At 72.8% G+C, this 115,343-nt stretch carries 79 protein-coding genes, 3 tRNA genes and 1 pseudogene (2 of these 83 only partly in view); 44 read left to right on the top strand and 39 right to left on the bottom strand.

Annotation, left to right across the window (positions count from 1 at the left end; all coding sequences use genetic code 11):
- Together WME79_RS20590 and WME79_RS20585 are read right to left on the bottom strand one after the other, a co-directional pair.
- Positions 1-414 carry the start of an ABC transporter substrate-binding protein gene (locus WME79_RS20590; RefSeq protein ID WP_437538346.1) on the bottom strand. Its footprint begins 2,271 nt before the window's first position, so only the first 414 of its 2,685 coding nucleotides appear in the window; it begins with the start codon at positions 412-414; its stop codon lies off the left edge, out of view.
- A 2-nt stretch (positions 415-416) separates the two neighbouring features.
- Positions 417-1,208, bottom strand: a complete 792-nt coding sequence (locus tag WME79_RS20585; protein WP_437330344.1) for an alpha/beta fold hydrolase — start codon at positions 1,206-1,208, stop codon at positions 417-419.
- Between the two features lie 476 nt (positions 1,209-1,684).
- On the opposite strand from WME79_RS20585, the gene WME79_RS20580 reads away from it, so the two are divergent.
- Both WME79_RS20580 and WME79_RS20575 read left to right on the top strand, forming a co-directional pair.
- Positions 1,685-2,182, top strand: coding sequence for a MerR family transcriptional regulator (locus tag WME79_RS20580; protein ID WP_437282555.1), 498 nt, complete (start codon positions 1,685-1,687; stop codon positions 2,180-2,182).
- A 240-nt stretch (positions 2,183-2,422) separates the two neighbouring features.
- The gene (locus tag WME79_RS20575; RefSeq protein WP_437538345.1) at positions 2,423-3,193 is read left to right on the top strand and encodes a sigma factor-like helix-turn-helix DNA-binding protein; all 771 of its coding nucleotides are present in this window, start codon (positions 2,423-2,425) and stop codon (positions 3,191-3,193) included.
- On the opposite strand, the gene WME79_RS20570 is transcribed toward WME79_RS20575, so the two are convergent.
- Genes WME79_RS20570 through WME79_RS20560 form a run of 3 tightly spaced genes read right to left on the bottom strand, consistent with a single transcriptional unit; the run spans position 3,194 to position 7,260 of the window.
- Positions 3,194-5,698 (bottom strand): hypothetical protein, encoded by a 2,505-nt coding sequence (locus WME79_RS20570; RefSeq protein WP_437538344.1) that lies wholly within the window; start codon positions 5,696-5,698, stop codon positions 3,194-3,196.
- Complete coding sequence (locus tag WME79_RS20565; RefSeq protein WP_437538343.1) at positions 5,686-6,558, bottom strand: hypothetical protein; 873 nt, start codon at positions 6,556-6,558, stop codon at positions 5,686-5,688. Before WME79_RS20565 ends, WME79_RS20570 begins: the two co-directional genes overlap by 13 nt.
- A gap of 60 nt (positions 6,559-6,618) precedes the next feature.
- Positions 6,619-7,260 carry an RNA polymerase sigma factor gene (locus WME79_RS20560; protein ID WP_437538342.1) on the bottom strand — a complete coding sequence of 214 codons (642 nt, stop codon included), beginning with the start codon at positions 7,258-7,260 and terminating at the stop codon, positions 6,619-6,621.
- 315 nt (positions 7,261-7,575) lie between these two features.
- Here WME79_RS20560 and WME79_RS20555 point away from each other — a divergent pair, with 315 nt between their 5' ends.
- Both WME79_RS20555 and WME79_RS20550 read left to right on the top strand, forming a co-directional pair.
- Positions 7,576-8,124, top strand: a complete 549-nt coding sequence (locus WME79_RS20555) for a hypothetical protein (RefSeq protein WP_437538341.1) — start codon at positions 7,576-7,578, stop codon at positions 8,122-8,124.
- The gene (locus WME79_RS20550) at positions 8,121-8,684 is read left to right on the top strand and encodes a septal ring lytic transglycosylase RlpA family protein (RefSeq protein ID WP_437538340.1); all 564 of its coding nucleotides are present in this window, start codon (positions 8,121-8,123) and stop codon (positions 8,682-8,684) included. The genes WME79_RS20555 and WME79_RS20550 overlap by 4 nt, the downstream gene beginning before the upstream one ends.
- Before the next feature lie 15 nt (positions 8,685-8,699).
- Here the strand turns inward: WME79_RS20550 and WME79_RS20545 are convergent, their stop codons facing one another.
- The gene (locus WME79_RS20545; RefSeq protein ID WP_437538339.1) at positions 8,700-11,129 is read right to left on the bottom strand and encodes a PQQ-binding-like beta-propeller repeat protein; all 2,430 of its coding nucleotides are present in this window, start codon (positions 11,127-11,129) and stop codon (positions 8,700-8,702) included.
- A gap of 241 nt (positions 11,130-11,370) precedes the next feature.
- Between WME79_RS20545 and WME79_RS20540 the strand changes: the two genes are divergently transcribed.
- From WME79_RS20540 to WME79_RS20530, 3 genes and pseudogenes are all read left to right on the top strand, one after another.
- Entirely contained in the window at positions 11,371-11,997 is a 627-nt protein-coding gene (locus WME79_RS20540; RefSeq protein WP_437538338.1) for a CDP-alcohol phosphatidyltransferase family protein, read from the top strand.
- Positions 11,998-12,009: 12 nt separating this feature from the next.
- Positions 12,010-12,321: pseudogene (locus WME79_RS20535) on the top strand (Uma2 family endonuclease); the annotation flags it as partial.
- 296 nt (positions 12,322-12,617) lie between these two features.
- Positions 12,618-13,562: an outer membrane protein assembly factor BamB family protein gene (locus WME79_RS20530; protein WP_437539891.1), complete on the top strand. Its 945-nt coding sequence runs from the start codon at positions 12,618-12,620 to the stop codon at positions 13,560-13,562.
- A 31-nt stretch (positions 13,563-13,593) separates the two neighbouring features.
- Here WME79_RS20530 and WME79_RS20525 read toward each other — a convergent pair whose 3' ends face one another.
- The gene (locus WME79_RS20525; protein ID WP_437538337.1) at positions 13,594-14,328 is read right to left on the bottom strand and encodes a hypothetical protein; all 735 of its coding nucleotides are present in this window, start codon (positions 14,326-14,328) and stop codon (positions 13,594-13,596) included.
- A 371-nt stretch (positions 14,329-14,699) separates the two neighbouring features.
- Here WME79_RS20525 and WME79_RS20520 point away from each other — a divergent pair, with 371 nt between their 5' ends.
- The 6 genes from WME79_RS20520 (at position 14,700) to WME79_RS20495 (ending at position 26,783) form a co-directional block, all read left to right on the top strand.
- Positions 14,700-16,184 (top strand): hypothetical protein, encoded by a 1,485-nt coding sequence (locus WME79_RS20520; RefSeq protein ID WP_437538336.1) that lies wholly within the window; start codon positions 14,700-14,702, stop codon positions 16,182-16,184.
- Between the two features lie 377 nt (positions 16,185-16,561).
- Positions 16,562-20,464 (top strand): serine/threonine-protein kinase, encoded by a 3,903-nt coding sequence (locus WME79_RS20515; RefSeq protein WP_437538335.1) that lies wholly within the window; start codon positions 16,562-16,564, stop codon positions 20,462-20,464.
- 226 nt (positions 20,465-20,690) lie between these two features.
- Entirely contained in the window at positions 20,691-21,713 is a 1,023-nt protein-coding gene (locus tag WME79_RS20510) for a methyltransferase (RefSeq protein WP_437538334.1), read from the top strand.
- A gap of 242 nt (positions 21,714-21,955) precedes the next feature.
- On the top strand, positions 21,956-22,978 hold the full coding sequence (locus WME79_RS20505) for a hypothetical protein (protein ID WP_437538333.1): 1,023 nt from the start codon (positions 21,956-21,958) through the stop codon (positions 22,976-22,978).
- Between the two features lie 122 nt (positions 22,979-23,100).
- Positions 23,101-24,855 (top strand): hypothetical protein, encoded by a 1,755-nt coding sequence (locus WME79_RS20500; protein ID WP_437538332.1) that lies wholly within the window; start codon positions 23,101-23,103, stop codon positions 24,853-24,855.
- 377 nt (positions 24,856-25,232) lie between these two features.
- Complete coding sequence (locus WME79_RS20495; RefSeq protein ID WP_437538331.1) at positions 25,233-26,783, top strand: ATP-binding protein; 1,551 nt, start codon at positions 25,233-25,235, stop codon at positions 26,781-26,783.
- 232 nt (positions 26,784-27,015) lie between these two features.
- On the opposite strand, the gene WME79_RS20490 is transcribed toward WME79_RS20495, so the two are convergent.
- The 5 genes from WME79_RS20490 to WME79_RS20470 all read right to left on the bottom strand — a co-directional run bounded on the left by WME79_RS20490 (position 27,016) and on the right by WME79_RS20470 (position 34,915).
- Positions 27,016-28,653 carry a hypothetical protein gene (locus WME79_RS20490; protein WP_437538330.1) on the bottom strand — a complete coding sequence of 546 codons (1,638 nt, stop codon included), beginning with the start codon at positions 28,651-28,653 and terminating at the stop codon, positions 27,016-27,018.
- Complete coding sequence (locus WME79_RS20485; protein WP_437538329.1) at positions 28,622-32,443, bottom strand: TIR domain-containing protein; 3,822 nt, start codon at positions 32,441-32,443, stop codon at positions 28,622-28,624. Before WME79_RS20485 ends, WME79_RS20490 begins: the two co-directional genes overlap by 32 nt.
- Before the next feature lie 88 nt (positions 32,444-32,531).
- Entirely contained in the window at positions 32,532-33,011 is a 480-nt protein-coding gene (locus WME79_RS20480) for a DoxX family protein (RefSeq protein WP_437538328.1), read from the bottom strand.
- A gap of 24 nt (positions 33,012-33,035) precedes the next feature.
- Complete coding sequence (locus tag WME79_RS20475) at positions 33,036-33,830, bottom strand: helix-turn-helix domain-containing protein (RefSeq protein WP_437538327.1); 795 nt, start codon at positions 33,828-33,830, stop codon at positions 33,036-33,038.
- A gap of 110 nt (positions 33,831-33,940) precedes the next feature.
- The gene (locus WME79_RS20470; protein WP_437538326.1) at positions 33,941-34,915 is read right to left on the bottom strand and encodes a hypothetical protein; all 975 of its coding nucleotides are present in this window, start codon (positions 34,913-34,915) and stop codon (positions 33,941-33,943) included.
- 153 nt (positions 34,916-35,068) lie between these two features.
- Here WME79_RS20470 and WME79_RS20465 point away from each other — a divergent pair, with 153 nt between their 5' ends.
- Positions 35,069-35,695, top strand: a complete 627-nt coding sequence (locus tag WME79_RS20465) for a recombinase family protein (protein WP_437538325.1) — start codon at positions 35,069-35,071, stop codon at positions 35,693-35,695.
- Positions 35,696-35,726: 31 nt separating this feature from the next.
- Here the strand turns inward: WME79_RS20465 and WME79_RS20460 are convergent, their stop codons facing one another.
- The gene (locus WME79_RS20460; protein ID WP_437538324.1) at positions 35,727-40,871 is read right to left on the bottom strand and encodes a pentapeptide repeat-containing protein; all 5,145 of its coding nucleotides are present in this window, start codon (positions 40,869-40,871) and stop codon (positions 35,727-35,729) included.
- A gap of 459 nt (positions 40,872-41,330) precedes the next feature.
- Between WME79_RS20460 and WME79_RS20455 the strand changes: the two genes are divergently transcribed.
- Positions 41,331-44,042 carry a dynamin family protein gene (locus WME79_RS20455; RefSeq protein WP_437538323.1) on the top strand — a complete coding sequence of 904 codons (2,712 nt, stop codon included), beginning with the start codon at positions 41,331-41,333 and terminating at the stop codon, positions 44,040-44,042.
- 81 nt (positions 44,043-44,123) lie between these two features.
- On the opposite strand, the gene WME79_RS20450 is transcribed toward WME79_RS20455, so the two are convergent.
- The 3 genes from WME79_RS20450 to WME79_RS20440 form a co-directional block, all read right to left on the bottom strand.
- Positions 44,124-45,674 (bottom strand): protein kinase domain-containing protein, encoded by a 1,551-nt coding sequence (locus WME79_RS20450; RefSeq protein ID WP_437538322.1) that lies wholly within the window; start codon positions 45,672-45,674, stop codon positions 44,124-44,126.
- A 54-nt stretch (positions 45,675-45,728) separates the two neighbouring features.
- Positions 45,729-47,318, bottom strand: coding sequence for a 3,4-dehydroadipyl-CoA semialdehyde dehydrogenase (locus WME79_RS20445; RefSeq protein ID WP_437538321.1), 1,590 nt, complete (start codon positions 47,316-47,318; stop codon positions 45,729-45,731).
- Positions 47,319-47,419: 101 nt separating this feature from the next.
- Positions 47,420-48,913: a TolC family protein gene (locus WME79_RS20440; RefSeq protein WP_437538320.1), complete on the bottom strand. Its 1,494-nt coding sequence runs from the start codon at positions 48,911-48,913 to the stop codon at positions 47,420-47,422.
- 161 nt (positions 48,914-49,074) lie between these two features.
- On the opposite strand from WME79_RS20440, the gene WME79_RS20435 reads away from it, so the two are divergent.
- The gene (locus tag WME79_RS20435; RefSeq protein ID WP_437538319.1) at positions 49,075-50,121 is read left to right on the top strand and encodes a hypothetical protein; all 1,047 of its coding nucleotides are present in this window, start codon (positions 49,075-49,077) and stop codon (positions 50,119-50,121) included.
- A 15-nt stretch (positions 50,122-50,136) separates the two neighbouring features.
- Here the strand turns inward: WME79_RS20435 and WME79_RS20430 are convergent, their stop codons facing one another.
- Positions 50,137-51,627, bottom strand: a complete 1,491-nt coding sequence (locus WME79_RS20430; RefSeq protein ID WP_437538318.1) for a hypothetical protein — start codon at positions 51,625-51,627, stop codon at positions 50,137-50,139.
- 140 nt (positions 51,628-51,767) lie between these two features.
- On the opposite strand from WME79_RS20430, the gene WME79_RS20425 reads away from it, so the two are divergent.
- The 8 genes from WME79_RS20425 to WME79_RS20390 all read left to right on the top strand — a co-directional run bounded on the left by WME79_RS20425 (position 51,768) and on the right by WME79_RS20390 (position 59,911).
- Positions 51,768-52,304 carry a hypothetical protein gene (locus WME79_RS20425; protein ID WP_437538317.1) on the top strand — a complete coding sequence of 179 codons (537 nt, stop codon included), beginning with the start codon at positions 51,768-51,770 and terminating at the stop codon, positions 52,302-52,304.
- Between the two features lie 39 nt (positions 52,305-52,343).
- Positions 52,344-54,812, top strand: coding sequence for a DEAD/DEAH box helicase (locus tag WME79_RS20420; RefSeq protein WP_437538316.1), 2,469 nt, complete (start codon positions 52,344-52,346; stop codon positions 54,810-54,812).
- 308 nt (positions 54,813-55,120) lie between these two features.
- Entirely contained in the window at positions 55,121-55,726 is a 606-nt protein-coding gene (locus WME79_RS20415) for a tetratricopeptide repeat protein (protein WP_044965213.1), read from the top strand.
- Positions 55,727-56,319: 593 nt separating this feature from the next.
- On the top strand, positions 56,320-57,669 hold the full coding sequence (locus tag WME79_RS20410; RefSeq protein WP_437538315.1) for an STAS domain-containing protein: 1,350 nt from the start codon (positions 56,320-56,322) through the stop codon (positions 57,667-57,669).
- Between the two features lie 23 nt (positions 57,670-57,692).
- On the top strand, positions 57,693-58,088 hold the full coding sequence (locus tag WME79_RS20405; protein ID WP_157906757.1) for an STAS domain-containing protein: 396 nt from the start codon (positions 57,693-57,695) through the stop codon (positions 58,086-58,088).
- Positions 58,069-58,854: an anti-sigma regulatory factor gene (locus WME79_RS20400; protein ID WP_272099248.1), complete on the top strand. Its 786-nt coding sequence runs from the start codon at positions 58,069-58,071 to the stop codon at positions 58,852-58,854. Before WME79_RS20405 ends, WME79_RS20400 begins: the two co-directional genes overlap by 20 nt.
- Positions 58,851-59,435 carry a SpoIIE family protein phosphatase gene (locus WME79_RS20395; protein ID WP_437538314.1) on the top strand — a complete coding sequence of 195 codons (585 nt, stop codon included), beginning with the start codon at positions 58,851-58,853 and terminating at the stop codon, positions 59,433-59,435. Before WME79_RS20400 ends, WME79_RS20395 begins: the two co-directional genes overlap by 4 nt.
- Positions 59,432-59,911 (top strand): ATP-binding protein, encoded by a 480-nt coding sequence (locus WME79_RS20390; protein ID WP_437538313.1) that lies wholly within the window; start codon positions 59,432-59,434, stop codon positions 59,909-59,911. Before WME79_RS20395 ends, WME79_RS20390 begins: the two co-directional genes overlap by 4 nt.
- A gap of 54 nt (positions 59,912-59,965) precedes the next feature.
- Here WME79_RS20390 and WME79_RS20385 read toward each other — a convergent pair whose 3' ends face one another.
- Together WME79_RS20385 and WME79_RS20380 are read right to left on the bottom strand one after the other, a co-directional pair.
- Positions 59,966-60,991, bottom strand: coding sequence for a tetratricopeptide repeat protein (locus tag WME79_RS20385; RefSeq protein ID WP_437538312.1), 1,026 nt, complete (start codon positions 60,989-60,991; stop codon positions 59,966-59,968).
- 301 nt (positions 60,992-61,292) lie between these two features.
- On the bottom strand, positions 61,293-63,203 hold the full coding sequence (locus tag WME79_RS20380) for a L,D-transpeptidase (RefSeq protein WP_437538311.1): 1,911 nt from the start codon (positions 63,201-63,203) through the stop codon (positions 61,293-61,295).
- Positions 63,204-63,487: 284 nt separating this feature from the next.
- Here WME79_RS20380 and WME79_RS20375 point away from each other — a divergent pair, with 284 nt between their 5' ends.
- The 3 genes from WME79_RS20375 (at position 63,488) to WME79_RS20365 (ending at position 66,550) form a co-directional block, all read left to right on the top strand.
- Entirely contained in the window at positions 63,488-64,876 is a 1,389-nt protein-coding gene (locus WME79_RS20375) for a hypothetical protein (protein ID WP_437538310.1), read from the top strand.
- A 100-nt stretch (positions 64,877-64,976) separates the two neighbouring features.
- Complete coding sequence (locus tag WME79_RS20370; RefSeq protein WP_437538309.1) at positions 64,977-66,248, top strand: hypothetical protein; 1,272 nt, start codon at positions 64,977-64,979, stop codon at positions 66,246-66,248.
- 53 nt (positions 66,249-66,301) lie between these two features.
- Entirely contained in the window at positions 66,302-66,550 is a 249-nt protein-coding gene (locus WME79_RS20365; RefSeq protein WP_437538308.1) for a hypothetical protein, read from the top strand.
- Positions 66,551-66,567: 17 nt separating this feature from the next.
- On the opposite strand, the gene WME79_RS20360 is transcribed toward WME79_RS20365, so the two are convergent.
- The 5 genes from WME79_RS20360 to WME79_RS20340 all read right to left on the bottom strand — a co-directional run bounded on the left by WME79_RS20360 (position 66,568) and on the right by WME79_RS20340 (position 76,137).
- Positions 66,568-68,256, bottom strand: a complete 1,689-nt coding sequence (locus tag WME79_RS20360; RefSeq protein WP_437538307.1) for a hypothetical protein — start codon at positions 68,254-68,256, stop codon at positions 66,568-66,570.
- A 240-nt stretch (positions 68,257-68,496) separates the two neighbouring features.
- Positions 68,497-72,537: a hypothetical protein gene (locus WME79_RS20355; RefSeq protein ID WP_437538306.1), complete on the bottom strand. Its 4,041-nt coding sequence runs from the start codon at positions 72,535-72,537 to the stop codon at positions 68,497-68,499.
- 198 nt (positions 72,538-72,735) lie between these two features.
- Positions 72,736-73,719: a hypothetical protein gene (locus tag WME79_RS20350; RefSeq protein ID WP_437538305.1), complete on the bottom strand. Its 984-nt coding sequence runs from the start codon at positions 73,717-73,719 to the stop codon at positions 72,736-72,738.
- Between the two features lie 192 nt (positions 73,720-73,911).
- Complete coding sequence (locus WME79_RS20345) at positions 73,912-75,480, bottom strand: methyltransferase domain-containing protein (protein WP_437538304.1); 1,569 nt, start codon at positions 75,478-75,480, stop codon at positions 73,912-73,914.
- A gap of 6 nt (positions 75,481-75,486) precedes the next feature.
- On the bottom strand, positions 75,487-76,137 hold the full coding sequence (locus tag WME79_RS20340; protein ID WP_437538303.1) for a transaldolase family protein: 651 nt from the start codon (positions 76,135-76,137) through the stop codon (positions 75,487-75,489).
- Between the two features lie 269 nt (positions 76,138-76,406).
- Here WME79_RS20340 and WME79_RS20335 point away from each other — a divergent pair, with 269 nt between their 5' ends.
- The gene (locus WME79_RS20335) at positions 76,407-77,921 is read left to right on the top strand and encodes an ATP-binding protein (RefSeq protein ID WP_437538302.1); all 1,515 of its coding nucleotides are present in this window, start codon (positions 76,407-76,409) and stop codon (positions 77,919-77,921) included.
- A gap of 20 nt (positions 77,922-77,941) precedes the next feature.
- Here the strand turns inward: WME79_RS20335 and WME79_RS20330 are convergent, their stop codons facing one another.
- Positions 77,942-79,453, bottom strand: coding sequence for a sigma-54-dependent transcriptional regulator (locus WME79_RS20330; RefSeq protein ID WP_437538301.1), 1,512 nt, complete (start codon positions 79,451-79,453; stop codon positions 77,942-77,944).
- A 119-nt stretch (positions 79,454-79,572) separates the two neighbouring features.
- On the opposite strand from WME79_RS20330, the gene WME79_RS20325 reads away from it, so the two are divergent.
- From WME79_RS20325 to WME79_RS20300, 6 genes are all read left to right on the top strand, one after another.
- Positions 79,573-80,430 carry an outer membrane protein assembly factor BamD gene (locus WME79_RS20325; RefSeq protein WP_437538300.1) on the top strand — a complete coding sequence of 286 codons (858 nt, stop codon included), beginning with the start codon at positions 79,573-79,575 and terminating at the stop codon, positions 80,428-80,430.
- Entirely contained in the window at positions 80,427-80,741 is a 315-nt protein-coding gene (locus tag WME79_RS20320) for a hypothetical protein (protein WP_437538299.1), read from the top strand. The genes WME79_RS20325 and WME79_RS20320 overlap by 4 nt, the downstream gene beginning before the upstream one ends.
- Before the next feature lie 112 nt (positions 80,742-80,853).
- Complete coding sequence (gene greA, locus WME79_RS20315; RefSeq protein WP_437538298.1) at positions 80,854-81,330, top strand: transcription elongation factor GreA; 477 nt, start codon at positions 80,854-80,856, stop codon at positions 81,328-81,330.
- Positions 81,327-84,839: a sulfatase-like hydrolase/transferase gene (locus WME79_RS20310; protein WP_437538297.1), complete on the top strand. Its 3,513-nt coding sequence runs from the start codon at positions 81,327-81,329 to the stop codon at positions 84,837-84,839. Before greA ends, WME79_RS20310 begins: the two co-directional genes overlap by 4 nt.
- Before the next feature lie 31 nt (positions 84,840-84,870).
- On the top strand, positions 84,871-86,169 hold the full coding sequence (locus WME79_RS20305; protein WP_437538296.1) for a hypothetical protein: 1,299 nt from the start codon (positions 84,871-84,873) through the stop codon (positions 86,167-86,169).
- On the top strand, positions 86,156-87,427 hold the full coding sequence (locus tag WME79_RS20300; RefSeq protein ID WP_437538295.1) for an outer membrane protein assembly factor BamB family protein: 1,272 nt from the start codon (positions 86,156-86,158) through the stop codon (positions 87,425-87,427). The genes WME79_RS20305 and WME79_RS20300 overlap by 14 nt, the downstream gene beginning before the upstream one ends.
- Positions 87,428-88,046: 619 nt before the next feature.
- On the opposite strand, the gene WME79_RS20295 is transcribed toward WME79_RS20300, so the two are convergent.
- Both WME79_RS20295 and WME79_RS20290 read right to left on the bottom strand, forming a co-directional pair.
- The gene (locus WME79_RS20295) at positions 88,047-88,601 is read right to left on the bottom strand and encodes a GNAT family N-acetyltransferase (protein ID WP_437538294.1); all 555 of its coding nucleotides are present in this window, start codon (positions 88,599-88,601) and stop codon (positions 88,047-88,049) included.
- Between the two features lie 109 nt (positions 88,602-88,710).
- Positions 88,711-90,414, bottom strand: a complete 1,704-nt coding sequence (locus WME79_RS20290) for a hypothetical protein (protein ID WP_437538293.1) — start codon at positions 90,412-90,414, stop codon at positions 88,711-88,713.
- A gap of 466 nt (positions 90,415-90,880) precedes the next feature.
- Between WME79_RS20290 and WME79_RS20285 the strand changes: the two genes are divergently transcribed.
- Positions 90,881-92,311 (top strand): serine/threonine protein kinase, encoded by a 1,431-nt coding sequence (locus tag WME79_RS20285; protein ID WP_437538292.1) that lies wholly within the window; start codon positions 90,881-90,883, stop codon positions 92,309-92,311.
- A 33-nt stretch (positions 92,312-92,344) separates the two neighbouring features.
- On the opposite strand, the gene WME79_RS20280 is transcribed toward WME79_RS20285, so the two are convergent.
- The 3 genes from WME79_RS20280 to WME79_RS20270 all read right to left on the bottom strand — a co-directional run bounded on the left by WME79_RS20280 (position 92,345) and on the right by WME79_RS20270 (position 95,473).
- On the bottom strand, positions 92,345-93,184 hold the full coding sequence (locus WME79_RS20280) for a hypothetical protein (protein ID WP_437538291.1): 840 nt from the start codon (positions 93,182-93,184) through the stop codon (positions 92,345-92,347).
- 181 nt (positions 93,185-93,365) lie between these two features.
- On the bottom strand, positions 93,366-94,493 hold the full coding sequence (locus WME79_RS20275) for a carboxylate-amine ligase (protein ID WP_437538290.1): 1,128 nt from the start codon (positions 94,491-94,493) through the stop codon (positions 93,366-93,368).
- A complete protein-coding gene (locus tag WME79_RS20270) occupies positions 94,490-95,473 on the bottom strand; it encodes an ATP-grasp domain-containing protein (protein ID WP_437538289.1) in 984 nt (327 codons plus the stop codon). Before WME79_RS20270 ends, WME79_RS20275 begins: the two co-directional genes overlap by 4 nt.
- A gap of 390 nt (positions 95,474-95,863) precedes the next feature.
- Here WME79_RS20270 and WME79_RS20265 point away from each other — a divergent pair.
- From WME79_RS20265 to WME79_RS20255, 3 genes are all read left to right on the top strand, one after another.
- Positions 95,864-95,935: transfer RNA gene (locus WME79_RS20265), tRNA-Val, on the top strand.
- 45 nt (positions 95,936-95,980) lie between these two features.
- Positions 95,981-96,057 (top strand) — tRNA-Asp (locus WME79_RS20260).
- 165 nt (positions 96,058-96,222) lie between these two features.
- Positions 96,223-96,299, top strand: a tRNA-Asp gene (locus WME79_RS20255).
- 224 nt (positions 96,300-96,523) lie between these two features.
- Here WME79_RS20255 and WME79_RS20250 read toward each other — a convergent pair.
- The 3 genes from WME79_RS20250 to WME79_RS20240 all read right to left on the bottom strand — a co-directional run bounded on the left by WME79_RS20250 (position 96,524) and on the right by WME79_RS20240 (position 101,428).
- The gene (locus WME79_RS20250; protein WP_437538288.1) at positions 96,524-98,062 is read right to left on the bottom strand and encodes a hypothetical protein; all 1,539 of its coding nucleotides are present in this window, start codon (positions 98,060-98,062) and stop codon (positions 96,524-96,526) included.
- A gap of 118 nt (positions 98,063-98,180) precedes the next feature.
- Positions 98,181-99,542, bottom strand: a complete 1,362-nt coding sequence (locus tag WME79_RS20245) for a sugar transferase (RefSeq protein WP_437538287.1) — start codon at positions 99,540-99,542, stop codon at positions 98,181-98,183.
- Between the two features lie 434 nt (positions 99,543-99,976).
- Complete coding sequence (locus tag WME79_RS20240) at positions 99,977-101,428, bottom strand: hypothetical protein (protein WP_437538286.1); 1,452 nt, start codon at positions 101,426-101,428, stop codon at positions 99,977-99,979.
- A gap of 329 nt (positions 101,429-101,757) precedes the next feature.
- On the opposite strand from WME79_RS20240, the gene WME79_RS20235 reads away from it, so the two are divergent.
- Positions 101,758-103,056, top strand: coding sequence for a glycosyltransferase family 4 protein (locus WME79_RS20235; protein WP_437538285.1), 1,299 nt, complete (start codon positions 101,758-101,760; stop codon positions 103,054-103,056).
- Between the two features lie 102 nt (positions 103,057-103,158).
- Here the strand turns inward: WME79_RS20235 and WME79_RS20230 are convergent, their stop codons facing one another.
- Positions 103,159-103,767, bottom strand: coding sequence for a hypothetical protein (locus tag WME79_RS20230; RefSeq protein WP_437538284.1), 609 nt, complete (start codon positions 103,765-103,767; stop codon positions 103,159-103,161).
- A gap of 551 nt (positions 103,768-104,318) precedes the next feature.
- On the opposite strand from WME79_RS20230, the gene WME79_RS20225 reads away from it, so the two are divergent.
- A complete protein-coding gene (locus tag WME79_RS20225) occupies positions 104,319-106,847 on the top strand; it encodes a hypothetical protein (protein ID WP_437538283.1) in 2,529 nt (842 codons plus the stop codon).
- A gap of 59 nt (positions 106,848-106,906) precedes the next feature.
- Here WME79_RS20225 and WME79_RS20220 read toward each other — a convergent pair whose 3' ends face one another.
- Positions 106,907-107,215 carry a YciI family protein gene (locus tag WME79_RS20220; protein ID WP_437538282.1) on the bottom strand — a complete coding sequence of 103 codons (309 nt, stop codon included), beginning with the start codon at positions 107,213-107,215 and terminating at the stop codon, positions 106,907-106,909.
- 171 nt (positions 107,216-107,386) lie between these two features.
- Between WME79_RS20220 and WME79_RS20215 the strand changes: the two genes are divergently transcribed.
- The gene (locus WME79_RS20215; RefSeq protein WP_437538281.1) at positions 107,387-108,304 is read left to right on the top strand and encodes a hypothetical protein; all 918 of its coding nucleotides are present in this window, start codon (positions 107,387-107,389) and stop codon (positions 108,302-108,304) included.
- A 153-nt stretch (positions 108,305-108,457) separates the two neighbouring features.
- Here the strand turns inward: WME79_RS20215 and gloA are convergent, their stop codons facing one another.
- Both gloA and greB read right to left on the bottom strand, forming a co-directional pair.
- Positions 108,458-108,859 (bottom strand): lactoylglutathione lyase, encoded by a 402-nt coding sequence (gene gloA / locus WME79_RS20210; RefSeq protein WP_437538280.1) that lies wholly within the window; start codon positions 108,857-108,859, stop codon positions 108,458-108,460.
- A 47-nt stretch (positions 108,860-108,906) separates the two neighbouring features.
- Positions 108,907-109,380 (bottom strand): transcription elongation factor GreB, encoded by a 474-nt coding sequence (gene greB, locus WME79_RS20205; protein ID WP_437538279.1) that lies wholly within the window; start codon positions 109,378-109,380, stop codon positions 108,907-108,909.
- 259 nt (positions 109,381-109,639) lie between these two features.
- Here greB and WME79_RS20200 point away from each other — a divergent pair, with 259 nt between their 5' ends.
- A complete protein-coding gene (locus tag WME79_RS20200) occupies positions 109,640-111,499 on the top strand; it encodes an acyl-CoA dehydrogenase (RefSeq protein ID WP_437538278.1) in 1,860 nt (619 codons plus the stop codon).
- Positions 111,500-111,556: 57 nt separating this feature from the next.
- On the opposite strand, the gene WME79_RS20195 is transcribed toward WME79_RS20200, so the two are convergent.
- A complete protein-coding gene (locus tag WME79_RS20195; RefSeq protein WP_437538277.1) occupies positions 111,557-112,042 on the bottom strand; it encodes a hypothetical protein in 486 nt (161 codons plus the stop codon).
- Between the two features lie 286 nt (positions 112,043-112,328).
- Between WME79_RS20195 and WME79_RS20190 the strand changes: the two genes are divergently transcribed.
- Positions 112,329-113,828: a PGRS family protein gene (locus tag WME79_RS20190; protein WP_437538276.1), complete on the top strand. Its 1,500-nt coding sequence runs from the start codon at positions 112,329-112,331 to the stop codon at positions 113,826-113,828.
- Between the two features lie 18 nt (positions 113,829-113,846).
- Here WME79_RS20190 and WME79_RS20185 read toward each other — a convergent pair whose 3' ends face one another.
- Positions 113,847-114,635, bottom strand: a complete 789-nt coding sequence (locus tag WME79_RS20185; protein ID WP_437538275.1) for a hypothetical protein — start codon at positions 114,633-114,635, stop codon at positions 113,847-113,849.
- Positions 114,636-114,817: 182 nt separating this feature from the next.
- Between WME79_RS20185 and WME79_RS20180 the strand changes: the two genes are divergently transcribed.
- On the top strand, positions 114,818-115,343 hold the 5' portion of the coding sequence (locus WME79_RS20180) for a di-heme oxidoredictase family protein (protein WP_437538274.1). The gene runs 707 nt beyond the window's last position; the window shows 526 of its 1,233 coding nt (coding positions 1-526); it begins with the start codon at positions 114,818-114,820; its stop codon lies off the right edge, out of view.

Here is a 115,343-nt window from a genome sequence, read left to right as displayed (position 1 = left end):
GTCCGCCCGCGTGCCGGCGGCCATGCCGGCCGTGACGCCGACGAGCGCGCCGAGCCCCGTGGCGAGGGCCGTGGACGAGAGCGCGATGGCGAGGGAGAGGCGCGCGCCGTGCGCGAGGCGCGCGAGCAGGTCGCGGAAGAGCGGGTCCGTCCCGAGCCAGTGGGCGGCCGACGGCCCGGGCGGCGCTCCGGAGGCGTCGCGGGCGAGGGTGAAGTCGCTCGCGTTCGGGTCGTGGGCGATGACGGCCGGCCCCACCGCGGCGAACAGCGAGAGCAGCGCGACGATCCCGAGGCCGAGCAGCGCCGAGCGGTCCCCGAGGAACCGCCGCGCCGCGTCCTCGCCGAGGACGGCGCGCCCCGCGCGCTCGGCCGCTCGCGCCGCGCCGCGCGAAAGCCGAGCCCAGCGCGCCGTCACCGTCACCGCTTCCCTTCGAGGAACTGCGTCACGAGCGCGACGAACTCCCCCGGCCGCTCCTCGTGGGGCGAGTGCCCGGCGTCCATGATCTCGAGCATCGCGCCGGAGATCTCGCGGGCGAGCCGCTGCGCGCTCGCCGCCGGGAAGATGCGATCGTCGCGCCCCCACACGACGAGGGTCGGCGCCGTGATCCGGGTGAGGCGCGCGACGACGGGGCGCGCGTCGAGCACCGCGCGCATCACCGCGTGGGCGCTCTCGCGCGCCGAGGGGGCGTTGAAGAGATCGTAGTGCCGGTCGACGCGCGACAGCGGCACGGCCGCGTCCGCTCGGAACACATCGTCGCGGAAGTACGACCGGAACGTGCCGCGGCCGTGGAGCTGCTTGAAGACGATGCCGCCCACGATCGGCAGGAGCGGGAGCTTCATCTTGAAGCTCATCGGGAACGGGTAACAGAGCGCGTCCTCCAGGACGAGCCGCTGCACGAGCTCCGGGTGGTTGGCGGCCAGCGTGATCGCGACGGCGGCGCCCATCGCGTGGCCGACGAGGTGCGCGCGGCCGACGCCGAAGGCGGCGATGAGGTCGGCCACGGCCTCGGCGAACGTCTCGATGCCGTAAGCGTACCGCGCCGGGCTCGGCTTCTCGCTCTCGCCGAAGCCCGGGAGGTCCGGGGCGATGACGTGGAACCGCTGGGCCAGCGTGTCGATCACGTCATCGAACTCCAGGTGGCTGACGAGGAAGCTGTGGATCAGCAGCAGCGCCGGGCCGTTGCCCGCGCCGGCGACCAGGACCCGCATCCTGACACCCCGGGCGGTGACATCCCTGATGACGCGTTCGACGGGTCGGGGGGCGGCGGGAGAGGCCGAGCCCCGACCCTCGCTGGCGAGGGCTTTGGCCATGGTGGCGGCGAGACTATCAGCCCTTTTGTCTGAAAGGACCGATGTGTGTCAGGGTACGGGGCATGCCGCTGCACGAGCCCCGCTGGGTGTCGGGCGCCCCCCTGCTCGCACCCATTGCACCGAGCGTCGCCTATTTCCCATCCCGGCCCCCGACCCGCGTCAAGCCGGGCGGGCCGACGCGTCGTTCCGACGGACGAAAAATGTCCGAGGGTTGTCAAGAACCCCGGCAAAGCACCGCGTCTCGCGACAGCCACACAATAATCGTAGTCGCGTCAATTGACTGTATTCCATTCAGTGGAATAGAGTCGCCCGCGTCGGTTGGGTAGGGCCTCCGGCGATCGATGGGAGGACCGGTGCAAAGGATCCCCGAGGAGGTGCTTGATCGCATCGAGCGGGAGCACGCCCAGGGGATCACATCGAGCGATATCCTCGAGCTGTTCGCGGCTCATGGCATCAAGTTCAGCGAGGCGACGCTCCGGAAGTACGTGCAGCTCGGCTTGCTCCCGCGAAGTGTGCGGGTGGGGCGCAAGGGCAAGCACCAGGGCTCGCAGGGGATGTATCCGGCCACGGTAGTCCGCCAGGTTCAGCGCATCAAAGAGATGATGGCCCAGGACTACACCATCGAAGAGATCCAGCGTGAATTCCTGTTCGTGAGAGGTGATATCGAGGAGCTCGAGCGCACGATGGCCAAGGTCTTCAATGCGCTCAGGGATGCGGCCAAGGAGAGGCGGAGCGAGACGAGCGGCAGGGCGATAGCCCAGGACCTCGCGAGCGCAGAGTCGCTTGCGCGGGAGCTCGTCGCCAAGCTGGCGTTGATAGAAGAGCGCTTGATGGCGCAAGCGCGGCTCACGAAACAGGCGGCTTCCTCTTGAGGGGCCGAGTCGCGGGGCTTTCGTCGTCGTGAAGTACATGGGGCCGCGGCGCGGCCCCGCCTGGGTTTGATGCGATCGACGGGACGGGCAACGGCTCGTTTCGTCGCAATTTTTTAGGGACGGCATCCGGCTTTACGTCGGGCTAAAGAGCGGATCCCTCTGCGCTCGAGCTGGGACTCGGGACGTTCGGGAGAGACGCGCGCGCTTGAGAGCGGAGACGCTACCAAACGGAGGCAGCGCATGGCGACGGTGTCTGACAGCGAGCTCGAGATCTTCGGCCTGGACGGTGCGGATGCGGCGGAGGGCGATCGCGACCCAGCGGGCTCAACGGAGCCCGTCGTGGAGGGCGCGCTCGCGCTCCAGGCGGACCCCGCGGAGTCGGGGAACGCCATCACGCGCGAGCAGCGCAGGTCGCGGCGGAAGCGCGAGATCCGGGCGCGGACGATCAGCGTCAAGCGCATGACCAAGCGCGAGCTCGAGATCGGCCGGATGCTCTACCCGGAGACCGATTACTACAAGCCGCGGACCCGCGCCGAGTGCGTCGACGGCCCGAGGCCGTGCCCGTACGTCTCGTGCCAGCACCACCTCTATCTCGACGTCTCCGCCAGGACCGGCGCCATCAAGCTGAACTTCCCCGATCTCGAGGTCTGGGACATGAATGAGACGTGCGCGCTCGACGTCGCGGATCGCGGCGGCACCACGCTCGAGGACGTCGGGGCGATCATGAACCTGACCCGCGAGCGGATCCGCCAAGTCGAGGTCAAGGCGCTCGCGAAGCTAGAGGCGCTGAAGGACATGATGGCGCTGCGCGATTACGTCGACGAGGGTCCGGTCGGCAAGCGCCGGCTCCCCGTGCTGACCCAGCCGGACGACGACGAGGATGAGGACGAGGTCGACGAGGACGAGGCCACGGGCTCCGACGGCGACGCCGAGGATGAGAGCCCCGAGGCGACCCGCGCTGGGCGGCCGGCCGAGCTCGAGGACGCCGGCGACTTCGACGGCGGGGAGTGATCAGTCGGGCCGGGCCTCGACGGTCACGATAACGTCCGCGCCGAGCGCGCCCGCCAGGAAGGCGCGCCACGCGGCCAGCGTGATTTTCGCGGCGGCCGCGCGGGAGGGGCGGCCGTTGAACAGCTGGATGAGCCGGCGTCTGGGCTCCGCGAGCGCGTCGCGCTCCCGCCGGGCGAGGTGGGCCTCGGCGCGGCCGAGATCGCCGTCGGTCACCCGCTGCGCCAGGCCGGCGAGGAGCTCCTTCACGCGGGCCGAGGCCTCGCTGAGCTCGCCTGCCTCTGCCCTGATCTCGACGGCGAGCGCCGCGGCGCGTGTCCCGCCGAGCACGCGCGCGCTCGCGCGGGCCGCGAGCGGCCGCTTCGCCGGCGCCGCGCTGGCTGGAGCCGGGGACGCCGTGCTCGCCGCGGGAGAGAGCGCGGCCGCGAGCAGGCCGCCTTCGCCGTTGAGCGCGGAGACCGTGAGCTCGGCGAGCTCGCGCGCCGTGGGAGAGGCCTCGCGCGCCGCAGGGAGCCGCGCGCCGACGACGGCCTGCGACAGGGCCGCCCCGGCCGGCAGGCGGGCGTCGTGGTGACCGAGCCGGGGCACCACCGCGCCGTCCGGTGAGCCGCACCCGCGCGGGGTAAGCCGCGGCGCGAGCCAGCGCTCGGCGGCCTCCGCCGCGGCGGCCGCCTGGGAAGCGTCGGCGTTCGCGAGGACGGCGAGCCGGAGCGGGCCGGTCGCGAGCGCCTGCCAGCGGAGCTGCACGGTCTCGAGCGCGCCGCTGGCCACCCGGTCCCAGACGCCGAACGGCTCGATCCAGGACGGGTGGTCGGGCGCGATCGCGGAGGCGAAGGCCTCGAGCGCCGCGGCCCGCCCTCCGGAGAGGTGCTCCAGGTGCTGGAGCGCCGCGGCGCGCGCCAGCGTGAGCGCCTCGGGGCCCAGCGTGGTCGCCGCGACCGTGCGCGCGGCGGCGTTCGCCACGCGGCGCCCGAGCTCGGCCGGGGTCTCGCGCTCGTCGCGGAACGGCGCGTGCGCGATCACGCCGACGGCATCCGCCGTGACCCACGGCTCGATCGTGACGTCGAGCTCGCGCCGCCGGGTCTGCACGGCGGCGAGCGCGGCGAGCGCCGTCGCGCCGGCGTCGTACAGCCCTTCCTCGGCGACGCCGCACGGGCTCCCGAGCAGGACCCAGACCTCGCCTTGCCCGCGCTCGACCAGCGCCCGCCGCTCCAGGGCGGGCTGGGCGCCTGGCGCGAGCGCGCGCGAGAGCTCGGCCTCGAAGCGCCGAGCGCCGGCCTCGCCCGGCGCCGCGGGCTTCGGCGGGTCGGCGCTCGGAGGGAGGCCGAGCGCCGTCGCCCACCGCTCCGGCGGCGCGCCCGGGGCGCTCCCCGAGAGCGCCCACCACGCGGCGCGCGCGCCGGCGTCGCGGGGGTCCTGCGCGGTGAGGACCTGCCGCGTGGCGACGGCGGGGTTCGGCGGCGCCGAGAGGCCGCGGCGGATCTCCTGCCGCGCCACCGCGGCCGCGAGCGCCGCCGAGGCCTCGACGGGCGGGGCCGTGGGCAGATCGGCGGCCTCGATGGTCACGCTCACGCAGCCGCCGCGCGGGCGGGCGACCCCGAGCACCTCGACGGCGCGAAACGGGGAGGGGAGCGCCGAGAGGCGCGCGCGGAGCGGGGACCCCGGCGCGCCGAGCCGCTCCGCCGCGGCGACGGCCGCCTGGGGGCTCGCGACCCGCGCGGCCACGGTGACGCGGGCGGCCCGCCGCCCGATCTGGTTCGTCGTGTACACGCCGACTGTGTCCGCTGCCGGCCAGGGGTCCGCGGGCGGGCTGCCCGCCGGCCAGGCGTCGATGTCCTCCGCCGCGCGGGCCGCCTCCTCGCAGAACGCGGCGGGGCCGACGGCGGCGATCGAGGTGCGCCCGGCGTGCAGCGCCGCGGCCCGCCACCCCTCGAGCTCCCGCGCGCCCGCGGGCGTCGCCAGGTCGACCACGGGCTCCGCGCCCGCGAGGCCCAGCTGGCCGGTGCACGCCGCGATCGGCGAGAGCTCCGGCGCGTCGAGCGGGCTCGATCGGAGCGCCTGCGTCCGCTCCGCGGCCCGGGCGACCTCCGGGCTGCCGGCCGCGATGGGCTGCGCGAACGCCGCCGACAGCGCGCGCAGGAACGGCGCGACGCGCGCCGCGTCCCTGACGAGCAGGCGCACGCGGAAGGCGCTGCGGTCGATGCGCGCGTCCACGTCGAAGCCGGCGGCGAGCAGGCGCGCCTCGACCACGCTGGCGAGCGCCGTCGTCGCGACCGAGCCGAGATCGGTCGCGACCGAGACGACGAGCGCGGGCGCGGGATCGCCGTCGCGCGAGACGAGCGTGAGCCGCGGCCGGGCGTCGAGGTGGCGCACCTCGATGCGCCCGACGCTGCCCTCGGGTGTCGAGGCGAGGGCGTGCCCCGACGCCGGCGGGCCGCCGGGCGCCGCGCCGCTGCAGGCCGCGAGCAGGACGAGCGGTGAGAGGAGCGCGGGCTTCAGGGAGCGCATGCGTCGTCGGAGGGCAGCGGCGCGCCTTCCAGCTCGAAATCGGCCGGACATCGCGGGGCGATCTTGAAGCCGTAGAAGTAGGTGAGCACGCCGGTGACGGACCGGAAGGACGCGCTGTCCGCGAGGGGCGGCCCCTCGCGCTCGAGATCGTAGAGCTCGTTCGAGAGGCTCGGGACGTCGGCGGGGGGCACGCCGGCCCCGACGTTGATTGACGCCGCGTAGCGGCCGTCGCGGCTCGAGGGGTCGCCGGCGATCCTGACGCCCTCCACCCGCACGAGCATGCCGATGTACGGGCGCGCCGACGCGTAGCCTCTCAGGTCGTCGAGCGGCACGCGGATCGGGACGGCGGGGCGGTCCTCGAAGCGGAAGCTCATGGTCCCGCCGAGCTCGGGCAGGGTGCGGCAGCCGCCGAAGCGGCCGGCGGAGGGGCCGAGGAACTCGGTGAGCTCGCCGAGCACGTCGACGACGTCTCCGGGGATGAGCCGCAGGTCCGGGGGGTCGAACGCGGGCTGGAAGACCGTCATCCCCGAGTAGGGGACCGGCTTGTCGGCGCTGTCTTGCACGTAGTGGTTGCCGCGCGCGCCCTCGCCGGTCTCGTCGAAGCTGTCGATGGCGACGAGGGTGGCGCCGGTGACCTGGGCGCGGCGAGCGGGCGGCGCCGCGCAGCGCCGGCTCTCTTCGTCCCTCGGGTCAAGCCACCCGGCGTCGCCGACGATCTCGGCGATGCGAGCGCCGCCGCCGCGCTCGTCGGCGAGGGGGATGGCGGAGGCATCTCCGTTGCCGCCGCCGCACGCGCCGAGCAGCGGGGCGGCGGCCGCGATGAGCGGAAGCGCGGAGGAGGTGCGGGGTGGGCGAGCCATCCTCCCCGGCTCATACCACAGGGCCGAGGGCCGCCGAGCCCCCTTCGGGGGAGGGAAACGTCACGCCGCGAGGCTGACGCTGGACAGCATCGCCTCCAGGCGGCTCTGGATCTTGTGGCGCTTCGAGTACACCGTCTTCACGCTGATCCCCATCCGCTCCGCGATCTGCTCCGGGGGCAGGCCCTCGGCGAAGTAGAGCGCGACGAACTCGCGGTCCTTGTTGGAGAACGCGTGGAGCACCCGCCCCACGAGCGCGGCGCGCTCGCGGCGCTCGGCCTGCTCCTGCGGCGAGGGGCGCTCGCAGGGGAGCTCGACCGCCGCGTCGTCGAGCGGGGCACAGCGCGGCGCGCGCCTCCTCGAGCGCAGATGGTCGTACGCGCAGTGGACGGCGAGCGTGCCGATCCAGGAGCTCAGCCGCGCGCCGCGGCCCACGTCGAAGGTCCTCAGCTTGCGCATGTCGTTCGAGAGCAGCTGCACGAGCAGCGTGGCGTGGATGTCGCGGATGTCGTCCTGCGCGACCACAGCGGAGAAGCGGGCGATCACGCCGCTGATGCAGCGGTGGACGAGCCGATCGTAGCGGGCGTGGAAGGCGCGCCAGGCGCGCTCGTCCCCCGCAATCATTGCCTCCACCAGCGCACCTTCGGCGATGTCGCCGAGGTCTTCCGAGCGTCCGTTGTCGCAGAGAAGCAAGTCGTTGGGCATGCCTGGCCCCTGTGCACCCGACGTGCCAGCGAGGATCGATGCGCGGGGGCGTCGCGTCGCTGCGCGGCGCCCTCGCCCGGCGTCAGCCGTCGTCGCGCGATCTGCCGCGGAGCGCAGGCGCGATGCGCGATCTCCGGAGCCGCGGCGCTCGGGCGACGAGGGCGCCTCGCGGGGATGATCCCTGCGGCGGCAGGTCGTCGCGGACCAGCGCGTGCCCGAGGCGCTGTTAACGCGGGTTCACGCGCCCGGCACAGTTCTGGAGACCCCGCGCGCATCGGCTCGGCGCGCGGGCCTGTTTCGGGTTATGGACGGATCGTGCTCTCCGGTCGTGCCCTGGCCCTCGCGGTCCTCGCGTGGTCGCTCCTCAAGGTCGCGGTGCGCCGTCTCTTCGACGGTCCGAGCGGGCTTGCGCTCTTCCGCGAGAACTACGACGCCGATGGCCTGCCGCCCCTCTCGCCCGCCGAGCGCGCGGCCCTGCCCCGCTTCTCCCGCTGCATCGCGTGCGGGCGCTGCGACCTCGGGGAGGCCGAGCGCATCGCGGCCTCCAGGGGGGCCTACCCCGGCCTCATGACCGTGGTGCTCGCGTCGTCGCGGAGCATGCCGGACTTCGACGCCGCGGCGCTCGCGCTCGCGCACGTGCCGGAGGAGGTGCTCGCCGAGAAGGAGAGGATCTGCCCGACCGGCGTGCCGTTCCGCGAGCTGGCGGGGTTCGTGCGGGCCAAGGCCAGGGCCCAGGCGGCGCCGTCCGCGGACGGCGCCGGGAGCGGCGACCCCTCGGCCCTGGCCCTGGTCGCCGCGGTGACCTCGCCCGCGGCCGACCTCGACCCCTCGTCGGCCGATCGCTCCGCGCCCGAGGCGACGTGACGACGCTCGGTGGACGCCGCGGCGTGGCGAGGACGCTCGCCTTCCTCCTCCTCTTTTTCACCCCCGCCTGCTCCGCCCACCAGCCTGCAGCGCCCCGCACGGGAGCCGACGCGCGGATCGCGCTCGGCGTCGCGCCGAGCACCCCGCCGGCGCCCCCGCGGCACCAGGCCGAGGACGACGATCCGGACGACATCGACAGCGTCTCCACGCCGGTCGCGCCCGCGAGCGCGCGCAGCGCGGCGAAGGGGACGCCGATCCAGCGCGGGCGCGCCACCTACTACGCCGACAAGTTCACCGGCCGCCGCACCGCGAGCGGCGAGCGCTACAACCCGCGCGCGCTCACGGCCGCGCACCGGACGCTGCCCTTCGGCGCCGTTGTCGATGTGGTCCGCCGGGACGGCCGCCGCGTGCGCGTGCGGATCAACGACCGCGGCCCGTTCAAGCGCGGCAGGATCATCGATCTGTCGCGCAAGGCCGCCGAGCGGATCGGGCTCATCGAGGACGGCATCACCCAGGTGACGCTCGAGCTCATCTGGAAGCCGGCTCGGCGGCCGCGCTGACGCGCGCCGCCGCGGCTACTGGACGAGGCTGAGCCGCGGGGCCGCGGCGAAGGCCGCGAGGTGGCCGCTCTCCTCGGCCACGTAGACGTCGCACCGCTCGTCCACCCGCAGGAGATCCGGGATGAGGTCCGTCGGCACCTTGCCGAGCAGCGCGCCGTCGCGAGGCCGGACGACGTGCACCTCGCTCTGCGGCACGAACAGCGCGCCCGAGCGGAGCACCGGCTCGAGGCGCCGCGGCCTGTCGCCCTCGACGCCGCCCGCGATGACGTGCCGGTACCGGACCGCGCCGTCGTGCGCGCCGACCCCGACGATCTCGCCTGCCTCGCTGTTCACGACGACCACATCGTCCACCATGAGGCACGAGGCCGTCGCCGCGCACGCGGTCAGGTCGAAGCGCGTCGCCCCGGTGCGGCGATCGATCCCCACGAGCCCCGTGCCGCGCCGCCCGTGGGTCACCACGCACACCGTCTCGGGCCCGAGCAGCGGCGCGCCGACCGGCGCCACGTGCTTCGGCAGATCGACCGTCCACCGCGCCTCGCCCGACCACGGGTCGAGGTGGTGCAGCCGCGCCCCGCCGCGACCGACGAAGGCGCCGTCGCCGGCCAGCGCGAAGAGCGCGTCGTGATCGACCGCCACCGGCGACGCGAACGGGAGCCGGTCACAGAAGCGCCACACGACCTCGCCGCTCAGCACGTCGAGCGCCGCGAGGGCCGGCTCGCCGCTGCCCACGAGGACGAGCTTGCCCGCGCGGCGGAGCCGGAAGTTCTCGCCGCGCCGCGCCGCGTAGCGCCAGCGCACCTCGCCGGAGTAGAGGTCCACGGCCGCGAGGTGGCGCGTCCCCTCGCTCACGATGAGCATCCGCGGCAGCCCGGGGCCGCTCACCACCGCGCCCGAGGCGTTCGCGCCCACGCGCGGCGAGAGCCGCGTCGACCAGGCGACCTCGCCGCTCGACAGATCGTGCAGCTGCAGCGTGCCGTCGGGCAGGAGCCGCCCGAGGCCGACAGGCGTCATCACCGAGACCGCGCGCGGCGCGGGCTTGCGCCACAGGCACTCGCCGGTGCGCCGATCGATGCACGTCAGCTCGCGCGTCGAGCCCACCACGAGCACATCGCCGCACAGGAAGGTGGCGCGGAGGTCGAGCGACGGGATCGCCGCGATCCACCGGGCCGTGAAGCGCAGGCGCGTCCGCCCGAACGTGTCCTCGGCCGCGGCCTGCGGGCGCGCCGCCGCCGCCGCGAAGGCGCGGTACGTCTCCGGGGCCACGTTGATCTTCGCGTCGTTGCGCGTGAGCTCGCGGAGCCGCTCGGCGAGCTCGCGGACGCGCGCCCGGAACTCGAACAGGCGCAGGTTCGACGTCTGCGCGCGATCGCGGCGCACCAGGCTGCGCGCGAGCGCCCGCCCGAACGCGACAACGCCCTGGGCGAGCGCCGCCACGTCGACGGCCGGGAAGGTCCAGGTCTGCGCCCGCTCCTCGGCGGCCGCGAACGAGGGTACGCGGCCCGGGCCGGGCGCGCGGGGATCGGCGGAGGGGACGCGGCCCATGCGGGGCACGCCGAGGGTGAGCGACAGCGCCCCCTCGCTGTGCAGCCGGACGCCGAGGATCGCGCCGCCGACGGTCAGCCGCCGGTGGTAGGGCTGGCGCCGCGCCCACGCGTCGAGCGACTCGAGCGACAGCGACGCGAGCTGCTCGGCGAACGGGAAGACGAAGACGTCGGGCAGCTCCCGCGCCTCCTCGCCCACGAGCACGCGGATCTTGCCCCGGAAGAGGAGCGAGAAGAGGTCGGCCCGGAGCACGGCCGGCTGCGCGAGCGCCGCGCCCTGCGACGTGCGCAGGAGCGCCTCGGCCGCGATGGCGATCGGGATCTCGCCGGTCGGCTCGACGCCCACGATCGCGGGCTCTCCTCCCGCCTCGTCGGGCGAGAACGGCAGGGAGGCGGCGAGGCACCGCCGCGCGGCCGGGAGCCGCTGCTCGCCGAGCCCGCCGAGATCCGCGTCGTTGTCGGCGAAGGCGGCGTCGCGGCGCGCGCCCGGGCCTCTGTGCGAGGCGAACCGGTCGATGGCCGCGAGGAGGCGCGCGCAGAGCGCTTCGCCGTCGAAGCGCCGCTCGTGCAGGGCGACCTCGGGCACGTCCCCGCCCTGGAAGACGGTGACGAGGAGGTCGCGGCCCACGCGCTCCAGCCCGAGCTCCCAGGGCTCGGGCTCGAGGCACAGGCGCACGACCGCGCGCGCGCGGCGTCCGGAGGCGAGCTCCGCCGCGGCCTCGGCGAGCTCGCAGAGCAGCGGCAGCGCCTCGGCCTCGGCGCGTAGCGGCAGCGCCGCTCCATCGAGCGGAGGAGACGCGTTGCGCGCTCCCTCCAGGACGAAGTCGAGCACATCGTGCAGCGACGTGCGCTCGGGCTCCTGTGAGCATCGGGTGTTGTCGGCGACAAGTGACAGTCCGGGCATCCGCCGACGGATGGTAGGCAGCGCGCGGCCTGGTCCTAAGTTTTGTGCGCGGATCGCCGCGGATTGGACAAGCACGTGCCACCTGGCTAGACGGCGCCGGCGCCGGGCGCGCCGCGGCCCGAGGCGCCCTGCGGCGCGAGGATGGGTCGATGGGTCGATGACGGCCTGATGACGGCGACGCGCGCTGCACAGGTTGTTTGGCAATCGAACCGGACGTGCGACACTGCGCACCCCGAGCGCCATGCCTCCTGAACGACCGCCCCATTTCTCGATGCTCCGATCGTTCGTGCTCGCCGACTTCGTCACGCTGGCGAACGCGGCGAGCGGCACGCTGAGCATCCTGCTTTGCCTGAACTACGTGGCCGAGCGCGAGCGGATCTACATCTGGGTGGCCTTCGGGCTCCTGCCGTTCGCGCTGGCGTGCGACATCCTCGACGGCACGATCGCGCGCTGGCGCCGCAAGCACTCGCCGCTCGGGGCCGATCTCGACTCGCTCGCCGACGTGGTCTCGTTCGGCGTCGCGCCCGCGGTGCTCGGCTTCGCGCTCGGCCTGCGCGGGCTGTGGGACGCGGCTGCCCTCGTGTACTTCGTCGCCTGCGGGATCAGCCGCCTCGCGCGGTACAACGTGACGGCCGCCGAGCTGTCGGACGAGCGAGGAAAGGTGCGTTACTACGAGGGGACGCCGATCCCCACGAGCTTGCTCATCGTGCTGCTCTTCGGGGTGCTCTTCGCCAAGGAGCGCGTGCACGAGCAGCTCTGGCTCGGGTCCATCGCGATCGGCCCCTGGGTGTTCCACCCGCTCAGCCTGGTCTATGCCGTGAGCGGCAGCGCCATGGTCAGCGGCACGTTGAGGATACCGAAGCCGTAGCGGGTGAGGGGCAGCGGGCGGCGCCGCGAGCGCATGCCCGATCTGCCCGAGACGGCGTATTTCCCGCTCGCTCCCGACTGGATCTGCGAGATCTTGAGCGCCTCCACGGAGGACGTCGACCGCAACGAGAAGCTGCCGATCTACGCGCGCGAGGGCGTGCGGCACGCATGGCTCGTCGATCCGATCGCGCGGACGTTGGAGGTCTTCTCGCTCGTCTCGGGCGGGTGCTGGGGGCCCGCGGTCGTCCACCGTGACGCCGCGCGCGTGCGGATCGAGCCCTTCGACGCCATCGAGCTCGATCTCTCGGTGCTCTGGGCGAAGTAGCAGGCCGCCGCGCTCGCGAGGGCGGCGCGCTCCGAGCCTCCCCCCGGCGTCCCCGCGGCGAGGAGCGCCGCGCACGGTCGCTCTCGATCGCGGCCCCCCCGCGGCGATAGACTGTCCCGATGCGGCCCTGCAGGAGCTGTGGTGCCTCGCTGGAGGCGAGTCGTGATGGGATCGCATGCCCGCGCTGCGGCGCTGGCGCTGATGCCCCCGGCGTCGAAGGCGCGGCTGTACCGCGGGGCGCGCCCGCGCCCGCGCCGGGGCCATCCCGGGCGACAAAGGTGCTCCTCGCCGTGGCGATGGCCGCGGTCGGGATCGGCTTCGCGGTGATGTTCTTCGCGCGCGTCGAGCCGCCGCAGGAGCCCGCGCCGCGCGCGCGCCCGCTCACCACGCAGCTCGACGCCCTCTGCTTCGTGGACGCGAACGGCGACGACGCGCCCGACCCGGTGCTGTGGCAGGACGGCAAGACCCGCGGGCGCGTGGTGGCCATCGACGGGCGCAGCGGGCAGGGGATCTGGGCCTCGCAGGAGATCGAGGAGCCGGACGCGCTCGCGTGCGCGGACCCGACCACCGTGCTCGCCGGCGGGGGCAACGCCGCCTTGCGCGCGCTCGACGCCCGCACCGGCAAGGAGCGCTGGGTGGCGAACCTCCCCGGGGTCCCCGACGAGATCGCGGGGGGCGACGGCTGCGCGACCGTGGTGATGAAGGACGGCACGGCGACCGGGATCAAGCTCGAAGGGGGTGCGGCCTCCGACTGCCCGACGGCCCCGCAGCCGTCGGCGATCACGGGGCACTTCTGGGAGCGCAAGAAGAACCCCCAGGTGGTCCAGGCCGGCGGCGTGGAGGTCGTGCTCACCGCGCCGGCCGAGGGCCCGCCGCGGCTCACCGCCGAGGGGCGGCGCGGCAGCGAGTCGCTCTGGAAGAAGGAGCTCGCCGCGCGCGCGCCGCTCTCCGGCGGGCGGCCCGACCTGTTCCTCGTCGCGAGCGGCGGCGCCGCCGTCGTCGTCGGCGTCGACGTGGTGAACGGCACCGAGCCGCGGATCATCGCCGTCGATCCGGTGTCCGGGGCCGCGCGGTACGAGCGCGCCGCGGCCTACCTCGGCGACCGGCTCACGGCGGCGAAGGCGTCCGGCCCCTACGTCTACGTCGTCAGCGGCGCCGCGGTGAGCGGCGCTGCGCTGCGCGCGATCGACCCTGCGACCGGAGAGACCGCGTGGCGCGCGACCACGCCGCCGTCGCCGTGAGCCGGTCGCCGGCGTGGCCCGCGGCGCGCCCTCAGCAGAGGCAGCCCACGAACGTGCCCGAGAACAGCGGTCGCTCCATCACGGCGGCGCCGCACGTCGGACACGTGTCGCCGAGCTTGAGCTCACGGGGCTGCGGCGCCGGCTTCGCCGGCTGCGCAGAAGGGGACGCTCCCGCGACGGCGAGCGGCTGGAACTCCACGATCGACACGCGCGAGAACCCCTGCCTCGGCGTGGCGCTGCGCTGCGGCGACGTCAGGAGATCCTGCTTGCTGCGGACCGGCAGGATGGGCCGCGACATGTTGATGTAGGCGAGCTCGATCGTGTAGAGCGCCGGATCGAGCATGCGCGGGTCCTCCGGCTGGACGATCCCGTGCTGGAAGGCCTCGATCAGCATGTCGACGTCCGTCCTCGCGTTGCGGTTGCGCGCGGCGTCGACCAGGAAGAGGCCATTTCCGTAGTAGGCGGCGTTGAGCCAGAAGCCGGTGCCCGCGGTGTGATAGCCGCCGGTCGCCCACTTGTACCCGCGCAGCGAGCGCACGTGGGTCGTCAGCGCGTTCGCGAGCGCGTACGACGTCATGCCGAGGGGCAAGAGGCTCACGAGCGCCGCCGGGTGGAAGTTCAGGCAATCGCTGCAACAGACAGGCACCGTCGGCACGAGCGCCTGCGCCGGATCGATGCAGACCTGGACTTCCGATTCGCTGCGATAGCAGCCGGTAAAACACGAATGCCGCTCGACGGCGGCCAGGAGCGCGGCGGGAAGTGCCATGCGGGGAACTATACCGTCCACGAGGGCGCATGGCTGCCACGAGGCGCAGCGCCGCCGCCGCTGTCCGAGGCGTGCGCGCCGCGGCGAGCCCAGGTGTTCGCGACGTTCGCGCGCACGTGCCCGCGCGTCCGCGTGGTCACGTCTCGCATCTCGCATCTCGTCTGCTCGCATGATCGCGAGCAGACGAGCGCAATTGCGTCCTTCGTGCGCCTGTCACAGGATCGCTGCGTGCTGATCGCCGTACACCCTGAGCGCTTGCTCCGCTGTCGGTGCGTCCTCGATGGAGATCGCGCGGAGCGGCGCGGGCTCCGGTCCAGCGCGGGCGCCTCTGCCTCGTGTCCATCGGAGTGCCGCGCGGACGCACAGGCGGCGTGACAGGGCGGGAGCGTTCGCTGCTCGTTGCGCTCGCCGGCGCGCTCTCGGCGCTGCTCCCGGCGCTCGCCCTCTCGGGGTTCACGGTCGACGACGCCCTGATCACGGCGCGTTATGCGCACCACCTCGCTCGGGGGCTCGGGTACCGCTTCAACGCGGCCGGGCCGGTGACCGACGGCGTGACGCCGCTCGGGTGGGCGTTCGTGCTGGCGCCGTTCGCGGCCGGCGGGCCGCTCGCCGCGCTCGCGGCCGCGAAGGCGCTCGGCGCCCTCGCGTGGACGTTCGCCGCCGGCGTCCTGGCGCTCGCGATCGATCGGGCGTCCGCCCGGCCCATCCGGTTCGCGGCGCTCGCGCTCGTGCCGGCGTCGGCGCCGCTCGCCGCCTGGAGCGTGGCGGGCATGGAGACGGGCGTCGTCGCGGCGCTCGGGGCGCTCGCCGTCGCGCTGCCGGAGCTCGGCGGCGCGCTCGCCGGCGCGGCCTGCGCCGGGGCCGCGGCGGCGCTCCGGCCGGAGCTCCTGCCGTTCGCGCTCCTCGTCGCGCTCTCGGCCCAGGCGGCGCCGCGCCGCGACGCCGCAGCAGGCGCGCCGGCGCGGCCCGCGTGGGCCCGAGCGCTCGCCGCGCTCGCGCTCGCAGGCCTCCCCTTCGTCGCCGTGGCCGTGGCGCGCCTCGCGATCTTCGGGCGGGCCGCGCCGCTCGCCGCGCTGGCGAAGGCGCCGGACGCGGCGCTCGGGGCCCGGTACGCGCTCGCGTGTTTCCTCCTGACCGGGCCTGTGGCGCTGCTCGCGCCGGCCGCTTGGCGCGCGCTCCCCGCGTGGCCGCGCGGGCTGCTCGCGGCGGTCGCGGTGCACTTCCTCGCGGTCGCGGCGGCGGGCGGCGACTGGATGCCGCTCTCGCGGCTCGTCGTCCCGGCGCTGCCCGCCGTGGTGCTCGCGGCGGCCCACGTCGCCTCGGTGGCCGACGCGCGCGCCACGGCGCTCCGGCTCGCGCTCGCGCTCGCGGGGGAGCTCTTCGTGATGGTCCGGGTCGGGCCGACCGCCGCGCGGGTGGGCAGCGACCGGCTGCGCGTCGTCGAGGAGCTCCGCGGCGCGCTCGCCGGGGTGGAGGTCGTCGCGGCGCTCGACATCGGCTGGCTCGGGGCGGCGACGGGCGCGACCCTCGTCGATCTCGCGGGGGTCACGGATCCGGCGATCGCGGCGCTGCCCGGCGGGCACACCACGAAGCGGATCCCCGGAGCGCTGCTGGACACGCGCCGCGTGGACGCGCTGGTGCTGCTGCTCGCCGAGGGCGAGGCGCCCGCGTCGCCGTGGCCCGCGTCGCGGTTCGCGCGCGGGGTGGAGCAGCGCGTCGCGCGCCTGCCTGGCGTCGGCGACGCGTTCGCTCCTGTGGCGGTGAGCGGCGTCCCGCACCTCCGCTACGTGGTGCTGCGGCGCCGCGCAGGCGACGCAGATGCAGGCGAAGCGCCCCTGGAGCGACACGCGGATTGACCCCTCCTGAACAGGGCAGAAATTAGAACCGCCAAGCGCGCCGAGGACGCCAAGACGCGAAGATTTTTTCATGCCTTGGCGCCCTTGGCGCGCTTGGCGGTTCATCTCTCGGTTGATCCATGGGATCGGCACTCTCGACGCGGGCGTGGGGCACGACGACACGTAGGTGAGCCGGCGAGGCGCGCCGGTGCGCCAGCGTGTGCGCCGCGCCGACGCGAACGCCTGCGCCGCGACATGCGCCCCGGCGACGTGCTCGGCCGCGGTGAGCCGGCGCGCACGCTGCGCGGCGTCGAGCGAAGTGACAGTGGACGGACGGCGCGCGCCGCTGGCACGCTGTGCAATAGCGGCAGAGCGCCCGCCAGGAGCGCGTCAGCTCGATGCAGGCAGGAGAGGTCGTCGACGACCGGTTCGAGATCGAGGAGCACGCCGCCTCGGGCGCGACGGCGCGCGTGTACCGCGCGCGCGACCTCCGGTCCGGCGAGCTCGTCGCGCTCAAGCTCCTCCAGACAGCCGCAACCGCGTCGCTGAGCGCCCTCGCGCGCGAGCACCTCGCCCTTGCGACGCTCGCGATCCCCGGCGTCGCTCGTTACGTCGCGCACGGAGCGACGGGCGGGGGCCGGCTCTACCTCGCGATGGAGTGGCTCGATGGCGAGACCCTCTCGGAGCGGCTCGATCGCGGCCCGCTCACGCTCGCCGAGGGCCTCACGCTCGCCGCGCGCATCGCCGAGACGCTCGCCGCCGTCCACCAGCTCGGGTTCGTGCACTGCGACGTGAAGCCGGACAACCTCATCCTCGAGGGCGGCGACCTCCAGCGCGTCCGGCTCATCGACTTCGGCGTCGCGCGCTTCTCCGGGGATGAGGAGGAGTTTCCGACGCTCGGCGACATCCGCGGCACGCCCCAGTACATGGCCCCGGAGCAGGCCCGCGGCGAGCCGCAGATCGACGCGCGCGCCGACGTGTTCGCGCTCGGCAGCGTGCTCTTCGAGTGCCTCACCGGGCGCGCCGCGTTCGGCGGCAGCGACCCGCTCTCGGTGCTCATGAAGGTCCTCCTCGAGGAGCCGCCGCGGCTCGGGGAGCTCCGCGACGACGTCCCGGCCTGGCTCGATCGGCTCGTCGCGCGGATGCTGTCGAAGCCGCGGGAGTCCCGGCCGCGCGACGCGGGCGTCGTCGCGGCGGCGCTCGCCTCGGAGGCGCTGGATTCACGCCTCGACGCGGGCCCGCCGTCGCTGCAGCCCCCGTCGTCCCACCCGCCGGCGCAGCGCGGCCGCGAGATCACGACCAGCGAGCGGAAGGTCATGTGCCTCCTCCTCGCCCGGGAGGGCCAGGCCGACGCGGCGGCGACGCTCTCCGACGTCGAGGACGAGGCGAGGGCGCGGGCGATCCGCGAGATCGTCGAGCGACACCGCGGCCGGATCGAGCTCCTGGAGTCGCGGTGGCTGCTCGTGACGCTCTCGGGATCGGCCGCGCCCACCGACCTCGCGGCGCAGGCGGCCCGCTGCGCCCTCTCGCTCAGGGAGCTGCTCGGCGGCGCCCGCCTCTCGCTCGTCACCGGCCGCGCCGAGGTCGCGGCGCGGCTGCCGGTCGGCGCCGTGATCGATCGCCTCGTGCAGCTCGTCCAGGGCAGCCGCGAGCCCCTCCATCCGGCGGCGATCCGCATCGACGACATGACAGCGGGCCTGCTCGGCGCGCGGTTCGACGCCACCCGGGACGCGTCGGGGTGCTGGCTGCACGGCGCGCGCGCGGAGCCCGAGACGCAGCCCTCGCTCCTCGGCCGGCCGGCGCCGTACGTCGGGCGCGAGCGCGAGCTCGGGCTGATCGAGGCCGAGATCGACGCCTGCGTCCGCGGGGCGGCCCCGGGCGCGGTGCTGGTGACGGGCGCGGTGGGCTCAGGCAAATCGCGCCTTTGCTACGAGCTCGTCCGCGCGCTCGGGTCGCGCAGCGAGCCCCTCGCGGTGTGGCTCGGCCAGGCGGACCCGATGAGCGCCGGCTCCGCCTTCGGCCTGCTCCAGCGCGCGCTCCGCCGCGGGCTCGGCCTGCGCGACGGCGAGCCGATCGACTCGAAGCGGCGCAAGATCCGCGCGCGCGCCGAGCGCCGCTGCGGCGTCGCAGCGGCCGCGCGCATCGCGCCGTTCCTCGGAGAGCTCGTGGGCGCGCCGTTCCCGGACGACGACGACGTGCAGCTCAGGGCGGCGCGGCGGCACCCGCTCCTGATGAGCGACCAGCTGCGCCTCGCGTGGGAGGATTTCCTCGACGCCGAGTGCGCCGCGCAGCCGGTGCTCCTCGTGCTCGACGACCTGCACTGGGGCGATCTGCCGACGGTGACGCTGGTCGAGGCCGCGCTGCGCAACCTGAAGGGCAGGCGGTTCGCGGTGCTCGCGCTGGCGCGGCCCGGCGTGCACGAGCTCTTCCCTGGGCTCTGGGGGCCTCACCTCGTCCGGGAGGTCCGCCTCTCGCCGCTCGCGCCGTCAGGCGGCGAGCAGATCGTGCGGGAGGCGCTCGGCGCCCGGGCGAGCGCGGAGCTCGTGAGGACGCTCGTCGAGCGCGCCGACGGCAACGTGTTCTATCTGGAGGAGCAGATCCGCGCCGCCGCCCGCGGCAGGACCGCGGCGCCGCCGGAGACGGTGCTCGCGATGGTGCAGGCCGGGCTCGACGCGCTCGACCCGGAGGCGCGCCGCGTCCTGCGCGCCGCGAGCGTCTTCGGCGAGGCGTTCTCCGAGGCGGGGGTCGCCGCGCTCGTGGGCCGGGCGGAGGTCGCGCGCGAGCTCGACGAGCTCGTGCGGCACGAGGCGATCGTGCGGGTCGGGCCGCGGAGCGCGGCCGGCGACGCCGCGCTCCGGTTCCGCCACGCGCTCATCCGCGAGGCCGCCTACGGCATGCTGACCGAGGGCGACCGGCGGCTCGGCCACGCGCTCGCGGGCGGCTTCCTCGCGCAGCGCGGCGAGGCCGATCCCATGGCGCTCGCCGAGCACTTCGAGCGCGGCGGCGAGCCCGCGCGCGCGGCCACGGCGTACCTCGCGGCCGCGCGGCAGGCGCTCCGCGGCAACGACCTCGGCGCGGTGCTGGCGCGCGCGGCGCGCGGCATCGCGTGTGATCCGGCGCCCGCCACCGTGGGCGAGCTCCGGCTCCTCGAGAGCCAGGCGCACTTCTGGCGCGGCGATCTCGCGCTCGCCGAGGAGCGCGCCGCGGTCTCCGCGGAGCACCTCGCGGAGGGATCCGCCGCGTGGTTTGCGGCGCTGACGCGGATCATCATCGCCGCGGGCGCCACGGGTAGCCTCGAGCGCGTCGAGCGCTGGGCCGCCGTCGCGCGCGACACGCCTGCGCCCCTCGAGGAGGGGAGCTCCGCGAAGAGCGCCTGCCTGAGCTCCGCCGCGCTCATGCTGATCTTCGGCGGCCGCTATGCGCTGGCCGACGCGCTGATCGAGGGCGCGGAGCGCGCGATCGAGGGCGCCCCGGCGCCGGATCTCGAGGCCGTGGCGAACCTCCACGAGGCGCGCGCGATCCGCGCGCACGCGGGCGGGGACCCTGGCGCGAGCCTCGCGGGCATCGGTGCGGCGCTCGCGGCGTTCGAGCAGGCCGGCGACGTGCGGCGGGCGTGCATGGCGCGGATGAACCTCGGCTACTCGTACGGCCAGGTGGGTCAGCTCGAGGAGGCCGAGGCGGCGCTGCGCCAGGCGCTCGCCGAGTCGGAGCGGATGGAGCTGCGCGGCACCACCGCGTACGTCCTCCAGAACCTCGGCCTGGTGCTCTCCTACCGAGGCCGGCTCGACGAGGCGAGGTCGGTCGAGGAGACCGCGTGCGCGATGCTGGAGCGCCACGGCGACGTGCGCATGGAGGGCTGCGCGCGCGTCTACCTCGCGAGCATCCTGCTCCTCGCGGGCGATCCCGAGGCGGCGGCGCGCCAGGCGCGGGCCGCGGACGCGATCCTCGAGCGGGCCCCGCCGATGCGCGCCTACGCCGTCGCGGTGCTCGGGCGCGCGCTGCTCCACATCGGCAGCCCTGGCGACGCGCTCGCCGCCGCCGAGCGTGCGCGCGCGCTGCTCGACGAGGTGGGCGTGGAGGAGGGCGAGTCGGTGGTGCGCCTTGTCTACGCCGAGGCGCTGTCGGTCTGCGGGCGCGGCGCCGAGGCCGCGCAGGCGATCGCCCAGGCGCGCGATCGCCTGCTCGCGCGCGCCGAGAGGATCAGCGACGGCGCGTTCCGGGCGCACTTCCTGGAGCGGGCCGTGGACAACGCGCGCACGCTCGAGCTCGCGCGGGTGTGGCTGGGCGAGGCGGCGGAGTAGCCGAGCGCGCTCGTCGATCGTGGGCGTGGCGAAGAGCGCTGCGCGGTCCGCGCGCCCGCCGCTGCGTCGCCGGGGTGGTCTGCGCCGTCGTTCTCCGGTCGACCGCTCGACCGCGAGTTCGGATCCGGTAGCTTCCTCCTCGCCTGCGCCGGGGGGGCGGCCTGGCATCGCGGGTGTGCGCTGCCACGGGCGGGCGAGCGGACGGGCACGAACGAGAGAGGACGTCATGATGTCGCACCAGGATGCGGGGCCGTCTCCCGCGCTGTTGATGGATGCGTTGAGCGCCCACGTGCGTACGGCGGCGCTGAAGGGGGCCATCGAGCTCGACCTGTTCACCGCGATCGCGGCGGGCAACGAGACCGTCGCGGCGCTGGCTGGCGCCTGCGGAGCTTCGGAGCGCGGCATCCGTGTTCTCTGCGATTACCTGGTCATCCTCGGGTTCCTGACCAAGGACGACCGGCGGCACTACCGCCTGACGGTCGACTCGGCTGCATTTCTCGACCGGCGCTCGCCCCTGTACCTGGGCGGGGTCACCGAGTTCGTCCTCTCGCCGATGGTGATGGACGCCAACCGGGATATCGCCGCTGCGGTGCGCAAGGGCGGGACGGTGCTGCCCAACGAGGGGTCGATGGCGCCCGAGCACCCGGTGTGGGTGAGGTTCGCGCGCGCCATGGCCCCGATGATGCGGCTCACGGCGCAGCTCATGGCGAATGTCGTCGAGGTGTCGCGCGGCAGGCCGGCGCGCGTGCTCGACGTGGCGGCGGGCCACGGCGTCTTCGGGATCACGCTGGCCCAGCGCCATCCGAGCGTCGAGGTCGTGGCGCTCGACTGGCCTGCGGTGCTGGAGGTGGCGCGGGAGAACGCGGAGGCCGCCGGCGTGGCCGAGCGGTGGCGGCCGCTCCGCGGCAGCGCGTTCGATCAGCCGTTCGGCGAGGGGTACGACCTGGTGCTGCTCACGAACTTCCTGCACCACTTCGACGTGCCGACGTGTGAAGCGCTCCTGCGCAAGGCGCGGGCCGCGCTGTCCGAGGGCGGCCGGGTGGTCACGGTGGAGATGGTCCCGAACGAGGACCGCGTCTCGCCCCCGAGCGCGGCGGCGTTCGCCATGACGATGCTCTGCCAGACGTCGCGGGGCGAGGCGTACACGGAAGCGGAGCTCGGCGCGATGTTCGGTCGTGCCGGGTTCTCGCGGACGGAGTTTCATCCGCTGCCGCCCTCGACGCAGCACCTGGCCATCTCGTACCGCTAGCGAGCCGGCGGTGCGATCTTGTGACCGCTAGCGAGCCGGCGGTGCGATCTCGTGACCGCTAGCGAGCGGGTGGTGCGACACCCCCGCTCGCGGACGCATGCGCGCGAGCGGTTGCGCGGTGCGGCTGGCGGCGAGGTGGCCACATCCCAGGGAACGGCAAACCGGCCGCTGTCGATGCAATGCCATCGACCCTGGGCCGCTCGAGCTAGGCTCGGCGCGCCTGCGCGGAGCTCGATCTCGCGATGCGACAGCTGTCTCTCTTCGAAGGCCGCGCGCTCCCGGTGGAGCCGGTCCCGGTCGACGGCGCCGCGGCGCTCTCGCCCGGCGACGGCGCGCCTGCAGGGCAGCTCGATCTGTTCGCGCAGCGCACGCTGCGGCTATCGCTTGCGTCCGAGGCGATCGCCGCGGGGGAGCTGCGCGAGGCGCGGCGGCTGTTCGCGGAGCTCGCGGCGATCCATCCGGCGGACGCCGTCCTCCGCCGCCAGTCAGAGCGGGTCGCCGCGCTGGAGCGGAAGCTCGCGCGGACGCGGGGCTCGGCCGCGCCGGCGGCTGCGCTGCTCGGGATCGCGCGCGGCCTCGAGCCCGCGAGCGGCGCGTTCGCGTCGCTGCACAGCGTGCTCCTGCGCCGTGTCGCGGAGGCGCTCCGCGAGGCCGAGGGCGACGACGGGCGGCTCGAGGGGCAGCCTCCCGGGTACTACTGGCTCGCTGCGGGCGACACGGCCGAGGCGCGCGCTTCGCTGTCGAGCGCGGCGCAGGTGCGGCGGAGCGCGCGCGTTCTCTTCTTGCTCGCGGACGCCGCGACGGCGCTCGGGGAGCCCGCGGCGCGGCGGTACTACCTGGAGGCGCTCCTCCGCGATCCGTTCGACGCGGCGCTCGCCTCGGCGCGCGACGAGGCCGTGCGCGGATTGCCCGACGTGGCGCGCTACGAGCTCGAGATCGAGGAGGAGCCGGCCGCGTGGTCGGCGCCCGTGGGGATCGTGACCGGGGTGCTGCCGCCGCCGCTGGGGATCGCGCTGGAGGAGGTGGTCCCGGAAGAGGGTGTCGCGTCCGGGGACGCTGTCGTCGAGCGATCGCAGGCGGCCGAGCAGGCAGAGGCGCTCTCGCGCGCGCGGCGCTTCGTCGCGGCGCTCGCGGCGGCGTCGTCGCGGGAAGCGCGCCGCTCCGGGGAGGCGGTGATCGAGGCGCGGCGCGCGATGAAGCGGCTCGCGCCTGCGCTGTTCGCGGCGTACATGGCGCGCGGCGGAGGTGCGCTGCAGGGCGGGTAGGGCGCGCTGCCGGTGGGTACGGCGCGCTGCTGGTAGGTAGGGCAAACACGTCGCCGTTCGACGCGCGACATGACGCCGCGTCGGAGGGCGGTCGGCCAGGTCGTTTACACTGCGAGGCGGCGATGAGGAGCCGCCCTTTCATCACGCTGCGCCTCCCCAGGCTCGTTCATCCGGGCGAGACGTTCGACGTCGGGCTCTCGCTCGAAAGCGCTGCGAAGACGCCCATCAACTTCGTGCGCGTGGCCCTGCGGCACACGCACGAGCAGCTGGTTCCGGGCGAGGGGACCTTCGAGGTTCGCGACCTGCTGCTCCTCAGCGAGGAGGTCGCCGGGGAGGGGCGGCTCGGCGAGGGGATTCACCGCTACCGGGTCTCGTTCGCGCTGCCTGGTGATCTCCCGCCGACGTTCGCCGGCGCCTTCCAGGCGTGCCGGTGCGAGGTCCGCGCGCACGTCTCCATTCCGTGGTGGCTCGACGCCCGGGAGAGCCAGGAGGTCCTCGTCCGGCCCAGGTCTGCTCAGCGGCCGGAAGACGAGCCGTTCATCGACGCGAGCCACCGGGGGCGAGGCGCCTTCGTCGAGGTGTCGCTGCCCGGCCGGACCCTCACCCCGGGCGCCATCCTGACCGGGGCCGTCGCCTTCGGTGGTCTCCCGGGGCGCTACCCGTTCGGGCTCCGCGTCGCGCTGGTCGGCAACGGGGTGGAGCAGGTGAACGCGCGCAGCGGTTCGTACGAGAGCTGCCCGAACGTGTTCTTTCAGGATGTCACAGGGATCGCCGAGGGAACGGAGGTGCCTTTCCGCATCTCTCTGCCGAGCGATCTCGCGCCGTCCTTCAGCCTCCGCGAGGTTGCCCTGGAGTACGCGCTGGAGGTGACGATCGAGCACCTGGCGGGCGGGGAGCTGGTGCGACACCGCGTGCCGGTGATCGTCGGCCTGTTCGAGCCTCGGACCGGGCGCGATGGAAAGCGGCCCCGGGTCGGCGCGGATCGCTGGCGCGCGGTCTGGGCGCGCGCGGGGCAGCGGGTGGGGCTCTCGCTGGAACGGGGGCTTCGGCTCCGCGGCGTGCGCGCGGGCTGCACCGTGGAGGTGGCCTCGGCCGTGAAGGGGTTGAGGGCCGGCCTGGGCGCGACGGTGCGGTTCGCGGAGCCCTGGGGGTTGCGCCTCGACGTTCAGTGGCGGCGCGTGCTGGAGCTCGATGGGCTGGAGACGGGGGAGGAGGGGTTCGATCGGCGCTTCCGGGTGGTGGGACGGGAGGAGGCGCAGGTGCGGGCCGTGCTCGGGCCTGCGCTCCGGCGTGCGCTGCGTGCTTTCCATCGGGCCGACGTGGACGACAGGGAGGCGTGGGTGTGGAGCGTCGCGGAGGCGTCGGACGAGCAGGCGCTCGACGCGTTCCTGGCGCAGGTCAACGCGCTCGCGCAGGCGCTCGCGGAGGCCGGCGCGGCGCTGCCGCCGCCTGCGGCGATGGCGGCGTGGCTGCCCGCGTGGCGCCGCTTCGCGGAGGAGAGCGACGGGAGGCTCAGGGTCGGTTCGATGCGGCTCTCGGGGACGCTCGAAGGGGCGCAGTTCGAGCTCGAGACGCTGTTCAAGGGGGCCGTTCCGGCGAGGACACGGGTCTCGTTGCGGCTGGATCCGCCGATCGAGGGCGCGGCCAGGCCGAGGAACGCGGCGGAGCAGGGGATCGCAGCGGCGATCCTGGAGCAGGCGGCGCGCCTCGGGGGGATTGCGGATGCGGAGGAGGGGGTCGCGGTGGCCCCGGGCGCGATCGCGGTGGTGATCGGGGCGCCGCTCGCGGATCCAGCGGCGGCGCGGGAGGTGCTGCGGCCCATGCTGGCGCTCGCGCGGCAGATGAGGGGGGAGGGGCGGGGCGGGCCGTACCGGTGAGGGAGAGCGAGGGCGGGGACGAGACGCTGGTCGGCAGGGCGGGCGAGGATGTCCGGACATCGCCGGGGCCTGGTCGGCGGGGCAGGCGGGTATGTCGGATTTGGCCCGGGGTCTGATCGGCAGGGCAGGCGGGTATGTCGGATATGGCGCGGCGCCTGGTCGGCAGGGCGGGCGGGTATGTCGGATATGGCGCGGCGCCTGGTCGGCAGGGCGGGTCGGTAGGTTGGATATGACGCGGCGCCTGGCCAGCGGGGCAGGTGGGTAGGTCGCGATATGGGCGGGGGCTGGCCGCACCGACCCTCGCCGCCGGCGAGCAAACACGACCGGCGTCGCCGCGCTGGCCACCTGGCGCCGCCCTCCTTAGGCTCACCGCCGCGATGCACCGCTGGTTCAACACCGCAGGTCCCTGCGACCCGGCCGATCACTACATGCTCCCGGCCGAGGAGCGCTTGCCCGCGGTGCGCGACCTCGTCGATCGCAAGGCCTACTTCGTCCTGCATGCGCCTCGGCAGATTGGAAAGACGACCTCGCTGCTCACGCTCGCCCGAGAGCTCACGGCCGAGGGGCGCTACGTCGCGGTGCTCGTCTCGGCAGAGGTCGGCGCCCCCTTCCCCGACGACCCCGGCGCCGCAGAGCTCGCGATGCTCGCGGAGTGGCGCGGCGCCGCCGGCTGGCAGCTCCCAGCGGAGCTGCAGCCGCCGCCGTTCCCCGACGCCCCCCCCGGCCAGCGCATCGGCGCTGCACTGCGCGCCTGGGCCCAGGCCGCGCCGCGCCCGCTCGTCGTCTTCCTCGATGAGGCCGACGCCCTGCGCGACGTGACGCTCGTCTCGATGCTGCGCCAGATCCGCAGCGGGTACGCGAGCCGTCCGGACGGCTTCCCGCATGCGCTCGCCCTCGTCGGCCTCCGCGACGTGCGCGACTACAAGGTGGCTTCCGGCGGCGACGACAGGCTCGGCACGTCGAGCCCCTTCAACATCAAGGTCGAGTCGCTCACCCTGCGCAACTTCACCCGCGATGAGGTCGCCGCCCTCTACGCCCAGCACACGGCCGACACCGGTCAGGTCTTCCGGCCCGACGCCGTGGACCGCGCCTTCGAGCTCACCCAGGGCCAGCCCTGGCTCGTCAACGCCCTCGCCCGACAGCTCGTCGACGTCCTCGTCAAGGACCGCGTGCAACCCATCACGTCGGCCGACGTCGATCGCGCCAAGGAGATCCTCATCGAGCGGCAGGACACGCACCTCGACAGCCTCGTCGAGCGCCTGCGCGAGCCCCGCGTCCGCGCCGTCATCGAGCCGATGCTCGCTGGCACCGCGCTCCCCGGCGTGCCGCCCGACGACCTTCGTTTCGCCATTGACCTCGGCCTCGTGCGCATGACCGCGGAGGGCGGTCTCGACGTCGCCAACCCCATCTACCGCGAGATCATCGTCCGCGAGCTCGCGTTTCCGATCCGCGCCTCACTCCCTCAGATCAAGGCCACGTGGCTCACGCAGGACGGTCGCCTCGACGCGGACCGCCTGCTCGACGCCTTCCTCGCCTTCTGGCGCCAGCACGGCGAGCCGCTCCTCGGCGCCGCGCCTTATCACGAGATCGCGCCGCACCTCGTCGTCATGGCGTTCCTCCAGCGCGTCGTGAACGGCGGCGGCACCGTCGAGCGCGAGTACGCCATCGGCCGGGGGAGGATGGATCTCTGCGTTCGCTATGCGGGCGAGACGCTCGCGATCGAGCTCAAGGTCTGGCGTGACGGCCGGCCGGATCCGCTCGCCGAGGGGCTCGTCCAGCTGGACGAGTACCTCGCCGGGCTGGCGCTCCAGCGCGGATGGCTCATCCTCTTCGACCAGCGCTCCGGGCAGCCCCCCATCGCAGAGCGCACCCGTCGCGAGCGCGCGCTCTCCCCCTCCGGTCGCGAGATCCTCGTCATCCGCGCCTGATCTCCTCCCACGCGGCGGCGGTGAAGCCGGCGGTGCGCGCGGCGACGCGCCGCATGACTCACCGGCGAGGGCTGGCATCGGCGCGCCTTTGGAGGGCCTCGACGGCGCGTCGGATGCCGGTGGCCACGTCCTTCCAGGCTTCGTCGCGGTTCTGCCAGCGGGTGATCGACCGGCGTGCCCGCGCTCCCGGCGCCCGTCCGCCGGTGGCGCGGCCCCCGCAGGGCTCCGATCCTCAGTCCCAGCGGTCGAGCTTGTAGGTAACCCGCCCGTTTTTCGTGGTGACCCGGAACAGGTAATCCCAGTTGCCGGCGCTCTTCTGGAGCTTGATGCCGCAGGCTGACGCCTCCTTGGCTCCCGCGATGGTCGCGTTCTTCGCGTACGCCTCCATGGTGGCGCGGATGCCGTGGTACTCGCTTCGCAGGTCTTCCGGAAAGAAGCCGCCGCTGCGCTCGTGGTTCACGTCTCGCGCGCCATCGAGGAGGAAGAAGACCGACTGGCCCTGGTGCGGGTACTTGTCCGGGCCGTCCCACATCGTCGGCTGTAGCGCGATCGCCGTGACCTTCTGGAACTGCCCCGCCTTCAGGTTCCACGCGCTCGCCGGCGAGCCCTTGACGTAGAGGTACCAGCTCACCTGGTTCCGCTTCTCTTCGCGATCCCACTGGAGGATGGGCGGCGAATCAGGGTTCGCGGCCGTCACCAGCGCGGCGTAAAACGCGTTCTGCTCGGGCACGAAGAACTCGACGTGCTCCGCGTCCGCGAGCACGGTCCGCTGGAACTTCTCCCAGGTCATGACGACGGGCGGCTGCTCTACGGACGCTGCGGCCGTGGAGATCTTGGCCTTCAGGTGGCCGAAGACGCCGCCGCCCCGCTCCTGGGGCGCCTCCGCCGCCTTCGGCTTCCACAGCGCCTGGATGTCTTCCAGCCTGGCGAACCGGCGTTCCAGTGCGCCGGCCGAGCCGAGCTTCTGGACGATGGCCTCGGCCTGCGCGATGTTGCCCGCGCTCGGCGCCGCCTGGGGGCGCTGGTAGAGGAGCGGGTTCATCTTGGCGTCGAACTTCGCCTTGATGTCGGCGAAGCCGAGCCCGGCCTGGATGTCCTCCAAGAGGGTGCCGATCATGCCGCTGCGCACGTGGCAGAACCCGGCCGGCGCGGTCGCCACGGCGAGCCATGTGATGTTGTCGCGGGCGACGGGGTTCTTCGTCGCCGCGCGCGCCTCGTGCAGATCGACCAGCCACTTCGCCACGCCGATGCACTTCTCCGATCGGTAGAGGTTCCCGGTGGTCAGGAGGGTGTGCGCCTGCCTCACGACCTCGAGCGGGAACTCGGCGAGCCCTCGGCAGAGGGTGCCGTGATCCTGGAGCTTCTCGGCCACGACCTGCGAGGTGGTCTGCACGGCGGACGGCTTGAAGACGAGCTCCCGCCCGGGCGTTACGGCCATGTGCGTCCAGGAGAAGGGCGGCTTCTGGCTCTTGTTGCGCGGCATCCCCCACGTGCGCTCTTCGGAGAGGAAGACGCCGGTCACCTTCGCGCGCGCGACGATCTGCGCCATGGCCTCGACGGAGGTCCGGAAGAACGGCGGCGCTGCCTCGGGGGCCCACGTGATCGACGTCGCCGTCCCATCGGGCGCGACCTTCACCAGCCCGCCGAAGCGCTCGACGAAGCGGCGGCACGCGCTGCACGTGTAGTGCTGGCGCCGATCCGCGCGGAACCCGTCGAGGAACGCGTCGAAGAGGCCCGCGGCGTCCGTGGTGAAGAGGCGCGCGCCGCCGGCGGTCACCTCGCCGAAGCGGGCGCGGATGGCTTCGAGGAAGGCCGGGTACTGTTCGTCGTCGATCGGCTCAGCCTGAGACGTCGTGATCCCGTCGGACATCGCGTGCTCCTTGAAGGGCGTCGGTGCGCTCATCGTATCCGGTGTGCCCTCGGAGCGCCTCGACTGCGCGCCGGATGCCTTTCACCACGTCGGTCCAGGCCTCGTCGCGGTTCGGCCAGCTGGTGACCGGTCTGGCGTCCCTCGGTAGCGGTTGGAGCCTGGCGAAAGGCGCGCTGTGCCAGTCGGCCTCCCGAAGGATGACCGGGAGCACGCGGGCCTGGCCGGCGTCGTGCCGCTCGAGGGCGCGCTTCATCTCCTTGTCGAAGCAGTAGTCGGAGGCGAGGAAGTCGGCGCTGACGAGGAGGAGGATCACGTCGGCCTCGTTGAGATTTTTGTCGATCTCACCAGCCCACGCCGTGCCGGCGCCGATGCGGCGGTCATGCCAGCTCTTGAGGAGGCCCTCGCGCTTGAGGAGGGCGAGATGGGTCTCCAGCTCGTCGCGGAGGGCCTCGTCCTCGTGGGAGTAGCTGAAGAAGAGGTGGATGGGCTTGTTCGTCGAAAGATGTTTCGCTTCAGGTGCCGAGGCCATGAAGTAGAGATGCCAGAGATTGCCGTTCGCGTCGCCTGCACAGAGAAGCTGCTGCGACACAGTCACGCTGACGAATGGGCTGGTCCCGTGCGCTGTATCCAGGCATTCCCCGGTTGAGGTATCCCAGACCTTGAGAGTTCGATCGTGTGAGGCGGAGGCGATGCGCAGGCCATCGGGGCTGAGCGCGCAGGCAGTGACCCGATCGGAGTGGCCTTCGAGGGTGGAGAGGAGCGTGCCGGTCGCAAGGTCCCAGACCTTGAGAGTTCGATCGTGTGAGGCGGAGGCGATGCGCAGGCCATCGGGGCTGAGCGCGCAGGCAGTGACCCGATCGGAGTGGCCTTCGAGGGTGGAGAGGAGCGTGCCGGTCGCAAGGTCCCAGACCTTGAGAGTTCGATCGTGTGAGGCGGAGACGATGCGCTGGCCATCGGGGCTGATGGCGCAGGCAGTGACCCGATTGGAGTGGCCTTTGATGGTGGAGAGGAGCCTGCCAGTCGCAAGGTCCCAGACCTTGAGCGTTCTATCGTCAGAGGCGGAGATGAGGCGCTGACCGTCGGGGCTGAGCGCGCAGGCAGCGACCCGATCGGAGTGGCCTTTGATGGTGGAGAGGAGCGTGCCGGCCGCAAGGTCCCAGACCTTGAGCGTCCCACCGGCGGAGGCGGAGATGATGCGCTGGCCATCAGGGCTGAGCGCGCAGGCATCGATCCAAGAGGAATGGCCTTCGAGGGTGGAGAGAAGCCTGCCGGTCGCAAGGTCCCAGACCTTGAGAGTTCGATCGTGTGAGGCGGAGACGACGCGCTGGCCATCGGGGCTGAGCGCGCAGGCAGTGACCCGATCGGAGTGGCCTTCGAGGGTGGAGAGGAGCGTGCCGGTCGCGAGGTCCCAGATCTTGAGCGTCCCATCGTAGGAGGCGGAGACGACGCGCTGGCCATCGGGGCTGAACGCACAGGCAGTGACCTGATAGGAGTGGCCGTCGAGGGTGGAGAGGAGCGTGCCGGTCGCAAGGTCCCAGATCTTGAGCGTCCCATCGTAGGAGGCGGAGACGACGCGCTGGCCATCGGGGCTGAGCGCACAGGCAGTGACCTGATAGGAGTGGCCTTCGAGGGTGAAGAGGAGCGTGCCGGCCGCAAGGTCCCAGATCTTGAGCGTCCCATCGTAAGAGGTGGAGACGACGCGCTGGCCATCAGGGCTGACCGCGCAGGCAGTGACCTGATAGGAGTGGCCTTCAATGGTGGAGAGGCGCGTGCCGGTCGCAAGGCTCCAGACCTTGAGCGTCCCATCGTAGGAGGCGGAGACGATGCGCTGGCCATCAGGGGTGAGCGCGCAGGAGTTGACCGCCACGGAGTGACCTTCGAGGGTGGAGAGGAGCGTGCCGGTCGCAAGGTCCCAGATCTTGAGCGTTCGATCGTGGGAGGCGGAGACGATGCTCTGGCCATCGGGGCTGACCGCGCAGGAGTTGACCGTCCCGGAGTGGCCTTCGAGGGTGGAGAGGAGCGTGCCGGTCGCAAGGTCCCAGATCTTGAGCGTTCGATCGTAGGAGGCGGAGACGATGCGCTGGCCATCGGGGCTGACCGCGCACGCACTCACCCAATCGGAGTGGCCTTTGAGGGTGGAGAGGAGCGTGCCGGTCGCAAGGTCCCAGATCTTGAGCGTTCGATCGAAGGAGGCGGAGACGATGCGCTGGCCATCGGGGCTGACCGCGCAGGAGTTGACCGCCCCGGAGTGGCCGTGCAGCGTGCGCTCCTCGCCGGTCCACATCCGTACCGGATGCCGCAACCGGATCCTCGGCGAGCCGCATGGGAACCGCAGCGTCCGCGCGATCCGCTCCGCCTCCCATCCGGCCGAGCGCAGCCGGTTGTAGACCAGCGCCGGCAATGCTTCCGGTGCCTCACGGAGCCAGTGCGACTCGGCCCGCACCGCCCTGTGGAGCAGGTCGATGTCGCCGTTCCCGAGCTCCTTCGCTCCGAGCCGCAGCGCATCTTCGAGCGCCGCAGGCCCATCCTCGCGGCAGAGCGCCTCCAGCAGCCCGAGATCCCGGCACAACCCCCGTGCATTCTCCCGCTCGCCCGCCGCGAGCGCATGCGCGATTGCGTGCCGCGCAGGATACCGCCGCCGGAAATCGCTCTCCCCCTCTGCTACCGGCCACCGCGCCGTCGTGTCCAGCAGCCGCCGGTGCAGCTCGGCCATGCGCTTCGGCCCGAGCTTCCCCGTGACGAACGCGCGAAACGCCTCGTGGTACGGCCGGTACGCTCGCAAGCCGCGCCACGACGCCGGCTCCTCGAGGAGCAGCGCCCGCGCTGCGCGAAGGAAGTCCTCGCCGGCCTCCACGTCCTTCCACCCCGCCGCCGCCTCGACCTCCTCGAGCGGCAGCGCCTCGCGCGCCGCGCAGACCAGCCCGAGGGCGCTAGCGACCAGCCCGAACTGCTCGCGCGGCAGGCTCCGGAGCTGCTGCCAGATCTGCTCCAAAAACCCGCTCAGTCCGCGGGGCAGGCGCTCCACGCGCCGCTGCTCGACCGGCTGCTCCTCGAGCCATTCCCGCAGCTTCACCGCATAGAGCAGGTTCCCCTCGGCCCGCGCCACCGCTTCCTCGACGAGCCTCGGGTCGAGCCGCGGCGTGAACCGCGGCGCCTGATCGCTCCAGAACGCGCGGCAGGCCCGCTCGTTCGAGCCCGCCCACTCGGGCGTGTCGAGATCGAGGCGTCGTACGTTACCGCGGCTCTCCAGCCACCCGAGGTGCGGGTACTGTGGGCGCGAGGCGCAGAGCGCGTGCACGCGCGGTGGCAGCGCGTACGGCAGAAAGCTCGGCAGCGGGTTCTTCCCGGCACCGTCGCTCCGCGCCTCGTCGAGGCCGTCGACGACGAGCACCAGGCGCTCACCTCGGGGGACGAGCTCGTGCTTGGAGACCTTCGCCAAGAGCTCGATCAGCCGGTTCTCCGGCCGCGCCTCGGGGTCCTTCTGCGCCGGGTAGAGCGCCTCGATCTGCGCCGAAAGGGAGCGGGCGACCGCCTCGGGGCGATCCCAGTCCATGACGTCGCGCCGGAGAAAGTGGTGCGGCGCTCTGTGGCCACGCTGCTCCTCGACGTCGAGCCACCGCGAGAGGGTCGCGCTCTTGCCCATGCCGGGCGCGCCCGTGACGAGCACCCAGCGGCCCGACGTGCCCGCGCTATCGAGGTGGCGATCGATGGCCGAGAGCACGTCCTCTCGACCGAAGAAGTGCTCGTGGCGGCTGCGCTCGATGCCGAAGTCGATGAGGTCTCTCGCCACGGCGGCAGTCTAACAGACGACCTCCTCGTGCCGCCGCAGGCCGAATCTGTATGTAGCAGGGACCTCGATCAAAGCGCCGCACTGGACGCTACTTCGTCCGATTCCGGTTCGTCCGCTCCCCGCCACGAGTGCCGATCGCGACGGCGACCGTCGCGCCGACGAACACGATCTGCATCAGCGTTCGCGGCACGAGCGGCGTCACCGGGCTACCGCCCAGCGTGAGCCCCGCGCGCGCGGCATGGACGTTCGCAGGAAACATCGCCATGAGCAGGATCGTAAGCCCCGCAGCCGCCCACGGCGCGAGCCGCGGAACCAGGAGCGCCGCCGCGCCTGCGATCTCCAGGACCCCGGTCGCGGTCACGAGGAAATCGGGGCTGGGCAGCGCCGGCGGCACCATCGCCACGAGCTCGGTGCGCCGGCTCCCGAAGTGGGCCGATCCGGTCAGCAGGAACATCGCCGCGAGCGCGTACCGCAAGCAGGTCACCCAGCTCGCGAGGTGCCTGACGCCGAGGCGTCCGAGGACAACGAACAACGCGAACGAGATCGAGAGGACGAGGAGAGGTGCCATGCCCTCAAGGTGGCGACCCGCTCCTCACCCGTCTTGAACGAGCTGGCTACGGCGTTTCAGATCGGAAGGGCTCACCCCGAACATCCGGCGGAAGGTCCGGGTCATGTGCGCCGCGTCCGCGAAGCCGGCCGCGCTGGCGGCCTCCGAGAGCGCCGCGCCGCCGGCGATCGCCGCCCCGGCCCGCTCCAGCTTGAGCCACAGGAGGTACGGCCGCAGCGGCACGCCGACGCTCTCCGTGAAGGCGTGCATGAACCGCCCCGGCGAGAGCCGCGCGATGCCGGCCAGGGCTTCGAGCGACGTGTCCGCGTCTCCGGCGCTCGCCCGCAGATGGCGCAGCACCCGCTGGACCCCCGGGTGCCTCGGCCTCGGCGAGGAGGGCGGGACCGCGATCCCCAGCGCCTCGAACACGCCGGGCAGCGCCGCCGAGAGCCCGGCCTCTCCGCGCTCGGCGACGCACGACCGCAGCCGATCCGCCGTCTCGCTGCCCATGACCTCGATGGGCGACGCCCCGAGCGCCTGGGCGAGCCCGTCTCCGACGTCGCTCTCTGGATCGATGAACACGATGAGCACATGGGTGCCTGACGCATCGATCGCGTGCGCGGTGTCCGGGGCCGTGAGGACGGCGCCTCCCGGCTGGAACGGGCCCCTGTCGGCCGTCCCGATCTGGAGGTCGCCGTCGAGCGCCAGCACGAGGTGCCAGCAATGGTGGGCGTGCAGCGTGCTCCGCTCTCCAGGGCCCCACGTCGCCAGCACGGAGGGCCACGGGCGCAGGACGCCCGCGGGCGCGGCGAGGCCTGTCGTTCTCGGCGGGAGGAGCATCGGTCCGGAGTCTACCCGGACGCAGCGGACGCTTTGGCTGGGCGCATCATGCAAGCGCCGCGGCCTGCGGGCACGCTGCTCTGCTGCGCGCGGGACGCAGAGCTGCCGCCCTACCGTCCGATGCGCGCGCGGATGGCGGCGCGCGTCTCCGCCGAGAGCGTGTCGAGGTAGGCATCGGACAGGGCGCGGAGCACGTCGTCGGGCAAGGCGAGGAGCACCTGCTCGGGCGGCAGCCCCGCCACGCGCTGCTCGGGCGGCAGCCCCGCCATGCGCTGCTCGGGCGGCAGCCCCGCCATGCGCTGCTCGGGCGGCAGCCCCGCCATGCGCTGCTCGGGCGGCAGCCCCGCCATGCGCTGCTCGGGCGGCAGCCCCGCCATGCGCTGCTCGGGCGGCAGCCCCGCCACGCGTTGCTCGGGGGCGTAAGCCGACAGCACCCGCTCCGGCGGGAGGGTGGCCAGGAGCTTGCGGACAACCTCGTCGAAGCCCTCCAAATCGTGGATTTCCATGGCGATCTCCTCGGCTCCAAGCTGCTGCGAGAGCCACCTTCGGGCCTCGATGGTCCGGGCCTCGCCGTGCCCGAACAAGCGTAGCAGATCGTCGTCCTCTGCCTCCGCCGCCGCGTCGATCTCGACGACGAGCAGCGCGAACGCCCCGCCCTCGAGCCGCCAGTAGCCGCCGCCGAGGTCGCCCCATTTCAGGCCGAGCTCCACCACATCCGCGTCGAGCGACCTGGTGCGTGACGGGACGAGCAGCACGCCGCACAGGTCGCTCCGCCGCTCGATCCGTTCTGGCTCATCGGCGCAGTACAGGTGAAGGTAGCTGCACAGCCGGTCGAGGTTACGCCGTCGGTAGGGCCGGCCGATGCTCTTGAACTCGACGATGGTGTCTCTGGGCAACAGGTCCCAGAGCTTCTTCAGCGTGCCCGCGGGCTCGCTCGGCTCCGCGCTCCGGCGCAGCAGCAGGTCGTCGGCGCGGAGAGGCTCGTTCGAGAGCGGCACCTCGCTGCGCACCTCGAACCCGCGCGAGCCCCGCTGGTGGAGCAGCGCGACGAGCAGCACGTGCCAGGCCGTCCGGGTCGAGCCCATCGGGCGCCGTCTACACGCCTGTCCAGGCCGGGGCCAAAATCCGCGCTGCCACCGCGGCAAACCTCCGGCGCGCGCCGCTCGGGGGCGAGCTACCCGCGACCGCCACCACGGCCCGCTGGACAACCGTCGCCGTCCAGGATTCCCTCATCCCGGATGACAGCTCGCCGGTTCAAGCGCGGCAGCCCCGAGCGCGCCGTCGCCTACATCCGCGTCTCCACGGACGCCGCGTGTGCCTCGGGGGCAGAGCAGCGCGCGGCGATCGATGCGTGGGCCAGGCGGGAAGGCGTCGAGATCGCGTCCTGGCACGAGGATCGCGGGGAGGACACCGGCGACCGGCCCGGCTTCGCGCCGTCGCTCGAAGCGCTCACCCTCGCCGGCGCCGGCCTGCTCGCGGTCGCGAGCGAGGACCGCGCCAGCATCGCGGGGATCAGCGGTCCGTACCGGTTCGCCGCGGGCGAGCGCGGCGCGCGCCTCGTGACCGCCGACGGGAGTGGGATGCCGGACGGGACGCACCGCTGCCCGATCTGCGGCGATCCCCTGGAGCTGTGGCCACGCCACCCGCGCGCGGTGTGCGGGCTCTGCAAGCATGAGGTCACGGACGAGGCCGGGCGGCCTCTCGAGTTCTTCAACACGTCGTTCGGCGGCGGCTTCGGAGCGCGCTACGCCGATACCGGCGAGCCTCGGGACAGCCACGCATGCGTCATCCGGGGCGTGAGGTGCCGCGCCGACGAGGCGCGGTTCGGCGGGATCGTGATCGAGGCGATCGACAAGATGCCGTAGTCATTCGGGCTGGGAGCTCGGCAACCCGCGCTCAGCCCCGGACGGGCGCCGGCCGCAAGGGGAGCAGCGGCTCGTCGTCCGGGACGCGCAGCCCAGGGACCAGCGCGTCGAGCTCGCCCGGCTCGAAGCGGCAGAGGTTGGCGGCGTGCCAGAAGCCGCCTGCGATGTTGCCGCCGAGCTTGTAGCGGCCGTCGGGGCGGAAGGCGACCCAGCCCTCGGGGAGCTTGAGGAGCACGGCGAGGCAAGCACCGCTCTGCACGCTCCAGAAGCGGACGGTGCCGTCGGTGGAGCTGGAGAGCAGCGTCTCGCCATCCGGCATGAAGGCCACGCTCACGACCTCGCCGGCGTGCCCCTCGAGGACGCGCGCCGTGTCATCGGCGGACACGCGCCAGAGGACAACGCTGCCCTCGTCGGACCCCGAGGCGAGCCATGCACCGTCGGGGCTGAAGCTCAGGCACTTCACCCGGCCGGAGTGAGCGCGCAGCGCGCGCGGCTCGCCGCCGTCGACGAGCGGCCAGAGCCGCACGGTCGTGTCGTCGGATCCCGACGCCAGCGTCGCGCCATCGGGGCTGAACGCCACGCTCCTCACGGTATCGCCATGACCTTCCATCACGCGCGCTGCTCGTCCGCCGTCGACCCTCCACAGCCGGAGGGTCCCATCGATCGAGCCCGAGGCCAGCGTCACGCCATCGGGGCTGAACGCCACGCTGCTGATCCCATCGTCGTGATCGTCCATCACGCGAAGCAGCTCCGCCGTCTCGGTGCGCCAGAGTCGCGCGGTCCCGTCGAGCGACCCTGACGCGATCATGCCCCCGTCATGGCTGAAGGCTATATCCGTGATGCCATGAGCGTGCCCCTTCAACACGCGCGCCGGGCCGCCTGCGCCGAGCCTCCGGAGCCCGACCGTGTGGTCGCGCTGAGCGAACGCCAGCGTCGCGCCGTCAGGGCTGAACGTCAGCTTCGCGGAGGAGATGCCGCGATCCACGAGTGGCGGCAGCGCGCTCCATGTCGACATCCGCCAAAGATGAGCGCCAAAATCCTCGGAGCCGAGCGCGAGCGTCGCGCCATCCCTGCTCAAGGCCATGGCCATGGACACGCTCGGCTGTCCTTCCAGCACGCGCAAGGCGCCGCCGGTCGACACCTGCCACAGGCGCACTGTGCTGTCTTTCGAGCCAGAGGCGAGCGTCGCGCCGTCGGAGCTGAACGCGACGCTCGTCACTCCGGCGGAGTGACCATCGAGCACCTGCGACGAGACGCCCGACGGGTTCCACAGCTGCACTGATCCATCTTCGGAGCCAGAGGCGAGCGTCGCGCCGTCGGGGCTGAACGCGACGGTTCGCACACGGCGCGAGTGGCCCTTCAGCAGGTGCAGCTCGCCGCCCGTCGGTACGTGCCAGAGGCCAATATCGTAGTCCACAGAACCGGAAGCCAGCATCTCGCCGCCAGGACTGAAGGCGACGCTGAGCACGCCAGCCCGGTGACTGTTCAACATGCGAAGCACCTCGCCCGTCTCGACCTTCCAGAGCCGGACGGTGGCGTCGTAGACGCCTGAAGCCACCAGGTCGCCGTCGGGGCTGAAACTCACGGCCATCACCGCGCCCAGATGGCCACCAAGCACGGCGATATACCTGAAGGTGGCCACCTGCAGGAGCCGGACCGTACGGTCGGAAGAGCCAGAGGCCAGCATCTCGCCGTCGGGGCTGAACGTCACGCTGTTCACGCGATGTGTGTGTCCCCTGAGGACGCCGAGCACGTTGCCAGTCGCTATGTCCCACAGCCGGACGGTGCAATCGCCCGAGCCGGAGGCGAGGGTCGCCCCGTCAGGGCTGAAGGCGACGCTCGTGACCCGGTCGGAGTGGCCGTTCAGCCTGCGCAGCGCGCTCCCTGTCGCCATGTCCCACAGCACGATCCCGTGGGCATGACCCGATGCGAGCAGGGTCCCATCGGGGCTGATCGCCACGGCGTTGCACCGGCTGCCCTGCACCCAGGTCGGCTCGAACCTCGCCGCCTCCGGCATCGCCGCGCCGAACGTGTCGCACCGGTCGAACCGCGCGCCCCGCGTCCCCACGAGCTTCGCCCCGCATAGCCGCATGGAGGCGAGCTTCGCCCCTGTCAGGTCCGCGCCCACGATCCGGGCCCGCACCGCCGTCGCCCCCGTCAGATCCGCCCCGCCGAGCGCCGCCCCCGAGAGGTCCGCCCCGTCGAGCAGCGCCCCCGTCATCAGCGCACCGCGCAGGTTCGCCCCGATGAGCTTCGCCTCCCGCAGATCGGCCCCCCGGAGGTCGCACCCGCGGAGGTCCTTCCCCGAGAGGTCCTGTCCCCGCAGATCCGCCCCCGCGAGGTTGGTCCGCTCGCTCACCCCTAGCCCCATCCGCCCGTCGATCCGCAGCGCGTTCGCCGCCGCCACCGTCCCCCACGCCCCGCTGAGCGCCGCCCGTACCCACGTCTCCGCCGCCTCCCTTCCGGCGAGCGCCCCGAAGAAATCGGCCATCAGGTCGCTCACCTCGCGCTGCTCGAGCGCCGCCGCCTGCTCGGCGCGCAGCACCTCCTCGGCAGCCTCCCGCGCCACGAGCCACTCGAGCACCGACTGGTGGATGAACCGGAAGTTCTCCTGGTCATCCCAAACGAGCAGCGTCCCCGACCCGATCTGGTGCGCCGTCACCCCGACATCGAGCTCGTGCCTGCCGAGCGCCTGCAGCGCCGCGATCAGCTCCGCCGGCAGCTCGCGCACGTTCACGCTCTGCTCCGTCCGCTGCCACAGCCGCGTCGCGAGCTCCGTCACCGCCCGCCACCGCTGCGCCACCGACAGCCCCGGCTGCGCGCCCTTCGGGTGCGCGCGCTCGTACTCCCAGACGAGCCACCGATCCAGGAGCAGCTTGTACAGCCCCGCCGAGGTGATCTCCCCGTCGCCCGATTTCGCCTGCCGGAGCTGCGCCTCCTCGATCTCGGCGATGAACCCCAGCATCCGCGGGTTCGCCGACAGGCCGAGCAGGTCCTTCACGTCCGCGAGCAGCCGCATGCGCGCGTCGGCCGCCTCTTCGCTGCCGAGCCGGTTCAAGAGGAACCGGCGGATCTGTTCCTCGGTGAACGGTTGCAGCCGCGCAAGCCGGTAGCCGGGTAAGAGCGCGGCCTTCTCCGCGAGCGCGGACCGCACCTGCTGCTCCGAGATGAAGTGCTGGCTCCGGCTCGTCACCACCACCTTCGCCGCCTTGCCCTGCGCCGCCTGGATCAGCGTGTCGAAGTGCTCGACCGCGCGGTCGTACGTCACGCGGAAGGCGAGCTCGTCGAAGCCGTCGAACAGGAGCGCGATCCGCCCCTCGGCCAGCATGTGCCGGAACGCGGGCAGATCGATCTTGCCGAGCCCCGCGAGCGCGAGGTGCTGCGCGATGAGCGCGTTCAGGTCGCGCGCCTTCTCCAGCGCGCGCATCTCGATGAGCACCGGCGTCAGCGGGCCGCCCGCCTTGCCCATTCGCCGCGCGAGCTCGTGCAGGAGGAACGTCTTGCCCGTGCCGAAGTCGCCGAGCACCAGCACGAACCGGCTGTGCTCGGAGTCGAGCAGCTCTGCGACGGCGTCGAGCGCGCGCTCGTGCAGCACCTCCTCCTGGCCCGTCGTGAGCGCGATGCGCTGGTCGACGTAGAGCGACGGCGGATACGTGGGGTTTCGCTCGAGGCTCGCGTTCTGCCACGCCAGGTAGCCGCGGAAGTCGATGAGCCCCTGGTACTCGAGGAACCGCACGAGGCGCACGCGCCGCGCGCTCGCGTAACGCACGAGCTCCTCCGGCGCGGGCTCGCCGCCGTAGACCAGCGTGGACACGAGGCCCGGATCCTCGCGCCGGTACGACGCGTCGATGCTCTCGATGAACGCGGAGACCGCCTCGGTCGAGATGCCGCTCGCGAGCGCCGCGAGCGGCGCGATCCGGACGATGCCGCCCTCGTTGACCGAGACGCGAAGGTAGACGCCGAAGGGGAGGGGCGCATTGAACCACTCGATCTTCACCCCCTCGGGCTCGCGCAGCCTGCACACGCGCTCGACCCGCGAGAGGAAGTCGTCGCTGCGCCCTTCCCCCGGCAGGAGGATGTCTTCGCCGTGCGGCTCCGCGTGGCCGCCCCGCGTGCGCGCCGGGAAGCGGCGTGGCCTCGGGCCTCGCCCGGCGTGCTCGGCGCGGGCAGGCGCAAGGAAGCGCTTCAGGAGCGCGACGACGAGCTCTGCCGACGCGCGGCACGCGAACGCGCGGAAGCTGTCGTCCTTGTCGTCGTCGCCGTGATCCGAGACCGCCTTCGCGATGATCGACCGCCCTCGGAGGCGCGCTGCGACGTGGCCGATGGCCGTGGCCTCCACCTCGACGCCGAGCACCTCGCCCCCGATCGACTTCAGCCGCTCGAAGCGGCTTGGATCTACCCGCACCGCCCTGCCGGTCGCGATCGGGGCAACGTGCACGCGCAGCGGCCGGACCGGAGGCGGGCCGTCCGGGTAGACCAGGCGCTCGCGACGGACCTGCGCTCTGCCCGGCTCTGTGAGCTCGAGGCCTCCGTCGCCGATCCGGAGCACGCCCTGCGTCTCCAGCTCGCCGATGCGGTCGGTCCAGCCCGGGCATCGCCGGACCCGCTCGGGGTGCGAAACAGGCGATGGGCCTCCCTCCAGGTGACTCGCGTAGAGCGCGTGACGGAGCCACCACGCTTGCGACAGCTTCGACGGCGGGCGCTCGCCCGCGAGCGCCATCGATTTCTCGAACTCGGCCGCGAAGCCGGCGACCTCCGTGCCCCACGTTTCCTCGCGGTCGTGGATCGCGATCTCCTGGAAGGTCCCGTCCGCGCTCTCGTCGCAGCAGTACACGCGGTCCGCCACGATGAGGTCGCCGAGCGACACCGTGCCGCGCTCGCCCGCGCAGATGCCGCAGACCGCGAGGCACCCCGGGTCGAGCTCGTCGACGAGCCCCTGCGTCCTCGCCGCCGCCGCGCGCTCGCCCATCCGCCCCGACCACGCTGCGGCGACGCGGAGCGGCTCGCCGCCGTCGTTCGGGATGTCGCGGACGTAGTAGGGGAATCCGCCCGGATCCCGCTCCTCCCGCCAGCCGTCTCGAGCGCCCTCTCCGAGCGCGAGCACCGCCTCGAGCTCGTCCTGCAGCGCGGTGACGATCAGCGCGTCGACGCGCCCTGTAACGATGTCTGCCGGCACAGGTCCACTCTAACAACAAGCGCTCACGTTCCGGGCTTGGTCCAGGTCGAGACTTGGCCGAGCGCAGGTGACCAGACCCTGACTGGGTCCCGACCTGACCGAGCGCTGGTGGTCAGATCCTGAATGGGCCCAGACCTGGCGCTCCCCTCGTTTTCAAGGCCTGGTCCAGGTCGAGACCTGGCAAAGCGCTCGTCGCCAGACCCTGAGCTAGGTCCAGACGTGGCGGTTCCCTGGTTTTCAAGGCCTGGTCCAGGTCGAGACCTGGCAAAGCGCTCGTCGCCAGACGCTGAGCCAGGCCCGGACCTGGCGGTCCCCTCGTTTTCGAGGCCTGGCCCAGGTCGAGACCTTCAGCGAGGCTCCCCGGGGGAGCCGCCGGCCAGATCGGAGCCTGGCTGCCCGCCGCTCCGGCCTTCGCTTTTCCTTGGACGACCGCCCTCCCGGAAGGCTTTCATCCCGCCCATGGCGAGGCTCGTCGAGGCGCTGAACCGGTTCTTCGGGCGGGTCGAGATCCTCGCCCTCGGCCTCGAGAACGAGCGCAGCGCCGCCGAGGCTGCGCTTGCGAAGGGCATGCCCCTCGAGGCCCGCGAGCACGCCCGCACCATCCTCTCCGTGCTGCCCGACTCGGCCGTGGGGCTCGCGCTCTGGGCCGACGCCGCGGAGGACGCGTGGCTCGACCAGGAGGTCGTCGCCTCGCTCACGGATCTCGCGAAGCGCGTCCCGTGGCGCGCCGACGTGTGGCTCCGCCTCGGCCGCGCGGGGCAGCGGATCGGCTGGGACGGCGCGCGCGACGCGCTCGAGCGGGCCACATCGGCGCCGGAGGAGCGCGACGCGGCGCGCCTCGCGCTGCTCGATCTCTCGGACCTCGACCTCGCCGCGGGCGACCCGGCCCGCGCGCAGCGCTGGCTCGACCGCATCCCGGCGCCGCTCACGACCGTGCCCGACCGCGACGTGGCCCTCCGCCGCGCCGAGTGCGCGCTCGCGTACGGCGATCTCGACGGCGCGCGCGCCGCCGCGGAGATCCTCGGCGAGCCCACCGCGATCGAGGGGCGCGCCGCCCTCGTGCTCGCCCGGCTCGCGCTGGCCGAGGCGAGCGCCGCGGCGGGCTTCCCTGCGGCGGGCTCCTCCGCGGCGGCCCTGCCGCCCGCCGTGGTGGGGCGGGCGCTCGACCTCGGGCTGCGGGCGCTCGTGCTCGACGTCCCCGGCGCGGCGGAGCTCTGCGCCGCCCTGGTCGCCGCCTCCCGCGACGTGCTCGTCGTCGACCGCGTGCGCCGCGTCGTCCGCGCCGCGGGCGCGCTCGACGAGCCGACCTGGGCCGCCGCGTTCGCCTTCGCCGAGGGGCGGCGCGACGACGCGCGGCAGGCGCTCGCGCGCGGGCTCTCCGCCGGCGACCGCGCGGCCGCCGCGGCGCTGCTCCGCATGGCCGTCGAGACACGCGACCTCGGCGCGCTCGACGCGCTCGTCGCGCGCGGCAAGGCCAAGGCCAAGGACGACGACAAGGAGCAGCGCGGCGCGGCGGCGCCCCCGCTCCCGCCCGACCTCGTCCGGCTGCGCGACGCCGCGGCGATGGCCTCCGCGGGGCAGGGGAGCGGCGCGCTCGATGCGCTCGACGCGGTGACCGGCGAGGGCGCGGCGTGGGCCGACGACATGCGCCGCGCGATCGCGCAGGCGTGGGTGCCCCCCGCGGGCGGCCCCGCCGGAGCCCGCGCCGCCGCGGCGTGGAGCGACGTGCTGCGCGAGCTCGCGCGCACGGCCAAGCTCCTCGACCGGCTCGACCTGCTCGCGGCGATCGAGGCCCTCGCGGTGGAGCGGGAGCGGCCGCTCCGCGCGGCCGTGGTGGGCGAGTTCAACGCGGGCAAGAGCACGTTCCTGAACGCGCTGCTCGGCGAGGACGTGGCGCCGACCGGCGTCCTGCCGACCACCGCGACGCTCCACTGGGTCGCCTGGGCGCCCGATCCGTTCGCGCGCATCGTCGTGCGCGGCGGCCAGGACCGCGTCGTGCCGCACGCGGCGCTGAAGGACACGCTGCGCGCGCTCGCGGCGGCCGGGGACAGGGTCGCGCGGGTGTTCATCTACGCGCCCATCGAGCGGCTCAAGCGCGTCGAGATCCTCGACACGCCCGGCTTCAACGCGCCCGACCCCGATCACATCGCCGAGGCGCGGCGGGCGTTCGACGAGGCCCACGTCGCCATCTGGCTGCTCGACGCGCCCCAGGCGATGAAGGAGTCGGAGCGGCGGGTGCTCTCCGAGATCAGCGCGCTCGGCGTGCCCGTGCAGATCCTCGCGAACAAGGCCGACCGGCTCAAGCCCGACGCCCTGGAGACGGTGCTCGCGCACGTGCGCGACAGCCTCGCGGCGAGCGCCATCGCCTCGCTCACGCCGCCGATCGCGTTCTCGGCGCGGCTCTCGCTGAAGGGGCGCCTCGGCGACGAGGCCGCGCTCGCGGCGTCGGGGTGGGCCGAGGTCGAGGCGCTCTTCGCCGAGCAGATCGTCGACGCGAGCGACGCGCTCCGCGAGCGCGCGCTCCGCCGCAAGGCGGGCCGCATCGCGGCCGAGCTCGCCCAGACGGCGTCGGCGCGCGCGGCCGAGGACCGCGAGGCCGGGCGGAGGGCGCGCGCCGAGGCCGACCGGCTCCGCGCGAGCGCGGCGTACCTGCGCCGCGAGCGGCGCGCGCTCTCTGCGGCGATCGACAAGGCGCTCGAGCCGGCGCGCCGGGAGCTCGCGTCCGACCTGCGCCCGATCGCGGCGCTGCCCGAGGAGCGCAAGCGCACCGACGCGAGCGTCCGCGCCTACGTGCAGGAGCGGCTCGTGGCGCGGCTGAGCTGGCCGCTCTCCGCCGAGATCGCGAGGGCGGCGCGGGCCGGCGCGGAGCCGGGGGCGCGCGGCGCGCGCGGCGTGAGCGGCGCCGACGAGGGGAGCGCCGCGCCGTCGCCGCGGGCGGCGGCCCACGTGCGCGCCGTCCTGATGGGCATGGTGGCGGTCCACGACGCCCCCGACGAGCTCGCGGCGCGCCCGATCGAGGGCGTCGTCGAGGCCGCGATCGACGCGTTCGCGATGGCGCTGTCAGCCGAGGCGGAGGCGCCGGTCCCGCCGCCCGCGTCGGCGGCGATCGAGCTGCGCGCGCAGGCGCTCCGGGCCGCCTTCGAGGCGCCCGTCACGCCGGCCAGCGCCTGAGGCGCGAGGCGTCGGCGGCTCGGGAAGAACGGCCGCCTTCGAGGCGCCCGTCACGCCGGCCAGCGCCTGAGGCGCGAGGCGTCAGCGGCTCAGGAAGAAGGCGAGCACCCCGAGCGCCAGCCCGATCACCAGCGCCAGCGGCACCACGAGCTTGACCATCCACAGGTCCGTCGGGCGCGCGGGCGGGCGGCGGTCACGCCGGATCGGCGCCGGCGCGATCTCGATGACGCTCTCGGCCGAGGACCGCGAGGGCGGCCGCGGCGGCGAGGCGGCGGCGGTCGCGCCGGCGCCTCGCGGCGCCTCCGGCCTCGGGGACGGCCCGCGGGCGCCCGCGCCGGGGAGGAGCGGCCCGAAGTCCTTGCGATCGTGGATCACGACGTCGCTCGCCGGCGGATCGCTCGTCGGCGCGATGAGCCGCCGCACCGCCGGGAGCGTGCGCGAGAAATCGTCCGACGTCGGTCCGGCCGGCGCCTCGCGCGGGAAGACGGTGCCAGGGAGCGTCGCGGCGAGCGACAGGATCGCGCTCGACGGCGGCCCGTCCGTCAGCGAGGCCTCGCGGAACCTCGCCAGCGCCTCGCCCCGCTGCGCCGGCGGCGGCATGTCGCCCTCGCGCAGCGGCGGGGCGGCCGTCATGGAGCTCCGGAGCGACGGCGGCATCGCCACTTCGAGGGTCGGCGCGTCCTCGGGCGCGCTCGTCCGCGCGGCAGGGAGCAGCGCGTCCGACAGGTGGGGGAGGAGCCGCTCGAGCTCGTCGCGCAGCTCGGCCGCGCTCTGCTGGCGCTGGTTTGGCCACTTCGCGAGCGCGGTGAGGATGATCGCCTCGAGGGCCGGGTGGATCTGCGGGAGGAACTGGCTCGGCGGGGGCGGCGGCTTCCGGAGGTGATCCATCGCCACCTCCCACGCGACGGCCGTTGGCGGGAAGGGGAGCCGGCCCGTGACGAGCAGGAACAGGAGCACCCCGCACGCGTACACGTCGCTGCGCCCGTCGATGACGTCGCCGCGGCACTGCTCCGGGGACATGTACGCGGGCGTGCCGACGACCACGCCGACCGTGGTGACCGAGCCCCAGACGCTGATGGGCGCGCTGTTCGGCCCGTCGTCGCCGCCCCGGGTGTTCCTCTCGACCATCTTCGCGATCCCGAAGTCGAGCACCTTCACGCGCTCGACCGACGGATCCGCCGGATCCCGCATGACCATCACGTTCTCGGGCTTGAGATCGCGGTGCACGATGCCCCGCGCGTGGGCGGCGGCGAGGGCGTCGGTGATGCCGATCAGAAACCGCGCGGCGCGGGCCTCGGAGAAGCGGCGCTCGGCGAGCAGGACCTCGAACAGGTCCTGCCCGGCGACGAGCTCCATCACGATGTACGGCAGGTGCCCTTCCACGCCGGAGTCGAGGATCTGCACCGTGTTCGGGTGGTGGAGGCGCGACGCCGCCTTCGCCTCCCGGTAGAAGCGGGTGACGAACGTCTCGTCGCCGAGCAGCTGCGGGTGCATGATCTTGATGGCGACGTCGCGCGGCTCCGCGTCCTGCTCGCCGCGGTAGACCGCGGCCATCGCGCCCTCGCCGATGAACCCGGTGACGCGGAAGCGCCCTGCGATCGTTTTGCCGATGAGTTGCGGGCCGGCGCTCATGAGCGAGACTTCACCATAAAGTCCACGGAAAGAGCTACCCCTGGCCTGCGCGATCTACGGCTTCGCCGGCGCTGGACGGGGCTCGCCCTTCGCCCCGAGGATCGCCTCCAGCACCGGCCGCGACCCCTGCACGGCGGTGCGCTGCGAGTAGAAATGGAGCCCGCGCAGGCCGCCGAGCTCCTCGCCGCCGCCGGCGCGGCCAGGGCCGCCGTGGATCGTCTGAGGGAGGACGGTGCCCGGGCCGGGCGCCTGATCGGCGATCTTCTCGCTGCCGAGCAGGACGCGGCCGTGGTACGGCGCGACGCCGAGCAGCACCTCCGCCGCGAAGGCGCGGTCGTCGCTGTAGACGGAGCAGACGAGGCTCCCGCGGCCCCGGCGCAGCAGCGCCACGGCGTGCGCCGCGCCGCCGTCGTACGGGAAGAGCGTGGCGACGGGGCCGAAGACCTCGTGCTCGTGCGCGGCGGGCGCGCCGTCGGGGCCGCTCGCGACGAGCAGCGTCGGCGGCACGAAGTACCCCTTGCCCGGGGGCACCCCGATCGCCTCGAAGGGCCCCGCGCCGCCGAGCGCCACCGCCGCACCCGCCGCGAGGCGCTCGATGCCCGCGCGCACGCCGCGGAGCTGGCCGGCCGTGGTCAGCGGCCCCACCGTGACGCCGTCGTGCGCGGGATCGCCGACCCGCGCGTCGCGGAGGCGGTCGACGAGGTCGTCGCGCACGGCGTCGACGACGGCCGCGGGCGCGAAGATGCGGCGGATCGCCGTGCACTTCTGGCCGGCCTTCTGGGTGATGTCGCGCACGACGTCGCGCAGGAACATCGCGTACGTCTCGGAGCCGGGGGCGGCGTCGGGGCCGAGGACGGCGCCGTTCAGGCTGTCGGCCTCGACGTTCACGCGGACGCCCTCGCGCACGAGGCCGGGCAAGAGCCGGAGCGCGGCGCCGGTGGCGCTCGATCCGGTGAAGGCGAGGACGTCCTCGCCGCCGAGGTGCTCGAGGAGATCGCCCGGCGGGCCGGCGACGAAGGAGAGCGCGCCGCGCGGCAGCGGGGCGCGCTCGGTGAAGAGCTTCATCAGCCGGAGCGCGACGAGCGCCGTGCTGGTCGCGGGCTTCGTGATGGCGGGCATGCCCGCGAGGAGCGCGCAGGCGGCCTTCTCCGCGAGCCCCCACGCGGGGAAGTTGAAGGCGTTGATGTGCACCGCGACGCCGGGGCGCGGGACGAGGATGTGCTGGCCGAAGAAGCGCGGCGAGCGCCCGAGCTGGACGCCGTCGCCGTCGGTGAGCAGCCGCGCGTCGCCGAGCTGGGCGCCGAGGTCGGCGTAGTAGGCGAGCGTGCCGATCGCGCCGTCGATGTCGAACTTGGCGTCGCCGCGGGTGTTGCCGCCGTTGCGGATGGCGACGTCGATGAGCGCGTCGCGCTCGGCGTGCGCGGCGCGCGACATGGCGCGGAGCAGCTCGCCCCGCTCCGCGAACGTGAGCGCGCGGAGCGCGGGCCCGCCCTCGGCGCGCGCGAACGCCACCGCGGCCGCGAGGTCGAGGCCGTCCGTGCTCGTCTCGGCGAGCGGCTCCTCGGTCGCGGGGTTGACGAGCACGTGCGGCGCGCCCTGGCCGGCGCGCCACTGCCCTTCGACGTAGCTCTCGAGCCGATCCATCGGGCGCGTAGCCTACTCGCGCGGTCGCTCGGCACAACCCCTGCGCGAGGTGGCGCGCGGGGCCATGGCTGCGCTCGGCGCGCGCACGTCCTGCGTGCACCTCATTTGCACGAGGCGGACGCGAGCAGCGCGGTGATCTTCGCCTTCACCACCTCGAACTCCCGCACCGCGAGATCGAGCTCGGCCTCGCGCTGTCTGCGGCCGGACTCGACAAGATCGAAGCTCGTCGCGGTGCCGGCCTCGAACGCGACCTGCGTGAGGCGCGCGGTCTCGCGCGCGAGGTCGCGCGACTGCTCGGCGACCGCGCGCGCCTGCTCGGCGACGGCGACGCCCCGGACCGCCTGCGTCGTCTCGAGCCCTGCGGTGCGCTCCACCGCCCCGAGGCGCGCTCGCTGCTGCTCGACCGCGGCCCTGTTGATCTGGAGCTCGCCGTAGCGCGCCCCGCCGTCCCAGATGGGGACGGTGAGCACGGCGCTGATGGACCACCCCCAGGACCGCGCCCTTCGGGTGGACTCGTCCCCGATCGAGGTGCGGGCGCTCAGCGTGCTCGACAGATCGGCGTACGGCGCGAACGCGAGCTTCGCGTCGGTGAGGTTGCGCTCCGCGATCTCGAGCTCGGCCCGGGCGGCGCGCACGTCGGCGCGCTGATCCGAGCGCGCCTCGGCGCACTGCGACTGCACCTCCGCCGCGATCGCGTTCAGCGAGAAGCCCTGCGGGACGCCGACCTCGCCGCGCTCGCCCAGCACGGCCCCGAGCGTCTCCCGCGCTTTGCGCAGCGCCTCGTCACCGGACACGAGCGTCGCGCGGGCGAGGGCGACGTCCTGCTCCGCGCGGACGACGTCGAGCTTCGTGCCGGTGCCGAGGCGCTCGCGCCGCCGGGTCAGCTCGAGCCGCTCGAGCGCGCTGCGAAGCCCGACCCGGTTGATCTCGCTGACCCGCTCGGCCGTGACGATCGAGACGACGGCGTCCGCCACGGCGCCGACGGTGACGCGGCGGCGATCCTCCAGGCTCAGCTTGGCGACGTCCACCGAGCGCCTGGCGGTGCCGATGCCGTACCAGGCGCGCGGGGCGAGGATGGGCTGGCGGAGCGTGAGCGACGCCGACGCGGTCGTCGGCGCGTCCTCGATCGCTCCCGCGCCCGGCTCCACGGGCGGGGAGGGGCTCACGCTGCTGCCGCCCGCCAGCTCGTGCGTCACGTCACCGCGCGCGTCGAGGCTCGGGAGCGCCGCGGCGAGCGCCCGCCGCGCGACCCCCTCGGCGCGGGCGACCTCCTGCACGGCGATGGCGAAGTCGACCGACCGCTGTTCGATCATCGCGCGCGCGTCGTTCCAGCTCGCCAGCGTGCGCGCCGGCGGGGGGACGGGCGCGAGCGCCGGGTCGTTCACCTCGATGCGCTGCGGCATCGCCGCCGGCGCGGCGGCAGCTGGGGGCGCCGTCGCCGGGGCCGCCGCGGGCGCCTGCTGGCCCGGCCGCGGCTGAGCCTGCTGGCCCGGTCGACCCTGCGGAGGCGCCGGCTGCGCGAGGGCGACGCCTTGGCACAGGGCGAGGACGGCGAGGTGGCTGACAGCGACCATGCGGAGCCGGCGATGGAGCATGCGCGACTCGATGCGCCGGACAGGGCGCGACGACAAGCCCGAAGCGGGCAGAGGCGCGCTCCTGCCCTGTGCGCGTGTGCGAAACCGTGGGCGCGGCGAGCCCGCGTCGTGGGTCAGGTCGTGGCGACGAACCGAGGATGCGCCACTATTCTGGACCACCGATGCCAAGCCGGTTGCCCCCGATCGACATCTGCCTCGGCTGCGGGAAGCGGCGGCGATGCGGCCCCGCGGAGCCCTGCGCTCGCTGCGGCGAGCCGCCTCACCGCGCCGTGTGGCGGCGGTCCGAGCCGCGCGGCGCGTCGCCCAAGATCGAGCTGTTCCTGAGCGCGATCACGAGCGGGCTGCTGCTCGCGTACACCGCGCTCTACGGGCTGCTCCTCTCGGGCCTGGCCGGGGCCGCGGATGACTCCTTCGCGGCCGCGGCGCTGTTCGCGGCGAGCGTTCTGCTCGGCGCGAGGCTCGCGCGGTGGATCGTGCGGTCGCTGTTCGATCTCTGGGGCACCACGTGGGCTTACTGCTCAGCCGACGGGGCCCGCCGGGGGACCGTGCGCACGCTCCTCGGGTGGTACGGCGCCGGCGAGGGCGTGAGCCTGACGGGGTTCCACCCGACGACCGCGGGCTCGACGCTCTTCTGTTCCTCGGACGCGATCGAGGCGGGGCTCCCCGTCGTGGCCGCGAACCTCTCGCGCATCGCGGGGGCGAAGGGCGGCGACGCGTTCTCGCCGTTCGAGGTGCTGATGCTCAGCGCCTTCACGGGCCTCGTCGCGCGCGGCGAGGCGACCATCAGCAGGGCCACGGCGGTGCGCTGGCGGAAGGGCTGGCTCGGCGCCGCGCGGCGCGGCGCGCCGAAGCCGATCTTCACGATCGAGCGCTGCGGCGATCGCGAGGAGGGCAGCGCGATCGAGCGCGAGATCCTCTCGGCGCTGCAGGCGAAGGCGGACGGCCTCGCGCTCCTCGCGGAGCCCTCGCCGCCGGGGGGCTACCGCGACGCCGCGTGGCGGCCGCCGCCCGCGCGGCTCTGCATCGAGGAGGTGCTGTGCCCCCGCGCGCTCGCGCTGGCGGCGAGGGCGCTCCGGAAGGAGCCCCGCGGCGGCGCGCCGGTCGCGGTCGCCGCGGCGCTCGACGAGTTCGGCAAGCGCGACCCCGCCCGGATGAGCCACCTCCGCGTGCTGCTCGCGGAGCAACACCGCCGCGCGCCGTCGGCGTGAGCGCCGTCGCGGCGCTCAGTGCCAGACGCCGATGCCGGCGCTCACGCTGTCGTACCGAGGCGCGAGATCCATGGACGCCTGCAGCTTGAACGCGGTGTCGTGGAGCAGGCCCCAGAGGGTCGTCGACAGCACGCGGACGTCCGCGCCGAACGTGAAGTGCTGCCGGCCGACGCGCCCGCTCCCCAGACGGCCGAAGCGGTTCGGCTCGTAATAGCTGCCGAACCGGGTGTGCAAGCGGCCGGGGATTGGCTCGGTCTCGATCCCGAACCGCGGCGAGAAGCTCACGTGCGCGCCCGAGGTGCCCACCGCCGACGGGCCGTGCTCGCTCCCCGGCTGCCTCTGCGCGAGGAAGCGCTCCAGGCTCACCCCATTCGACACCGGGCCCGTGACGAGGAGCTCCGCCGTGATGAGCAGGTGCTCGCGCGGCCAGTTCCCGTAGCGGGCGCGCCGCTCCGCCTCGAGGACGGCCGGCCCCACGGCGAGCTCGCGCTCGTCGGCGACGCGCTCGCGCGCCCGTTCCATCGCGAAGACGCGCTCGCGCCGCGCGCGCTCCTCCGGGTCGTCGATGGCGGCGAGCTCGCGCTCCCTCCGCTCTTCCCGCGCGGCCTGCCTGCGCGCGACCGCGTCGCGGAGCTCCTGCTCCTGGACGTGCGGGTCGATCCACGCCGGGTTGAGCGGGCGCGGTCCGACCTGCACGGCGAGCCCCACCTCGAGCTCCCAGGGGAGGACGACCTCGTTCGGCAGGATCAGCCCGCCGGCGCGGCGGACCTGCCCGTCCATCACCACGCCCTCGCCGAGCAAGCGGCCGCCGTTCACCGGGAAGCGAAACGTGGCGCCGAGGCGGTAGGACGCCCAGTCGGGGCGCACGAGCACCCCGAGCTCCGGGGAGATGCCCGCCATGGTCAGGTTGGTCTGCTCGGCCTGGAGGTTGAGCGTCACCGCGCGCGCGCCGGCGCCCAGCACGAGCGTGTCGCCGAGCAGGCGGACCCCGCCGAGGAAATGGTACTTGCCGGTCACGACCGTGGTCTCGGCACCGGCCTCGTCCGTCAGGGAGTACCGCTGCAGCTCGGCGCTGACCCCGACGCCGAAGTCGCCCGCCTGAAGCTGGCCGCCGAGGGTCGTGTAGACGAAGTTCGAGTAGTCGAGATCGATGTCGCCGCTGTTGTCGAAATCGTTGTTCTCGACGAGCTCGATGGGCAGCGAGATCGACGCCGCCACGTCCCACTCGAGCCAGGTCATGCTGAACGGCTCGCGGAGCGCGGGCGCCGCGGCGTTGGCGACCATGCCGGCGATCCCCTCGGCGTAGCCGGCGTAGGCGCCGGCGATCCCGGTCACGCGCAGCGGCGCCAGGATGGGCCCCTGGAAGAGGTCGATCGTGTAGGCGTTGTCCTGGAGCGGCTGAGCCAGCGCGGCCCCGGGCGGGCCCAGGACGACGAGGGCCAGCGCGGAGAGCGCCGCAGCGGATCGGCGGGCGATAATGCGGAGCGCCGCGGTCCTCTCGGTCACCTCGCGCTGCTCCCGTCCAACAGCATCTCGTCGCGCCCGCGGCGAGGTGATAGCACTGGCCCGCGCGGAAGGGACCGCGGAAGCGGAGCCCGACCGGCGGCGGCCGCGCACCCCTGCCCGCCCGAGGAATCGCAGCTCCCATGCCCGCTCAAGCTCCCGCGCCCACCGCTCCCGCCCCGGCCGTGCCAGGGGCCGAGGCGCGAGCGCGCCCTCTTGGAGCGCGGCGCCCTGGCGGGCCTCGCGCCCGTGGCCGGCGCATCGCCCTGGTCGCGTACTACAGCTTCGCCGCGCTCATCATCGCCTCGTGCACCCTCCAGCTGGCCCGGCAGGTCTTCTTTCTACCGTTCGCGCCGTCGCCGTACGGGAGCTGCGAGGAGGGCCTCCTGGCGCTCGTCCAGGCCGTCGAGCGCGCCAGGGAGGCCGCCCCCGGGACCGACGGGGAGGACGCCGCCCTCGCCCGGTTCCGGAGCACGCTCGCTCCGGCGTGGACCTACCGGGACGGAGTCGCCGTCTCGTGCCGGGGCTCGGAGGACAACGAGCGCGCTCTCGACGCCATCGAGCGGCTCCGCTATGCGGAGGAGCACGCAGCGCGGCGCGAGGCAGGCGATCTGGCTCCGCTACGGCGGCGGGTCCGGGCGATCGTCGATGGCCAGCTTGGGCCCGCGTCCCCGAGATAATACCCCGACGCGGCGATCACGCAGGACGATATGACCGACATGACCGTTCCTTCTCCCCCTGCCGCAGTGGCGGGTGAAGCGCAGACCGGCGACAAGCCCCAGCCGCCGCCTACCTTCGATGTGCTGCCCCTGTCGTCCGAGCTGCGCGAGACGCTCGCGGAGATTGGCTACGTCCACCCGACGCCGGTGCAGCTCGCCGTCTGGGAGCCGGTGACGCGCGGGCGCGACGCGGTCGTGCAGGCGCGCACCGGCACCGGCAAGACGGCGGCCTTCGGGCTCCCGATCGTCGATCATGCCGTGAAGCGCTCGCTCGCTCAGGCGCAGGTGCTCGCGCTGTGCCCGACGCGGGAGCTCGCGCTCCAGGTCTCGGCGGAGGTCGAGCGCCTCGGCAAGCGCAAGGGCATCAAGGTGGTCGCCGTGTACGGCGGCGCACCGATGCAGCGGCAGATCGACGCGCTCGCCGCGGGCGCGCAGGTCATCGTCGGCACGCCGGGCCGCGTGCTCGACCACCTGCGCCGCGGGACCATCGTCGCCAAGCACATCCGGCTGCTCGTGCTCGACGAGTGCGACGAGATGCTCTCGATGGGCTTCGAGCGCGAGCTCACAGCGATCCTCGCCGAGCTGCCGCCCGAGCGGCAGACGCTCCTGTTCTCGGCGACGCTCCCGCCCGACATCGAGCGCATCGCGCGCAGCAAGCTGCGCTCGCCCGAGTTCATCACCCTCTCGGGCGACGCCGTCGGCGCGCTCCAGATCCAGCACTACGTCTACCTGATCACGGGCGACAAGCTGACCTCCCTCGTCCGCATCATCGAGGTCGAGAACCCCGAGAACGCGGTCGTCTTCTGCAATACCAAGGACGAGACCGAGGCGGTCGCCGGGGCGCTGAAGCGCCAGGGCTACGACGCCGACTGGCTGAACGGCGATCTGCCGCAGTCCGATCGCGAGAAGGTGATGAGCGCGACGCGCGAGGGGCGCCTGCGCTTCCTCGTCGCCACCGACGTGGCCGCGCGCGGCATCGACATCTCGCACCTCACGCACGTCATCAACTACGACTTCCCGCAAGACGCCGAGGCGTACGTGCACCGCACCGGCCGCACCGGCCGCGCGGGCCGCACCGGCACGGCGATCGCGCTGATCACGCCGCAGGACGTCGGGCCGCTCTACATCCTCCGGCTGACGTACAAGATCCGCCCGCTCGAGAAGCAGCTCCCCTCGGAGGGGGAGCTCAAGACGCGCGCCGAGGCCGATCTCGTCGCGATGCTCGCCGAGGCGTTCCTGTCGAAGGGCACGCACCGCGACGATCTCTCGCTCGCGCGCCGGCTGCTCACGCACGACCAGGCCGAGGCGATCGTGGCGGGCCTCCTGCGCGATCACCTCGGCGCGCGGCCGACGGCGCAAGAGGAGGCGAGCGCCGCGCGGCGCGCCCAGCAGCCGCAGCGCGCGGCGGCGCGCGAGAGCGAGGGGCGCGGCACAGATCCGTCGACCAAGCCCGAGCCGGCGGCGCGCGGGCGGGCGGCGCGGGAGGCGACCCCCCGCGCGGCCGACTCGGCCGAGCCGCGCTCGCCCGAGACGGAGCGCAGCGAGCGCGAGCGCGAGCTCGCGCGTGAGGGGGATCGGGACCGCGGGCGGGAGCGCGATCGGCGATCGCTGCGCCTCCGCCGGGATGAGGGGCGGCGAGGCCCCCGCGGCGCGGACGCGCCCGGCGGGGAAGAGCCGCGCCGGCCCGAGGGGGCGCGGGCGCGCGACGACGGCCCCGTCTCGGTCGAGCCGCTCACGCGGCCGGAGCCGCTGATGCGGATCGAGCCGCCGCGAGGCGAGGGCGGCTCGGGCCGCGGCCCGGAGCGCCTGCGCGAACGGCCCGCCGCGACGCTGCTGTCGGCGCGCCGCGGCCCTGGCGCTGCAGGCGCCGCTGGCGCTGCAGGCGCCGCTGGCACCGCTGGCGCCGCTGGCGCCGCGCCGGGCAGGCCTCACGGCGGTGCGGCGGGACAGCCGTTCTCGCGCCACGCCGACTTCACCATGTGGCAGCCGCCCGAAGAGGAGGGCGACGACGAGCCGATCCTCGGCGAGCCTCCGTCTCCGGCGCCCGGCTCGCCGGTGTCGCGCGGCGGCGAGCGCGAGCGCGAGCGCGCTGGCGGCGCCCTGCCGTCGGCCACCGGTGAGGCCGCGGTCGAGATCGAGAGCGGCGAGGCCGGCGAAGCGCCGCGCGCCGAGCCCTCGCGCGACGAGGCGGACGGAGAGTTCGTCGAGGTCTTCATCAACCTCGGCCGCCGCGACGGCGCGCGCGCGGCGGATTTCCAGCGCGCGCTCATCGAGCGGGGCGGGATGTCGAAGGGGGACATCCGGCGCATCCGGGTGCGCGAGCGCAACGCGTTCGTCAGCGTTCCGAAGGCCGAGCTCGCGCGGGTCGTGGCGACGCTGAACGGCGCGACGATCGCGGGCAAGGAGGCGCGCGCGGAGCAGGCTCGGGAGCGCACGTCAAGCGCCGAAGAGGTGGCGGAGGACGCCTGAGCGCGAGTCGCGCGAATCGTCGCCAGAGCGTCTGTCCGCCGCCACATGGCGGCGGAGCGGGCTCCACGCAGGCGTTTCAAGCAGTTCCGCGCGGCGCAAGACACCGCCCGGCGGCGCAGGTCGATGGTACGTCGGTGGGGGCTTGCGTGCGACGTCGTCCAGGCGTCGCCGCTCGGCGCGCAACGCGCTAGCCAAGCTCGCCCACTGGTCGTATCACGGAAGGGATGGGGCGCAGTGGAGCGGAGGACATCGACCGGCTTCGACGGGACATCGATCGAGCGCTTGCTGACAAGCTCGATGCGGACAGAGTGCTCCCGCTGCTCGCGCGTCTGGCCCGCGCGACGGCGCCCGGGAGCGAGCCGTGGCTCTACGCTCACCGCCACCTCGCGGAGATGGGCGTGGAGCACGATCCGTGGCGCGCCGCGCTCTTCGCGCGCCGCGTGCTGCAGTTCCACGAGGAGGACGACGGCGCCTGGGCGGTGCTCGGCCTGGCGCAGTCGCTGCTCGGCAACTACCGATACGCCGCGCGCGCCTACGAGCGCGCGCTGGCCATCGCGCCCGAGAACCCGTGGTACGCGCACAACCTCGGGCACCTCTACGATGTCGCGCTGAACCGCCCGCACGACGCCTTGCCGCTCCTGGCGCAGGCCACCGAGGCGCAGACAGGCGAGGCCGACATCGCCGCGAGCTACGCGCACGCGCTCGCCCGATGCGGCAAGCTGGTGCTCGCCAAGAAGATCTTGAAGCGCGCCATCCGTCACGGGGCGACCGCGGACCAGATGGCGCTGTGGCGCTGGCTCGACGCGGGCGCCCCGACCACGGGTGAGAGCGGCCCAGACCCTCAGCGCCCGGCCGACTCGAAGCGCAAGGCCAAGCGACGGCGCGCTCGCGAGCGTCAGAGCCTCGGCGATTGAGTTTGAGCGGCCAGCGCGCGGCTGTGATCACGCAATCCGCGCTGGTGACAAGCGCGCATCGCATGGGGGGAACCTCACGTGAGCTTGCGCCCTCTCCATCCGCACATCCGAGGAGCGGAAGCAGAAGGTGCGCGCCAACCGAGCTCGGCTGCGCTGCGGCGCGGCATAAGCTGCTGCTGGCGTGGTCGATCGTGACGCGGGGCACGGGCGCGGTTGTGCGGACACGGGCTACCTCGGCTGGGCGACGGTGGATGCCGTCGCCACAAGCGACACGCATGGCCGACGCGAAGCTTGACGGTGGGTTGCCCGGTTGGCGATAAGCTGTGTTTCTCGACTGGTGCTGGACACGGTCCCCGCTTGGGACAGGGCACCCTGCGAGGAGAAGAAATGAGCGTCACGAGCGTGCAAAGGACGGACAGGACGGCGAAGAGCCACGCGCTCTCCGCGGCCGTCTCGTTTGGCCCGCGCGGCTCATCCTCCCGGCGCGCGCATCTGGAGCAATCCTGCAAGGGGATTCGCCGCGCCACGCACCGGAGGGACGCGCTGCCTAGCGCCACGCACGGCGCGCGCGGGCTTACGACGGGGAGTTCGCGATGAGCGAAGAAGCTCTGCGGCAAGAGATTGCGAGGCTCACGGAGCGCATCGCGACGCTCGAGCAGCAGATCGAGGGACACGATCGCGGGGCGAAGGAGCAGGCCGCGCAGCTCGACCGGGCGACGCGCGAGGCGCGAGAGCGCGGCGAGCAGCTGGCCCGAGCGGACGAGGAGCTGCGGCGACAGGCTGGCATCTTCAAGCTCGTGCTCGACAGCATGGCGGACGGCGTCGCCGTCGTTGACGACAGGGGCGAGCTCCTGATGCGCAACCCGGCCGCGGAGCACATGCTCGGCCGCGCGCCGCTCGACCTCACCTCGGGGGATGACGTGGGGCCCGGCGACGCCACGCTGTTCTTCCCCGATCGCGCGACCCCCTGGCCGATGTCCGAGCACCCGCTGTCGCGCGCGCTGCGCGGCGAGACGGTCGATCAGGTCGAGCTCTTCGCGAGGAAGTCCGCCGAGCAGGACGGGCGGGTCGCCCGCCGAGCCAACGGCGTGGCGGGCGGCGCGATGCCGACGCTCGCGCCCACCGCGGGGCCGCAGGGCGACGACGTCGAGCCGCGGTCGGTCCGCGTGCCGTCGCTGTTCACCGAGCCGCGCATCGAGCCCGGCCCGGTGTCCGGCCTGTTCCTGACGGTCAGCGCCAGCCCGATGCGGAGCAAGGACGGGTCGATCTCCGGCGCCGTCGCCGTGTTCCGCGACGCGACCGAGAAGAAGCGCCTCATCGAGGATCTCGAGGCGAAGAACCGCGACCTCGTGGAGAGCGAGAGCGCCAAGAGCGAGCTCGTCGAGCGGCTTCGTTACGCGATCGACGAGATCTCGACGCCCATCCTCGAGCTGTGGGACGACGTCCTCGCGCTGCCGATCATCGGCGTCGTCGACTCGCGCAGGAGCGCCCAGATCATGGAGCGGCTGCTCGACGAGATCGTCCGCCGCCAGTCGCGCTACGTCATCATCGACGTGACGGGCGTCGAGGTGATCGACACGCGGACGGCCGACCATTTCATGAAGCTGATGAAGGCGGTCGAGCTGCTGGGCGCGCGGTGTCGGATCACCGGGGTCAGGCCCGCCGTCGCGCAGACGATGGTGGAGCTCGGCATCAACCTCGGCACCGTGCGCGCCGCGCGCAACCTCAAGCATGCGCTGCGCGAGAGCATGGCGCTCGCCGGCCAGAAGCCGACGCCCGCGTCCCTCATGGGGATCCGCCGCGGCGCGGCCAAAGATAACGAGAAGCAGACAGGACAGCCGTTCACACCTGGCGGCCAGCGGGCCGCCTTCGATCCGTCGGGCAGCGGTGCAATGACCACGACACAGCTGCAGCTCAGCGCGAGGAAGGAGACGTCCACTTGATGCAAGCGGGTAGGGTCCCCATCGTGGGCCTCTTCGGGAACTTAATCGTCTCGGTGCAGGGCGGGCTCACCGACGGCCAGGTGGAGCAGCTGCGCGACGATGTGACGGGGTCGATCGAAGCGCGATCGCCCCGCGGCCTCATCGTCGACCTCTCCGGTGTCGAGATTCTCGATAGCTATCTCACCCGCGCCATCCGTGACATCGCGCTCACGGCCCGGCTGATGGGCGTCCGGACGGCGGTGTGCGGCTTGCGCCCCGCGGTCGCGATCGCGCTCGTGGAGATGGATCTCGAGATCCCTGGCGTGGTGACGGCGCTCAACCTGGAGCGAGCCGTCGAGATGCTCGCGCCGTCCGCGGAGGACGACATGATGCCGCCGGAGCTCACGAACGAGGTGTCGCATGAAGATCCCTCCTCGTGACGGACCGCCCTCCAGCGGCGGCGCCACGGGGCCGCCGTCGAGCCGGTCCAGCGGACCGGTGTCGACGCGCATGCCGGGTACGCCGCAGTCGGCGCGCGGCCCCGTGCCGTCGTCTCCGCAGATCGTCGGCCGCTCGATCACCGATCAGATCGAGACGGTGCTGGCGCAGTTCCTCTCGCCTGCGGTGAGGAAGAGCGTCATCGACTGCGGGATCCGGCAGGCGAAGGTCGATCCGATGGTCGCGCGCGAGGGTGATCTCCGGCGCCTCCTCGTCGAGGTGAAGCGCGGGGTGAAGCTGTTCGTCCGCGACCAGGCGCAGCTCGATCGGTGCATCTCCGAGCTCGGTGAGCTCGACCACGCTGCCCCTGCGCCGCGCGAGATCACCATCGATGTGCGCAACGAGGAGGACGTGCTGCGCGCGCGGTCAGCCGGCCGCGAGCTCTGCATCGAGCACCTCGTCAGCGACGTCCTGCAGACGAAGATCGTCACCGCGATCTCCGAGCTCGGGCGCAACATCGTCAGGTATGCGGGCAGCGGACAGGTCGTCGTCCGGTCGCTGACCTCGCCGATGCGTGCGATCGAGATCGTCGCGCAGGACAACGGGCCTGGGATCACGAACCTGCCGGAGATCCTGAGCGGCAAGTACCGCTCGCGTCACGGGATGGGCGCGGGCCTCCGCGGTACGAAGGCGCTCATGGATGCGTTCGACGTCAAGACGGCGCCCGGCGCGGGGACGACCGTGACGGTCAGGAAGTACCTCGGATGACGGTCGCTATCGGGACCGCGTGCTGCGTCGCCGCTGGCGAGGAGATCGCCGGCGACGAGGTGGTGGTGGTCCGACAGTCCCCGTGGGTGCTGATCGGCCTCGCCGACGGGCTCGGTCACGGTCCCCACGCCGCGCAGGCGGCTTCCGCGTTCTGCCGCTACGTGGAGGACCACGCGTCGATGCCGATCGAGGATCTCTTGACCGGGGCAGGGGAGCACCTCGCGTCGACGCGCGGGGCCGCGGCTGCGCTCCTGCGCATCGACGAGAGCGTGGGCGAGCTCGAGTTCTCTGGCGTCGGCAACATCGCGATGAAGGCGATCACGCGAACGGCCATGCCGAGCTTCTGCGCGGCGGGGATCCTCGGGCGGCGCGTGCGGCGGCTCCGCAGCTTTCGCTTCCCCATATCGCCTGGCGATGTCGTCCTGCTCCACTCCGACGGGATCTCCAGCGGCTTCGATCTCGGCGCGTTCCGCGACTTCGATCCCGAGGAGATGGCGCGCCGGATCGTCGACGCCCACAAGAAGTCGTTCGACGACGCGACGTGCGTCGTCGCCGTGGTCCGCGACAGGGGCGCGGCGTGACACAGAGGTCCCCGCCCGCGTTCAGCATCCCCGTCACGCGCGAGGAGGATCGCTTCGCCTGCGCGGCCGAGGGCGCGCACATCGCGCGCTGGGCAGGGCTCTCGGAGCGCGCCCAGCACGAGCTTGCGATCGCGATCGCCGAGCTCGTGTCGAACGCGGTGCGCCACGGCGGCGGCGGGAGCATCAGCATCCGCGCGATCCGCGATGACACGCAGACGGGCGGCGGTCGGTGGGGCGTCGAGGTGATCGTGCGCGACTCCGGCCCTGGCCTGGACCCGAAGCTGGCGCTGCTCGAGGAGGTAGGGCCGAAGAGCGATCGCGGCCCGTCCTCGTCGAGCTCTGCGCGGCTGACGCCGAGGATGCCCGGTCAGGGGCTCGGTGTCGGGCTCGGCGCCGTGCATCGGCTGATGAGCTCCGTCATCATCCGTTCGTCGCCCGGCGTCAGCACCGAGATCATCGCCGTCAAGTGGAAGTGAGCGGCGCCCCGCACGCCCACCCGGCGCGGCGTGGCGAGGAGCGCCCTCGGCCGCTCAGTTGAGCTCTTTCTCGGTCCGCTCGTTCTGCTCGGCTTCGAGGAACGTCGCGGTGATCTCGCGCTCTAGCGCCAGGTTGATCTCGCGCTCCAGCGCCTCGATGCTGCCCGCGAGGCGGGCGACGTTGAGGGCGTAGACGAAGACCCGCGCGCACGGGTGGACATCGGCGCTGCCGCGGAGGCCCCGCTCGCGCTCGTCGGCGTTGAGGCCGTCCAGGAGGACCAGCGCGCGGGGATCGACGCCCTCGGCCACGAGCTCCATCCCGGGCACGTCGGAGATGTAGAGCTCCGCGCCCTCGACGTAGCGCCGGAGCACGGGGTTGAGCGCGGCGACCGTCTTCTGGGCCAGCGTCACGAAGCCGTCGCGGCTCGGCGCCCAGGGGGGCATGCCGAGCTCGACGTCGAGCTCGCGGGAGCGCAGGAAGGCCTGCGTCGCGCCGCGGACATCGCCCCGCTCGTCGCGGATGAGGCCGAGGTAGTAGTGGGCCTCGGCGTGCCGCGGGTCCTTGAGCGCCGCCTCCTCGATGAGCGCGGCGGCCTTGTCGGCCTGGCCGATCTCGTAGAACGCGCGGCCCACGAGGAAGGTGTGGTTCGGGTTGTCGTAGGGGCCCTCGGGGATCCTCGCCGCGACCTGGGCCGCTTCGTCGAGATCGCCCTTGCCGAGGAGCGCGTCGAACTTCAGGAGGAGCGCGTCGATGATCTCCTCGTCGACCTCGGCCAGATCCAGCGCCTGGTCGCACATCTCGATCGCCTGATCGAAATCGCCGAGCGGGTGGATGTACACCTCGGCGGCGTTGAGCATCGCCTCCAGGTAGGTGTCATCGAGGGCGATCGCCTGGCGGTACGCCTCGATGGCCTCCTCGCCCTCGCCCTCGAGGGCCGCGACGAAGCCGAGCAGGTTGTGCGCCTCCGGCGAGTTCGGATCTAGCTCGAGCGCCCGCCGGGCCGACGCCTCTGCTCCGCGGGTGTCCCCGCGCTGGACGAGATCCCACCCGCGGTCGAGGTGCGCCGAGAACTGGTCCATGGCGGCTCCACAAGTGTGCGAAGGGGAGCCCCGAGTCAAGAGGGAGCCCTGTCAAAGCGACCGTTCAAGCTGTTCCGAGCACGGCCCGCCCGGATTTCCAGCAACCGGCGGAGGCAGGGTGGCAGGCGGGCAGGTCCGCTAGCGGGTCCAGGCGAGGCGCGCCTCCGGCGCGCGCTCGTAACCATGCTTCGCGATGCGTCGCGGCGAGCCCGATCCGGCTGCTCCGTGCGCGGCCCGCCCCATGGGGCCCACACGGTGTTGCTGCGTCCTTGTCCGCGCGGCCGCTTGGCGCGCGGCCCGCTCACTCGTGGATGGACACGAGCGTGCCGCGGTTCTCCGGCGTGGCCCAGACCCCGTGCCAGCCGCGCGGGAGCCTGGGCTCGCTCCAGAAGAAGACCTTCTTCGCGTCGAGCGGCGAGAGGTTCACGCAGCCGTGGCTCATCTCCCGGCCGAAGTTTCCGTGCCAGAAGGCGCCGTGGAGGGCATACGAGCCGTCGTAATACGCGACGAACGGCACGTCCTCGATGCTGTACGGCAGATCGCCCGCGACCGTGCCGTCGCCGTCCATCGTGGTCGCGATGTGCTTCTCGCGGATGCGGAACACCCCCGTGTGCGTGGGGTGATCCTTCTTCTTGTCCTTCGAGCGCCTCCCCGGCGAGATGAGCGCCGCGAAGACGGGCTTGTCGCCCTCGATCGCGACCAGCGTCTTGCGCGTCAGGTTCACGTCGAGCCACTTCTCGCCCGGCGCGAGATCCGGCGGCGGGGCGCCGACATCGGTGTACGTCCCGTCGGCGCCCTTCATCCACCAGCCCTCGGTGGTCTTCCGGTAGACCGTCGACTTGTGGGTGTGGGACTCGCCCGTGAGGCCGAACGCCGCGAAGCGCTCGAGCGAGCCGGCCACGGAGACGGACTTCTTCTCGGCGTCGAACTGGTACTTGCTCGCCGTCTTCGCGAGGATGAAGCCGACCGACTTCGCGCCCTCGGGGAAGTCGATGCCCTGCGAGGCCGGCGGCTTGATGATGTACATGCGGTCGCTCGGCGCGACGAGGCCCGCGGTCGTCTTGTACCAGCTGCGGCCGTTCCAGCCGAAGGTCTTGTCGACCGCGACGAAGAAGCCCTTGACCATCCGCTTCGCGACCGTCGAGTCGGCGTCCTTGTCGAGGTCGGCGAGCGTGACGTTGAGCGGCCTGCCCTTGTCGTCGACGTTCTCCCACCAGGGCTTCTCGGGCTCCTCCTCGACGGGAGCCGGCGCGATGCCGAGCGACGCGGCCTCGGCGACGGCCGCCGCCTTGTCCTCGACTGCAGCCGGATCCGCCGCGACCGCGGCCACCGGCGCGGGGTTCGCGGCGGCCTCGGCGCGAGCGGCGGCCGCCGCGGCGACCTCCTTCTCGGTCTCCTCGTAGAGCGCCTCGGCGCGCTGCTTCTCCTCTTCCTTCCGCTTGCGCTTCGAGGACTCGAGGTACGGCTCGTAGCGCATCATCTCGTCCTTTGACGGGACGGAGCGGTAGAGCGGCGTGCCGTGCGTCGTGTTGAAGGCGTACTTGTACGGGAGGACGTCGTCGAGGTTCGGCGGCGTGATGCCGAGGCGGACCTGCGGGTTCGAGAGGTCCGTCGTGGCCGACCTCCCGCAGACGTAGCCGCCGTCGAGGAGGCGGTACCAGCCCTTGGCGCAGCTCCCACCCTTGATCGGCTTCGGATCGACCGGCACCTTGCCGCCGAGCCGGATGTAACCGAGCCGCTGCTTGGAAAACTCCATCGCCGGATAGACCGCCGCCTGCGGCACGATCGAGCCGAGCAGCGGCCCGGTGTACGGCTTGTCGGGCGCGGGCGGCTCCGGGGCGTCGGAGGGCGCGGCGGTCGGGGCCTCCTTGGGCGCCTCGGCGGACGCGGCGGCGCGTGCGGAGGACGTCGGCGCGGGGCGGGGGAGGGACGAGGTCCGCTCGGGCGGAGAGTTGCCTTCGGTGGAGGGGCCGGGAGGGGCCTCGCCCTGGCAGCCGCTCGCCCACGCCGCGGTGCCGGCGAAGGCCGCCGCGGCGACGAACCCGAGCACGCTGGACACGAGCGAGGTGCGCACGACGCCGCCGCCGCCGGCGCGTCCGGCGCCCGGCGCCGGTTGCGGGTTCCGCAGGTCGTCGGTGCGGACATTGCCGCTGCCGTGCGATCGTGCGGGGTCCTTCTGCCCGCGGGGGCGGGGCGCCTGAGAGCGGTTCATCGCATCCACAGCGTTGGGCGAGGACCGGCCTTCCCGATCCTCGCGGTCTGATGATCGACCCGTAGGGTCGGGTCGGCTCGGCGGTCTTAGTACCTGGTCACTCACGTGTCGATCCACTTCTCTGCGGAGCGCGCGCCCCTCGAGCTGGTGACGGCGGACGCCGGGGCAGGCGGCATCGCATGACCATCGCCCGAGCGAACGACGTGCCACGAAGCCGCGAGGCGCGGCGCGGGCGCGCGCCGGGGCTCGGATGCCGTTCGGACGGCTGCTGCTAGGGTACCGCCGTGGCGGAACGGACCCCGGGGCGTGGCTTGAACAACACGACGGAGGCCCAGCGCGTGGGCCGTGGCACCGCGGTCGTCCCGCTCGTTCGCGCCGCATCCAGGCGCGCGCTCGTCACCGCGGCCGTCGTCGCGGCGCTCCTCCACCTGCCCCTGCTGCCGACCCCGCTGTTCGCCTGGCTCGACGCGATGTTCGCGCTCCGGGGCGAGCTGGCCGACTACGACGCCGGCGAGACGATCGTGCCGATCGATCTCGATCTCCTCGCGGACGACCCCAGCGCGGTCGCGGCGGCGCCCTCCGCGAGCGGCGGCGAGGGGGCGCCTTCCGGGGCGGGCGCCGCAGCGCCGGCGACGCCGTCGCCCGCGACGCCGCCCGCCGCGTCGGCGAGCGCCTCGCCGGAGGCGCCGGACGCGGGCGCGCCCGAGCGGCCGCGCCGGAAGCCGCCGGGCGACGCAGGCCCGGACGCGTCGGGCGATGGGGGCACGGAGAACGACGGCGACCACCCGAACCTGCGGACCCCGCTGAGCGCCGCGGGCGCGCCGGGCAAGCTCGCGTCGAAGGACCCGAACGTCCAGGTGCTCATCGCCGGCGACCGGCTCCGCAACCACGAGCTCGGCGCATGGTTCGGCCGGATCCTGACGACCATCCCCCAGTGGCAGTCCTTCTTCAGCGACACCGCCGTCGACCCGATCCGGGACATCGACCACCTCCTCATCGCCGGGCCGCAGCTCCGCGACTCCAGCAAGGTCGTCGCCGTCATGGACTACCGGGCGCCCGAGGAGACCATGCGCGCGGCGGTCGACGTCATCGTGCAGCGCTCGAACGGCTCGTGGATCGAAGACGCCCCCGTCCCCGCCGCCCGGGCCACCGCCGACCGCAGCAAGCGCATCTTCGCGATGGTCCCGGACCGGCGGCTGCTCGTGGTCCTTCCCGCTGCTGAAGAAGATCAGCTGTCCAAGTTGAAGTCCATGAAAGGGTTCAACAAATCTTCAGCGGCGGGCATCGTCATCTCGATGCTCACACCGGCGAACGCCTTCCGCGGGGTCCAGGCGGTCCCGCCCAGCCTCGCGTGGATGCGGCTCACCGTCACGCCGACCAAGGACGGGGGCGCGGACCTCGCCCTCACGGCAGGCGATGAATCTGCTGAAGATGCGCTGGTTCACGCGCGGGAGCTCACGAAGACCTTGAACGCGATCCGGACCATCGACCTGGGGATCACGAGGATCGACGTGGTGGATGAGATCGCCTTCAACACCGACGGGAAGGTCATCTGGTCGAAGCTCCACGTCACGAACCGGCAGCTCAAGCTGATCATGGGCTTCGTGGAGAAGGCGCTTCTGGAGCAGGGCGGCGCGCGGAAGCCGGAGCAGGGCGGCGCGCGGAAGCCGTAGCGCGGGGCGAAGGCGGCCGCGCCGGGGCGGAGCGCCGCCCGGGCCGCGCGGAACACTAGCCAAAGCGGCGGCGTTCAGTTAATCCGACCAGCCCGCGCCGATGACGCCCGAACACTCTCCGTACGCCGTGCTCGATGAGCTTGCCGGACACCCCCACGGCGACGACCTCGCGCGGGTCGTCCACACCGCGGCCTTTGCCGCTGCGGACGAGCGGCGGACGACCCTGGAGGGCGGCCTCGCGGAGCTCGTCGACCGGGCGGGCCTGTCGGTCGCCGACGCGGAGACCCGGTTCGGCAATGTGGTCCGGGCGCTCGAGCGCGGCACGAGCGAGGGCGCGGGGAGCGCGACCCGGGTGCTCCTTGCCACGCTGCTCGCGCGCGGGGTCGCGCTCTCGCCGCCCGACGGGGCGGAGGCGGAGGGCCGCGTCGCCGAGGCGCTCGTGTGGCTGGCGACGTACACGTCCGTCGACGCGCTGACCGCGCTGGACGCCGCGCTGGGCGAGCGCGCCGCGGGCCTCTGGCGGTCGATCGCCGCGCTGGTGCGGCGCGCTGACCAGGGCGCGCTGCCGCTGCTCGGCCGGGCGGGCGCGATCATCGCCGCGGCGGCGCTGCGGGGGAGCACGTCGCCCGACGCGCGCGCCGAGGCCGCGGCGCTGGTGGACGACGTGCGCGATCCGATCGTGCGCTCGCTGCTGCGCGATGCGCTCTCGCCCGCCAGGCGGCCGAGCCGCGCGCCGAGCGCCAGCGGGGCCGCGCAGGAGGGCGCCGGGGCCACCGGGGACGAGCGGTGGGCGCCGGAGCGCGACGGTGGGGCGACGGCGCGGCTCGCGGGCGAGCTGTCACCGCCGCCGCGCGGGCCGGTGGCGCTCGTGCTCCTGGCGGCGACGGGGATCCTGCTCGTGATGCACGTCCTCCGGCTCGCCGGGCGGTTCCTTCTGCGGTACCGCCAGCCCGCAGCGCTGGAGGTCGGCACGAAGGGCGTGACGATCCGGAGCCGGACAGAGCTGTTCGGCCGGACGCTGCGGGAGCGGGAGACGTACATCCCGGTCGAGGCGCTCCTCCGGGCGACGCGCGAGGTGCGCTACCCGCGGCTCGCCCTCTACGCGGGGCTCGTCGCGCTGGGGCTGGGGACGTACCTGGGCGTGTCGCTGCTCGTCGACGGCGCGCGCGCGGGCTCCCCGGAGCTGCTCGGCATGGGCGCGCTCGTCTTCGCCTTCGGCGCGGCGCTCGACTTCGGGCTGTCGCACCTGGAGACGGCGACGCGCGGCCGCTGCCGCGTGGTGCTCGTCCCGCGGAAGGGCCCGGGGGTCGCGCTCGCGGGGATCGAGCGCGACGCTGCAGACCTCGCGCTGGGCAAGCTGCCGCGCGCCTGAAACTTGGCCGGATCGCGCCGCCTCCGCTAGGCCGATCGGGCGAGGTGATGGCGATGCGCTCGAAGACCGAAGCGATGGCGGGGCTCAGGCGGATGCTGCACGACATGCTGACCGCGCAGGAGGGCGGGGAGAGCGCTCCCCGCCTGGCGCGGGTGAAGGGCTGCGTCGACGGCGCGATGCGCGCGCTGCTCGACAGCGGGCAGGCGACCCGGAAAGAGCTCCTCGATCTCGTGGCCGCGGAGCGCGCGCGCGTGAGCGGCCCGGCGACGGGGGAGATCCGCGCGGCGTCGCTGAGCGCCTGACGACGCGGCGGCGCCGCTCACGGCTGCGGGCAGGTCTGGTTCGTGGCGAAATCCCAGCAGGCGCCGCTCACTCCGGGCAGGCCCGTGTTCTCGTCGCGGTTGCCGCCGAGCCCGGGGAGGCCGCCCTCGCCCAGCGTGCCTCCGGTGAACTGCACTGACGCCGGCGCGCTCGCCGCGGTTGCGTAGGCGATGCCCACCGCGTGACCGCCTCGGCCGCCGCCGCCAGCGCCGCCGTCGCCGCCAGCGCCGCCGGGGCCACCGTCGCAGCCCTTCCGGGCGCCCGGACCCGTATCCGCACCCACCGAGCCGCCTATCGCACCGCTGCCGCCGGTGCCACCGCGCTTTCCGTCGCCTCCCGTCCCTCCGCGGCCTGCTGCGCTGACCGTGATGTTCACGCCCGTCAGCGCCAGCCGGGTCCCCAGGCTGAGGATCCCGATGCTCGACCCGCCGGCCTTGCCGCCGCCCCCTCCTTTCCCGCCGCAGCCTCCGGCTCCACCCCCGCCGCCGCTGGCGCCCACGCCGTTGTCGTAGCTGCCGCCGCCGGCCGCGCAGAACTGCCCTGCTTTCGAGCCGCCGCCGCCCCCTCCGCCTTGACCGCGCGCCCCGCTCGTGCCGATTCCTCCGTCGCCCCCGCGGATGCCGGCCAGCATCAGCACGGTGTCGCTGCCACGGGCGCCGGTCTGACCAGTGGCGCCAGGCGCGCCGTCTCCGCCGCGCGTGCAGTTGTTCTGCGCAGTCGCCTGTCCGTATCCGGTACCACCGAGGCCGTCCCCCGCGGGGTTCTCTTCCGGCAGCGGCGTGCCGTTCGTTCCATTCTGCCCGCGCCCGGCGTCTTCGTCGGGCTTTCCACCGAGCCCCCCGGTGCCGCCGCGCGTCTCGCCATCGTCGCAGGTCGTTGCGCCAGGCACGCCGCCGTAGACCGTTCCAACGCACGTATCCGAGACGTCATCCGGCGCGTTCGCTCCGTTCAGCGCGCTCGTCGGCGTCTCGCCGTTCGCGCCGTTCATGCCATTGCCTGCGATCACGTCGACGTCCGTGAGCGCAGCCTCGATGTCCGCGACCGCCACGCCGATCGACGACCCGCTCAGCTCCGTCGCGTTGGCCGCGCCGATCGTGAAGCTCCGCACCCGTGTCCCGCCTGCGTCCTCCGTCAGCGTGAGCGCCACCTTGTTCGCGGGCCCTTCGATCGTGCTCCGCGCTGCAGGGCTCCACGTCCAGCCCGCGTCGCAGTCGAAGCCGCCGATCACCTCGACGGCCGCCCTGATCGTCACGCTCTCCTCGAACGCTCCGCTCGAGCACACAAGCACCCGCTTGCCGTTCGCGTTCGCGATCGCCTCCGAGAGCGACGCGTACGGCCTCGCCTTCGTCCCGTCTCCTCCGGACGCCGCGCTCGCGCTCGCGTTCGCGAACACCGCGCACCCATCCACCACCGTGCTCGCATCCTGCGTCGGGTCCGGCTCGCACGTGAGGCCAGGGTCGTTGCCGCCGCCCGTCGGCTCGGCGGGGCAGTACCTCGAGTCTTCCTTGCAATCCTCGGCGTAGGACAGCGGCCAGCACCCGGCGAGGTGCAGCGCCACGACAGCCGACGCGGCGGGGAGCAGCCACAGAGAGCGCGGGACGCCGATCCGCCGCCGCGCGGCGCGCCGCGCGGGCGCGCCGGCCTGGTCCTGCGCTCCACCGGACGGCGCAGGGGATGCGTTGCTCACCGCGTTGCTGCTCGTTCGTTCCGTCGCTCTCATCGTCCCAAGCCTTTCCTGTGACGCTTCGCTCTGCCTGCAGATCCTCGCAGAAGACGCACCCGCGCCCTGGCCGCGCCGACCCAGGAGCATACCCAGTCGGCGGATCGCCTGCTCAACGGCGATCCGTCGGCCGGGTGCTCCAGGGGGACGCCGCATGCGGCGATCCCGTCGTCTCACGGCCCAGGCGCTCGCGCTCCGGCGCGCGCTTCAGGGAGTGACGAGCGCCACGTCTCCCTTCGTGGTCTGTCCGCCGACGCGCCACCAGTTCGCGATGAGCAGCCGCCCGTCCACCTCCACGATGCGCGAGAAGGCGCCCGCGAACCCCTCCTGGTCGATCGCCTGGATGAGCCAGCTGTGGCCGTCGCCGCTCTTCGTCCCGATCGCGAGCCGCAGGGTCCCGCTCGTCGCGTCCTGGTAGCTGATGCGCACCTCCCCGGCCGCCGTCACGAACACGTTCGCGTCGTCGCCGATGAGGTGCTGCCCGTCCTCGAAGGGGACGCCCTCGATCCCGAGCCCGTCGTCCGCCACCTCGGAGGGCTCGACCTCCGTGCCCCCCTTCACCCGCGCGTACCGCAGCCCCTCCGAGCGGCCGTCCGCGTAGGCGAGGTGCCAGTCGCCAGCGCGATCGATGAACAGCGACGTCCCCATGCCCACGTCGCCCGTGTCCGTCCCGTCCGGCGCCGCGCCGTCCACGATGCGCGTCTCCCACGCGCCCATCGACTTCGACGCGATCACCACGTCGCCGTGGATGCGATCGTAGAACGCCAGGCCGAACCCGCCCGCAGTGTCGGGCGCCATCGCGATGTAGTCGCCGATCGCCTCGGGGTACGTCTCGATCCGGTTGCCGTCGGAGGTCGCGGCGCACGCCGGCGAGCCGCCGTCGTCGATGCACACCTGCCCGGAGGCGCACCCCGGCTCGCAGTCGCTGGCCGCGAGCGGCGTCGCGCAGCGCCCCGTGCTCCGGATGCACTTCGCCCCGGCGCCGCAGAGGAACGCGCGGCACGGCGTCGCCTCGTCCTTCGCCACGTCCTCGAACCGCCACGCGCCCTCCCCGGGCGTGGCGCTCTCGCCGGTCGCGATCCGGACGCTCGACGTGATCGCGCCGCCCTCGCCCGGCTCCATCGCGAGGTAGGCGATGACGGGCAACCCCTTCACGAAGAGCAGCTTCGCGTAACGGCCGAGTTCGCTGCTCGGCGCCTGCTGCACGAAGCTCACCGCCCATGTGTCGCCCTGCCGCTGCGCGAACTTGAGCGCGCGGTTCGTGCGGTCGTAGTAGGCCACCGCCGGCTCGCCGTCCGGCCCCACCGCGATCGACGTCCAGAGGCCGACGTCGTCGCCGGGCTCGGTCTGGCCCCCGCGGAACCCGCTCACGTCGAACCGGGCCGGGTCGACCGGGGGCTCCGCGGGCACCCCGTCGATCGCCTCCCACGCGACCGCCTCGCCGTCCCACGTGCCGACCACGAGGTCGCCCCACGCGAACGCGTTCCGCCAGTCGGCCTCCGCGTAGCCGGCGACCCAGACCGTGCGCTTGTCGGCGGCGACCGCGACCGAGGTGTACGCGCCGATGAGCCCGTGCTCCAGCGTCATGCAGTCGGGCGCGACGCACCCCGGTTCCACGGGCGGCGGCTCCTCGCTGCACGAGCATCCGGCGTGCGAGCCGAGGAGCACGACGACGGCGACCCCGGCCAGCGCGCCCTTCACGCTGCGCGCGCCTCGCCGCGCGGGGCGCCGAGGCGACGAGCCCCGGTCGCCGCGCCGCGCGAGCCGCAGCGCCGCCGCCGCGACGGCGAGGCCGAGCCAGCGGACGCCCGACGACGCCTCCCCGGCGCCGCCAGCCATGACGCAGCCGCAGCCCGCCGACGGGTCGACGGGGACCCGTCCGCGGAGGATCGCCTGCCGCGCCGTGCCGAGGTTCCCCTCCTCGTCCACGGCCTCGACCTCGATGGCCACGGCGTCGCCGACGTCCACCGACGTCGTTTCCGTCGCCGTCGACCAGGGGGACCACGCGCCGTCATCGAGCCTCACGCGCACCTTCGCGCGCGCGGCGTCCGAGACCCGATCGCGCACCTCGAGCGGCACCCGGCCGTCCACCGCGGCGCCGACGGAGATGACCGGCGGATCGACGTCGACCACCATCTCGACGGTCGCCGGCGTGGGATCGAGCGACAGGGGAGCGCCCGCGATCCGCGATCGCACCGAGATCACGTGGCGCCCCGGGAGCCGCAGCCAGTCGTCGCGCAGGTCGACGGCGCGCTTGCGTGTGAACGGGCGCCACACGCCGCTGTCGATGCGGTACGAGTACTCGACGGCCCGCGTGCCGTCGTCGAGCGGCGAGCTCATGACGAGCCGCGCCGTCGGCCCGTTGTCGCGGGTCATCGTGGGCAGGCGGAGCCCCTCGGCGCGCACCTCCTTGCGGCTCAGCTCGGCCTGCGTGTCGCTCCTCGCCGAGCGCTGCTGCGCCGTCGCTCCGAACGCCGCGAAGATGCCGAGGTAGTTGTCCTGCCCCTTCGTGAGCTTCCGCAGGCCGGGGGAGCCCGCGCCCTCGGCCGACTCCGGGAGGACCAGCGAGAGCCCGAGCGCAGAGAGCGGCCCGTCGAGATCGATCGCCGGGATGCCGCCGCCGATCAGCTGCCCGAGCTGACCGCTGAGGAGGCCGCCCAGCGCCTCCGCGATGTTCTCGGGGTTCTCCCGGAGCAGTCCGTTGTTCGTCACCTCGCCGTTCTCGACCCTGAGCGTCTCGATCACCGGCGTGAGCCCCTCGGGGGTGACCGAGAGGTTCATGGGCACATCCACGTCGAACGTCGCCGTCATGAACCGGATGAACCTGTCGAGCGACCAGACGTAGAAATCGAAGCTCGCCCGGTCCAGCTGGATGCGGATCAGCGGGTTGTCGCTTCCGTTCGTGCCATCACCGAAGGTGACCCGAGGCGGCGCCTGCGGGCGGATGACGACCGCGACCTGCTGCGACTCGCGCTGCAGCGCGAGATCCTTTGCGGAAGGAGCCAGCAGCCCCAGCGTGCCAGAGTTGAGGAGTGGCACCGTCTCCGTGGAGATCCCGAGACAGAGCAGGCCGCTGTTATAGAGACCGTTCATGGCATAATTCGCGAAGCGCTCGGAGATCGCGATACCGACGTGGGGGCCGGGAAGGTCCGCTGGCCAGTCGGAGACGGTGTTGGCGACGAGCTCATCGGGAATCGGGATGCCCGCCGGGAGCGCCATGTTCGACAGCGGCACACATTTCGATGTCGGCACCGGCTCGGCGCCGCCGTAGAGGCCGAGGGTGAGCCCGTTGCCGACCGGGTTGAGGTCGCCCCACGCGAGATCGGAGCCGTCGTCCCGCTCGCTCGTGCCGCCGCCGGCGAGCAGGAGGTCGAACCCGCCCTGCGTGCCCGGGGAGATGCTCGCGAGCAGCTGGCCGAGATCGATGTGGCCCTCGACGCCGAGCAGGATCGAGGCGCATTCGTCGTTCGCGTGCGTGCCGTAGCGGCAGACGCCGCCGATGTCGTTCGTGCCGTCGGGGCAGGCCGGGTCCTGCGTCGGATCCGCCTTCAGACAGAGCTGCTGGTCGAGCTGGGCCTTCAGCGCGTTCGACATGGATCCCATGAAGCTCGTGATGATCGGCTTCACGAAATCCAGCGCATCACCGACCCACGTGCCTCCGCAGTCGAGGTGCAGGCTCGACACGAGCTGATCCTCGTCGATCGAGAGCCGGACGACCTTGACGCGCGAGTAGCCCTGCCGCGAGTGCTGCGGATTGACGTCGATCTCGATCGAGAGCTCGACCTCGACATCGATGTTCGTGAAGGTCTGCGCGTCGGGCGGGCACGCGTCGTTGCCGTTGAGGGTGACGTACTGGGTGCTTTCCCCCAGGATGCCGCCGTCGAGGAAGATGGGCAGGCTCTGCAGGCGCACCGGCAGAGGCCCCCGGACGAGCAGGTTGTGCGGCGTCCTGGGCTGGATTTGAAGCGCTGCGCGCCCCACGTCGATCTCGGCGACGCACTTCGGGGGAGTCGCCGACGGATCGGCCCCATCAGGGCAGAGCGCGTAATCGATGGCCCCGAGGGCCACGGAGCCCGTCGACCGCGGCACGGAGAACGTGACCACGCCGCCGTCCCCACCCCCGAGCAGCGCGCGCCCGAGGACACCCAGGTTCTGCTCGAGGAACTCGATGCCCGACTGCGTGAGCCGCGCCGAGCCGGCGTTCTCGATGCGATCCGCGGGCTTGAAGCCAGCGGGGAGGGGGGTCATTCCACAGCCGGCGCACCCGCCGCCCGAAGCGGCACATCCGGCGATGATGAGGAGAGCAAGGATGGCGGAGAAATGCTTGATGACGCGGGGCATAAGGAACCCTCCGGGGGAGCACGACCCGCAGCGCCGCGCCCGCTGGGCGCGGGCTTCAGGACGCCACGACAGATCGTACGCTCCCCGGAGAGCCGCCCGCAAGCGCTACTGCGGACAGAGACCGGTAATCTTGACGGCGCTCGCGGCATATTCGCCGCCAAGCGCATAGGCGTCGGCGCAGTCGTCCGTCGCGGCCGAGTTCGTTGCGCTGCACCAGTCGCCCTTCAGCACGATCTCGCCGCTCTCGTCGCGCTTGCACGTATTGGGCGTCTCACCGGTGCCGTATTCTCCGATATCGCCCGAGAGCACGACACAGAGGCTCTGCTCGATCCCGGGGATGATCACCCGGTCGACCTCCTCCAGCGTGATGAACGCGTTGAGCTTGCCGCCGTTGATGAACGCAGGGGGATCGCCGTCCGGGCCGGGGAGGCAGGCCTCCATCGGGTTCAGCCCCTCGCGGTTGTACCGTCCGATGCAGTTGTTGTCCGCCGACACCTTCGCGTCGGTGAGCTGCACCTCGTGCATGGGCAGGACGATCGGCTCGGCAGCCGCGTCTCCCCCGCCCGTGTCCAGGAAGATCGGGACGTTCAGGATGTCGGCCGCGCCGCTCCACGCGCCGTCGGTCAGGGGGGCGTCGAGCTCCTTCGGCGCGATCTCGAACTCGCCTGCAGACATGTTGGCGAAGCAGTAGCCCGCGAGCGGGTCGCTGGTGGGCATCGCGCCGCCGGTGCGCAGCTTGCCGGTCGCCGTGTCGAACTCGAGCAACCAGGAAAAGGTCCCGGTGCCATTCAAGTTGCACACGGGCAGCTTCATCGTCAGGCCCTCGGCGACGAGGCGGGCGATGTAGCCGACCGCGAGCACGTCGGGCTTCGTGATCGTCAGCTGCGCCATCCGCAGACCGAACTTGGCCGCGCCCTGATTGTCGTGGACGGCAATGCACTCGGAAGCGACAGCCGTGCAGACCGGGTTCGTCGGCGAGCAGTCGCCGGGAGCTCCGCCGCCGGTCCCCCCTGCTGAGCTCGAGCTCGTCTCGCCGGTGTCGTCGCCCCCGCACCCCGCGCCCGCCGCCGCGCCTATCAGCGCGGACACACTTAATACGCCAACTACCTTCAGAAACCGCATCTCTTGCCTCCTCTGGTGTTGCAAGGTGCGGAGTATAGGCGGCGGCAATGCGATGACCACGCGGTCGAGGTGACGCCGCACCGCGTCGCTATCGCCACATTCACGTCACGCGCCGATGAGCCCGGCGCGCTTCGTCCGCGTCGCCGCTTGTCGTGGCGCCTAGCGGCGCTCGTAGCGGTCGCCGAGCCGGGCGCCGACGGGGAGCGCGCGCAGCAGGCGAATCACGGTCCACGCCGTGCCAGCCAGCTTGCGCAGCTTCGAGGTGCCGACGCGCTCGTTGTACTCGATGGGCATCTCCACGACGCGATAGCCGCATTTCGCAGGGAAGAGCAGCGTGTCGATGGGCAACGCGTCGCCCTCACCGTCGAAATCGAACGCGCGAATCACCGAGCAGCGATAGGCGCGCATGCCGCTGTGGACGTCCGACGTCGGGATGCCGTGCATCGCATGTGTCATGGCGGCAAAGGCGCGGTTGGCGATGTAGTTCGGGACCGGCATGGCCGCCGGCCTCGTGCGGGTGCGCGCGCAGTTCACCACGTCGGCGCCCTCCTCCTCGATGAGGCGCCTGAGCACGGGGATGTTCTCGGCCGGATAGGTGAAGTCGCAATCGAGGTAGATGAGCAGATCGCTCCGGGCGGCCGCGCTGTACATGAGCAGCTCCATGGCCGGTCCGTGGCCGCGGGGCGGCACCTGCCGGAGCACGCGCGCCCCGAGGCCGGCCGCGATCTCGGGGGTCCTGTCCCGTGTGGAGCTGTCGACGCAGAGGATCTCTGCGTCGGGCGCAGCCCTCCTGATCTCGCCGATCATGGCGCCGACGCTCTCCTCTTCATCCATGGTCAGCATGCCGACGGTGAGCCGCATCCGGCGCGGGCGCGGCGGCTTCCGGGCGACGATCACGTGCTGGAACGCGAGGAGGCCGGGCGCGCGATCGGCGACCATGTCCTCCAGCGGGCGGACGAGCGCGTGATACGCCTTGTAGGGGAGCGAGCTGGCGAGATCGGTGGGATCGTCTCCCCCGCCGAGGCCGCGGAGGATGAGCCCCTTGGCGCCGCGGACGAGCATCGGGTTCTGCTCGACGCGGAGCACCTCGAGCCCGGCGCGCTCGATGAGCCGGACCGCCGACGCGCGGGTGAAGAAGCGGAGGTGCGTGTCGTCCAGGATGCCGCTCGGCTCGTAGTCGAACCGGCCGGCGAGCAGGCCGAGGCGCACCGGCCAGGCCGCGACATTGGGGAGCGAGACGATGACGTGGCCGTCCTCCTCGAGGTGGGGCAGGAAGCGGCAGAGCACGGCGAGCGGGTCGACGGTGTGCTCGAGGACGTCGGCGAAAAGGAGCAGGTCGAAGCGCCGGTCGCCGAGCGCCTCGCGCACGGCGGCGTCGCTCGTGATGTCGGCGGCGAGGACCTCGTCGAGCGCCGCGCCGGCGCGCGCGAGCGAGCCGGGCGCGATCTCGATCCCGGTCACGCGCGCGCCCGTGCGCTTGATGGCGGCGCCGTTGAGCCCGATCCCGCAGCCGACGTCGAGCACCGTCCGCGGCCGGCCGGAGGCGGCGACGAGGGCCCGGTTCACCTCTTCGACCGCGTACTTGCGCGCGGCGACGGCCTCCGGCGCGGCGCGGGGCGGCGAGCGCCGACCCGGGGCGTCCTCGTTACCGAGAGGGCGCGGCCCGCGGTCTTCGCGGCCCTCCCCGTCTTCCCCGTCTCCTCGCGCGTGGCCGGGCTCGGCGTTCACGCGCGGCTACTTAGCACGCTTCTCCCAGGCGGCGTTGAATTCGCGGATCGTCTCCTCGGTCTTCGGATTGTGGAGCATCTTGCGCAAGATCTCGGGAGGCACGGTCACGATGTGCGCGCCGGCGTCGAGCGCCTCGTTCACGTCCATGAGGTGGCGGATCGAGCCGACGATGATCTCGGCGCCCAGCCGCTCGCGCTCGAGCCTCGCGCGCGTGCGCTCGATGACCGGGGTCGCGGCGTAGCCCATGTCGCGGATGCGCCCGCTGAAGATCGAGACGTACGTGCCGCCGGCGAGCGCCGCGAGGTACGCCTGGTTGAAGCTCATCACGCACGTGACGTTGGTGCGCACGCCGCGCTTCGCGAGGGCGTGCGTCACCTTGAGGCCGACGTCGCTGAACGGCACCTTGACGCAGATCCGCTCGGGCGCCCACGCGTGATAGCCGCGGGCCTCGTCGAGCATCGCCGCCTCGTCCTCGCTCGTCAGCTCGACCGACACGGGCCCCGCCGACGCCGCGAGCACCTCGCGGATGCGCCGCTCGAGATCGACGCAGCCCGCGTCGCGCGAGAGGATGAGCGGGTTCGTGGTCACGCCGGCGAGCACGCCCCAGGAGAAGAGCTCCTTGATCTCGGCCGGGTTCGAGCTGTCGAGGAAGAACATGGAGCGCTCCAGCGGGCTCGCTCGAGCCCCGGCGGGGTCTAGGCCAGTTCGATGCAATAGAGAAGGGGCGAAGGGGAGAAGGCGACACCGTCCACGCTGCGCGGCTCGCCGCGCCGTCCTGCAGTGACGCTCGCGGTGCAGCCGGTGTGAACGACGTTGCAAAGACGGAGAGTCCGCGCTTCAGTTCTGGTTGTCGGAGATGTCTCTCCGACGGAAGTTTTCTCCACGGCCATGCGTCGATGAGCAGCGGACGATCGTCGAGGGATCCGGTGGCGCCTAGCCCGCTGCTCGCGGCTTGCTCGCCGGCGGGGCTCTACGTCGCCGCGCCCGACGGCCAGCTCGTCGATTGCAACGAGGTGCTCGCCCGGCTGCTCGGCTATGGCTCGCGGGAGGAGGCGCTCGCGTCGGCCGATCTCCACCTCAGCGGGGGCGCGGCGGGCGCGACGCCGCCGTCGGCCGGCGCGGTCGAGGGCTTCCTCACGCGCCGCGACGGGTCGGCGGTCCGCGTGATGAGGACCGAGACCGCCGCGGAAGCGCGCGGTGAGCGGCTCGTGGTCGGGGCCATCGTCGATCTCTCCTCCGCGCGCTGCACCGACGATCGCCGGCGCGAGCTCTCGGAAGAGCTGGGCCAGGCGCAGAAGATGGAAGCGGTGGGGCGGCTCGCGGGCGGGATCGCCCACGACTACAACAACCTGCTCGCGATCATCCTGAACTACACGAGCCTGGTGATAGAGGAGCTCGACGAGCAGAGCCCGGTGCAGAAGGATCTCGCCGAGATCAAGCGCGCCGCGCAGCGGGCGGCGTCGCTGACGCGGCAGCTGCTCACGGTGAGCCGGCGGGGGCTCGCGCAGCCGGTCGTGCTGGACCTGCGGGACGTCGTGCGCGGCATGGACGGCGCGCTCCGCGCCGCCGTCGGCGGCAGCATCGATCTCGCGATCGCGCTCGGTCCGTCGGCCTGCCGGGTGCTGGCGGACGCGGGGCAGCTCGAGCAGGTGGTGATGAACCTCGCGCTGAACGCGCGCGACGCGATGCAAGGCGGCGGCCGGCTGTCGATCGAGACGCGCGCGGTCCGCGTCGGCGCTGCGGGGAGCCTGCGCGACGCGCACCCAGCGGTCCCGCCCGGCCGGTACGCGCGCCTCGTCGTGAGCGACACCGGCAGCGGGATGTGCGACGACGTGCGGACGCGCGCCTTCGAGCCGTTCTTCACGACGAAGCCGAGGGGGAAGGGGACCGGCCTCGGGCTCGCCACCGTGTACGGGATCGTCAAGCAGTGGCACGGCCACATCGAGCTCGCCTCCCAGCCCGGGGAGGGCACGCGCGTCGAGATCTACCTGCCGCTCTCCGCGCGCGGGGCGTCTTCGCGGCGAGCGCGCGCGGCGCACCCGCGCCGCGCCGCGCTGCGCCCGGGCGAGGGCGGGACGGTGCTCGTCACCGACGATGAGGACGCGGTGGTCACGCTCGCGAGCCGGATCCTGGGGCAAAACGGCTACACGACGCTGACGGCGTGCGGACCGCGCGAGGCGCTGCGCGTCTGCGAGGCGCAGCGCGGGCGCGTCGACCTCCTGCTCACCGACGTGCTGATGCCCGAGATGTCCGGCGGCGAGCTCGCCGCTCGGCTCGTGAAGCTCAGGCCGGACATGAAGGTGCTCTTCATGTCCGGCTACACGGGCGACGCCCTCGACGGCCCGTTCGCCGTCCGCCCCGGCGCCGCGGTGCTGGGGAAGCCCTTCACGGCCGAGTCGCTCCTCCGCGCCGTCCGCAGGGCGCTTGAAGGGGCCGCGTAGGCGGGACGTGCAGGCCGTCCCTACGGCGCCTCACCTCGCTTGATGCCGTACGCGCGGATCTTCTTGTGGAGGTTCGTGCGCTCGACGCCGAGCAGCACGGCCGCGCGCGATATGTTCCAGTCGAGGCTGGCCAGCACCTCGACGATGTAGCGGCGCTCGGCCCGATCGCGGAACTCGCGGAGCGTGAGGCGAGGGCGCTCCGGCTCGTGGCGGGACGCGCCCGCGGGCGGCTCCGCCGCGGCGGGGGCGGGGGGCGCCGCCGGGCCGTCGCCGGCGGCCCCCTGCGCGTCGTCCTCGAACGGGTTCTCGTGCGGATCCTCCGGGAGATCGGCGATCGTGACGACATCGCCCGAGAGGATCGCGGCGCGCTCGATCACGTTCTTGAGCTCGCGGACGTTGCCCGGCCAGCTCCTGCGCTCGAGCGCGGCGTAGACCACCGGATCGATGGCCTTCTGCTTGAGGCCGTTCTCGTTGCAGAACGCCGCCATGAACGCGTCGGCGAGCGCGCGCAGGTCGTCCATGCGGTCGCGCAGCGCCGGGCTCTTGATGGGGAACACGGCGAGGCGGAAGAAGAGGTCCTCGCGGAAGCGCAGCGCGGCGACCTCGCGAGAGAGGTCCTTGTTCGTCGCGGCGAGCACGCGGACGTCGACGTGCCGGCTGTGCTCGCTGCCGACGCGGCAGATCTCGCCCGACTGCAGCGCGCGCAGCACCTTGGCCTGGGCGGCGAGGTCCATGTCGCCGATCTCGTCGAGGAACAGCGTGCCGCCGTGGGCCTGCTCGAAGAAGCCCCGCTTCGGCCCGCTCGCCCCGGTGAACGCGCCGCGCTCGTGGCCGAAGAGCTCGCTCTCGATGAGCTCGCGCGGGATCGCGGCGCAGTTGACCCGGACGAAGGGGCCCCGCGCCCGCGGCGAAAGCCGGTGGATGGCGCGGCTGATGAGCTCCTTGCCCGTGCCGCTCTCGCCCGTGATGAGCACGCTCGCCTTCGTGGGCGCGACGCGATCGATCTCCTTGAACAGCCGCTGCATCGCCGCGCTCTGGCCGATCATCTCGTAGCGCGCCTGCACCTGCGCCTTGAGAGCCTCGACCTCTCGAGCGAGCCGCGAGTTCTGCAGCGCGTTCTTCACGCCCACGAGGACGCGCTCGCGGTTCAGCGGCTTCTCGAAGAAGTCGCTGGCGCCGAGCTTGATGGCCTTCACCGCGTCGTTGACGGTCGCGTGGCCGCTGATCACGATCACCGGGAGCTCGCGGGTGGCGTCGTCCTGGCGCACGCGCTGGAGGAGGTCGAGGCCGTTCATGCCGGGCAGGAGCAGGTCGACCAGCGCGAGGTCGACGGGGCTGTCGCCGTGCGCGAGCAGCTCCAGCGCCGCCTCGGCGCTCGGGGCCTCCGCGACCTGGTAGCCCTCGCCCTGCAGCACCAGCGCGAGGGTGCGGCGGATGTTGCGCTCGTCGTCCACCACGAGCACGGTGGGCGCGGCGGCGCCTCCGGGCGGGGCGGTGGCCGCTGGGGCGGGCGGCGGAGAGGAAGCGGGCATGGGTCGACCATACCCCAGCTCAGCCGTGCGCCACGACGCGGGGAGCGAAGGAGCACAGGCCCGGCCCCGCGGCGGAAGCCCTGGCGCGCCGGCGCCGGATTGGGTACGAGGCCTGCTCGATGAGACCCTCCGCCGCTGTCCTCGCCCTCGCCGGGTGCCTCGCTGCCCTCGGCGGGCTCGTGGGCTGCGATTTCGAGCTCAACGATGGCCGCACCGCGACCCTCACGTACACCGAGGACGCGCGCGCCGCGTACAACGAGGCGATGGCCGCCTTCCAGGCCAAGGACTGGGAGGACGCGCGCGCCCTCTTCGGCGAGGTGAAGCGGCTCTTCGCTTACAGCCGCTACGCCCGGCTCGCCGATCTCAGGATCGCGGACCTCGATTTCGAGCAGGGAAAGTACCCGGAGGCGATCTCGGAGTACCGCGCGTTCATCCAGGAGCACCGGACAGACCGGAACGTCGAGTACGCGAAGTACCGGATGGCAAAGGCGCTCTACCTGGACATCGACGACACGGTGTTCCTGCCGCCGGCCGAGGAGCGCGATCAGGCGACCACGCTCGAGGCCTACAAGGAGATCCGGACGTTCCTCCGGCAGTACCCGCGCAGCCGCTACCGCGAGGACGCGGCGTACATGCTCGAGGTCGTGACGGGGCGGCTCGTGCGCCACGAGCTCTACGTCGCGCGCTACTACCTCAAGGAAGACGCGTTCGACGCGGCCCTCGCGCGGATCGACTACGCGCTGCGGACCTTCCCGGGCTCCGGGCTCGATCCGGAGGCGCTCGTCCTCAAGGGCGAGACGCTCCTCAAGATGAAGAAGCCCGACGAGGCGCGCGCCGTGTTCGAGTCGGTCATCCGGGACTGGGGCGGCCCGTTCGCCGTGACCGCGCGCCGGTTCCTCGACGAGATGGGCGGGCCGCGCGGCACGCCTGCCAAGAAGGCGGCGTCGGGCCGCGCCCCCGCGGGGCCGCAGCTGTGACGCAGGCCGTCGGACGACCGTCCTCCGGCGCTCGCTACGTGCTGGAGCAGGCCGACACCGGAGATGCGCCAGGGGAGTTCCTGTACCGGGGCTTCGTGCGGCTCCCGGACGCGGACGTCCCGGTCGAGGTGCGGGTCGCCGAGGCGACCGGCGCGGCCACGGCGACGGTGGACGCCGCGGCCGTCCCGCACGGCGGACCGCATCCCGAGGAGCTCTCCAGGACGGCGGCGGCCCTCGTCCGGAGCGCGACCAAGTCAGCGGACGCCCATGCGCGGCGGCCGCCGCGGAAGATCGTTCGCTGGCGCGGCTAGGCGGATGGCGGCGCGGAGCGCGCGCTGCGGTCCGGGCGCCTGGCGCGTCGGGCGATCGGCGCGCCCAGGGACGTCGTCTCCCGGCCGGGAGCCATGCTAAAAGCGTCCCACCATGTCCGAGAAAGTACCGATGACGCCCGAGGGGCAAGTGCGGCTCCGCGAAGAGATGCGACGGCTGAAAGAGATCGACCTGCCGCAGGTCGTCAAGGACATCGGGACGGCCAGGGAGCACGGCGATCTCTCCGAGAACGCCGAGTACCACGCCGCCAAGGAGCGGCAGGGCATGATCGTCGCCCGCATCAGCTACCTCGAGCAGACGCTCTCGCGCGCCGAGGTGATCGATCCGTCGAAGCTGAGCGGCAGCAAGGTCCAGTTCGGCGCCAAGGTCAAGCTCGCGAACGTGGACACCGACGAGGAGCAGATCTTCCAGATCGTCGGGCCCGAGGAGGCCGATCTCAAGGTCGGGCGCATCTCCATCGCCTCGCCGCTCGCGCGCGCGTTGCTCGGCCATGAGGTCGGTGAGGAGGTCCGCGTGAACATGCCCGCCGGGCCGCGCACGTACGAGATCCTCGAAGTTTCCTACGCATGACCGAGCGCAACGGGGCCGCTCCGATGCGCCCGCGGGGCCATGGGGGCGCCAGCCGGCCTCCTGGGGGGCCCGTGCCCTCCGGGCGGCCCCTTCTCGGGAGCCGGCCTGACACGACGGCCGCCGGGGAGGGGATCGCCGGCGTCGTGCCGGGGCCGGCCGGCCACCGGGCCCCGGCGGCGCCGCGCCCGCAGGCCGGGCCCGCGCGCACGTCCACGCCGGCGCCCGCGCCGAACCGCGCCACGTTTCCTAGCGGGAACTCCGACGCGCCCCCGAGGAAGCTGGAGACGGAGATCGGGTGGCGCATGGCGGACGCCTACCTCGCGATCGCGGCGCTCGCGCTCGCCGAGCTCCTGGTCATCGGCGTGTGGCGGTGGCGAGAGCTCCTCGGGCCTTACGAGCTCGGCCGCGCCTTGCGCGACCTCCTGCCGCTCGCGCTCTCGGCCGCGGCGCCGTGCGCCGCCGTCCTCGGCGCGGTGCTCGAGATCGTCATGCGCGCCGAGCGCAAGGCGTTCCGCGCCGCGGCAGCGCTGATCGCGGGCGCGTTCGGCGGCGCGGTGGCCTTCGGGGTCTCGACCGGGCGCATGCTCGAGGGCGGCCGGCGCGCGCCCTTCATCGCGGCGCTCGCGCTCGTCGCCGCCGCGGCGACGTTCGCTGCGGCGCCGCGCGCCGCGCGCGCCTTGAAGCGAGCGCGCGCCGCGGCCTCCGGCAGGTGGCTCCTCCTCGCGGCGATCTGCGCGATCGTCCTGCTCGAGATCGCGAACATGCGCGTCTTGCCGCGCCTCTACGCGGCCTTCCACCTGGGGCTCGCGGCGCTCACGCTCGCGGCGGCGACCTTCGCGACGCCGGCGCTGCCTGCGCGCGCGGCCCGCCTGGAGGACGTGCACGGGCGGCGCTCGCCCAGGCTGGTGCGCGCGGCGCTCGCGCTCGTCCTCTTCGCGTTCGGCGCCGCGCTCGCGCCCGGCGCTGCCGACAGGCTCGCGCTGGCGGACAACATCCGGCTGATCTACGCCACGCACAGCCCGCTGCTCGGCCACGTGGTCGAGCTCGCCGCCGTGCTGTCGCCGCCCGAGCCGCTCGACGCCGCGCCGCTCGACGAGCGCGCGAGCGGGCACGCCATCGATCTGCGGGGGCGCGACATCGTGCTGATCAGCGTCGACGCCCTGCGCGCCGACCACGTCGGAGCGTACGGCTACGACAGGAAGATCACCCCGAACCTCGATCGCCTCGCGGCCGAGGGCGTGCGCTTCGACGCGGCGTACACGCCGACGCCGCACACGTCGTACGCGGTGTCGTCGCTCATGACGGGCAAGTACATCCGCCCGCTCGTGCTGCAAGGGCTCGGGGACGACTCCGAGACCTTCGCGCAGCACCTCCGCCGCTACGGCTACAAGACGGCGGGCTTCTACCCGCCGGCGGTGTTCTTCATCGACGGCGAGCGCTTCGGCGCGCTGCGCGACCGGGCGCTCGACTTCGAGTACCGGAAGGTCGAGTTCGCGAGCGCGCCGCTCCGGCTGGAGCAGGTGCGCAGCTACATCGCCGGGCTCGGGCCGGAGCAGCGCGCGTTCATGTGGGTGCACCTCTTCGAGCCGCACGAGCCGTACGAGGCGCACCCGGAGCACCCGCTCGGCGACCGCGACATCGACCGCTACGACGCAGAGATCGCCGTGGCGGACGCGGGGGTGGGCGCGATCGTGGACGAGGTCCGCAAGGGGCGTCCGGACGCCGTCGTGATCGTCACGGCCGATCACGGCGAAGAGTTCGGCGAGCACGGCGGTCGCTACCACGGCACGACGGTGTACGAGGAGCAGGCGCGCGTGCCGCTCGTCGTGAGCGCGCCCGGCCTGCTCTCGCCGCGCGTGGTCCGGGCGCCGGTGCAGCTCGTCGATCTCCTGCCGACGGTGCTCGCGGGGCTCGGCATTCCGAGGCCGGCGCGCGTGCGCGGCGCCGACCTCGGGCCGCTGCTCGCCTCCGGCGACGAGGCGGCGGAGCAGGGCAAGGTGGCCCCGCCGGGCGGGCCGCCCTCGCTCCCGGGCTTCGCGTTCGCCGAGACGGACGCGCAGACGCTGCTCGCCAAGGGCACGCTGCGGCTCGTTTGCGCGCGCAAGATCGGCGCGTGCGCGCTCTATGACGTGGCGACCGATCCGCGCCAGCTGGAGGACATCTCCGCGCTGCGCCCGGCGGAGCTCGGCGCGATGCGGTCGGAGCTGCGCGCGATCGAGGCGTCGCACGGGCGTTACGAGGTCCGCGGCCTCCGGCAGGAGGGCAAGGGCTGGCCTGACGCGCTCCGCCGCGGAATCGCGGGCGACGCCGACGCGGTCGTGGAGGTCGCGGCGCTGCTCGACGACGCGGACGTGGCCATCCGGCGCAAGGCGGGCGAGGTGCTGTTCGATCTGCGCCGCTCCGAGGCGGCGCCCTCGCTGCGCCTCGCGCTCGTGCGCGACGAGGACGACGAGGTGCGGCGCTGGGCGGCGCTGGCCCTCACGCGGCTCGGCGAGGGCGCGCCGCTCACCCGCGATCTCGTCGTCGATCCCGATCGCAAGTGGCGGCGCCTCGCGGCGCTCGCGCTGGCGGAGTCGGGCGATCGCCGCGGCGACGACGTGCTCGTGGCGTGGCTGCGGCAGGTGGTCCGCGGCCCCGAGCAGGACGGCGGCGCCGACGCGGGCGAGGTGACCTCGTTCGAGCGGGCGCGCGAGATCGTGGACGCGCTCGCCAAGATCCGGGTGAAGGCGGCGCTGCCGCCGCTCATCGCGGCGCTCGGCGACGTGCGGCTCCGCCCGTACGCCGCGGCCGCGCTCGCGGCGATCGGTGAGGACGCCGCGCGGCCGGCGCTCGCGGAGCGGCTGAGCCAGGAGCCGTACCAGACCGCGCGGGTCGCGATCGCGGAGGCCCTCGTGAAGCTCGGCGCCGGCCCCGAGCTCCGGGCGCCGCTCCTGCGCATGCTCGGCACGCCCGATCCGCTGCCGGGGGGGCTCGGGCTCGCGCTCCGGGCCGACATCCTCGACCTGCTCGGCGGGCCGCGCGAGCGCGATCTCGGCCGCCTGCGCCGCTTCGCGAAGAGCGGGGTGGGCCTCGGCGTCGTCATCCCGAAGGCCGGCAACGGCAAGGGCGTGCGCGTCATCTGCCGCGCGCGGACCGACGACGGCCGCCCCGGCGAGGTGCGGTTCGGCAGGCCCACGCGTGGCTGGCGTCCGCCGAAGCGGGACGGCGCGTCGCTCGTCCCGGCCAGCGCGCCGGAGCTCGATCCGGAGCGCGCGGTCACGCTTGCGATCCCGCCGGGGAGCGAGCCGACCGAGGCGTTCGCGGCGCTGCCCCCCGCGGCGGGCGCGCAGGCCGGCAATTACGGCGATTTCGTGGTGTACGCGACCCAGAACGTCGAGGTGTCCGCGTGCGCGGTCGTCCCGCTCAGCGACGAGATCCCGCCCCCGCCGCCTGCGCCCTGGTCGCCCGACGAGGCCGGGGCGCCGCCGCGCTCGGACGACGAAGCGCCCGCCGCTCACCGGCCAGATTGACGCCGCAGGCCGCGAGACTAGAGTCCGCCGCGTGTCGGACAAGGACCGAGAGCAGGCCGAAGAGAAATCCGCGCAGAGCGATGGCGATGTCGCCGCGCGGAGCGATGGCGACGAGGACGGGGCCGCGGAGGCGGCCCCGGCGAGGCCGCCGCGCGGCGCTCCGGTGAAGGACGCCGGCGGCGACGGCGACGACGACGACGAGGCCGCGCAGCGCGTGGCCGATGCGCTCGGCGTCGGCGAGGCGGACGAGGCTCCCGCGCCGGAGGCGGCGGGCGAAGAGGCAGTCGAGGCAGCGCCGAACCGCGCGGCCCGCCGGCGCGACGAGGCCGCCACGCGCCGTCGCAAGAAGAAGGCGACCGGCGAGGAGCTGCCCAAGGACAAGAACGCCCGCGCGAAGGAGCTGCTCGCTCGCCGCAGAGAGCAGGCCGAGGGGCGCCGCCCGGTCCAGCTGCTGCCGGGCGAGATGGTCGAGGACGCCCTCAGCCGGATGACCAGCGGCGCTAGCCGGTGGATCAAGACGAACTTCCACATCCTCCAGTGGGGTGTGCTGGCGGCGCTCGTAGCGACCGGCGGCGTGCTCTTCTACCTGTCGCGGGTCGAGAAGAAGGACGCCGTCTCTTCGTCGGCGCTCGTCTCGGCCGTCGCCGCGGACCGGGGCAGGGTGCTCGCCGAGGACACGCGCACCGAGGAGGAGAAGGAGCTCGACGTCACGAGGACCTTCAAGACCGCGGACGAGCGGTCGGCCACCGCGCTCGCCGAGTACAACAAGGTGATCGACGAGCACGCCGGCACCGGGGCGGCGACGCTGGCGAAGCTCGGGCAGGCCGGGGTGCTGCTCGACAAGAAGGACTACGCGCACGCGCTGGACGCGTACAGCGTCGTGGTCTCGTCGCCGCTGGCCGGGGCCGATCCCGACGTGAAGGGGCGCGCCATCGAGGGCATCGCCTTCGCCCGGGAGGGCAAGGGTGATCTCGACGGCGCGCTCGCGTCGTTCAAGGAGCTCGAGGCGATCGACATGAAGGGCTACAAGGAGCTCGCGCTGTACCACCAGGCGCGGATCCAGCTGGCCAAGGGCGACACCGACAAGGCGAAGGAGCTGCTCAAGAGCGCGCACGAGAAGCTCCAGGCGCCGTCGACGGAGGGCCGCCCGTTCCAGTTCCTCGAGGCGGTCGTCGAGGAGATGCTGCGCAAGATCGACCCGGCCGCCGTGCCGCCCCGCGCCGCGTTCGGCGGTCCGAAGGGCCAGTCGATGACGCCGGAGGAGATCGAGCAGCTGCTCCGCCGGGCGCGTGAGAACGCGGAGAAGAAGGCGGGCGATGCGCCGCACTAGCCGCGCAGCGGGCGTCGCGCTCGTCTGGCTGGGGCTCGCGCCGCTGAGCGGCTGCGGCAACCTGGGCGTCGCTGCGGCGCCCGATGCGCCGCTCTGGCTGCACCATCCGGGCGGCGCGCTCGGCATCACCATGCGCCGCGAGCTCACCGCCGAGACGCGCAAGGTCGGCGAGGTCTACGAGCGCGGCCGCCCCGAGATCGACGTTGCGCACCGGCGCGTGTTCGTCGGATCGAGCGATCACGGGCTGTACGCGGTGCGCGCGGACACGAGCGACGTGCTCTGGCGCTTCGAGACGCTCGGCCCGGTGCAGAGCGAGCCGCTCTACGACGCCGCGTCGGACACGGTCTATTTCGGCTCGGACGATGGCGCGCTCTACAAGGTGCGCGCGTCCGACGGCGCGCTGCTCTACCGCTTCATGACCAACGCGAAGGTCGCGCGGCGGCCGGTGTTGCGCGACGGCGTGCTCTACGTGACGAACTCGAACGACACGCTGATCGCGCTCGACGCGGCGACGGGGGCGATGCGCTGGCACCAGCACAGGACGCCGGCGGGCGGGATGGAGATCTCCGGGTACGCGGGGCCGGCGCTCGGCCGGGACAAGGTTTACACCGCGTTCTCGGACGGGGTCGTGATGGCCTACGACCTCAAGGACGGGTCCGAGCAGTGGGCGCTCGTCGACCTGGCCGCCGAGGCCGAGCAGAGCGCGGGCGGTCAGACGCCGAAGTACCTCGACACGGACACCACGCCGGTCCTCGGGAAGATCGCCTCGGGCGACGTGGTCTTCGTGGCGGGTTATGCGGGCGGGGTCTTCGCGCTCGACGCCGAGAACGGGACCCGGGCCTGGATGAACGAGGCGGCGGTCGGCGTGACCGAGCTTCTCCTGTGGGAGCAGCCTGCGCACCAGCCTCGGAGCGGAGGCGGTCCGATCGTGCCCGCGCGGAAGGTGCTGCTTGCGTCCTCCGGCATGACCGGCCTGTGGGCGCTCGATCCAGAGGATGGCCGCACGATCTGGCGCCGGGACCTGCCTGACGGTGGCATCTCGGCCCCCGTGCCGTTCTCGGGGGCGCTGCTGGTGACGACCACGCGCTACGGGATTTTCCTGTTCTCGCCGCTGGACGGGGCCGTGATCGACGGCATCGAGACCGGCGGCGGCATCGCGATGACGCCGGCGGCGTACGGCCGGCGGGCGTTCGTCCTGACGAACGGCGGCTCGCTGCTGAGCCTCGACGTCGAGACGCCCCCGGTTCCGAAGGGCTGAACACGCGTACAGAGTGAGGCGCGCCGGCTTGGTGCTGGCGGGCCGAGGGCGCGCAGCGCGTTGCTGATGACGCCTCGAGGCGTGGTGCGGGGCTCCGGAGGGGGGCCTCCGGCCAGGTCTCGTGGCGGGCGGAGCCAGGAGTGGCGGCGACCGTGGGCGAGGCCGACCCAGGTTGCGGCGACGGCGACCACTGGTGCGGCGGACCCGGGTTGCGCGGCAGACCAGGTTGCCGCGGGCGACCCAGGTTGCGGCAACGGCGACCGGTGCAGCGGAACCCAGGTTGCCGTGGGCGAGGCCGACCGATCCAGGTTGCGGCAACGACGACCCAGGTTGCGGCAACGACGGGGACCGTCGGGGATGCGGCCCGATCGGCCCTCAGGTGCATGAATTTGCTCGTAAAATCGAGCCGAGCTCCCCTGCCCGCCGCACCGGCCTTGGATCGCATAAGAAACATTATGTCAACTCGAGCGCCGGGGCGGTTTCCCGAGCCCCACGGCTGGCCCGAGCGCAGCCTGGGCGAACCCCGGCCCGGAGCCGTCGACGCTCTGAACCCGCGCCCCTTCGCCCGGGCACCCGCCAGTCTCAGCCGGCCCCGAGCGAACGACCCGCCCCGCCGGGTTCAGCTCTCGCCGCGCTCGTCGCCCCCGTCACCCTCGTCCAGCGCTTCAGGGCGTTGCGGCGGGATGGCCGCCCACAGGATCACCTCGCCGGCTCGGGCCGGCGGGCTCCCGGAGGCCTCCTGCTCGCTCCACCACGCGCGGACCTTCGCCGGCGCATCGTCGCCGAGCGGCTCGAAGCCCTTCTTCTCGTAGAAAGCCCAGGCCCAGCCCGCCTTGTCCCTACATCGCACCACGACCTGCTCCAGACCGAGCTCGCGCGCTCGCTCCTGGAACTCCGCGAGCAGCCGCGTGCCGATGCCGCCTCGCTGGTGGTCCGGGTGCACCGAGAGCTCCTCCAGGACTGCGACCCCAGGCGCCTCGTCGCGCCACGCCAGGTAGCCGGCTACCTCGTCGTCCGCCTCTGCCACGCGCACGTCGTGCCGCCGCGTCAGCGCGGCGAGTTCGGCGAGCGTCCGCGCCTCGATCTCCGCGAACCCAGGGCCAGCCTCGCGGTGCACCGCCGCCTGCTCCAGCGCCACGAGCGCCGGCAGCTGGGCCTCCTGCAGTCCTGTCACGCGGATCCGCTTCGGGGCTGTCCGTTCGTCATGCATCCCCCGAGGCTACCGCCGATGCCGCGGAACGCCCCACTTCTTGCCGAACGTGCTCCCGCGGCGCCGCGGCAGCTCAGCTGCGCAGCTGGAGCAGCCGCGCGATCGTCTCGCCGTCCCCAGGGCTCAGCGGGACGAGGATCCCGAGCGCTGCGCCCCGTGGCGGAGCGTTCCTTCCGTCCATCGGGACGAGCCGGAGCTCCCCGGCGCTCGAGATGCCGATCACCGCGATCCGCAGCGCCGGCAGCGGCTCGATCTGCGACGCGGGCAGCCGCGGCGGCGGCGCCTGCCATTCCCCTTCGTACGGCGGATCGTTCCACGACGAGTCCTCCGACGGGCCCCCACGATCGTCCGTGAGGGCTCCCTGCGACCAGGACGCCGCCTCCTCCGCGCCCTGGCCCTGCGCCGCGTCCGAGGGCTCCCCCGCCAAGGTCGGGTCTCCCTGCTGATCCGCAGACGCGATGCCATCGTCGGCTTCATCCGGCTCGGCCTCGGTCCAGTCGGCGCGGTCGTCGGACGCGTGGCCCGCCTGCGGCGCGGCGCCGGACGGCTTGCCGTCGCCCGCAAGCTGCTCCAGGGCGAGCATCGGCGTCTCCTCGTCCAGATCCTCGATCCGGAGCTCCATCAGCACCCGCTGCTCCTGCGGCGTCAGGGGGCGGCGCGCGGTGCCCTCATCGTCGGTGCTCGGCCAGAGCCCCGGGCGCCTCTCGGTCGCCTCGTGCGAAGAGCCCGCGCCGAGCGGGACCGCCGGCCGCCGCGCCAGCGCCGCGGCCATGGCCGTCGACGTCGGCACCGTCGCGCGCTGATCGGGCGGAGGATCGGCGTCGGCCGGCTGCTGCTCCCCGCCAGCACGCTCGCGCGCCGCGTCCAAAGCGCCCTGCCCCGGCTCGTGGCCAGCGAGTGCACCCGCGACCGGAAGCTTGACCGCCGGGACCTCCTCGGTCACCGCGGTGGTCGACGACACCCTCCCGTGGGGCGACGTCGCGAAGCCAGCGATCGCACGCGCGTTCGCCGGGGCAGCACGTCCAGGCGATCCCGTCGAGGCAGCCGCCCCCGGAGGGGCGCCGGTCTTCGTCGCCGCGGCGGGGCGCGCCGGGAGCCCTGGCGCGTGGCTGGGCGCGCGCGCCGCGGGCGACAGCTGGGTCGGGGTCACGTCGCGCAGGGCCGCGGCGCTCACCGGCGCAGGGGCGCGCCCCGGCACCACCGACGCCGGCCGGCCCGGCCCCGCCGCGGGCCTGGGCACGGCTCCGTCGCGGAACGCCGCCGCCGCGGACGCGATCGGCCCGGCCGGCGCATCGCCGGCAGGCGCGCGGACCGAAGGCGCCCGCATCGCCACGGGCGGCGCGCTCGTGCCCGCGCCGCCGCGCTCGGCTCGGCCTGCCTCCACGCCCGGCGGATGCGACGGTCGCGCCAATGCCCCCGGCGCGCTCGGCCTGGGCGGCGCCGCGCTCGCCGTTGCGGGAGGCGCGCCGGACGCCTGGGGAGGCGCGCTCAAGCTCGCATTCGGCGGCGCGCTCGCGGTCGTGGGCTGCGACGCCGTGGCCGTATCCGCCTCGAGGGCCGCGATCTTCTGCGCCACCTCCGCGGCGGCCTTGAAGAGCTCGAGGGCGCGCAGGTCGGCGTTGGCATCCGAGGCCTGCTCCGCGGCGCGGCGCAGCCATTTCAGGGCCTCGTCGCGCTCTCCGCGCCCCCACAGCGCGGTCGCGGTCGACAGCGCCCAGTGCACGTCTTCGTTGTCTTCGTCGTGCGGCGGCGGGATCGGGCGCAAATTGGCTTCCATGAGGCCTCGTCGAGCAGGTCGCTCACCGTGTATCACGACTCCAGCGCCCGCGTCTTCAACGCGAGCTGGCGCACTTTTCGCACCTTTACGCGCACTTTTACACGCGTCTTTACACGCAACGAATCATTCCCTTTCGCCGCGCTCCGTTCCCATCGGTTCGCATCCGTTCCGATCTCCTCGCGCGACACATCGATCGCCCTGGCCGCGCTCGCCGCGTCCTCTCTTCGGGCCGCGCTCGCCTACCCTCTGCAGCGATGCGTCCCTCCGAGGCGCCTTCGCCCCCGAGCTTGAGGTCCGTATACGCTTCGTGGCACCCTGGCTTTGCGGGACCTCCTTCGTGACGTGCAGGCGCGATGGCGCTGCGTCGCTCCGGCAGACGTCGAGGCTACGGGCCTCCACGAACGTAACGGTGGCACTCGAGCCCTACCCCTCCAAACTCCGCCTCCCCATCCAGTAGGACCACCGCGTGCAGATCCTGTCGGACCTCAAGCCTGGAGACACGCTGGGCCGCTACGAGCTCCTCATGCCGGTCGCCCGCGGAGGGATGGCGGCCGTCTGGGCGGCGCGCCTCGTGGGATCCCGCGGCTTCCAGAAGATCGTCGCCATCAAGACGATGCTGCCGGAGTTCGGCGACGACCCGGCCTTCGAGGCGATGTTCCTCGACGAGGCGCGCCTCGCGTCTCGCATCCGGCACCCCCACGCGGTCGAGATCGTCGAGCTCGGCGACGAGAACGGCGTGCTCTACATCGTGATGGAGTGGGTCGACGGCGACACGATCGCCTCGCTGAACAAGCTGGTGAAAACGACCGGCGGCGTCCCCCTGCCGATCCTCCTGCGCATCGCCTCGAGCATCTGCGCCGGCCTGCACGCCGCGCACGAGCTGCGCGACGACGAGGGCAGGCTCGTCGACCTCGTGCACCGCGACATCTCCCCGCAGAACGTGATGGTGTCGTTCGACGGCATCGTGAAGATCGTCGACTTCGGCGTCGCCAAGGCCACGGGCCGCCTGCACGAGACGCACGTCGCCGGCCAGCTCAAGGGCAAGATCCCGTACCTCTCGCCGGAGCAGCTCACGTCAGGCAAGGTCGATCGGCGCGCCGACATCTTCTCGCTCGGGGTCCTCCTCTACACGACCCTCAGCGGCTACCACCCGTTCCGCGGCAAGACGGACGCGAAGACGATGGAGAACATCATTCGCTTCGCCCCCGTCCCCATCCGCGAGCTCGTGCCGGACGTCCCCTTCGATCTCGCGGTGGCGATCGAGCGCGCGCTGGCCAAGGATCCGGCGGACCGCTGGAGCGACTGTGCGTCGTTCCAGCGAACGCTCGACCAGATCGCGATCTCTCTCGGCACCCCGGTCACGGAGGGCGACGTCGGCCGCTTCGTCCGCGAGACGCTCGGGGACGCCGTGACCGAGCGCCGGAAGAAGCTCGCGACGGCGATCCAGCTCGCGGACAGCCGCTTGTCGGCGCGGGGGGAGCTCCGCTCCACGTCCGGGCGGCGAGGCGAGCCGCGCAGCAGCAAGCGGCCGCCCGCCGGGAACACGCCGCTCCCCGCCACGTTCGCCGGCATCCTCCCCGTCTCCCTCGACGAGCCGCCGCCCAAGTCCTCCTTCCCGCCGCCACCCTCCAGCCGCAAGCTGCCGGTCAAGTCCGCGCCTCCGGCCCTGATGACGCCGGCGCCTCGCCGACGGCGGCGGTGGCCCCGCCGCATCTTCCTGGCCTTGGTGGTGGTCCTGCTGCTCGTCTCGGGGGCGGCGCTCGCCGCCCGCGCGGGCCTCCTGCCCGTGCCTGGGGAGGTCCACGACGCCCTTCGCGACGTGCGCGCGCTCCTGCGCGGCGCGCGCGAGCTGCTCCGCGGCGTCCTCGAGCGGCTGAGCGCGCTCCTGGCCGATTAGCGCGGACCTGCGCCGACTAGCTCCGCGCGGCCGTCACTTGATGCCGGCGGACGGCTCCGGCAGGCAGACGCCGAGCGCGCAGAGCAGCAGGTTGACGTCGCCCGCCGCGCAGTACACCTGCCGCGCGCAGTAGTCGTCGTAACCGCACAGCTGATGGCAGGACGCCTCGTTCCCGAGCTCCCCGGTGAACGTCATGCAGGACCAGCCGCTCGACAGCCAGAGCCCCTCGGGCCGCTTCGTGTCGAAGAGGCACGCGTCGGCGCGCGTCTCCGGGTCGAACACCTCCGCGGTGCAGGCGTCGCCTCCGGACAGCTTGCCCCGCGCGGCGGACATCGTGTTGAGCAGGTAGGTCACGTCGCACGCCTGCTCCGAAGCCGAGTCGCGCGCGATCCGGGCGCGCAGCTCGTCCTTCCTCGCGGCGTAGGACCGCACCGCGCGGATCGCGCTCGTGACCTGGTTGTTGCCGCCGTCGGGCTTCGTCCCCTCGGCGAGCGCCGCCAGCACCTTCTCGACCAGCTGCTCCGCCTCCGGATCGGCGCCCGCGGAGCCGTCCTTCGCGTAGCCGAGCCGGATGTACGACGGCGGCGTGCGCGGCGTGCACGGCTTCGCGTGCGCCCAGAGCTCCTCGCTCACGATGGGCGGCCGCTTCGTGAACGGCTGCTTGCAGACGCCCACCGATCCGGGCGGCAGCGAGCCGGAGGCCCGCGGCGTCGGCTGCCCAGGACCTTCGTTGACGTACTCGGTCGACGCACAACCCGCGGCGACGGACAGCGCGAGCAGACTGCCCACCGAGAGAGCTGCGACGCAGCGATGCGGAGCGTTTCCCACGGCCGCACGGTAGCAGAGCCGGCGCGCGAGCAGAAATTCTCGCACGGAGGCGCGCCTCGGCCGGCGGCCACCCCGGCCGGCGGCCGCCTCGCGATGCGTCCCGCCATCCCGCCGCCCCTGCCCCGCCGAGCGCCTCCGCCGGAGCTGCCCGCGGCCGGGAGGAGGGCTCCTCCCGGCGCGCGGCATCCCCACGGCGGCGGCCTCCGCCGCCGGGCCGCTCGGGGCCTTACAGGCCGAGGCTCGACTGCTCGATCAGATCGTCGACCACGGCGGGGAAGCTCTTCGTCCGGGCGTAGACCGTGAGCTGGCGATCCGCGCTCGTCCCTTCGCGGAGGATCGTCCGGATCCGCTCGAGCTCGCCCTGCGACCCGAAGATCTCCGCCGACTCCTGCACGAACTCGAGGAGCTCGCCGACGAGGTGGCGGACGGGGACCTGCTCCTGCTTCCCGAAGTCGATGAGCTGCCCGTCGAGGCCGTAGCGCACGGCGCGCCACTTGTTCTCCTCGATGAGCTCCTGCCGGTACTCGCGGAACCCGAGGTTGCGCCGGTAGAGGAGGTAGAGCTTGCCCATGACGGCCTGGACGAGCGCGGCCAGCGCCACGGTGTCGTCGAGGCGCGTGGTCATGTCGCAGATCCTGACCTCGACCGTGTCGAAGAACGGGTGCGGGCGGACGTCCCACCAGATCTTCTTCGCGTTGTCGATGCAGCCCGTCTTCGCGAGCAGATCGACGAAGCGCTGGAAGTGGCCGTACGACTCGAAGAGCCCCGGGATCCCGGTGCGCGGGAAGCGCTTGAAGATCTCGCTGCGCGTGCTCTTCAGCCCCGAGGGGCGGCCGAGCCAGAACGGCGAGCTCGTGGAGAGCGCGAGGATGTGCGGCAGGAAGTAGCGGACCTGGTTCGCGAGGGCCATCGCCACCTCGCGGTCCTTGACGCCGACGTGGACGTGCAGCCCGAAGATGAGGTTGGCGCGGGCGACGTCCTGCAGGTCCTCCACGATGCACCGGTAGCGCTCGCCGTCGGTGATGTCCTGCTTCTTCCAGTCGCTGAACGGGTGCGTCCCGGCCGCGACGATCCGCATCCCCCCTCGCCGCGCGAGCGTGTTCAGGCTGCCGCGCAGCTCGGTGAGCTCTCCCCTCGCCTGCCGGATGTCCCGGCAGACGCCGGTGCCCGTCTCCACGACCGACTGGTGCATCTCCGGGCGGGCCCGGCCGCGCAGCAGCTCGTGGCCCGGCCCCCCCTCGAGCAGCTGGCTCACGTACGACCGCAGCTCGCGCGTCTCCGCGTCGACGATCTGGAACTCCTCCTCGATGCCCAGCGTGAACTGGCCGTCGAGGAGCCCCTCGACGTCGGTCATGACGAGGCCCCGAGCCGAACCTTGCCCACGGAGGGCCGGACGAGCCTCGACCACGCGTAGCTGTCCCTCGTCCGCCGGTCGCCTCGCGAGCACTCCACGGCGAACGCGACCATCCAGTCGACGGCGATGTTGAAGTACCGCTCCCGCAGGTGCTCGATGTGCATGTCCGGCGCCGGGTTCGTGAAATCGATCGCGTACGGGACGCCGTCGCGGATCGCGAACTCGATCGAGTTCATGTCGTAGCCGAGCGCCTTGTTGATCTTGATCGCGTCCTCGATGACGCGGTCGTGCAGCGCCTTCGGGAGCCACCGCTCGTTCTCGTGCTGCACGTAGCAGCCGCGGAGCCCCGTGGGGCCGATCGCCCTGGGGTCGTACTGGATCGGGAGGATGCGATCCTTCCCGACGCAGATGCAGCGGACGTAGTCGTCGAAGTCGATGAACTCCTGCAGGGTCATGACGTTCTGCCCCGAGGCGTTGTAGGCGGCGAGCAGCTCCTCCTGGCTCCGCACCACCGACACGTCCTTCCACCCGCCGCCGTCCGCGGGCTTGAGGATGGCCGGGAAGCGCACGTAGTCGATGATCGACTCCCAGTTGAGCGGATACTCGAGGTTGCGGAGGCTGCGCTCCTTGACGATCGCCGGGATGTAGTCGCGCTGGGGCAACATGACGGTGCGCGGCGTCGCGATGCCGATCTGCGACGCCAGCGAGTAGCCGAAGAACTTGTCGTCCGCGCTCCACCAGAACGGGTCGTTGATCACGCACGCCCCGCCGAGCGCGGCGGCCTTCAGGTAGAAGCGGTAGTGCTTCACCTCCTGGCTGATCCGGTCGATGAGCACCCGGTACGGGCTCTCGAACCGCTCGGGCGTCCCGCCGAGCTTCGCGATCTCCGCCCGGACGCCCGGAATCTTGTTGCACCTCTCGAGGAAGGCCTGAGGGAACGACTGTTCCCAGCCGACGAGGATGCCGATCTTCTCCGCCATACGTTGCTTACTCCTCCCACTACGCCTACACGCGGCTGGCGCCGCTGACGCACAGCGTAGCGCGGATACATAGGAATTTTACGCTGGAAGTGTGTCGATGAGTCAGGTTGTCGCACGGTCCAACAGCTCTGTTCGCACGTCCGTTGAGCGTGTTCGTGACGGCGCTTGCACTCGCAGCAAACGAGCGACACGAGGCGTGGAAGGCGTGGACGCGGATCGCGAAGGCGGCGGCCGGGCCCGGGGGCGGGCCCGCGTGACGGCGTGCGGCGCGCGGCGAAAGCCACGGAGATCCCAGGTCAGACGCTGGTTCGATCAGCCAGGGACGGAGGCCGCGAGAAATAAATCTTGACGGACTCCGTTCGGCGAGTACAGTCGCGCACCTCTCCGACGGGGCGGGTAGCTCAGCGGCAGAGCGTCGGCCTTACAAGCCGATGGTCGCAGGTTCGACCCCTGTCCCGCCTACTTCCTGGGTTTAGGGGCCTGGGTGATCTGTAGTGATGTCAGTCTGGGGTGGTAGTTAAGTTGGTTATAACGCCGGCCTGTCACGCCGGAGGCCGCGGGTTCGAGTCCCGTCCACCCCGCCAGCTTTCTTCCTGTCATCTGAGTCGATGCTCGCCTGAGCCTCCCTCGGTTGGCTTGCATCGCTCGGTGCAGGCCAGATGAGGAGGTCTGGCTCCTGGCGAGCTTGCTCATGGGAAGCAAAGCCGAGCTGGCTCGGCGCTCGCTGAGCGATCGTATCCCTGACATCTGGGGTGGTAGTTAAGTTGGTTATAACGCCGGCCTGTCACGCCGGAGGCCGCGGGTTCGAGTCCCGTCCACCCCGCCAACGCTTCTTGAATCTCCGACGCGCCGCCGTCCGCCGTCACGCGCCGCTCCTCTGACGGGCCGGGCGCTTCAGGCGTGGCGAGCAAGATGTCGCGCCTCGAGCGGGGTGCAGATCCGTGTGATACGGGCTCAGCCGCTAGGCAGGCGAGTGAGGCGTACGAAAGTACGCCGCAGCGAGCCGAACGACGCGGATGAGCCCGTAGCGCACGGAGATGCGCCCCGCTCTCAGTCGTCGCGCTGCGAGAGCGTGAGCAGCGCCTTGACCTTCGCGTACGAGATGTAGGGGTTGTCCTCGCCGCCCCCGAGATCGTCGGCGTCCTCGCCCGCGCCCTGGGCCCGCACCGGGATCCAGAGATAATCCGGGTGGAGCTCCTTGCCGTTGATCCCGTTCACGATCGAGGGGTTCTTGATCCACTCACCGCCCAGGATGGTGAGGTTCTCGTCGAGCTCGAGCACGTAGTGCAGCTCCGACACGGAGAGCGGGACGGTGCGCTGCTCGGGCGGCGTGAGCAGCGTCTCGCCGGTGACCGAATCGGAGATCATCCAGAAGCGCGCGGCGACGCGGACGAAGCGCGTCGCGCCCGGGTTGAACCTGTAATTGTAGCAGTCGGCGCCCGCATACGCGCCGCCGCACAGGAGCCGCGCGGCCTGCCGGGCGTCCACCTCCTCGATGACATCGATCGAGAACTGCTTCACGGGGAAGCTCCACACCTCGACGTCCCAGGTGTGGTCGACGATGAACATGAGCTTCTGTCGCTGGGTCGAGTCGCCGTGGAGCGGCTTTTGTCCGACCCCGAGCAGCCCGGTCATGGCCACGTGCATCGTGGCCGGGTTGAGGTCGCGGCAGGCGGGGTCGATGGGCCTGCCGTAGACGTCGCGCATCGTCCGATCCGCCCGCGTCTCGCAGCGACGCCCCGAGAAGGTCACCGAGTCGCTGAAGTAGAGCTCGCTCATGAGCGCCTCGATGTCCGCCATGCGGAACAGGACGCAGCCGGTCTCCGGCGTGGCGCACTCGGTCACCGTCGTTCCGGAGAGCTTCACTCGGACGTCGCGGCGCGGCCCGACCCCCTCGGCGGCGACGTAGGCCGACCATCCGTTGCAGTGCCCCCACCAGTACTCCGGGTAGACACCCTGGTATAGCCCATGATGCTGTAGCTCCCAGCGCGTGGCCGGGCCGGCCACGACCACCGTCGGCTGGATATAGGGAGGATTGCGCAGGTAGGGAGGCCTCCTGAGGTCGTCCATGCTCCACGAGGCGATGCCCCCGAGGGTCTCCATCTGCCCCGAGTGGAACAGGACATCGTATTTCTCGACGGGAGAGATGTTGTCCGGGTCGGAGATCCGGTCGGAGTAGTTCTTGTTGGCCGAGTTCCAGCGATCGGCGATGCCGTTCTGCCGCTGCGGCCACCAGTTCGAGGCGAACGCGGTCGACTGCGCCTCGCCTTCCCGGAGCGTCGAGTTGAGCTGGAGCAGGGAGCCCCGGAGATCGGGGTGCAGGTGCGAGGGCAGGTTGGCGCCGTCGAGCGCCTCGCGGCCGCCGGTTCGAGGGATGAGGAGCTGGTGCGCGCCGCCGAGGATCTGGCCGGTCTCGGGCGAGAAGCCGAGCACATAGGGCAACTCTCCGCCTTCCATGAAGCGGAAGGTCGAGACATTCAGGCTGCTCTCCGCGGCGGCGACGCTCTCTCCCGGCGCCGGGTCGAGCTGCGCGCAGCCCTGGACCAGAAGCACCGAGCTCACGACGCTCGCCCTCATCCACGTCTTCATCGCCGAATCCCCCCGGAGACCGACGCCCGCCGATCTCTGGCGCGTGCTCTGCAGAGGGCGCGCCACCGGGCCCGGCGTTAAAGAGCGCAGCCATTGCACGGCGCGACCGCCGGATCATTCACCGTGCGCCGATGCGCCAGAGCACGACCTTCACGGTGTCGATGAGGATGGAGATATCGAACCAGAGCGAGAAGCTCTTCATATAATAGAGGTCATACTGGAGCTTCTCCAGCGCGTCCTCGGCGGACGCGCCGTAACGGCAGCGCACCTGTGCGTGCCCCGTCACTCCTGGCTTCACGAAGAGCCGCTGCCGGAAGAAGGGGATTTGCTTCTCCAGAGCGTCGATGAACTCGGGGCGCTCGGGCCGCGGCCCCACCATGCTCATCTCGCCGACGAGCACATTCCACAGCTGCGGCAGCTCGTCGAGCCGCGTCTTCCGGATGAACCGCCCGACGCGGGTCACGCGCGGATCGTTCTCGGTGGCCCACGCCGCCCCGTCCTTCTCAGCGTCGGTCCTCATCGAGCGGAACTTGTGGATCCTGAACGGCTTCCCGAGAGCGCCTGTCCGGATCTGCGAATAGAGCGCCGGCCCCCTGGAGTCGAGCTTCACCAGGGCGGCCGTGAGCGCCATCAGCGGGAGCGCGAGGACGAGCCCGGCGGTCGCGCACGCGACGTCGAAGACCCGCTTCGCGATCCGCGTCCGCCGCCGCACGCTGAACCCGTGAGAGAAGATGATCTGGCTCGGCTTCAGCTCGCGCACGCAGATCTTGCCGGTCACCCGCTCGTAGAAATCCATGCCCTCCTCGATCTCGACGCCGCGGAGCTTCAGATCGAGCAACTCTTCCAGCGGGAAGGCGGCGCGGCGATCGGACGTCGCCACGATCACCGCCCCGACGCCGCGCTGCTCGACGAGGCGCCGGAGGTCACGGTACCTCCCCGCGATCTCGGCCTCGTCGATCGGCTCCTCGTCTCGGACGAGCCGGCCGGCGAGGCGCAGCCCGAGGACCTGTCCATCCTTCCGGATGAGGGCCGCGCACGAGCGGGCGAGCTCGCCTGAGCCCAGCACGACCGCGCGCTTGGAGAAGCTCTCGCTCCTCATCACCCGATCACACGCCGCGCGCCACGCGGGGAGCACGAACGCCGCCGCCCCGAGCGACGTCAGGAGCACCCGGTCGCTGATCTGCGCGTCCGGCACGAGCCAGAACGCGAGCCACAGCACCACCGCCGCCAGGCCGAGCGCCCGGAACGTCGTCAAGAACAGCGCCCGTGCCCTGGGCGGCTCGGGCCCGTACAGGCCATGATAGTAGAGCGACGCCAGAGCGACCAACGAGATGCTCGCTGTCCGTCCGAAGCGCTCCCCTTCAAGCGCGTGCTCCCAGCCCACGAGCACGCCCGGCGCGCAGCACACCAGGAGCGAGAGCAGGCTGGCCTCGACAAACCACACCATGGCCCGGCGCGGCGACCGGAACAGCTCCAGCATCGTCCCTCCACTCGTCGGCCCCGGGCGGTCGCGCGCGACGGCGCGTCGCCTCTGGCGGGGCACATACGGTTGTAGTTGAACCTACACTAGAGCAGACCGGGGCAGACTGCCAGATGCCTCCGACGAATCTCATTTCATGACGGCGGACTGAGCCGCCGCGCGCGAGGTCGGGCGCGGCGAAATTGGCGCTTTCGCGGCCGGGTTGCGCCGATGACGTGCGGGTTGTCGTGGGGAGTCGCCGCGCGAGAACGCCGGCGACGGATTGCATACGTCGAGTCCTTAGCGGTACGTGGACCGAGGCTGAGCCGCCGCGCGCCACGTCAGGGGGGCGCCGCTCGGTGCACGGTAGTCTCGCCGGCTACGCGGCGGCTGAGCCGTCGCGCGGGTGGGCGCGCCGCTCCCCGCGGAGAGGGCGATTGGCGTGTCGAGGGGGCTTATCGCGCGTCGCGCGTCGCGCGAGGACCGGCTTGCGCGTCGCGCGCGGGCGGGGCCTCGCCGGAGGCGTCGCCGCCGTCGACGGGCTCGCGGTCTGGCTCGGGCGCCTGCCAGCGGCCGGAGGGCATCCCCTGGATCATCGCGCTGCGGCGCTCGTCGTCCCATGCGCTGTCGGGATCGCGGCGCAGCGTCCGGTGTCGATCCGTCGATAGCGTCCCCGAGATCCCGGCGCTGACGATGCTCCGCAGCGAGCCGCCGGCCCCGCCTTCGCTCGGCGCCGGATCGAGCGTGGCGCGCACGTACTCCAGATCGACGCCGCCGCTCAGCGCGAGCCCGCGCCAGAGGGGATAGGAGATCTCCGCGCCCGCGAGCGCCGTGGTCGTGGACAGCGACCCTTCCCTGGAGGGCACCGGCGCGCCGGGGGTGAGGTGGAGCGGCGGATTGGCGGCGACGGGGGCGCTGCCGGTCGAGAAGCGGGCGACCCCAGTCACGATGAGGTCGCGGGTCGCGCCGCCCCGGGCGGGCCGAAAGCTCGCTTCGAGGGAGGCCTCGTGCTCGTGTCCGAATCCGATCCTCGGCCCGAGCGACGTGTAGGCATAGGCATAACCCGCTGTCAGCCGATAGCGCTCCTCCACGTAGGTGAGCCCGAGCCGCGCCGCCGGCGCGATCACCGCGTCGCGCGACGACAGCACGGGCGGCGGGCTCGCGACGGTCACGCCGCCGGCGACGCGCGTCGAGACGTTCCGCGTGAGCTCGTGAGACTCGGAGAGGAGCGCGGCGCCGGCGTGGACGCGGGCCGCGCCACGCGTGAGATCGGTGTCGAGCAGCGCGTGACGGTACTGGGTGACCTCGTACCGGAGCTCGGGTGTCAGCGTGTCCAGCGCGCCAAGGTCGAACGAGGTGCTCACCTCGGCGCGCCCCGTGTGCGCGTCGATACCGACCGCGGCAGGGTCGTCGGCCGAGAGCGCGCCCGCCTGCTCGTAGCCGACGCCGACGCGCACCGAGGAGCGCCGCGACGCCGTGATGGAGAGGGCCGGCGCGGCGGAGAGCGTGTATTGCAGGCGATCGCCGGACAGGAAGGGATCGCGCGCGGCGAGCGCGTCGTCGGCCCGCACGCCGAGGCGCGTCGCGAGGTAGCCGGCCGCGGCCATGGAGAGGTCCGTGAGCGGCGAGAGCGCCCAGCCCGCTCCCCCGCCGAGCCGCGCCGAGGCGCTGTCGGAGGGCGTGAGTCGAGCCGAGCCGAGCGAGACCTGAAATACCCGCTCATAGCTGCCATCGACGCTCAGTCCATAACGAGACACCTCGCCCCGGAGAGAGCCCTCGAGCGAGCCCACGACGCCAGCCATCAGCGCTCCCGAGCCCACGTCCCCGACGTTCGACGCCACGCTCTGCTCCACCGCCGCCCGCGCCGTCACGTCGGAGTCCCACATCGGCAAGACGAACGAGAACACGCGCCCCCTCGCTGTCGAGCGGCAAGCCCCGCGGCACAGAGCGACCCGAATCGGCCGCCCTCCTCCCCTCCCCGGCAGCACGCCCGGCGCCCGGAGCGTCCCACGTTCGATGATGTTTGCAACATTACAAATCTGGCCTCGGCGTGCGCGTCCCACGGCGTGCTGCGCGAGGGTCTGCGCGGCGCCGCCAGGGACGCTCTGGAGCGCGGGCCAGGCTGTGCAAGGTGCGCGCTCGCGGTGTGGACGTGCGCCGACAGGGCAGGACGGACCCAGGAGTCCATGGCAGCCCCGCTGAGGGCGGACCCATCGAATGTAACAAATATTACACCATGAAGCGTGGTGTGAACGTGGATATGAAGGAGGCGGGCTGGCCGAGGCCGCTGCGCGTCCTCTGGGTGACGCGCATCTTTCCGAACCGGGTTGAGCCGCTGTCGTGCGCGTTCCAGCGGCAACAGCTCGCGGCGCTGTCGCGCCGGTGCGCGGTGGAGGTGCTCGCGGCGATCCCGTACCACCCGGGCGTATCGCTCCTGGGCGAGCGCACGCGCCCGGGCCGGCTGGTGGCGGTGCCTGCGCGCGACGAGATCGACGGCGTCCCGGTGGTCCATGCGCGCGCGCCGTACCTCCCGGGGGCCGGCCGGGTGCTGGCGCCCGTGAACGCGCCGCTCTACCTGGCGGGGCTCCTGCCGTACGTCCCGCGGCTGCGGGGACGGTTCGACGTCGTGCTGGGGGCGTGGCTCTACCCCGACGCCTGCGCCGCGGCGCTGCTCGCCCGGATGCTCGGCCTCCCTTACGCGGTGAAGGCCCACGGCACGGACGTGAACGTCGTGGCGCGCTGGCGCTCGGTGCGGCCGCTCGTCGGCAGCGCGCTCCGGTCCGCCGCATGCGCCATCGGCGTGAGCCGGCCGATGGTCGAGGCGCTCGTGGCGCTCGGCGCGCCGAAGGAGCGCGCGGTCCTCGTCCGCAACGGGGTCGACCGCGCGCTCTTCCGCCCTGCCGACCGGCGCGCTGCCCGGCGCGAGCTCGGGCTCCCGGCGCGCGGGCGCATCGTCACCTTCGTCGGGCACGTCAGCCGGGAGAAAGGGATCCACGAGCTGCTGCGCGCGTTCGAGGCGCTCGGCAGGGACGGCCGCGACGGAAGCGACCCTGTCCATCTCGTGATCGTCGGCGACGGTCCAGAGCGGGCCGCGGTCGAGCAGGCCGCCGCACGTCGCGATCGCGAGCGCGCGCCCGCCGATCTGGGCGAGGGACGCGGCCGGATCATCGCGGTCGGGGCGCGGCCGCTCTCCGCGGTTGCCCGCCACCTCGCCGCGACGGATCTGCTGGCGCTTCCGAGCTGGGCGGAAGGAACCCCGAACGTGGTGCTCGAGGCGCTCGCGGCCGCGCGCCCTGTGGTGGCCACGCGGGTCGGGGGCATCCCGGATGTGGTGACGCCGGGGCGCACCGGCCTGCTCGTCCCGTCGCGCGATGCAGGGGCGCTCGGTCGGGCGCTCCGCGAGGCGCTCGCGCGAGCCTGGGACGAGGACGCGTTCGCCGAGGCGGCGCCGCCGTCGTGGGAGGAGAGCGCCGAGGCGCTGCGGCGGCTTCTCGCGCGGGCGGCGTTCGGGGACGACGGGCGGGCCGCCGCCTAGTTCCCTGTCAGAAATCCCGTCAGGGATTGCTGACACGGAACAAGCGCGGCCGCGAAGCGGACGCTGGGGTTCGGGGCGAGGCCCCGAGGAACTAGAGGCGGATCACCACGAGATCGACCACGTGCACCGCGGCGCCCCGCGGTGCCTGCAGGTCGTATGCTCGACCGAGCTGCGCTTGCTGCCCAGGAGCGCGAGTCCCGCCTCGACCCAGCCCGAGATGCCATGGCCGCACATGTAGAGCGGCAGGCCGCCGCCCGAGAGCGTCGCCCTCCCCGCGGTGTCGCTGATGGCCGTCGCGCTGAAGTCGCCGTACTTGAAGTAAGTCTTGTACATGAGGCCGAAGCGCTTGAAGAGCACCGACGGCGAGCCCCCCGCCGCCATCGTCTTGTAGGTCGTCGTCAGGTCCTTCCGGGCGACCTCCGCGCCGAAGAAGCGCATCTTCTCCATCCTGCCGCCGAAGAGCCCGTGCAGGAGCGCGCAGTCGATCTCGAGGAGCGGCGCCATGTCGTGCCAGGCCAGAGGCATCGGCGGATCGTCGAGGTAGCGGGCCGCCTGCGGCGAGAGCTGGCGGCTCAGATCCGCCACGACCCGCTCGCCATAGTTCTGCCGCAGGGCCTCGGCGCGGGAGCCGATCAGGGTGCCCTTCACGAGATTCCCCTCGCGGAGGACCTGAGGATCGCCAAGGAACTGGGTGGAGTCTGGCGTCGGCATACTGCAGAGCGCTCCTATCTTCGCCGAGTATAGCGGCAGATCCGCGCGGAGGTGTGGCGGATTCGCGTCATGTGCCCTCGAGCCTCGATGCGCGTGTCCTAGGTGGTTCCGAGGTTCCGAGGTGTCCGAGTCTTCCGGGGCCGTGGAGGGGCGCGGAGGCGAGGGCTCACTCCGCTCGGTATTTCGATTGCGCTCGCTATTTCGACGTCGCCGCCGTCCTGCCCCGCGAAGCGCGAGCGCCGCCTCGGCCGCGATGGCGTCGCCTCATCAGGTGAATGGTATGCAGCATTACCACCGACGCGACGTGCGCGGCGCCGTCCTCCGCCGGTCGAGCACAGGGATGAAGCGCGCGTCTCTGCCCGAGGTCTGATGAAGTCGCCACGCGCGAGCCGCTCGGTGGTGGCGTCGATGTTGGCCATGTGACACGGACGAAGACTGCTCATTCCTGGTGACGCGCGGCGCACGCAAAGATTCGGCACGACGCGTGCTGTTCAGCGTGGGTCAACGCTGGCTGGCGCGGCTGTTCGCGCCCAGCGATACCGAGAACCAGCATGCGACCGATTCACCACATCCTCACCGCCGCGGTGCTCTCTCTGGGCCTTGTCGGGGCGCCGGGGCGCGCCGCCGCGCACCCTGTCGCCGGTCACCCGCGACTCTGGCTCACGAACGAACACCTCCCAAGGCTGCGCGGGTGGGCCGCGGACAGCCGAAACCGCATGTACACGGAAGCCATGGTGCCCGCGCTCCGGGGTGCGATCGCAGCGTACGAGAGCCGGTTCTATCCGTATGGCCGGCCAAACCCGACGTGGCCTGACGGCGGCACCAACGCCTACGAGCAGTATCCGACCGAGGCGTTTGCCGAGTTTTTCGCATTCATGTCGCTCATCGATCCCGACGTCGCGGCCCGCCCCACCCACGCCGTCAGGGCGCGCAACCTCTTGATGTATGCCATCGAGGAGGCGAGCAAGGGGAGAGCCGACGGCCAGCCGTTCCGCCGCCCGGGGTTCGCCACCGGCGATCGCTCGCGCTGGTGGGGTGAAGGGTTCCCGCTGACGGTCGACTGGATCTATAGCGCGACAGACAGCGGCGGCCGTCCGGTGCTCTCCGCCGGCGATAAGGCCAAGATACGGCAGGTCTTTCTCCGGTGGATTGACGACAACCTCCACGCCTCGACGGCGGGCAACGAGCACCCCCACCCGGTCGGCGTCATGAACGATCCGGCGCTTCTCCGCGATCCGCTCCAGCTCAGGTGGGCTGCGAACAACTACTATCTTGGCCATCTGCGCCAGGTCACGCTGATGTCGCTCTCGATGGACGAAGCGGACGACCCTCCGCTCGATCCAAGCGCGCCGGCGGGGACGCTCGGCAACACGCTGCGCAGCTATCGCGCGGACGCGACGGGCGCGTGGCTCTACCAGGCCTTCGCCGTCTTCGAGGCCTCCGAGACCGCGGCCAAGCAGCTCGGGGTCCCGTCCGACGGGCTCGGCGTGGCCAGCGGCGGCCTGCCCGTGGAGGGCTTTCTCTACGGCGGCGGCGTCGCGACCCTCCACCAGGCGCTGCTCGGGCTCTATACGGCCGGCTACGGCGCCCAGGCCCAGTCAGGGCCTCAGATCGGGCTGCTGCGCAGCGGATACTGGGACCGCTTGACGGACGGGTTCCTGCATTCGATCGCGCCGGGCCCGGTCACCTATCCGTCGAGGACCGACCTCGGGCCGGTCTACGAGATGGCGAACTACGGCGACACGCTGCAGGTCTGGGTCGAGCCGCGCTTCGCGGAGCTGTTCGGCTCGCTGGGCGTCTACGACCAGCTCACTGGCAACACCGCGCGCTTGCAGACGTCGCGCTGGATCGTGGCCAACACGATCGCGGGCGGCGCGCCCGAGCTCTACGCGCGCACGTCCAAGATCTGGGGCTCACCCGCCCCGAGCCGGGCGATCCTGAGCTTCATGCTCTTCGATCCGGCCGCGCCGCTCCCCGCCGATCCTCGCCCGGCGATGCCCACCGCCTTCTTCGAGCGGGCACAGGGACGCGGCTCCCTCCGCGCGCGCTCGGACTGGACGACGGGCGCGACGTGGTTCACCTGGCGGTGCGGCTGGGTCGCCATCAACCACCAGATCGGCGATTGCAATCAGATCGAGCTCTACCGGAAGGGAGAGTGGCTGACGAAGGAGCACACGAGTTACTCGGACAACCTGATCGGGGCCACGACCGACTACCACAACACCCTCTCCCTGCAGAACGACAAGCCGTCGAACATGCGCTGGTTCGAGAAGGAGATCGTCGCGCGAGGCGGCCAGTGGCGCGAGGGGCGCGCCGCCGGCGATCCGATCACGCGCATGACCCGGGGCGCCGGCTACGTGTTCGCCGAGGGGATAGCGACGGATCTGTACAACACCCGCGAGAACGTATGGACGCCCACGGACGCCGCCCGCGACATCGTCCATGCGAGCCGGTCGGTCGTCTGGCTGCAGCCCGATCACGTGGTCGTCTACGACCGCGCGACGTCGCGCACCGCCGGCCGGTTCAAGCGGTTCAACTTGATGACCACCTCGGCGCCGCGGATCGCCGGCCGGACGGCCAGCGCTGTGACCCCGCGGGGGCAGACGCTGTTCATCCAGAGCCTCTTGCCGCGGAACGCCCGCATGGCGGCCGTGCCGGTCGAGAACGTCGACAAGCCGGCGGCGATGGAGCCGACGACCCACCGCCTCGTCGTGGAGGATCAGAGCGCTCCGACGGACGTCCGCTTCCTGCACGTGCTGCAAGGCGCGGACGCGGGCGCGGCGATGGATACAGCGACGCGGATCGACAGCGCGCAGGGCTCGGGCTTCGACGGCGCGCTCGTGGCAGGCACGGTCGTCCTCTTCCGCTCGGATCTGCGCTCGGACCCGCAACCGCGCTCGGCGCCGCTGTCCTATCAGGTGCCTCGCGCGACCTGCAGGCACGTGATCACCGGCCTCCTGCCGAAGGCCGGCTACGACGTGGCGGTCGTCGCCCGGGAGCCGGAGCTCGCGATGCGCATCACGCCCGGCGGGCGCACCACGACGGACGATTCGGGCGTGCTCTCGTTCGACACGCCGTAGCGCGCAGCGCGCGGCCGACCACGCGGACGGCGCCGGGGCGATGAAAAGCGCGGCCCCCTTCAGGGCTTCGGGGCGAACACCCTGTCGAGCTCCTCCTTTCCGAACACCGGCGCCCACGGCAGGAGCTCGTACTGCGCCAGCCCCTTCTCCGTGAAGGGATCGCCGTCCCGGATCCGATCCAGCGTCGCCCCGGCCGCCTCGTCGGGCACCCGGAGCAGGAGCGCCCCGCCGTAGCGGGGATCGAGCGGCCCTGACACGAGCACGAGTCCCTGCTCCATGAGCCCCTTCAGATAGGCGCGGTGGGCGTCGACGGCCGTCAGCACCTCGTCGAGCGGACGTCTGTAACGAATGATCGCAATCGCGTACATGATGTCGTGAGTCCTCGCGCCGCAATCTACCAGAGCACAGCGCGCCCGGCCGGAGAGTCTGTTCGTGCCAGGGCGCCCTCCAGCCGAGCCTCCCGGCGGCAATCGCGCGGTCCCCCTTTCCCTTCGCGCTCCCGTCTGGCAGTGTGCGCGCCCTCCGCTGGAGACACCTGTATGGCGCGACCCCCGAAAGCAGCATCTGCTCCCGTTCTCCCGTCCTCGCCGGCCGCTGCGCTCGCTGCGTACGCCCGCGTTGAGCCGAAGCTCCTCGAGCTCGGCCCCGACGACCTCGTGACCGTCTACGTCGAGGTCCCCAGGGCCGTGAGCTCCGTGCTCTCTGCCCTGCCCCACCTGCGCGAGCTCCGCGACGAGATCGTCCGGGATCTCCCGAACCATCCGATCGCGATGCTGGACGAGCTCGAGGACTACGTCCTCGCGGCCTGGTACGCCGATCTTCTCTACAGCACGCCCGCGAGCGAGCTCGACACGAAGAAGCTCACCGAAGAGGCCGGCACGCTGCGCGAGGCGCTCCTCGTCGCCGCCGAGGCGCTCGGTCACAGGAACCTGCTCGACAAGCAGCGCGTCGCCGACATCCGCAAGGGCAAGGGGCACGCAGATCTCGCGAGCGATCTCATCGCCCTGGCCGAGCTCTTCCGCGGCTCCTGGGACAAGGTCCGCGCGAAGACGGCGGTCGAGGACGAGGAGCTCGAGCGCGCCGCGGATCTCGGCGTGCGCCTCCTCGCCGCGCTCGCCGCGAAGCCCGGCAAGGGCTCGTCCGCGGCGCCGAAGATCACCGACGCCGGCGATCGCCGCGCCCGCGCGATCTCGCTGGTCGCGAAGGCGTACGAGGAGTGCCGCCGCGCCGTCGCGTACCTGCGCTGGCACGAGGGCGGCGACGGCGACCTCGCCCCATCGCTGCTGCAGAAGCCGCGCGGTCGACGCCCGAACGCCGAGAAGGCCGCGGCGGCCGCGAGCGGCGCCTCGTCCGAGGCGCCGGCCAAGGCGCCCGACGAGGAGGCGTCCGCGGCAGAAGGCGGCGCGCTCTCGTCCTCCGAGCCGGCGAACGACGCCGCGCCGGTCGTGAGCGCCTGATCGCCCGCGCCTCGCGGATTTGAAGCGAGCGCGCAGCAGGGACAAAGCGCGGGCAGCACGGAGGCTCCTCTGGGCCTCCGGCCGCTCCGCGCCCTCCCCTGCCTCGACGCGCCTCGCCGACCTCGATCGCCGGGCTCGATGTCCCGGCTCCGGCTACCGGCTCTGGTTCCGGCTCGACTCCTCGATGAGCTCGACCTTGTAGCCGTCCGGATCCTCGACGAACGCGATCACGGTCTTGCCGTGCTTCATCGGGCCCGGCTCGCGCGTGATCTTCCCGCCCGCCGCCCGGATGCGGTCGCAGGCCCCGCGGATGTCGTCGACCCCGAGCGCGACGTGCCCGTACGCCGTGCCGAGCTCGTATTTGTCCACGCCCCAGTTGTACGTGAGCTCGATCTCGGCGTGCTCGGGGTTCTTCCCGTAGCCGAGGAAGCAGAGCGTGAACTTGCCCTCCGGGTAGTCCTGCCGCGACAGGAGCTGCATCCCGAGCACGTCCCTGTAGAAGCCGATCGAGCGCTCGAGATCGCCGACCCGAAGCATCGTGTGCAAGATCCTCATGCCGATTCCCGTCTCCTTCTTCTCCGGCCCTGGCGCCCGCGCGGCGCTCAGCCGTAACGCACCGAGATGAGCTCCATCTCCGCCTCGCCCGCCGGGCGGCGCACCGTGATCACGTCCCCCGCGCGCTTGCCGAGGAGCGACCGACCGACCGGAGAGCGCCAGCTGATGCGCCCTGCCGCGCTGTCGATCTCGTCCTCGCCCACGATCTGGTACGTGTGGCGCGCGCCGTCCTCGTCCTCGATCTCGACCGTCGCCCCGAAGAAGACCTTGTCGCCGCGCTGCTCGGACGGATCGACCACGACGGCCTTCTCCAGCCGCTTGGTCAGGAAGTGCATCCGCCGGTCGATCTCGCGCAGCTTCTTCTTGCCGTAGATGTACTCGGCGTTCTCGGAGCGGTCGCCCTGCGCCGCCGCGTCGGCGACCTCCTGGACGATGCGAGGCCGCTCCACGGAACGAAGCCGCGCGAGCTCTTCGGACAGCCTCCTGGCCCCGCTGGGCGTGATGTAAGCCGGGTCGGACATGGTCGATCGCGAGCGAGCCTACGCCGCGCCGCTCGCCAGTTCAACGCCATGGATCCCGGCGCGGGAGCCCCGCCGAGGACCCGCCTCGGATGCCCCGATCTTCATGGATCTCCACGAGATTCTCCACATGTTGCGGACGGCTGTTGACGCGCCGCGGCGACATGCTAGGCGAATGCAGAACTGTGCCGCAGCTGCGCGGAAGACCGGGAAGGGAACCGGCTGCCAGCGCCTCCCCGCCGCGGCAACGAGGAGGTCTCCCATGTCGAACGCTCAAACCCACCAGAACCGCTACAAGGCCGACCTCCGCGAGATCCGCTTCCTCCTCTTCGAGCAATTCCGCCTGGACGAGCTGCTCGGCAGCGCCCCTTACGATGCGTGGGGGCGCGACGAGGTCGGGATGGTCGTCGACGAGGCGTACAAGTTCGCGTGCGATGTCTTCGGCCCGCTCAACGCGGTCGGCGATCGGGTCGGCTGTCGCATCGAGGAGGGGCAGGTCAAGACCCCTCCGGGGTTCAAGGACGCGTGGGACAAGCTGTATGAGGCCGGGTGGAAGTCGGTCTCGGTCTCGCCCACCTACGACGGCCAGGGCGGTCCCTTCACGCTCTACACGGTGGTGGAGGAGTTCCTCTGCGGCGCGAACGCGGCGCTCAACATGTATCCCGGGCTGACGTACGGCGCGGCCGAGGTGATCGAGCACTTCGGGACGCCGAGGCAGCGCGACCTCTTCTTGAAGCGGATGTACGGCGGGCAGTGGAGCGGGACGATGTGCCTGACCGAGCCCCAGGCCGGGTCCGACGTCGGCTCGTCGCGGACCACCGCGGTGAAGCAGAAGGACGGCAAGTACCTCATCCGCGGCACGAAGATCTTCATCTCCGGCGGCGATCAGGACCTCACCGAGAACGTCGTGCACCTCGTGCTCGCCCGCGTCGAGGGCGCGCCCCCCGGCACGAAGGGGCTCAGCCTCTTCGTCGTGCCCAAGTTCCGGGTGGACGACGACGGTTCGCTCGGCGGATCGAATGACGTCGTCGTCGGCAACATCGAGCACAAGATGGGCATCAACGGATCGTCGACGTGCGTGCTCAACTTCGGCGAGAGCGACGCATGCCTCGGGGAGCTCGTCGGCACCGTCGAGCACCAGGGCATGCCGCAGATGTTCCGGATGATGAACGGCGCGCGCATCTCCGTGGGCCTGCAGGGCGTATCGGTCGCGTCGTCGGCGTACCTGAACGCGCTCGAGTACGCGAAGGATCGCAAGCAGGGCTCATCGATCCTCCAGTGGAAGGACGCGACCGCGCCGCGCGTGCCGGTCATCGATCACCCGGACGTGCGGCGGATGCTGCTCGACATGAAGAGCCGCGTGGAGGGCATCCGCGCGCTCATCATCAAGCTCGCGCGCCACCAGGACGCGGTCGCCGTCTACCAGGGCAAGGACGACCGCGCGGCCGCCTACAACCAGGGCCAGGTCGATCTGCTCGTACCGCTCGTGAAGGCCTACTCGTCCGACCAGGCGTTCCGCGTCTGCGAGACGGCGATCCAGACCTTCGGCGGCGCCGGGTACACGAAGGACTACCCGGTCGAGCAGTACTGCCGCGACGCGAAGGTCTTCTCGATCTACGAGGGCACGAACCACATCCAGGCGATGGACCTGGTCGGGCGCAAGCTCGGCCAGGGCGGCGGGGTCAACCTGCAGGCCTTCCTGAACGACGTGGCCGAGTTCGTGAAGGCCAACGAGAAGCACCCCGTCCTCGCCGCGAGCATCAAGGAGCTCCGCGAGGCGCACGAGGCCGTCGCCGGCACCGCGATGCGGCTGCTCTCGTGGTTCCAGATGGGCAAGATGCCGATGGTGCCGCTCGCGGCGAACCGCTTCCTCGAGATGATGAGCGAGCTCGCGATCGGCTGGCTCCTGCTCGACGGCGCGGTCATCGCGCTGAAGGCGATGGAGGGCCTCCCGGCCGGCGACGCCGGCGCGAAGGACCGCGCCTTCTACGAGGGCAAGAAGCACGCTGCCATCTACTTCGCGGCCAACGTGCTGCCGCACGCGAAGTTCTCCGCCGAGATCCTCGGGCGCGAGGACTCGTCCGCGCTCGACATCCCGGCCGACGCGTTCGCGACCGTCTGACCTTCCTCCCCGCGCCGGCCCCGCCTCCGGGCGGGGGCCCGGCCGCGCGGCGCGGGCTCACTCGGGGACGGTGAGCCGCTCCGCCAGATCCCGGACGGGCACGGGCATCGTCGCGTCGCGCGAGACGGCCATGATCTCGGCGCGGAGCGCGCGGACCTCCGTCAACCGGAGCCACGAGAGCGCGAGCCGCGTCATGCTCGGCAGGCCTCTCGCGAGCACCGCGCGGACGACGTCGGTCGCGGGGAACGAGAAGGCCACCTCCTCGGGGGGGAGGCCCGCGGCCTTCGCCGCCTCCTCGATGCTCGCGTCGAAGTCGTCCCGCTTCGTTTCCAGCACCTCGAAGAAGGCCCGCCCGCCCTCCGGCGCGATGGCCTGAGCCGCCCCGCCGCCTTCGGGCGCGAAGACCCAGGCGCCCGAGCCGTCCAGCCCCACCCGGGCGCCGGACTCCAGCGTGACGAGCGGCAGGAAGCGACCGCCTTCAATCGGCTCGCCGCCGCCGGCCTCGATCAGCTCGCGCACGAGGTCCCTCAGCTTCGCGCTCATGGGCCGATGTTCGCACGGAATACCCGGCGATGGGCAACCGGGCCGACACGCCCCGCGGCGGCAGGCGCGGGGCGGGCGCGCGCTCACGCACGCCGTGGCGCTCGTCTCCTCCCCACCCGGGCGACCCCTCCCCCGTCCGTGCGGCGCCCCCGGCGAGCGCGCATGTGGCCGGGCGGGCGTGGCGATCGCGCCCGGCGGCCGCGTAGGTCGCTTTGCTTGGAAAACGCGCAGGGCTGACCGGAATAGGAATACTATGAGGATTCGATTCAAGGTTGATGCACGCGTATTGGGGTTCATTCCGGTCGCGGTGGCGTTGAGCGGCTGCTTCGAGGAGCCCAATGTCATCGGGATCATCGATGACGAGCTGTCCGACGAGGACTGCACTCCGAGCAAGCACTATCCGGTCCCCTCGGGGTGCGGGGTGTGGGTCTCGAGCACCCTGGGGCAGGACAGCAACGCGGGGATCCCGAGGGCGCCGCTGAAGACGATCACGAAGGCGCTCGAGCTCTCCCCGGACAAGGGAAGGCGCATCTATCTCTGCGCCCAGACGTTCGATGAGGCGCTGATCGTGCCGGGGGGACACACGATCTTCGGCGGGCTCGACTGCGACAACAGCTGGCGCTGGATAGGCGACAAGAAGAAGACCACGCTCACCGCTCCCGAAGGCGAGACGCCGCTCTCGTTCGACAACGGCGAAGGCGCGGCGGTGATCGAGGATCTCCACGTGATCGCGCGCTCGATCCCGGTGACCCACACCGCGCTGGCAGGCAGATCGGCGATCGCCGCGAACAGCTCCGGGGTCCCTGTCGATTTCACGCGGTGCATCCTCGAGGCGGGCGACGGGGCGCCGGGGGCGAGCGGCGGGGCGTTCGTGGACGGCGCTGCCGAGAAGGGGATGATCGGCAACTTCGGCAACGCCGCGTGCTCGGCCACGACGGTCTCCGGCGGGCTCCCCGTGAACAACACCTGCGGTACGCCCGACGATCGGTCGGACGACTCGCGCGGCGGCACGGGCGGGACGGGGGGCCTGGAGTCCGGGGGTGATGGAAGCAACGGGGTTCCGACCGATGGGATGAACGGCGGCAAGGGCGAGACCAGCACCCAGCGCTGCACCGCGGGGCAGGATGGCGCGGACGGGGTCGACGGGAGTCCGGGCGCCGGTGCGACGGGCTTCGGCGATCTCTTCCTGAATGGGTACACTGGCCCGCTCGCTGGCGACGGGAGTCCGGGCACGCGGGGCCAGGGCGGCGGAGGAGGCGGCGGCGCGAAGGGCGGCACCGGCGCGCAGATGTGTCCATTCGAGGCCTCTGCGGCCGGCGCCGGCGGAGGCGCCGGCGGCGCGGGCGGATGCGGGGGGCTCGGTGGCCGCGGCGGAGGCGCCGGCGGGGTGAGCATCGCTCTCTTCGTGGGGAGCGCAGTTGTCGACTTGAACGACGTGGTCCTGAAGGTCGGCCGTGGCGGCAATGGTGGCGCTGGGGGCGAGGGCCAGCCGGGCGGCGAGGGCGGCGACCACGGGGCAGCCGGGACCCGAGGCGAGGCCACGGGACTGAACGCCGCTTGCTCAGGCGGTCGTGGTGGCCAGGGCGGCCAGGGCGGCCCGGGTGGCGGCGGGCTCGGCGGCCACTCGATCGCCATCGCCTACGCGGGCATCGAGCCTTCTCTCACGAACACGACCATCGAGATCGGTGAGGCCGGGATCGGAGGGCGCGGGGCCAGCCGGACGTATGACGGAGCCGACGGCGTGGCGGCGGAGATCTACGATATCGACCAGCAGTTCCGACAGTAGCGTGGCGTGAGGCCCGCGCTAACCCGGCGCCGCCGGCGCGGGCCAACTCCGATCCTCCTGCATGCAGCGGAGCTGCGTCACGCGCCGCCCCTCCGCAGTGGTCACCACGATCTCCCGAACGGGCGTGTCGCGCCGCGCGCGCCGGCTCAGCTTCTCGACCACCAGGAAGCCCTCCCGCGCGCCCGCGAGGTGGAGGAACTCGTCGAACAGCGCGATGTGCGCGCCGCGCGCGCCATCGTCGGCTGTCGCAATGCGGCGCTGGGTGGTGACGCCGATCGCCAGCGCGCCGCCCCCGGCCTGCACGACCATCGCAGGATCGAGCCCGCGCTGGCTCTCATCAGGCACGGTCCAGATCTCCGCGACCCCCACCTCGGCGAGGCGTCGCTTCATGTAGTTGAAGGCAGACTCGAGCGTGTTGTTCCGGTACGGGATGGCCTTCGACTCCATCGGATCGACATGATTCCGCCAGAACGCGATCAGCGCGCGCGCCCAGCGCCCGCCGTCGAGCCGGCGCTCCTGGAACGGCCAGTCCTCCGCCATCGCGTGCGCGCATACGCCGCGCAGCGCCTGCTCGTCGATCCCGCGCGTCGCCAGGCAAGGCGCGCAGTGCATGTAGGCCGTGCCCCGCTCGAGGAGCGCGCCGCACATCGAGCAGATGTCGTTGCCGTAGCCGGGGCCCATGTACCGGAGCCAGCTCGCGCTGAGCTTCTCGTGAGCCGCGCGGCGCTCCTCGTTCCGCTCGATCTCCCGCAGTCCGTCCCGGAGGGCCTTCGAGGCCGCGCGCCGCTCGTCATCTCGCTGCTTCATCCGCTGTCCTCCAGCGTGAGCCCGTCCGCGCCGGCTCGGGCAGTGTAACGCCCGAGCCTCCGCCACGCTTCGCCAGGAGGTGGGATCCGCCCGTGCGCGATCCTGCACACCAGCCCGGCGAGCGCGCTGCCGTGGGTTATTGACGCTGACTTTCATTTACGGCTACGGTTCCGGTTGACGACATGTCACGATTTGCCCTGTTTCTCGCGCTCCCGCTGGTCTTCAACGTGGGTTGTGGTTCGGAGTCCGCTCCCGACGATCCTCTGGCTGGCATCGAGCTGATCGGCGATGACCTCACCGACGTCCCGCTGCACGGCGCTTCTGCGGAGCAGGTGGCTCGGTTCAAGGACGGCGACGCGCTCTTCGATTTCGTCTTTCGCGAGCGCGACGGCCTCGGGCCGCTCTACATCCGCACGGCGTGCGCCGGCTGCCACGACGGCGCCGCGCGCGGCCCGGGCGCGGTCCAGAAGATGGCGCTCGTCGAGGACGACGGCGTGACGCCGGCGGCGGATCAGGGGGGGCTTCCCTACGGACACACGTTGCGGCCCTACGCCGTCGGGGGGGCGACGACGCTCTCGCAGCCCGAGACCGAGGCGACGATCAAGGTCTCGAAGCGCCTCGGCCCGCCGGTGTTCGGGCGCGGCTACATGGAGGCGGTCGACGACGCCGAGATCGAGCGGGTCGCGGCCGAGCAGGCCGCGCGCGGCG

The organism is Sorangium sp. So ce726, from assembly GCF_051521405.1.
Lineage (GTDB): Bacteria > Myxococcota_A > Polyangia > Polyangiales > Polyangiaceae > Sorangium.
This window is presented reverse-complemented; position numbering and strand designations above follow the sequence as displayed.

What these genes read in the sequence shown, in the direction of transcription:
- WME79_RS20525 (WP_437538337.1), bottom strand. Translation starts at nt 14,328, where the DNA reads ATGGCACTTCCCGCCGCGCTCCTGGCCGCCGTCGAGCGGCATTCGTGT.
- WME79_RS20450 (WP_437538322.1), bottom strand. Translation starts at nt 45,674, where the DNA reads ATGAGCGCCGGCCCGCAACTCATCGGCAAAACGATCGCAGGGCGCTTC.
- WME79_RS20395 (WP_437538314.1), top strand. Translation starts at nt 58,851, where the DNA reads ATGACGGTCGCTATCGGGACCGCGTGCTGCGTCGCCGCTGGCGAGGAG.
- WME79_RS20570 (WP_437538344.1), bottom strand. Translation starts at nt 5,698, where the DNA reads ATGCGCTCCCTGAAGCCCGCGCTCCTCTCACCGCTCGTCCTGCTCGCG.
- WME79_RS20270 (WP_437538289.1), bottom strand. Translation starts at nt 95,473, where the DNA reads ATGGCGGAGAAGATCGGCATCCTCGTCGGCTGGGAACAGTCGTTCCCT.
- WME79_RS20220 (WP_437538282.1), bottom strand. Translation starts at nt 107,215, where the DNA reads ATGTACGCGATTGCGATCATTCGTTACAGACGTCCGCTCGACGAGGTG.
- WME79_RS20365 (WP_437538308.1), top strand. Translation starts at nt 66,302, where the DNA reads ATGCGCTCGAAGACCGAAGCGATGGCGGGGCTCAGGCGGATGCTGCAC.
- WME79_RS20370 (WP_437538309.1), top strand. Translation starts at nt 64,977, where the DNA reads ATGACGCCCGAACACTCTCCGTACGCCGTGCTCGATGAGCTTGCCGGA.
- WME79_RS20310 (WP_437538297.1), top strand. Translation starts at nt 81,327, where the DNA reads ATGACCGAGCGCAACGGGGCCGCTCCGATGCGCCCGCGGGGCCATGGG.
- WME79_RS20455 (WP_437538323.1), top strand. Translation starts at nt 41,331, where the DNA reads ATGGCGAGGCTCGTCGAGGCGCTGAACCGGTTCTTCGGGCGGGTCGAG.
- WME79_RS20540 (WP_437538338.1), top strand. Translation starts at nt 11,371, where the DNA reads ATGCCTCCTGAACGACCGCCCCATTTCTCGATGCTCCGATCGTTCGTG.
- WME79_RS20560 (WP_437538342.1), bottom strand. Translation starts at nt 7,260, where the DNA reads ATGCCCAACGACTTGCTTCTCTGCGACAACGGACGCTCGGAAGACCTC.
- WME79_RS20225 (WP_437538283.1), top strand. Translation starts at nt 104,319, where the DNA reads ATGCGACCGATTCACCACATCCTCACCGCCGCGGTGCTCTCTCTGGGC.
- WME79_RS20465 (WP_437538325.1), top strand. Translation starts at nt 35,069, where the DNA reads ATGACAGCTCGCCGGTTCAAGCGCGGCAGCCCCGAGCGCGCCGTCGCC.
- WME79_RS20245 (WP_437538287.1), bottom strand. Translation starts at nt 99,542, where the DNA reads ATGCTGGAGCTGTTCCGGTCGCCGCGCCGGGCCATGGTGTGGTTTGTC.
- WME79_RS20275 (WP_437538290.1), bottom strand. Translation starts at nt 94,493, where the DNA reads ATGACCGACGTCGAGGGGCTCCTCGACGGCCAGTTCACGCTGGGCATC.
- WME79_RS20195 (WP_437538277.1), bottom strand. Translation starts at nt 112,042, where the DNA reads ATGAGCGCGAAGCTGAGGGACCTCGTGCGCGAGCTGATCGAGGCCGGC.
- WME79_RS20250 (WP_437538288.1), bottom strand. Translation starts at nt 98,062, where the DNA reads ATGAAGACGTGGATGAGGGCGAGCGTCGTGAGCTCGGTGCTTCTGGTC.
- WME79_RS20420 (WP_437538316.1), top strand. Translation starts at nt 52,344, where the DNA reads ATGACCGTTCCTTCTCCCCCTGCCGCAGTGGCGGGTGAAGCGCAGACC.
- WME79_RS20230 (WP_437538284.1), bottom strand. Translation starts at nt 103,767, where the DNA reads ATGCCGACGCCAGACTCCACCCAGTTCCTTGGCGATCCTCAGGTCCTC.
- WME79_RS20435 (WP_437538319.1), top strand. Translation starts at nt 49,075, where the DNA reads ATGCCAAGCCGGTTGCCCCCGATCGACATCTGCCTCGGCTGCGGGAAG.
- WME79_RS20480 (WP_437538328.1), bottom strand. Translation starts at nt 33,011, where the DNA reads ATGGCACCTCTCCTCGTCCTCTCGATCTCGTTCGCGTTGTTCGTTGTC.
- WME79_RS20490 (WP_437538330.1), bottom strand. Translation starts at nt 28,653, where the DNA reads ATGTCCGACGGGATCACGACGTCTCAGGCTGAGCCGATCGACGACGAA.
- WME79_RS20530 (WP_437539891.1), top strand. Translation starts at nt 12,618, where the DNA reads ATGGCCGCGGTCGGGATCGGCTTCGCGGTGATGTTCTTCGCGCGCGTC.
- WME79_RS20355 (WP_437538306.1), bottom strand. Translation starts at nt 72,537, where the DNA reads ATGACCCCCCTCCCCGCTGGCTTCAAGCCCGCGGATCGCATCGAGAAC.
- WME79_RS20585 (WP_437330344.1), bottom strand. Translation starts at nt 1,208, where the DNA reads ATGCGGGTCCTGGTCGCCGGCGCGGGCAACGGCCCGGCGCTGCTGCTG.
- WME79_RS20505 (WP_437538333.1), top strand. Translation starts at nt 21,956, where the DNA reads ATGCGACAGCTGTCTCTCTTCGAAGGCCGCGCGCTCCCGGTGGAGCCG.
- WME79_RS20330 (WP_437538301.1), bottom strand. Translation starts at nt 79,453, where the DNA reads ATGCCCGCTTCCTCTCCGCCGCCCGCCCCAGCGGCCACCGCCCCGCCC.
- WME79_RS20495 (WP_437538331.1), top strand. Translation starts at nt 25,233, where the DNA reads ATGCACCGCTGGTTCAACACCGCAGGTCCCTGCGACCCGGCCGATCAC.
- WME79_RS20185 (WP_437538275.1), bottom strand. Translation starts at nt 114,635, where the DNA reads ATGAAGCAGCGAGATGACGAGCGGCGCGCGGCCTCGAAGGCCCTCCGG.
- WME79_RS20290 (WP_437538293.1), bottom strand. Translation starts at nt 90,414, where the DNA reads ATGGAAGCCAATTTGCGCCCGATCCCGCCGCCGCACGACGAAGACAAC.
- WME79_RS20510 (WP_437538334.1), top strand. Translation starts at nt 20,691, where the DNA reads ATGATGTCGCACCAGGATGCGGGGCCGTCTCCCGCGCTGTTGATGGAT.
- WME79_RS20500 (WP_437538332.1), top strand. Translation starts at nt 23,101, where the DNA reads ATGAGGAGCCGCCCTTTCATCACGCTGCGCCTCCCCAGGCTCGTTCAT.
- WME79_RS20545 (WP_437538339.1), bottom strand. Translation starts at nt 11,129, where the DNA reads ATGCCCGGACTGTCACTTGTCGCCGACAACACCCGATGCTCACAGGAG.
- WME79_RS20575 (WP_437538345.1), top strand. Translation starts at nt 2,423, where the DNA reads ATGGCGACGGTGTCTGACAGCGAGCTCGAGATCTTCGGCCTGGACGGT.
- WME79_RS20445 (WP_437538321.1), bottom strand. Translation starts at nt 47,318, where the DNA reads ATGGATCGGCTCGAGAGCTACGTCGAAGGGCAGTGGCGCGCCGGCCAG.
- WME79_RS20300 (WP_437538295.1), top strand. Translation starts at nt 86,156, where the DNA reads ATGCGCCGCACTAGCCGCGCAGCGGGCGTCGCGCTCGTCTGGCTGGGG.
- WME79_RS20235 (WP_437538285.1), top strand. Translation starts at nt 101,758, where the DNA reads ATGAAGCGTGGTGTGAACGTGGATATGAAGGAGGCGGGCTGGCCGAGG.
- WME79_RS20515 (WP_437538335.1), top strand. Translation starts at nt 16,562, where the DNA reads ATGCAGGCAGGAGAGGTCGTCGACGACCGGTTCGAGATCGAGGAGCAC.
- greB (WP_437538279.1), bottom strand. Translation starts at nt 109,380, where the DNA reads ATGTCCGACCCGGCTTACATCACGCCCAGCGGGGCCAGGAGGCTGTCC.
- WME79_RS20425 (WP_437538317.1), top strand. Translation starts at nt 51,768, where the DNA reads ATGCCCGCTCAAGCTCCCGCGCCCACCGCTCCCGCCCCGGCCGTGCCA.
- WME79_RS20475 (WP_437538327.1), bottom strand. Translation starts at nt 33,830, where the DNA reads ATGCTCCTCCCGCCGAGAACGACAGGCCTCGCCGCGCCCGCGGGCGTC.
- WME79_RS20215 (WP_437538281.1), top strand. Translation starts at nt 107,387, where the DNA reads ATGGCGCGACCCCCGAAAGCAGCATCTGCTCCCGTTCTCCCGTCCTCG.
- WME79_RS20340 (WP_437538303.1), bottom strand. Translation starts at nt 76,137, where the DNA reads ATGTTCTTCCTCGACAGCTCGAACCCGGCCGAGATCAAGGAGCTCTTC.
- WME79_RS20380 (WP_437538311.1), bottom strand. Translation starts at nt 63,203, where the DNA reads ATGAACCGCTCTCAGGCGCCCCGCCCCCGCGGGCAGAAGGACCCCGCA.
- WME79_RS20410 (WP_437538315.1), top strand. Translation starts at nt 56,320, where the DNA reads ATGAGCGAAGAAGCTCTGCGGCAAGAGATTGCGAGGCTCACGGAGCGC.
- WME79_RS20470 (WP_437538326.1), bottom strand. Translation starts at nt 34,915, where the DNA reads ATGGGCTCGACCCGGACGGCCTGGCACGTGCTGCTCGTCGCGCTGCTC.
- WME79_RS20565 (WP_437538343.1), bottom strand. Translation starts at nt 6,558, where the DNA reads ATGGCTCGCCCACCCCGCACCTCCTCCGCGCTTCCGCTCATCGCGGCC.
- WME79_RS20200 (WP_437538278.1), top strand. Translation starts at nt 109,640, where the DNA reads ATGTCGAACGCTCAAACCCACCAGAACCGCTACAAGGCCGACCTCCGC.
- WME79_RS20325 (WP_437538300.1), top strand. Translation starts at nt 79,573, where the DNA reads ATGAGACCCTCCGCCGCTGTCCTCGCCCTCGCCGGGTGCCTCGCTGCC.
- WME79_RS20385 (WP_437538312.1), bottom strand. Translation starts at nt 60,991, where the DNA reads ATGGACCAGTTCTCGGCGCACCTCGACCGCGGGTGGGATCTCGTCCAG.
- WME79_RS20440 (WP_437538320.1), bottom strand. Translation starts at nt 48,913, where the DNA reads ATGCTCCATCGCCGGCTCCGCATGGTCGCTGTCAGCCACCTCGCCGTC.
- greA (WP_437538298.1), top strand. Translation starts at nt 80,854, where the DNA reads ATGTCCGAGAAAGTACCGATGACGCCCGAGGGGCAAGTGCGGCTCCGC.
- WME79_RS20400 (WP_272099248.1), top strand. Translation starts at nt 58,069, where the DNA reads ATGAAGATCCCTCCTCGTGACGGACCGCCCTCCAGCGGCGGCGCCACG.
- gloA (WP_437538280.1), bottom strand. Translation starts at nt 108,859, where the DNA reads ATGAGGATCTTGCACACGATGCTTCGGGTCGGCGATCTCGAGCGCTCG.